General features: G+C 66.2%; 88 protein-coding genes (1 of these 88 cut by a window edge). 53 read left to right on the top strand and 35 right to left on the bottom strand.

Annotated features, from left to right (window positions below; all coding sequences use genetic code 11):
- From VK98_RS18010 to VK98_RS17980, 7 genes are all read right to left on the bottom strand, one after another.
- Positions 1-1,701: ImcF-related family protein (locus tag VK98_RS18010; RefSeq protein WP_048415330.1), on the bottom strand; the 1,701-nt coding region annotated here is incomplete at its 3' end.
- On the bottom strand, positions 1,685-2,908 hold the full coding sequence (locus VK98_RS18005) for a hypothetical protein (protein ID WP_048415329.1): 1,224 nt from the start codon (positions 2,906-2,908) through the stop codon (positions 1,685-1,687). The genes VK98_RS18005 and VK98_RS18010, both read right to left, overlap by 17 nt.
- Before the next feature lie 77 nt (positions 2,909-2,985).
- Entirely contained in the window at positions 2,986-4,047 is a 1,062-nt protein-coding gene (locus tag VK98_RS18000; RefSeq protein ID WP_048415328.1) for a hypothetical protein, read from the bottom strand.
- Positions 4,048-4,111: 64 nt separating this feature from the next.
- Positions 4,112-5,176, bottom strand: a complete 1,065-nt coding sequence (locus VK98_RS17995) for a hypothetical protein (protein WP_048415327.1) — start codon at positions 5,174-5,176, stop codon at positions 4,112-4,114.
- Entirely contained in the window at positions 5,173-6,021 is an 849-nt protein-coding gene (locus VK98_RS17990; RefSeq protein ID WP_048415326.1) for a hypothetical protein, read from the bottom strand. The genes VK98_RS17995 and VK98_RS17990 overlap by 4 nt, the downstream gene beginning before the upstream one ends.
- Positions 6,022-6,023: 2 nt before the next feature.
- Positions 6,024-8,555 carry a type VI secretion system Vgr family protein gene (locus tag VK98_RS17985; RefSeq protein ID WP_082159118.1) on the bottom strand — a complete coding sequence of 844 codons (2,532 nt, stop codon included), beginning with the start codon at positions 8,553-8,555 and terminating at the stop codon, positions 6,024-6,026.
- Between the two features lie 310 nt (positions 8,556-8,865).
- The gene (locus VK98_RS17980; protein WP_048415325.1) at positions 8,866-10,461 is read right to left on the bottom strand and encodes an ABC transporter substrate-binding protein; all 1,596 of its coding nucleotides are present in this window, start codon (positions 10,459-10,461) and stop codon (positions 8,866-8,868) included.
- A 596-nt stretch (positions 10,462-11,057) separates the two neighbouring features.
- Between VK98_RS17980 and VK98_RS17975 the strand changes: the two genes are divergently transcribed.
- From VK98_RS17975 to VK98_RS17950, 6 genes are read left to right on the top strand one after another with little or no spacing between them, the layout of a single operon-like run.
- Entirely contained in the window at positions 11,058-12,047 is a 990-nt protein-coding gene (locus tag VK98_RS17975) for an iron-containing redox enzyme family protein (RefSeq protein ID WP_048415324.1), read from the top strand.
- Positions 12,048-12,056: 9 nt separating this feature from the next.
- The gene (locus VK98_RS17970; RefSeq protein WP_048415323.1) at positions 12,057-13,058 is read left to right on the top strand and encodes a hypothetical protein; all 1,002 of its coding nucleotides are present in this window, start codon (positions 12,057-12,059) and stop codon (positions 13,056-13,058) included.
- Between the two features lie 33 nt (positions 13,059-13,091).
- Positions 13,092-14,582 (top strand): hypothetical protein, encoded by a 1,491-nt coding sequence (locus VK98_RS17965; protein ID WP_048415322.1) that lies wholly within the window; start codon positions 13,092-13,094, stop codon positions 14,580-14,582.
- A complete protein-coding gene (locus tag VK98_RS17960; RefSeq protein WP_053077468.1) occupies positions 14,566-15,843 on the top strand; it encodes an aspartate aminotransferase family protein in 1,278 nt (425 codons plus the stop codon). Before VK98_RS17965 ends, VK98_RS17960 begins: the two co-directional genes overlap by 17 nt.
- On the top strand, positions 15,840-16,763 hold the full coding sequence (locus VK98_RS17955; protein ID WP_048415321.1) for an EamA family transporter: 924 nt from the start codon (positions 15,840-15,842) through the stop codon (positions 16,761-16,763). The genes VK98_RS17960 and VK98_RS17955 overlap by 4 nt, the downstream gene beginning before the upstream one ends.
- Complete coding sequence (locus VK98_RS17950) at positions 16,760-17,191, top strand: GNAT family N-acetyltransferase (protein WP_048415320.1); 432 nt, start codon at positions 16,760-16,762, stop codon at positions 17,189-17,191. The genes VK98_RS17955 and VK98_RS17950 overlap by 4 nt, the downstream gene beginning before the upstream one ends.
- Positions 17,192-17,395: 204 nt before the next feature.
- Here the strand turns inward: VK98_RS17950 and fabG are convergent, their stop codons facing one another.
- Both fabG and VK98_RS17940 read right to left on the bottom strand, forming a co-directional pair.
- Entirely contained in the window at positions 17,396-18,166 is a 771-nt protein-coding gene (fabG, locus tag VK98_RS17945; protein ID WP_048415319.1) for a 3-oxoacyl-ACP reductase FabG, read from the bottom strand.
- 43 nt (positions 18,167-18,209) lie between these two features.
- A complete protein-coding gene (locus tag VK98_RS17940; RefSeq protein WP_231589316.1) occupies positions 18,210-19,091 on the bottom strand; it encodes a LysR family transcriptional regulator in 882 nt (293 codons plus the stop codon).
- Between the two features lie 485 nt (positions 19,092-19,576).
- Here VK98_RS17940 and VK98_RS17935 point away from each other — a divergent pair, with 485 nt between their 5' ends.
- The 4 genes from VK98_RS17935 to VK98_RS17920 are packed head-to-tail and all read left to right on the top strand — an operon-like array spanning position 19,577 to position 23,082.
- Positions 19,577-20,293 carry an ABC transporter permease gene (locus VK98_RS17935; RefSeq protein WP_048415317.1) on the top strand — a complete coding sequence of 239 codons (717 nt, stop codon included), beginning with the start codon at positions 19,577-19,579 and terminating at the stop codon, positions 20,291-20,293.
- 53 nt (positions 20,294-20,346) lie between these two features.
- The gene (locus VK98_RS17930) at positions 20,347-21,267 is read left to right on the top strand and encodes a glycine betaine ABC transporter substrate-binding protein (protein ID WP_048415316.1); all 921 of its coding nucleotides are present in this window, start codon (positions 20,347-20,349) and stop codon (positions 21,265-21,267) included.
- Positions 21,268-21,277: 10 nt separating this feature from the next.
- On the top strand, positions 21,278-21,937 hold the full coding sequence (locus tag VK98_RS17925; RefSeq protein WP_048415315.1) for an ABC transporter permease: 660 nt from the start codon (positions 21,278-21,280) through the stop codon (positions 21,935-21,937).
- On the top strand, positions 21,937-23,082 hold the full coding sequence (locus tag VK98_RS17920; protein WP_048415314.1) for a betaine/proline/choline family ABC transporter ATP-binding protein: 1,146 nt from the start codon (positions 21,937-21,939) through the stop codon (positions 23,080-23,082). Before VK98_RS17925 ends, VK98_RS17920 begins: the two co-directional genes overlap by 1 nt.
- 18 nt (positions 23,083-23,100) lie before the next feature.
- Here the strand turns inward: VK98_RS17920 and VK98_RS17915 are convergent, their stop codons facing one another.
- On the bottom strand, positions 23,101-23,337 hold the full coding sequence (locus tag VK98_RS17915; RefSeq protein WP_048415313.1) for a helix-turn-helix transcriptional regulator: 237 nt from the start codon (positions 23,335-23,337) through the stop codon (positions 23,101-23,103).
- Positions 23,338-23,765: 428 nt separating this feature from the next.
- On the opposite strand from VK98_RS17915, the gene VK98_RS17910 reads away from it, so the two are divergent.
- Entirely contained in the window at positions 23,766-24,314 is a 549-nt protein-coding gene (locus tag VK98_RS17910; protein WP_048415312.1) for an NADAR family protein, read from the top strand.
- A 69-nt stretch (positions 24,315-24,383) separates the two neighbouring features.
- On the opposite strand, the gene VK98_RS17905 is transcribed toward VK98_RS17910, so the two are convergent.
- From VK98_RS17905 to VK98_RS17895, 3 genes are all read right to left on the bottom strand, one after another.
- Positions 24,384-25,391: a class 1 fructose-bisphosphatase gene (locus VK98_RS17905; RefSeq protein ID WP_048415311.1), complete on the bottom strand. Its 1,008-nt coding sequence runs from the start codon at positions 25,389-25,391 to the stop codon at positions 24,384-24,386.
- 114 nt (positions 25,392-25,505) lie between these two features.
- Positions 25,506-25,940, bottom strand: coding sequence for a MarR family winged helix-turn-helix transcriptional regulator (locus VK98_RS17900; protein WP_048415310.1), 435 nt, complete (start codon positions 25,938-25,940; stop codon positions 25,506-25,508).
- Positions 25,933-26,445 carry an ATP-binding protein gene (locus VK98_RS17895; protein ID WP_048415309.1) on the bottom strand — a complete coding sequence of 171 codons (513 nt, stop codon included), beginning with the start codon at positions 26,443-26,445 and terminating at the stop codon, positions 25,933-25,935. The genes VK98_RS17900 and VK98_RS17895 overlap by 8 nt, the downstream gene beginning before the upstream one ends.
- 148 nt (positions 26,446-26,593) lie before the next feature.
- On the opposite strand from VK98_RS17895, the gene VK98_RS17890 reads away from it, so the two are divergent.
- Entirely contained in the window at positions 26,594-27,367 is a 774-nt protein-coding gene (locus VK98_RS17890; protein ID WP_048415308.1) for an ABC transporter substrate-binding protein, read from the top strand.
- Positions 27,368-27,557: 190 nt separating this feature from the next.
- Here the strand turns inward: VK98_RS17890 and gcvA are convergent, their stop codons facing one another.
- Positions 27,558-28,451, bottom strand: coding sequence for a transcriptional regulator GcvA (gcvA, locus tag VK98_RS17885; RefSeq protein ID WP_048415307.1), 894 nt, complete (start codon positions 28,449-28,451; stop codon positions 27,558-27,560).
- Between the two features lie 219 nt (positions 28,452-28,670).
- On the opposite strand from gcvA, the gene acnB reads away from it, so the two are divergent.
- Positions 28,671-31,256, top strand: a complete 2,586-nt coding sequence (gene acnB / locus VK98_RS17880) for a bifunctional aconitate hydratase 2/2-methylisocitrate dehydratase (RefSeq protein WP_048415306.1) — start codon at positions 28,671-28,673, stop codon at positions 31,254-31,256.
- Between the two features lie 122 nt (positions 31,257-31,378).
- Positions 31,379-31,831 (top strand): hypothetical protein, encoded by a 453-nt coding sequence (locus VK98_RS23880; protein ID WP_156187939.1) that lies wholly within the window; start codon positions 31,379-31,381, stop codon positions 31,829-31,831.
- Positions 31,832-31,853: 22 nt separating this feature from the next.
- Here the strand turns inward: VK98_RS23880 and VK98_RS17865 are convergent, their stop codons facing one another.
- The 7 genes from VK98_RS17865 to ggt all read right to left on the bottom strand — a co-directional run bounded on the left by VK98_RS17865 (position 31,854) and on the right by ggt (position 37,993).
- Positions 31,854-33,239 (bottom strand): MATE family efflux transporter, encoded by a 1,386-nt coding sequence (locus VK98_RS17865; protein WP_082159117.1) that lies wholly within the window; start codon positions 33,237-33,239, stop codon positions 31,854-31,856.
- 144 nt (positions 33,240-33,383) lie between these two features.
- Entirely contained in the window at positions 33,384-33,827 is a 444-nt protein-coding gene (aac(6'), locus tag VK98_RS17860) for an aminoglycoside 6'-N-acetyltransferase (protein ID WP_048415302.1), read from the bottom strand.
- A 235-nt stretch (positions 33,828-34,062) separates the two neighbouring features.
- Positions 34,063-34,221: a hypothetical protein gene (locus VK98_RS23875; RefSeq protein ID WP_156187938.1), complete on the bottom strand. Its 159-nt coding sequence runs from the start codon at positions 34,219-34,221 to the stop codon at positions 34,063-34,065.
- A gap of 130 nt (positions 34,222-34,351) precedes the next feature.
- Positions 34,352-34,672 (bottom strand): SMR family transporter, encoded by a 321-nt coding sequence (locus VK98_RS17855; protein ID WP_048415301.1) that lies wholly within the window; start codon positions 34,670-34,672, stop codon positions 34,352-34,354.
- On the bottom strand, positions 34,669-35,043 hold the full coding sequence (locus VK98_RS17850; RefSeq protein ID WP_048415300.1) for a multidrug efflux SMR transporter: 375 nt from the start codon (positions 35,041-35,043) through the stop codon (positions 34,669-34,671). Before VK98_RS17850 ends, VK98_RS17855 begins: the two co-directional genes overlap by 4 nt.
- Positions 35,044-35,313: 270 nt before the next feature.
- Positions 35,314-36,075: an ABC transporter substrate-binding protein gene (locus VK98_RS17845; protein ID WP_048415299.1), complete on the bottom strand. Its 762-nt coding sequence runs from the start codon at positions 36,073-36,075 to the stop codon at positions 35,314-35,316.
- Positions 36,076-36,235: 160 nt separating this feature from the next.
- The gene (gene ggt / locus VK98_RS17840; RefSeq protein ID WP_048415298.1) at positions 36,236-37,993 is read right to left on the bottom strand and encodes a gamma-glutamyltransferase; all 1,758 of its coding nucleotides are present in this window, start codon (positions 37,991-37,993) and stop codon (positions 36,236-36,238) included.
- 173 nt (positions 37,994-38,166) lie between these two features.
- Here ggt and VK98_RS17835 point away from each other — a divergent pair, with 173 nt between their 5' ends.
- Together VK98_RS17835 and VK98_RS17830 are read left to right on the top strand one after the other, a co-directional pair.
- Complete coding sequence (locus tag VK98_RS17835) at positions 38,167-39,786, top strand: methyl-accepting chemotaxis protein (protein ID WP_048415297.1); 1,620 nt, start codon at positions 38,167-38,169, stop codon at positions 39,784-39,786.
- 329 nt (positions 39,787-40,115) lie between these two features.
- Positions 40,116-41,735: a methyl-accepting chemotaxis protein gene (locus VK98_RS17830; protein ID WP_048415296.1), complete on the top strand. Its 1,620-nt coding sequence runs from the start codon at positions 40,116-40,118 to the stop codon at positions 41,733-41,735.
- 98 nt (positions 41,736-41,833) lie between these two features.
- Here VK98_RS17830 and VK98_RS17825 read toward each other — a convergent pair whose 3' ends face one another.
- The 3 genes from VK98_RS17825 to VK98_RS17815 all read right to left on the bottom strand — a co-directional run bounded on the left by VK98_RS17825 (position 41,834) and on the right by VK98_RS17815 (position 44,830).
- On the bottom strand, positions 41,834-42,028 hold the full coding sequence (locus tag VK98_RS17825) for a hypothetical protein (RefSeq protein ID WP_048415295.1): 195 nt from the start codon (positions 42,026-42,028) through the stop codon (positions 41,834-41,836).
- 352 nt (positions 42,029-42,380) lie between these two features.
- The gene (locus VK98_RS17820; RefSeq protein ID WP_048415294.1) at positions 42,381-42,755 is read right to left on the bottom strand and encodes a hypothetical protein; all 375 of its coding nucleotides are present in this window, start codon (positions 42,753-42,755) and stop codon (positions 42,381-42,383) included.
- 428 nt (positions 42,756-43,183) lie between these two features.
- Complete coding sequence (locus VK98_RS17815; RefSeq protein ID WP_053077465.1) at positions 43,184-44,830, bottom strand: methyl-accepting chemotaxis protein; 1,647 nt, start codon at positions 44,828-44,830, stop codon at positions 43,184-43,186.
- Positions 44,831-45,194: 364 nt separating this feature from the next.
- Here VK98_RS17815 and VK98_RS17810 point away from each other — a divergent pair, with 364 nt between their 5' ends.
- Entirely contained in the window at positions 45,195-45,944 is a 750-nt protein-coding gene (locus tag VK98_RS17810; protein WP_048415293.1) for an endonuclease/exonuclease/phosphatase family protein, read from the top strand.
- Positions 45,945-46,093: 149 nt separating this feature from the next.
- Here the strand turns inward: VK98_RS17810 and VK98_RS17805 are convergent, their stop codons facing one another.
- Both VK98_RS17805 and VK98_RS17800 read right to left on the bottom strand, forming a co-directional pair.
- A complete protein-coding gene (locus VK98_RS17805; RefSeq protein ID WP_053077464.1) occupies positions 46,094-47,839 on the bottom strand; it encodes a methyl-accepting chemotaxis protein in 1,746 nt (581 codons plus the stop codon).
- 45 nt (positions 47,840-47,884) lie between these two features.
- Positions 47,885-49,579 carry a methyl-accepting chemotaxis protein gene (locus VK98_RS17800; RefSeq protein ID WP_053077463.1) on the bottom strand — a complete coding sequence of 565 codons (1,695 nt, stop codon included), beginning with the start codon at positions 49,577-49,579 and terminating at the stop codon, positions 47,885-47,887.
- Positions 49,580-49,738: 159 nt separating this feature from the next.
- On the opposite strand from VK98_RS17800, the gene VK98_RS17795 reads away from it, so the two are divergent.
- From VK98_RS17795 to VK98_RS17760, 8 genes are all read left to right on the top strand, one after another.
- Positions 49,739-50,044, top strand: a complete 306-nt coding sequence (locus VK98_RS17795) for an STAS domain-containing protein (RefSeq protein ID WP_048415292.1) — start codon at positions 49,739-49,741, stop codon at positions 50,042-50,044.
- On the top strand, positions 50,031-52,130 hold the full coding sequence (locus VK98_RS17790) for a chemotaxis protein CheA (RefSeq protein WP_048415291.1): 2,100 nt from the start codon (positions 50,031-50,033) through the stop codon (positions 52,128-52,130). The genes VK98_RS17795 and VK98_RS17790 overlap by 14 nt, the downstream gene beginning before the upstream one ends.
- 27 nt (positions 52,131-52,157) lie before the next feature.
- Positions 52,158-53,819 carry a methyl-accepting chemotaxis protein gene (locus VK98_RS17785; RefSeq protein WP_048415290.1) on the top strand — a complete coding sequence of 554 codons (1,662 nt, stop codon included), beginning with the start codon at positions 52,158-52,160 and terminating at the stop codon, positions 53,817-53,819.
- Positions 53,820-53,832: 13 nt separating this feature from the next.
- Complete coding sequence (locus tag VK98_RS17780) at positions 53,833-54,375, top strand: chemotaxis protein CheW (protein WP_048415289.1); 543 nt, start codon at positions 53,833-53,835, stop codon at positions 54,373-54,375.
- Positions 54,376-55,257: a protein-glutamate O-methyltransferase CheR gene (locus tag VK98_RS17775; protein ID WP_048415288.1), complete on the top strand. Its 882-nt coding sequence runs from the start codon at positions 54,376-54,378 to the stop codon at positions 55,255-55,257.
- Complete coding sequence (locus VK98_RS17770; protein WP_048415287.1) at positions 55,232-56,302, top strand: chemotaxis response regulator protein-glutamate methylesterase; 1,071 nt, start codon at positions 55,232-55,234, stop codon at positions 56,300-56,302. The genes VK98_RS17775 and VK98_RS17770 overlap by 26 nt, the downstream gene beginning before the upstream one ends.
- Before the next feature lie 574 nt (positions 56,303-56,876).
- The gene (locus tag VK98_RS17765; protein WP_048415286.1) at positions 56,877-58,514 is read left to right on the top strand and encodes a methyl-accepting chemotaxis protein; all 1,638 of its coding nucleotides are present in this window, start codon (positions 56,877-56,879) and stop codon (positions 58,512-58,514) included.
- Between the two features lie 122 nt (positions 58,515-58,636).
- Positions 58,637-59,989, top strand: a complete 1,353-nt coding sequence (locus VK98_RS17760) for a glycosyltransferase (RefSeq protein WP_048415285.1) — start codon at positions 58,637-58,639, stop codon at positions 59,987-59,989.
- 272 nt (positions 59,990-60,261) lie between these two features.
- Here the strand turns inward: VK98_RS17760 and VK98_RS17755 are convergent, their stop codons facing one another.
- Both VK98_RS17755 and VK98_RS17750 read right to left on the bottom strand, forming a co-directional pair.
- Positions 60,262-60,819 (bottom strand): C40 family peptidase, encoded by a 558-nt coding sequence (locus VK98_RS17755; RefSeq protein ID WP_082159115.1) that lies wholly within the window; start codon positions 60,817-60,819, stop codon positions 60,262-60,264.
- Complete coding sequence (locus VK98_RS17750; RefSeq protein WP_048415284.1) at positions 60,816-62,726, bottom strand: ATP-binding cassette domain-containing protein; 1,911 nt, start codon at positions 62,724-62,726, stop codon at positions 60,816-60,818. The genes VK98_RS17755 and VK98_RS17750 overlap by 4 nt, the downstream gene beginning before the upstream one ends.
- Positions 62,727-62,849: 123 nt before the next feature.
- Here VK98_RS17750 and VK98_RS17745 point away from each other — a divergent pair, with 123 nt between their 5' ends.
- The 7 genes from VK98_RS17745 (at position 62,850) to VK98_RS17715 (ending at position 68,563) form a co-directional block, all read left to right on the top strand.
- Entirely contained in the window at positions 62,850-63,203 is a 354-nt protein-coding gene (locus tag VK98_RS17745; protein ID WP_048415283.1) for a hypothetical protein, read from the top strand.
- 3 nt (positions 63,204-63,206) lie between these two features.
- Positions 63,207-63,650, top strand: coding sequence for a hypothetical protein (locus VK98_RS17740; RefSeq protein ID WP_048415282.1), 444 nt, complete (start codon positions 63,207-63,209; stop codon positions 63,648-63,650).
- On the top strand, positions 63,647-64,915 hold the full coding sequence (gene folC, locus VK98_RS17735; protein WP_048415281.1) for a bifunctional tetrahydrofolate synthase/dihydrofolate synthase: 1,269 nt from the start codon (positions 63,647-63,649) through the stop codon (positions 64,913-64,915). Before VK98_RS17740 ends, folC begins: the two co-directional genes overlap by 4 nt.
- Positions 64,916-64,922: 7 nt before the next feature.
- On the top strand, positions 64,923-65,750 hold the full coding sequence (locus VK98_RS17730) for an SPOR domain-containing protein (RefSeq protein WP_048415280.1): 828 nt from the start codon (positions 64,923-64,925) through the stop codon (positions 65,748-65,750).
- A 5-nt stretch (positions 65,751-65,755) separates the two neighbouring features.
- Positions 65,756-66,250: a CvpA family protein gene (locus VK98_RS17725; protein ID WP_048415279.1), complete on the top strand. Its 495-nt coding sequence runs from the start codon at positions 65,756-65,758 to the stop codon at positions 66,248-66,250.
- A gap of 106 nt (positions 66,251-66,356) precedes the next feature.
- A complete protein-coding gene (purF, locus tag VK98_RS17720) occupies positions 66,357-67,892 on the top strand; it encodes an amidophosphoribosyltransferase (protein ID WP_048415278.1) in 1,536 nt (511 codons plus the stop codon).
- Positions 67,893-68,164: 272 nt separating this feature from the next.
- Entirely contained in the window at positions 68,165-68,563 is a 399-nt protein-coding gene (locus VK98_RS17715; RefSeq protein ID WP_048415277.1) for a hypothetical protein, read from the top strand.
- 275 nt (positions 68,564-68,838) lie between these two features.
- Here VK98_RS17715 and VK98_RS17710 read toward each other — a convergent pair whose 3' ends face one another.
- Positions 68,839-69,255: a hypothetical protein gene (locus VK98_RS17710; protein WP_197083093.1), complete on the bottom strand. Its 417-nt coding sequence runs from the start codon at positions 69,253-69,255 to the stop codon at positions 68,839-68,841.
- Between the two features lie 484 nt (positions 69,256-69,739).
- On the opposite strand from VK98_RS17710, the gene VK98_RS17705 reads away from it, so the two are divergent.
- From VK98_RS17705 to VK98_RS17610, 20 genes are all read left to right on the top strand, one after another.
- The gene (locus VK98_RS17705; protein WP_082159114.1) at positions 69,740-70,876 is read left to right on the top strand and encodes a DUF4158 domain-containing protein; all 1,137 of its coding nucleotides are present in this window, start codon (positions 69,740-69,742) and stop codon (positions 70,874-70,876) included.
- Positions 70,877-71,921: 1,045 nt separating this feature from the next.
- Positions 71,922-72,854, top strand: a complete 933-nt coding sequence (locus VK98_RS17700; protein WP_053077461.1) for an ImpA family type VI secretion system protein — start codon at positions 71,922-71,924, stop codon at positions 72,852-72,854.
- A gap of 30 nt (positions 72,855-72,884) precedes the next feature.
- Complete coding sequence (gene tssB, locus VK98_RS17695) at positions 72,885-73,409, top strand: type VI secretion system contractile sheath small subunit (protein WP_048415275.1); 525 nt, start codon at positions 72,885-72,887, stop codon at positions 73,407-73,409.
- Complete coding sequence (tssC, locus tag VK98_RS17690) at positions 73,406-74,917, top strand: type VI secretion system contractile sheath large subunit (RefSeq protein WP_156187936.1); 1,512 nt, start codon at positions 73,406-73,408, stop codon at positions 74,915-74,917. Before tssB ends, tssC begins: the two co-directional genes overlap by 4 nt.
- Before the next feature lie 158 nt (positions 74,918-75,075).
- Positions 75,076-75,603, top strand: a complete 528-nt coding sequence (locus tag VK98_RS17685) for a type VI secretion system tube protein Hcp (RefSeq protein ID WP_043590675.1) — start codon at positions 75,076-75,078, stop codon at positions 75,601-75,603.
- Positions 75,604-75,720: 117 nt separating this feature from the next.
- Entirely contained in the window at positions 75,721-76,167 is a 447-nt protein-coding gene (locus tag VK98_RS17680; protein ID WP_048415274.1) for a GPW/gp25 family protein, read from the top strand.
- On the top strand, positions 76,164-78,026 hold the full coding sequence (gene tssF / locus VK98_RS17675) for a type VI secretion system baseplate subunit TssF (RefSeq protein WP_048415273.1): 1,863 nt from the start codon (positions 76,164-76,166) through the stop codon (positions 78,024-78,026). The genes VK98_RS17680 and tssF overlap by 4 nt, the downstream gene beginning before the upstream one ends.
- Positions 78,023-79,000 carry a type VI secretion system baseplate subunit TssG gene (locus VK98_RS17670; RefSeq protein ID WP_048415272.1) on the top strand — a complete coding sequence of 326 codons (978 nt, stop codon included), beginning with the start codon at positions 78,023-78,025 and terminating at the stop codon, positions 78,998-79,000. The genes tssF and VK98_RS17670 overlap by 4 nt, the downstream gene beginning before the upstream one ends.
- Entirely contained in the window at positions 78,997-81,618 is a 2,622-nt protein-coding gene (tssH, locus tag VK98_RS17665; RefSeq protein ID WP_082159113.1) for a type VI secretion system ATPase TssH, read from the top strand. Before VK98_RS17670 ends, tssH begins: the two co-directional genes overlap by 4 nt.
- Positions 81,609-84,020 (top strand): type VI secretion system Vgr family protein, encoded by a 2,412-nt coding sequence (locus tag VK98_RS17660; RefSeq protein WP_048415271.1) that lies wholly within the window; start codon positions 81,609-81,611, stop codon positions 84,018-84,020. The genes tssH and VK98_RS17660 overlap by 10 nt, the downstream gene beginning before the upstream one ends.
- 40 nt (positions 84,021-84,060) lie before the next feature.
- Entirely contained in the window at positions 84,061-86,472 is a 2,412-nt protein-coding gene (locus VK98_RS17655; protein WP_048415270.1) for a type VI secretion system Vgr family protein, read from the top strand.
- The gene (locus VK98_RS17650) at positions 86,472-88,688 is read left to right on the top strand and encodes a DUF2169 domain-containing protein (protein ID WP_197083092.1); all 2,217 of its coding nucleotides are present in this window, start codon (positions 86,472-86,474) and stop codon (positions 88,686-88,688) included. The genes VK98_RS17655 and VK98_RS17650 overlap by 1 nt, the downstream gene beginning before the upstream one ends.
- Complete coding sequence (locus tag VK98_RS17645) at positions 88,685-89,764, top strand: pentapeptide repeat-containing protein (protein ID WP_048415269.1); 1,080 nt, start codon at positions 88,685-88,687, stop codon at positions 89,762-89,764. Before VK98_RS17650 ends, VK98_RS17645 begins: the two co-directional genes overlap by 4 nt.
- Positions 89,765-89,772: 8 nt before the next feature.
- The gene (locus VK98_RS17640) at positions 89,773-90,360 is read left to right on the top strand and encodes a DUF3540 domain-containing protein (protein WP_205467867.1); all 588 of its coding nucleotides are present in this window, start codon (positions 89,773-89,775) and stop codon (positions 90,358-90,360) included.
- An 11-nt stretch (positions 90,361-90,371) separates the two neighbouring features.
- Positions 90,372-90,758: a DUF4150 domain-containing protein gene (locus VK98_RS17635; RefSeq protein WP_048415268.1), complete on the top strand. Its 387-nt coding sequence runs from the start codon at positions 90,372-90,374 to the stop codon at positions 90,756-90,758.
- Positions 90,758-91,363: a type VI secretion lipoprotein TssJ gene (locus VK98_RS17630; protein WP_048415267.1), complete on the top strand. Its 606-nt coding sequence runs from the start codon at positions 90,758-90,760 to the stop codon at positions 91,361-91,363. The genes VK98_RS17635 and VK98_RS17630 overlap by 1 nt, the downstream gene beginning before the upstream one ends.
- Positions 91,360-92,721 carry a type VI secretion system baseplate subunit TssK gene (gene tssK, locus VK98_RS17625; protein WP_048415266.1) on the top strand — a complete coding sequence of 454 codons (1,362 nt, stop codon included), beginning with the start codon at positions 91,360-91,362 and terminating at the stop codon, positions 92,719-92,721. Before VK98_RS17630 ends, tssK begins: the two co-directional genes overlap by 4 nt.
- Positions 92,722-92,750: 29 nt before the next feature.
- Positions 92,751-94,379: a type IVB secretion system protein IcmH/DotU gene (icmH, locus tag VK98_RS17620; RefSeq protein WP_082159111.1), complete on the top strand. Its 1,629-nt coding sequence runs from the start codon at positions 92,751-92,753 to the stop codon at positions 94,377-94,379.
- Positions 94,376-97,831 (top strand): type VI secretion system membrane subunit TssM, encoded by a 3,456-nt coding sequence (gene tssM, locus VK98_RS17615; protein ID WP_048415265.1) that lies wholly within the window; start codon positions 94,376-94,378, stop codon positions 97,829-97,831. Before icmH ends, tssM begins: the two co-directional genes overlap by 4 nt.
- A 129-nt stretch (positions 97,832-97,960) precedes the next feature.
- Positions 97,961-98,338: a DUF6277 family protein gene (locus VK98_RS17610; RefSeq protein WP_197083091.1), complete on the top strand. Its 378-nt coding sequence runs from the start codon at positions 97,961-97,963 to the stop codon at positions 98,336-98,338.
- Positions 98,339-98,395: 57 nt separating this feature from the next.
- On the opposite strand, the gene antC is transcribed toward VK98_RS17610, so the two are convergent.
- The 6 genes from antC to VK98_RS17580 all read right to left on the bottom strand — a co-directional run bounded on the left by antC (position 98,396) and on the right by VK98_RS17580 (position 104,010).
- On the bottom strand, positions 98,396-99,418 hold the full coding sequence (antC, locus tag VK98_RS17605; RefSeq protein WP_048415264.1) for an anthranilate 1,2-dioxygenase electron transfer component AntC: 1,023 nt from the start codon (positions 99,416-99,418) through the stop codon (positions 98,396-98,398).
- Between the two features lie 170 nt (positions 99,419-99,588).
- On the bottom strand, positions 99,589-100,080 hold the full coding sequence (antB, locus tag VK98_RS17600; protein ID WP_048415263.1) for an anthranilate 1,2-dioxygenase small subunit: 492 nt from the start codon (positions 100,078-100,080) through the stop codon (positions 99,589-99,591).
- The gene (gene antA / locus VK98_RS17595; RefSeq protein ID WP_048415262.1) at positions 100,077-101,471 is read right to left on the bottom strand and encodes an anthranilate 1,2-dioxygenase large subunit; all 1,395 of its coding nucleotides are present in this window, start codon (positions 101,469-101,471) and stop codon (positions 100,077-100,079) included. Before antA ends, antB begins: the two co-directional genes overlap by 4 nt.
- Positions 101,472-101,552: 81 nt before the next feature.
- Entirely contained in the window at positions 101,553-102,464 is a 912-nt protein-coding gene (gene catA, locus VK98_RS17590; protein ID WP_048415261.1) for a catechol 1,2-dioxygenase, read from the bottom strand.
- A 78-nt stretch (positions 102,465-102,542) separates the two neighbouring features.
- Positions 102,543-102,833: a muconolactone Delta-isomerase gene (gene catC, locus VK98_RS17585; protein WP_019100978.1), complete on the bottom strand. Its 291-nt coding sequence runs from the start codon at positions 102,831-102,833 to the stop codon at positions 102,543-102,545.
- A 25-nt stretch (positions 102,834-102,858) separates the two neighbouring features.
- The gene (locus tag VK98_RS17580) at positions 102,859-104,010 is read right to left on the bottom strand and encodes a muconate/chloromuconate family cycloisomerase (RefSeq protein ID WP_304413556.1); all 1,152 of its coding nucleotides are present in this window, start codon (positions 104,008-104,010) and stop codon (positions 102,859-102,861) included.
- A 93-nt stretch (positions 104,011-104,103) separates the two neighbouring features.
- Here VK98_RS17580 and VK98_RS17575 point away from each other — a divergent pair, with 93 nt between their 5' ends.
- A protein-coding gene (locus tag VK98_RS17575) for a LysR family transcriptional regulator (protein ID WP_048415260.1) crosses the window boundary here: on the top strand, positions 104,104-104,563 show its 5' portion. It continues 440 nt past the right edge of the window; the window shows 460 of its 900 coding nt (coding positions 1-460); it begins with the start codon at positions 104,104-104,106; its stop codon lies off the right edge, out of view.

Genomic DNA, 104,563 nt, shown 5'->3' with positions numbered 1-104,563 from the left:
CAGCGTCTGCGGCGGATACTTGGCCTGGGCTTCCGCCAGGATCTGCTGGTAGCGGGCGTCGTCGGCCTGCTGGCGGCCCAGCTGGCCGATCAAGGTCTGGCGGCTGGCCTGCGCCAAAGCCGGATCGGCGGGGATGCGCCAGCCGGGCTGGCCGGCCAGCCGTTCGGCGTAGAACTGGGCCATCGCGCGCAGCAGCGCCGGGGAGAAGGCGCCGTCGTCGCGGGCCGCCAGCTGGGCGGCGAGGAAGGCCGGTTCGGCGCGCGCCGGCTGGTCCAGGGTCAGATAGGCTTTCAGCGCCTGATAGCCCTGTTCGGTGCGGGCCGGATCGGTGGCCAGCTCGGCGCTGGGGGTCTGGTTCAGCGCCTGCAATTGCCGCGCCCAGTGGCTGTGGGCCGGCGCAATCATCGCCTGGCCGATGGCGCGGGCGTAGTGCGGGCGCAGCCGTTCCAGCAAGGCGGCGTCGCGGTTCAGGCCGAAGCGGGCGGACCACGGCGCGCCGTGCCGCTGGCGGGCCTCCAGCTTCTCCAGCAGCCGTTGCAGCTGGAGCGCGCTGTTCAGGGTGGCGGTTTTAGGCTGGGCGTCGATGGCGGCCTGGGCCTCGGCGATCAGGCCGTGGTTCTGATAGGCGGACGCCAGCATGCCGGCCAGCCAGAACAGGCACAGCGCGCCGATGAGTCCGGCCAGCCGGCGTTGCCAGAGGCTGCTGCGGCGGCGCGGGGCGAAGGCGAAACCCTGGCTGACCGCGCCGCTCCACAGCCGGACGTCGGCCGGCCAGGTGGCCAGCGCCAGCGCGGTGAAGGCGGGAGCTGTGCCCAGGCCGCCGCGCCAGCGCTGCCAGGCCTCGGCCAGCGCCGCGGCTTCGCGTTCCAGCCACTGGGCGCAACGCAGCAGAAAGGGCTGGGCCACGTTGTTCTGGTGAGTGGGAATGCCGCGCAGGGCCAGCCGGTCGGCCCAGGCCTTGGCCTGGGTGGCCCAGTCGTCGGCGTTGGCGGGCAGCGCCGGCAAGGGCCAGCCGGCGATGCCGGGGCCGGCGTTGTCGGGCGCGCGCTGGCATAGGGTGATGGGCAGGGTCCAGCCGCTGGCGATGGCCAATTGCTCGGTGCGCTCGGCCAGCGCGGCGGCGTCGCCGGCTTGGGGCAGCAGGGCGATGACGGCGTCGGCGGGCGCTTGCCAGCGTCCGCGCAGCCGGCGCCAGCCGCCGGGAGGCGGGGCGGCGGAGGCGTCGATCAACACCATGCCGTCGGTTTCCAGCCAGGGCTGTTTGGCCAGCGCCGGTGCCGCCTGGCGGACGGCCTCGAGCGCGCCGCAGAGCAGCAGCCAGTGCGGTCGCTGTTTGGCCGGGCGCTCGCGCCAGCGTTGGGCCACGAGCTGAAACGCCGCGCCCCAGTCCGAGGCGGGGACGTCGGAGGGGCTGGCGCTTTGGCGCGCCTGGCGATGCGGCAGCCAGCGGCGTTGCGTCAACCAGTTGGCCAGGGAGGCAAAGGCGTCGCTGAGCGCCAGCAGCAGCACGCAGCACAGCGCAATGCCGCAGATCACCCAGGGTAGCTGACCGTTGGCGGACAGGCCCAGGCGTTCATCCAGCAGCAGGACCATGATGATGAGCAATAACGCAATGAGCAGCACCATGGCCCAGTTCCAGCGCAGGCGCAGCTTGCCGAATACTAGGTTGGGCAAGGGCGGGCGTTTAAGCTTGGGCGGCATGTCCGCTCTCCTTGTAGACGAGGCCCAGCATGGCGTGCTCGCCGTGCCGGGTCAGAAAGCCTTGCGGGGTGTCGGGGCCGGCGGCTTGCCAGGCCAGTAGCAGCGCTAGCCATTCCGCCGCCACGCCCGCGTGGCCAAGCTGGCGGTCTATCGATACGACGGCGGCTTGGGGCTGTTGCCGGATCAGTGCGGAAGCCCAGGGCGCATCGTCATGCTGGCCGGTGGCCGACCAGAGCGCGGCCAGCTGTTCCGGCTCGCAGTCGCCAAATAGCTGGGCCTCGGCCAGCACCGCGTCGGCGGCGCGGTTCTGGCTGCCCACTGGCCGGTGGAGCCGGTCCTCGCCCTCGCCCTGAGGCCAGGCCAGCAATAAGGCGCATACCGCCTCGGCGCTGTTCGCTGGCGGGCGTTCGTAAAACTGGGCGGCGATGATCAGCCGCGCGTCTTGGTAGTGTTTGGGGTCGGTTTGATCCAGCCATTGGTCCAGCCGCGCCATGCCGTCGGCGGCGACCAGGGTTTCCGACGCCGGGGCTGGCTGGACTTCGCGCCACGCCGATTGCTGTCGCCAGAGCGCCATGACATCAACGGCCACGCCGTCGGTGTCGATCTGCAATTCAACGTGCAAGGGCCATTTGGCCGGCAGTGCGCGCAGCGCCGGATGCAGTGATGACAAGGCTTTGCTTAGCGCTGCCTTGACCCGCCTCGCCATGCGCGCCTCAGGCGTGGCCTGCCAGTCCTGGGTGTCTTTGTCGGGGAGGTGGGTGTGGCGCGTCACCTCGTCGCGGCGGCCGTGTACCGGTAAGGACGCCAGTAAGGGCTGGGGCGCCTGGATGCTGCTCAGGGTCTGCGCCAGATCGCCGGCCGCGCTCCAGGCGATGCCGTGCAACAGCGACAGCGGTTGTTGGCCAAACTGGGTATTGTTCTGCTCCACCTCCTGGCGCGCCTGCTCCTCCATGTAAATCTGATTGCGCCAGTTTTCGAGATCACGCATGCGTAGCGTGAACAGCAACAGGTAGATGACGAAGGGCAGGCCCAGCAAACAGGTCCAGAAGCGCCAGCCGCTGGCTGGGGCGTCCGCTGGCCACAGGTAAAGCGTCAGTCCCGCGCCGCAGCCCATCACCAGCAGCAGGATCAACAGCCAGACCCAGAAGCGCGGCGCTTCGCCCAGCTCGTAATCGGGAGCGCGCAGGCTTTCAAGATCAACCGGCATGACGCCTCCTTAGCGGCGTCGCCGCGACGATGCAGACCATGATCAGGTGGCGAGCCAGGCGTTCGAGGCGGCAGTGGTCAATCATCGTCTTGGTCCTGTGGCCGGGGCGGCACCCACTCGCCGCCGCGTTGGCCCACGCTACGGTCGAACTTTTGTGCCCACTCCACCTTGCGGCCGTTCTCGATGTCGTAGCCCCAGCGCTTGAGGTAGTTACCGTCCTTGTCGTAGCTGGTCCAGTTTTCGCCGGTCGTGACGAAGGTGATTAGCGTGGCGCGATAGACCTGGCCATCGGCCACCCACAGTTCGATGTGGCGCTTGTCTTCCAGCGCATCCAGTTCCGGGCGTGGAAAACCGGCGCTGTTGTCGGGGAGGACGCTGAGCAGATAGCGGCCATCGGTCTTGATGCCGAGGACTTTAAGGGGGATGTCGGCGGTGAAGGGTTCGGTTTTGGCTTGGTAGATGGCTTCATGATCGGGCTTTTCTCTAACCCCTTGTTCGGTGTAGCTATCCAGCCAAGTACGCTTACTGCCATCCGTTTTGACGTAGAAGCCTCGCAGTTCTTTGAGTTGGCCATTGTTAGGCCAGTAGCTGTAGTAGGTTGCTCCAGTTCGTATCCGATTTACTTTCTCTGCGGAACGAATTCTGGCGACATAGATGTCGGCCTTGAGATAGGCCGGTTCACGTAAAGCCTGTTCTACCGTCAGTAGTCGATTGATCTGATCGTCCGCATCAAGGCCGAAGAAATAGGTGCCGTTGACTTTAATGCCGAAACGGGCGTAATCGATGGGACCGGTATATGGCTCACGCTTCCTGACATCCGCGCTACGGAGAGTGATTTTATGGTCACGATTGATCTTCATTATCGCTGCTGTACTGTCACCTTCTTCAGTTTTGTTACCCACTTCAGCAGCTTCTGGAGTCAGGACTTCCCCATCGAAATAATCTGAGGAAAACACCCTAGGGGCGTGCCTGACGTAGTACTCCGTGTCGGGGATGAGGGTCTTACCGTTGCTGTCGATGTTTTGCGGGATTGCCATGATGAACGCCTTTGTCAGAATGCCTTGCGAAATGGGAAAGCCGGCCAGGGCTGATACCACCAACAGCGCGAGGCCAATGAGGAATGCCAGGAACAAGTTCAAGCCGGAAGGCCGCCATCGCTTCCTGTCGGATTCTTTGTTTGGCATGGGCCGAGTGGGCATGGCTTCAGTTATCTTCTGCATCTTGCGGCCGGGGCGGCACCCATTCGCCGCCCCGTTGACCCACGCTACGGTCGAACTTTTGTGCCCACTCCACCTTGCGGCCGTTCTCGATGTCGTAGCCGTTACGCCGTTCTAAATTGCCTTTGTCGTTGTAGAAGGTCCATTTCTCGCCAGTGACGACATAGGTGGTCAGCGTTGCGCGATAGACCTGGCCATCTTTTACCCAGAGTTCGATGTGATGCTGGTCTGCCAGCGCATCGAGTTCTGGGCGGGGGAAGCCGGCGCTGCCATCGGGTAGGACGCTGAGCAGGTAACGGCCATCAGTCTTGATGCCGAGGATTTCAAGGGGGGTGTGGATGGAGAAGGGCATCGCTCGGATTTGGTAGTCAACGGTGTGAATAGTGTTTTCCACTCCTTGCTCAGTAAAGGCAGCAAGCCAAGCGCGTTTGCGGCCCGTTGGCCAAATTCGAAATCCTTTGTTCTCTTTGAGTGAGTCGCTGGACTCCCAGTAATTCATCTGGGATCGCCCCATGATAGTCCGGGTGACTTTTTCTGCTGAACGGACCTCGGCAACAAAGATGTCAGCCTTGATGTAGACCGGCTCCAATAGCGCCTGCTCTACGCTCAGCCGCCGGTTGATCTGACCATCCGCATCCAGGCCGAAGAAATAGATGCCGTTGACCTTGATGCCGAAGCGCTCATAGTCGATGGGGCCGGTATAGGGTTCCCGTTCTGAATTGCGGCTTTGTCGATAAGCGATTTTTTGGTTTTGATTAATGGCAATCTGGGCAACGCCATCTCTGAGTTCCGCTGCTTCAAAACCCAGAACTTCTCCTACGAAGTAATCCGTGGAAAAGGTCCGGGGACTTTCACGCACGTAGTAGGGGGTATTGACGTGCAGGCGCTCGCCATTGAGGTCGGTGGTGTAGTTGAGGCTCATGGGGAGTATCCAGTTAAATAGTTGTTGGGCGAGCGGGGTGTGATGGACTTGGTAGATGAACAGCGCCATAGGCAGCAGCAACATGAGCAGCAGCACGCCGATCAGCGAGGCTTTTTGCCAAGTCTTCATAGCCAGTTCCGTCGCTTCAATTCGTCGCGCGTCATCGTAGTGCGCTCTACCAGCGTGTCGGCATAGTCGGGCTTGTTAAGCCGGCGTGCGGCGCTGGTAGTGGTGGCGACGATGACGCCGGGGCCACCGAAGACCGTGCCCTTAGCGGCCTCCTTCAGCACCAGGCCGCGCAGCTTGTCGAAGTGGGGGTCGATGTCGGCGTTGAGCAATTCCAGATCAATCAGCTGGCAGTCGTGCAGCAAGCGCCAGATGAAGGTGTGGCAGTTGTTTTCGCCAAAGCCGTCCAGCCGATAACTCCAGCGGCCGCCATATTGTTTTGTGTAAGCGGCGGCAAAGGCGCGGATTTCGTCTATCACCGCCGCCTCCGAGCGTTGGTCGGTCAAGCCCAGGTAGAGCGGCTGGACACTGCGGGCGTCCGGGTTGCCGTGGTTCGGGTCGTAAGGGTAGGGTTTATTGCCGATACCACGGCCGGCTAGGAGGTCATACTTCTGGGGGTCGTTAGCCAGTTCATCAGCTTGACGCCGTTCCTTGGAGTCGCCATTGATGCAGCCCTCGACATCCCACATCGCGCTGAGTTGGTCCTTTGTGCTTTTCATGCCTTTGATGTTCGCCGCCGGATACCAGCCGTAACTTTCCGTGGTGTTGGGATCGTTGTGGTCAATTTCCACCCAGTAGTGGCCTGGGGATTTTTCCTGCACAGCCCCGCCCTTATGGGTGATGCCCTTGCCCCAGAACGGAATGCGCTTGAGGCGGACGCGGCTAAGTTGGCGCGGGAAATGGATGGCTGTGTAGCTGGCCAGGCTGGCGGCCTGGGTCACGCCTTCGCCGGTAATCCAAAAGTCCATGTTTATTCTCCTTGTGGCTCAAACACGATCTTGAGTTGGGATTTGGCGTAGCTGCTTTTGATGGTTTGGGTTTTGCCGCTGCCGTCCGTCTGGCCGCGATGGGTGACGCCGTCTGGTTCGGTGATGGTGTAGGGCATGCCGGCGTGCGGCTTGCCGGAGGAGGGGTTGCTGAGGGTGAAATAGTGATCGCGCGGCTCCACCACCTTGGCGCTGGGGAAGTCGTAAGCCGGGGTGGGCATGGAGGCCGGGCCAGGGGCGCTTAGCGACGCGCCGTGCAGCTTGATGTCGCCACGGGTGCCGGCTTCCACCTTGCAGCTGTCCAGCGTCAGATAGGAGCCGCCGCATTGCAGGGTCAGTTTCTTGTTGGCGGCGATGATGATTTCGTCGCCGCTGCTGATGATGCGGATCTGCTTCAGCGCGGCCAGTTCGATGTCGTCCTGCTGCGCCTGGATTTCGACCTTGCCTTGCGCGGCGATCAGCTTGGCTCCTAGCCGGTGCGCAAACAGGCTGAGGGCTTCGCCGGCCGCCACGGTGAAGCGCTTGATTGCGCCGATATCGGCATGACCGCCTGCGGTGGCGATCAGGTTGCCGCCGGCCGCCAGTTGCAGGTGCTGGCCGCTGCTGAGGCCGATGCCGTCCGGCGCGTGGGCGAGCAGCGCGGACTTTTGCAGGTCGCTGAGCCGATCCGCCATCAGTTGCCGCTGTTGTTCGATGTCGGCGGCCAGCGCCCGCGCCTGGGCGGCCATGTCGGCCAGGGTTTGCATATTGCTCAGCGCGTTGTCCAGGTCCGCTTGTGCCGCCTGCATGTCGAGCTGCTTGCCGCCGGCCTTGGGTTGGTCGTCGGTGGTGATGAACAGCCCTTTGGTGGCGCGCAATGCGCCCCAGCCGTCGGTCCTGAGTTCGAAGCCTTGGCCGCGCGGCGCGCGCTGGCCGTTGACCAGATGGCCGAGGTTGAGTTGGCTCTTGTCGAACTCGGTGGCCAGCTTGATGTGTTCCTCGCCCTTGCGGTCTTCCAGCCGCAGCTTGTTGTTGGCCCAGGTGCGGATCAGGTTGCGGCTGTCCCAGTACGCGCCGGGGTTGCTGTCGGTGAGTTCGGAGTTGTGCAGGCAGCCGCTGATATAGGGCCGGTCCACGTCGCCCAGCACAAAGCTGACCAGCACTTCGGTGCCTTGGTGCAGCGGGAAGTGCTGGCCGTATTCCGGGCCGGCGTAGGGCCGGGCCAGGCGTAAGGGGCGGCTGTCGCCGCCGGGCGACCATTCGTCCAGGTCGAAGGGCATGCGCACGCAGTAGCGGCCTTGCAGGTCTATCGCGCCGTAATGGGTTTTTTCCGGGGCGACCACTCGGGCCGGCAGCGCGCCGGCGATGTTCGGCGCCGGGGTGAATAATTCCTGGCGATAGGGCCGGTCGGCGGGCGTGGCGCTGAAGGCGTTGCGGTAGGCGTCGCGGCGGCCGCCCTGGTGCTGGACCGAGATCAGCAGCCAGCCGTCCGGGGCCGGAGCCAGCGTCGGGCCGTCGTGCTTGAAGATCTGGCCGGGGGCGAAGGCTTGCAGGCAGTTGCCGTCGCCGGCGGCGACCCACTGGCGGCAGTGTTCGCGCTGCTGGGCGATCCGCACCGCGCGCAGCCCTTGCGCCGGGTCTTTGTAGTGTTCGCCCCACAGGTAATCGACGCCGCGCGCGCCGGGGGTGTTGTCGGCCGGGCCGCCCTGGCTGAGCAGGCGGGTGTCGGCGCTGCGGTAGTTGTAGTCGTTGCGCTGGATTTGCGCGCGGATGGGCTGGGCGGCCAGTTCGAAGCGGCTCAGGGTTTCCTCGTTGTCGGCCATGCCGGCCTGGGGCCGGAGCTTGAGCTTGACGCCGCCCTGGGGCGGCTGGGCGGGATCGCGGCCGGTGCGGACGTAGGCGTCGACATCGTCGCCGAAGACGATGGTTTCCCAGGCGGCGCTGTCCGCTTCGGTGACCAGGTAGTAGTAGAGGCCGGCTTTTTCGGCGAGGCGGTGGATGAAGTCGAGGTCGGACTCCTGGTACTGGGTCACGTATTCCAGCTTGGGATAGGCCTCGCCGCCCTGGCTGAAGGCCGGGCGCAGCTTCCAGGTGATTTCGTGGCCGCGATAGTCGTGGCGGCGCAGCACGGCTTCAATGATCTCCGGCACGGATTGGTGCTGGAAGATGCGGGAGTAGCGGCCTTCGCCCAGGCGGGCGAGCCGGGATTCGATGCGCAGCTCGTACAGCGCTTCGTCGCGGCTGGCGCTGAGGCGGCGAGCGTGACTGACCACGCCGCGCCAGCGGCGCAATAGCTGTGGTGGAGTCTCTGGAAACAGGGCGGCGTCCGGGTGGGGGCCGTGGATGGAGAACAGCGCGTAGCGGTCCAGCAGGGAGACGAGGTTGATGTCTTGCCGGGCGGAAGTGACGCGGATGTCGGCGGCGAAGGGCCGGCCCAGGGTTTCGTGCAATGTGAAATCAATGACGTCGATCTCAAAACCTGCCACAGCTAATATTTTTAAACTGTAATGGTTTGATGGTTGACTATTCAAAGGCATGTCAATTCCTTTTTAAGCAGTCATTTAATATTCAAAGTATGTCAATGGCGATTCAGCCATGTTTAAGCGAGGGTGTGAATCAGGAAAAGTCTGAAAATGACGGGAAATGTTTGAACTAAATCAAATGCGGCTCATTGAATGAACCCTGACGGGTTTGTTGGCTTGCTCTATAAAATAAATTAATTGATTATTTGTTTTATGAGGAAAAGTGAAGTGGGCTGCTTGGGGTTGAAACGGCTTGAGCCTGGACCTGCGAGGGGAGTAGAAACAAAGCGGGCGCCGCAAAGCGACGCCCGCTTGGGAGAAAGGTTTATTTGACGCTGACGCCGCTGAACTCGTAATCGCCGAAGGGGCTGATCTTGAAGCCGCTCACCTCCTTGCGCATCGGCTGGTTGACGATGGAGTGGGCGATGGTGGTCCACGGCAGGTCGCGTTTGAAGATGGTTTGCGCCTGCGAATACAGTTTGGCGCGTTCGGCCTGGTCGTTCAGGGTGCGGGCCTTGACCACCAGCGCGTCGAACTCCTTGCTGCAGTAACGCGAGTAGTTGGAGCCGTTCACCGCCTCGCAGCTGAGCAGCACGCCGAGGAAGTTGTCCGGGCTGGCGTAGTCGCCGGTCCAGCCCATCAGGCCGGCGTCGTGCTCGCCGCGCTTCATCCGTTTCAGGTATTCGCCCCATTCATAGGACACGATCTTGGCCTTGACGCCGATCTTGGCCCAGTCCGACTGGATCATTTCTGCCATCAGCTTGGCGTTGGGGTTGTACGGCCGTTGCACCGGCATCGCCCACAAGCTCAGTTCGAAGCCGTTGGGGTAGCCGGCCTTGGCCAGCAGCGCCTTGGCGGCGGCCACATTGTAGGGCGCGTTCTTCAGGCTCTTGTTGTAGGACCACAGCGAGGACGGGAAGGGGTTGCTGGCGGCCTGGCCCTGGCCCTGGTAGACCGCGTCTATGATGGCCTGGCGGTTGATGGCCATGTCCAGCGCCTGGCGCACCTCGCGTTTTTGCAGTTGCGGCTTGTCCATATTGTAGCTGAGGTAGCCGATGTTGAAGCCGGGCGCGGTCAGCATCTTCAGCTTGGGGTCCGCCTTCATCACCGCCAGATCGCTGGGGCGCGGGTAGGACATGATCTGGCATTCGCCGGCCTTCATTTTCTGGTAGCGCACCGAAGGGTCGGTGGCGATGGCGAACACCAGATTGTCCACCTTCACCGCGCCCTTGTCCCAGTACGCCTTGTTGCCGGCGTAGCGGATCTGCGCGTCCTTCTGGTAGCGCTTGAAGATGAAGGGGCCGGTGCCCACCGGCTTCTGGTTGATGTCGGCGGCGCGGCCGGCCTTGAGCAACTGATCGGCGTACTCGGCGGACAGGATGGAGGCGAAGGGCATGGCGATCTTGATCGCCAGGTCTGCGTCCGGCGCCTTCAGCACGAAGCGCACCGTCTGCGCGTCCACTTTCTCCACCGCGCTGACGTTGCTGGCCAGGCCGGTGTCCACCGCGTAGGGGAATTCCGCGTTGTAGGCTTTGCGGAAGGGGTGGTTCTTGTCGAACATGCGCATGAAGGTGAACACCACGTCGTCGGCGTTGAAGTCGCGCGTCGGCTTGAAGTAGTCGGTGGTGTGGAACTTCACGCCCTGGCGCAGCTTGAAGGTGTAGACCTTGCCGTCGGGCGAGGCGCTCCAGGAAGTGGCCAGGCCGGGAATGGCCTTGGTCGAACCCTTCTCAAAGCCCACCAGGCGGTCGAACAGCGCGTGGCCGGCGGCGTCGAAGGTGGTGCCGGAGGTGAACTGGGCGGAGTCGAAGCCGTCCGGGCTGGCTTCGGAACAGTAGACCAGGGTGCCGGCGGCCTGGGCGGACGCGGCGAAAGCGGCGCAGCAGGCTGCGGCCAACAATTGCGCTTGGATCGTTTTCATTTCTATTTCCCTATTTGCAGAGCGATGAAGGGCGGCGTGCGCCGGCTTCAACAGTGCTTGGCGGGCCCTTGTGGGCTTTATTTGTCCATCTGTCCAATCCCCGCCTTGCGGCGGGCCGGCATGCGCACGGAATGAGCGTTTGACGCCGGGCCAAGCGCCGGGGGCGGGAAATGGAAGACCCTGCCAGCATATAGATTGTTCGCCCGGCGTCAATCGTGCGCTGCGGCGCAGCCGCGTCCGCATTCGCAATCCGCGCTGACGCCGCCGCCGGTTCATTTTAAAAATGACATTTAAAAACAGTTATTTGTGTCAGTTTTCAGGCGTTTCTGCGGCGCGGCGCCAGGCATAAGATAGGGAGGCCTGCAAAAGGGCGTTTTTGTTTTCTCTGTAAAGCCAAGGAGAGCCAAATGCAAGCCAGCACGCAAGAAGCGGTGGTTGTGGTCAAACCCCGCAATCCGCGTCCGGTCCTGGTGCCGGTCCACTTGTAATCGGGTATGGACGGGGTAGCCGTTTCAGGCGCGAAGCCCTGACCGATCCGGATTCCGCGCCGCCGGCTTGCCGGCGGCCGCTCTCATCTTTTAAGAGGAGACGTCCTCGTGTCCCATCCTTCCGATCTTCGTTTTTGCCTGAACGGCGATGTGATTTCGCAGTCGCCGCTGGTGGTCAAGACCGCCGGCGACGAGGAACTGGAGATTTCCGCGGGCCTCGCCAACGCGGAGGAGGTCGGCGAGCTGATGGCGCGGTTGGCCCGCGGCTGCAGCCAGCGGGACGCGGAGCGCATTCTGCCGCGGCAATCCGCCGACGAAGTGCGGCGCCTGCTGGTCAGCCTGGAGAACTACGGCGTGATCCGCCCGCTGGCGCCGGCGCGGGGCAAGACCGGGCTGGAGGTGCTGCTGGAGGTGGAAGACCTGTCCAACCGCCTGCTGTACCAGACGCTGTACCGCAATCCGTTCTGGACCCACTGTCAGAACGCCAGCCAGCCGGGAGACATTCCGGAGCGGGTGTTCCACGGCATGGTGATCGAGAACTATCACTTTTTGTTCCGCGAAAGCTATTTCGACGCGCCGGTGCTGTCCTATGTGCCCAACACCCAGGCGCGGCTGGCGATGAACGCCTTCTTCGCCGAGGAGTACGGCCACGACGAACTGCTGCTGCAGGCGCTGAACCGCATCGGCATCAGCCGGGAGGACCTGGCCCACACCGTGCCCCTGCCGCAGACCATGGCGCTGTGCAACGCGCTGGCCTATTGGTCGCACAACGATCCGCTGTTCTTCTTCACCACGCTGGGCATTCTGGAGGGCAAGGACATCCGGCAGGATTCCTTCCTGGACGCCGCCTACCGGCTGGGCGTGGACGCGGACTTCCTGCGCCCGGTGAAGGCGCACTCGGACATCAATCTGAAGGGCGAGCACGGCAGCCTGACCCGCAAGATCTTCGCGCAGATTCCGGTGGTGGACCAGGAGACGGCGCGGCGCCTGCTGGCGCAAACCCATTTGTTCGTCGAACTCTACGACGCTTTCTACAGCGCGGTCTGGCGGCACTACCTGCACGCCGACACCCTGCTGCGCCGCATCGAGCATTACTGAGGAGGCAATATGCACGGACCCGGCACTCACGATCTGTTTCATTGCCCGGCGCTGCGGCCCGGGGTGGAAATCCAGCCGCAGGACGGCGGCGTGGCCCTGCTGTACCGCGAGCAGTCCTGCGACTTGCAAGTGGCCGACGAGGGCCGCCTGCAATTGCTGGCGCTGCTGGACGATCTGCAGCGCGCGCCGGCCAGCATGTCGGCGCTGCGCGCCGCCCACCCCGAACTGGCGGGGACCATTCCCGGCCTGCTGGAGGAGCTGGACCGGCTGGGGCTGGTGACCGAGGCTAGCTTCGCCTTGCCGGACGACGCGCTGTCCGGCTGCGAATTCAACACCCGGCTGCGCAATCTGGCGCAGCGGGCGATGCGCAAGCGCGGCCATTCCCGGCTGTACGGCATGCTGTCCGACGGCAGCGCGCCGCGCAATGTGCTGATCGGCTACGCGCTGGAGTATTACTACCTGGTGCGCGCGGCGCCCGGCCTGATCGCCTCGGCGCTGTCGCACGCGGACAGCCGGCAGAATCAGCGCAGCATCCAGCGCTTCCTGGTGTCGGAACTGGACCACGACCAGATGCTGGCCGAGAGCCTGGCCAGCGTGGACATGGAGGTGGAAGGGCTGGACCACCTGCAGCCCTTGCCGTCCACCTTCGCCTTGTGCGCGGCCTTGGGCGTGTTCGCGCGCCAGCACCTGCTGTCGTTCAAGAGCGTGCTGTTCCTGTTCGAGATGCCCGGCGACGAGTTCAACCGCGCGCTGGTGCGTTGCTGCGAGCGCGCCGGCCTGGACAAGGGCTTCTGGGAGCCCCTGCTGCGCCACGCCTACCTCAACGACACGCTGGGGCACGACGACATCACCGCCGAACTGTTGCAGGACATCAGCGCCATCAGCCGCGAGGAGCAGCTGGTGGTGGAGAAGAACCTGGTGCTGACCATAGAAACCATGGCGCTGCAGGACGAGGAAATCGTCGAATACTACAGCCGGCCGGACGCCTTGATGCCGCGGCTTTATCTGTAGCCCGCCCGGCGACGGCAGCCGAAGGAGACCGCGATGGAAGCCTGGCAAGTCACGCATTACCGCGCGCCGCATCTGGTGCCGTTCAGCGCCCACCTGGCCGACGACGGCCAGACCGTGGTGCTGGCGGCGGACGCCAAGGAGTACGAAATCCAGTTTTCCGGCGTGGACGGCGGCCGGGTGCTGGACAGCGTGCTGGCGATGGCCAATCCGGACGCGGAGATCTGGTTCGACATCCACGCCGGCTCGGCGCCGTCGTGGCAGCTGTCGCTGGCGCAGCAGCTGGACGCCTTGTCGCTGATCCGCGACGCGCCGGCGGACCCGGCGGCGCTGGAGCGGCAGCGCCGGCAGTGGAGAGCGCTGACCCGGCGTTGCGTGGACAAGCTGTTGGCGGCCACCTCCGCCGACGCGCGCGGCGCTTACGCGCCGGTGGTGCTGAGCATGCTGCGCTTGCTGGACGAGCCGGCGCCGCAGGCCGACGCCTTTTGCATCGACGACGCGGGCGCGCCGGAGTGGCGCGACAATTTCGCGCTGCAAACCTTCTATCTGCAAAAGCTGTACCTGGCCGACAATCTGCCGCAGGCGCTGACGCTGTGGCGGCGGGTGCTCAACGGTTTCGCCGACGGCGCCGGCTTCGTCGGGCTTAGCCGCCGCGAGGCCGGCGCGGAGGAAGACCCGGCCAGCGAGGGCTTCTACTGCCCGGCGCATCTGGAGGCCTATCTGCTGTGCCTGACGGACCTGTTGCTGCTGGCGCCCAAGCCGCAGGCGCGGCGGCGGCTGGTCCATCGCGAACCGGCGTCGGCGGTGGACAGCGGCGTCAACTTCATGCGCCGCGCCGAGCAATTCGCGCTGGACGGCCTGGCCGAGCTGGGCGAGTCGCGTTACGTGAGCCGGGTGAACGCCGCCGACGCCGGCTTCGGCCCCTTGGTGCAGGGGCTGTTCATCGAGCAATACCACGTCACCCAGCGCTTCGTCGAAATCATCGCGCCGCTGATGACCAAACGGCTGCGCAGCCCGCTGAAGCAACGCGTCTACCGTTACTTCCAGGAAGAGCTGGGCCACGAAGTCTACGAGCGCGCCACCTGCGAAGCGCTGGGGGTGCCGCCGGCCTGGCTGGATCAGGCGCTGCCGCTGCCGCTGTTCCAGGCCTATGTCGACGCCTTCACCGTGCTGGGCCGCTATGACCCTATCGGCTATCTGAGCTCCATCATGGTCACCGAGGGCATGCTGGGCGTCGACAATCCGGTGCACGAGCGGCTGGAGTCGCTGGTGGAGTTCCGCGCCGACTACCAGCGGGTGGCCAAGCGTCACGACGACCTCAACCTCGAGCTCAACCACGCCGCGCTGTCCCGGCTGTTCTTCCGCGAAATCAGCGCCTTGTCGCCGCTGACGCAGCAGCGCGCGCTGGCCAATCTGGCTTATCTGCTGGAGCTCAATCTGCGGGCGATGGACCAGGTGGCGGACTTCTACGGTCCGCAGGCGCAGCTGGCCGTCTGCTCGCTGGACCGCTATGCCGCGGCCGGCTGAGCGCGCGGCGGCTCAGGCCGCCTACGCCGCCAGCGTCAATCCGGCCTGGCTGGAGGTGTTGCGGCAATGCGGGCTGGACGCCAGGGCGCTGGAGGCGGAGGGCGGCTGGCTGCGGCTGGAGGACGGCCGGCGCTGGCTGGACTTCGTCGCCGGCTACGGCGCGGCGGCGCTGGGCCACCGGCCGCGTGAGCTGTTGGCCGGCCTGGCCGAAGACCTGTTCGATCCCGCGCCCAATCTGCATCCGCTGGGGTTTTCCGGCTTGGCTAGCGATCTGGCGGCGGAACTGCTGACATTGGCCGGCTTCGCCGACGGCAAGGCGCTGTTCGCCAGCACCGGCGCCGAGGCGGTGGAGGGCGCGCTGAAGCTGGCGCGGATGGCCAGCGGCCGCCGGCGCGCCTTGAGCTTCGACGGCGGCTTCCACGGCTTGACGTTGGAGGCTACCGCCTTGGCCGGCGGCGACTTCTGGCGCCAGGGCCTGCCGCGCGGCGAGGACTGCGCGGTCCTGCCCTGGGGCGACCCGGCCGCGGCGGCGGCGGAACTGGCGCGCGGCGACGTGGCCGCGGTGCTGTTGGAACCGGTGCAGGGCAGCGCCGGCGCGCGCGCCTGGCGCGGCGAGGACTTGCGGGAGCTGGCCGAGCAGTGCCGCCGCCACGGCGCCTTGCTGATCTACGACGAGGTCCAGTCCGGGCTGGGCCGCTGCGGCGCCTGGTTCGCCTACCAGGCGCTGGGCGCGCCGGCGCCGGACCTGCTGATTGTCGCCAAGGGCTTGAGCGGCGGCGTGCTGCCGGTGTCGGCGCTGTTGTTTCGCGAAGACGTCTACCAGGCGGTGTTCGCCCGGCCCGGCTGCGCCAAGATCCACGGCTCCACCTTTGGCGGCAACCGGCTGGCGCTGAGCTGCGGCTTGCGCATGCTGAGCCTGCTGCGCCAGCTGGACGCGCCGGCGCGGGCGCGCGAGCGCGGCGAGGCGCTGCGGCGGCGTTGGCGCGGCGCCGGGCTGGAGGGTTTCGAGCTGGAGGGCACGGGCTTGATGCTGGCGCTGCGCGCCGGCCCGGCGGCGCAAGAGCGGCTGGGCGAGGCCGCCGCCGGCCTCTTGTGGCTGCAATTGCTGCAAGAAGGCACGCTGACGGCCCCGGCGGCGCACGACGTCGCCGCGCTGCGCCTGCTGCCGCCCTTGAACGTGACGGACGCGGAGCTGGATTTTTTCCTGGAAGCCTGCCGGCGCGCGATCGCCGCGCTGGAACAAGAGGCGACGACATCATGAAGTTTGGACACGTATTGCTGGCGGTGCTGGTGGCGGCCATCTGGGGCCTCAGCTTCATCGTGGTGAAGATAGGGCTGACCGAATGCCCGCCGCTCTTGCTGGCGGCGTTGCGCTTCGTGGTGGTGTTCGCCGCCGGGGCCTGGTGGTTTTCGCGGCCGCCCTTGCCCTGGCGCTGGTATCTGCGCGCCGGGCTGTGTCTGGGCGTGATCCAGTTCGCCGGCCTGTTCTCCGCCATCAAGCTGGGCATGCCGGCCGGCATCGTGTCGGTGCTGGCCCAGTTGCAGGTGTTCATCACCTTGCTGCTGGCCAGCCTGCTGCTGGGCGAAACGCGCTCCCGGCTGCAAAAGGCGGTGATGGCGCTGGCGCTGCTGGGCGTGCTGCTGCTGGGCTACGCCCGTTATCAGGACGCCTTGCCCTTGCTGCCGCTGGCGCTGGCCTTGATCGGCTCGGCCGGCTTCGCCTGGGGCAATGTGGAGCTCAAGCGCGCCGGCAAGGTGGACATGTTCGCCTTCACCGTGTGGATGAGCCTGGTGCCGCCGCTGCCCTTGCTGCTGCTGTCCTTCGCGCTGGAGGGCGGCCCGGCGGCGGCCTGGAGCGCGCTGGCCGGCTTCGGCTGGAGCGCCACGCTGGCGCTGCTGTTCCTGGCCCTGATCGGCACGCTGTTCGCGCTGGGCAGCTGGGGCAAGCTGCTCAGCCTGTATCCGGCCACGCTGGTGGCGCCGTTCTCGCTGCTCAGCCCGGTGTTCGGCCTGCTGGGCGGCTATTGGATCCTGCACGAGCGCTACGACGCGCTCAGCATCGTCGCGTCGGCCTTGATCGTGGCGGCGCTGGCGCTGAACACTTACGCCGGCAAGCTGGACGCCGCGCGCGCCTGGCTGGCGGCGCGGGTTCAGCCTGGCAAGGGAGCCGCGCCGCGATGAGCGACAGCGAACTGGAGATCTCCACCGACAAGCACCGGCTGGACGTGGCGCTGATCCACGCTTTCCTGCACGATCACGCGCCCTGGGCCAAGGGCATTCCGCGCGCCACGGTGGAGCAGGCGATCGCCGGCTCGCTGTGCTTCGGCGCCTACCTGGACGGCCGGCAGGTGGGCTTTGCCCGCGTGGTGACCGATATGGCCACCTTCGGCTATCTGTGCGATGTGTTCGTGACGCCGGAACATCGCGGCCGCGGCTACGCCCGGCAGCTGATGCAGCGCGTCGCCGCCGAGCCGGCCTTGGCCCGGCTGCGGCGCATCGTGCTGGTGACCTCCAACGCCCACGAGGTTTACCGGCCGTTCGGCTTCGCCGCGCTGGAGCATCCCGAGCGCTATATGGAGTTGCACCGGCCGGAGGTCTACCAGGCTTAGGCCCGGATCCTCCATCGGCGCACCTTGGCTGAGGCGCGCCGCGCGGTTTTGTTAGCGGTTCTTAGAACGTGTTTACGATCTCGCGAGCTAAGGCGAGACAAGGCGAAAACCGTTGAGAAAGCGGAATGTACAAGTGGTACATGAGCATTTCGAAGCGGTTTTTAACGCCGTATCGCCGACGCGCAGCAGATCGTAAACAGGTTCTTAGCCGGCCAGCGCGTCCAGCGACTCCGGCAACACCTGGCCGCCGTCCACGATCAGCGTCTGGCCGGTGATGAAGCCGGCTTCCTTGCTGGCGAAGAACAGCGCGGCGTTGGCGATGTCGTCGACGCTGCCCAGCTGCCGCAGCGGCACCGCCGCCGCCATCTTGTCCAGATAGTCCTCGCCCAGTTCGCGCAGCCCCTCGGTCAGCACATTGCCCGGCAGCACCGCGTTGATGGTGATCTCGTCGCGCGCCAGCTCCAGCGCCGCGCTGCGCATGAAGCCCAGCTGGGCCGCCTTGCTGGCGCCGTAATGGCTCCAGCCGGCGTAGCCGGTGACCGGGCCGGTGATGGAGGAGGTCAGGATGACGCGGCCGTATTCGGCCTGGCGCAGATAGGGCAGCGCCGCCTGCACGCAGAGGAAGTTGCCGCGCACATTGGTGTGCTGCACCTGGTCCCATTCCTCCGCGCTCATGCTCTCCAGCGGCGCGGACGGGAACACGCCGGCATTGCAGCACAGCACGTCCAGGCCGTTCCGCGCGGTCTCCGACAGCAGGCGGGCGACGTCCTCGGGCCGGCCCACGTCGGCGACATGGCCGGCCGCGCTCAGGCCTTCGGCCCGCAGGCGGGCCAGCGCGGCGTCCAGCTTGTCCCGGCTGCGGCCGCTGATCGCCACGCGCGCGCCGGCGCGGGCGAAGGCTCGGGCCAGGCCCAGGCCGATGCCGGCGGTGCCGCCGGTGATGAGTACGCTTTTGTCTTTGAGCGGGGTCAACATGGTTAGGTCTCCTTGAGCGAGGGGGTACGGGGGGAGGGCGGCGTCAGCGCAGCTCGGGATGGCCGCGCAGCCGCTCCGCCATCAATTCGATGAAGGCCCGGGTCTTGGCCGAGGCCAGCCGGCCTTCCTGGTGCAGAAGGTGGATGGGCTGGCCGGCGTCGTCGTAGTCGGCCAGCAGCGGGAGCAATTGGCCGGCGGCCAATTGCGGCGCCACCTGATAGGACAGCAGGCGGGTGACGCCGAGGCCGGCCACCGCGGCGGCGATCGCCGCCTCGTTGTTGCTGACGGTCAGCCTGGGCTTGAGGCGCACGCTCAGCGGCTTGCCGCCGTCGTTGAAACGCCATTCGTGGCAGGAGCCCACGCCGCGCGAGGCGATCAGCGCGTGCCGCTGCAAATCCGCCGGCGACAGTGGGACGCCGCGTTCGGCCAGATAGGCCGGCGCCGCGCACAGCACTCGCCGCACCTGGCCGACGCGCAGGGCGCGCAGGCTGGAGTCCGGCAGCTCGCCGATGCGGACGGCCACGTCCACGCCTTCCTCCAGCAGATTGACCACCCGGTCTAGCAGCAAGGCGTCCACCGTCACCTCGGGGTGGCGGCGCAGGTAATCGTTGATTCCCGGCATCACGTAGCGCAGGCCGAACAGCGCCGGCGCGGTAACGGTCAGCAAGCCGCGCGGCGGCGCGTTGCCGCCGGAGGCGGCTTCGTCCGCCTCGTCCGCCGCGGCGATCACGCGGCGCGCGTCCTCCAGATAGCGCTGGCCGGCCTCGGTGACGCGCACATGGCGGGTGCTGCGGTTGAGCAGCCGGGCCTGCAGCCGCGTTTCCAGCGCCGCCACCGCGCGCGTCACCGCCGGCGGCGACATGCCCAGCTTGCGCGCCGCGCCGGCGAAGCTTTCCGCCTCCGCCACCGCGATGAATACGGTCATCAAATGCAATCGGTCCATATTTTTTGCAGTGATTATTGCAACTGGCGAAACAGCGCATTGTGGCCCCGGAAAGGGAGGGCGGCAAGTGGCCGTTGGGACGGCGTCCGCGGCCGGCGAGCCGGGCCAACGCGCGCGTACCTTATAGGGCGGTTGGCGCAGGGCGGCCGGATTATCCATTTGGTTTGACGTCATGAAAAAGAAAGATTGCGTTTTCAATGCCTTGTCCTTGTCTGTCAAGTGTGGATTCGAACATTAGAAAATTTGCATGTTCGATACAAACAGTGTTATAACTTATTAGGTTTTTCATCAGGCGCAGACCGCGCCACTCAAAATCGACGGTTTCGCGCCGTCGAGCCCCGCGTAGAACGCACCTCATGTCCGGCCCGCGCCGGATGTCTTTTTACTGGCAGCTCTCTAGTTGTCGCGATCATTACAGCGGATCGCCGTGGTCTTGCCGGCCATTGCCTTCGCCAAGGAGGACGCAGATGCACAAAAGAGCGTTTAGCAAGCGCAGCATGATCGGGCTGATCCTGGTCGCCGTAGCGGCGGCGGGATTGATTTACGGTGTAAGCCCAGCCGTATGGACCGAGTACCGGGAAGATCTGATCTACCTGGGCCGGCAACATCTCTATCTGGTGGGCGTCTCCATGGCGCTGGCCCTGGCCGTGGGCTTGCCCAGCGGCGTGTTGCTCAGCCGTCAGCGGCTGCGGGGCAGCGCCGAGCACTGGATGCAGATTTTCAATATCGGCAACACCCTGCCGCCGATGGCGGTGCTGGCGCTGGCTATGGCCCTGATCGGCATCGGCGACGCGCCGGCCATCGTGGCGCTGTTCCTGGCGTCCTTGTTGCCCATCGTGCGCAACACCTACGCCGGCCTGGCCGGCCTGCCGCCGGCGCTGCTGGAAGCCGCCGACGCGCTGGGCATGACCCCGCGCCAGCGGTTATGGCGGGTGGAGCTGCCCAACGCCTTGCCGGTGATGCTCAGCGGCGTGCGGGTGGCGCTGGCGCTGAACGTGGGCACCGCGCCGCTGGCCTTCTTGATCGGCGCCAGCAGTTACGGCGAGCTGATCTTCCCCGGCATCTACCTGAACAACCACACCGCGCTGCTGCTGGGCGCCGGCGGCACCGCCTTGATCGCGCTGACGCTGGACCTGACGCTGGCCGGTCTGGGCCGCCTTGCCGCCGCCCGCGGCCTGGCCTGATCCGAACACCCCCCTGTCGCCCGTTCCGGCGGGCGCTCGCACGGAGGATATTTATGACAAAAGCACTTTTTTCCTCGCCCTGGCGCCGGCTGGCGCGCCGCGCGCTGGCGCTGGCGGCCTTGCTGACCGCCGCGCCGGCCTTCGCCGCCGGCCTGGTGCTGGGCAGCAAGAACTTCACCGAACAGCATCTGCTGTCCGACATCACCACGCAGTACCTGGGCAGCAAGGGCTACCAGGTCACGCAAAAGCCCGACCTGGCGACGGTGATCCTGCGCAACGCGCTGGAGAATCGCCAGCTGGACCTGGTGTGGGACTACACCGGCACCGGCCTGATCATCCATCACGGCATCCAGAAGAAAATGAGCAACGAGGAGGCCTACGCCACGGTGAAGAAGCTGGACGAGCCGTTGGGGCTGATCTGGCTGAACCCGGCGCCGCTCAACAACACCTACGCGCTGGCGATGAAGCGCGAACGCGCCGAGGCCGAAGGCGTGCGCACCCTGTCCGACCTGGCGCGGCGGGTCAATGAAAACAACGGCGGCTCCAAGCGCTGGCAGCTGGGCTTCGATATGGAGTTCGCCGGCCGGCCGGACGGCCTCAAGCCGATGCAGCAGCTGTACGGCATGGAATTGAGCCGGCCGCAGATCCGCCAGATGGACCCGGGCCTGGTGTACAACGCCATCCGCGACGGCTTCGTCGACGCCGGCCTGGTCTACACCACCGACGGCCGGGTCAAAGGCTTCGACCTGGTGGTGCTGCAAGACGACATGGCTTATTTCCCGGCCTACGCCGCCACCCCGGTGGTGCGCCGCGACACGCTGGAGCGCAATCCCGGCCTGGCCGACGAGCTGAACAAGCTGGCGGCGCTGCTGGACAACGACACCATGTCCGCGCTCAACGCCAAAGTGGACATCGAACACCGTCCGGTCAAGGAAGTCGCCAGCGAATTCCTGCGCCAGCGCGGCCTGATCTAAAGGAGGCCGGATGGAAACCCTATTGCAAACCTGCCAGTTCATCTGGCAAGACCTGCCGCAAATCGCCGCCCTGGCGGAGCAGCATCTGAGATTGGTGGGCATCGCCGTCGGGCTGGCGGTGCTGCTGGGCGTGCCCCTGGGCGTGCTGATCGTTCGTTTCCAGGCGCTGGCCGGCCTGGTGCTGGGCCTGGCCACCGTGGTGCTGACCATTCCGGCCATCGCCTTGTTCGGCCTGATGGTGCCGCTGTTCTCCATGATCGGCCAGGGCATAGGCGCGGTGCCTGCCATCACCGCCGCCTTCCTGTACTCCCTGCTGCCCATCGTGCGCAACACCCACACCGCGCTGACCCATCTTGAGCCCGGCGTGCGCGAAGCCGGCCGCGGCCTGGGGCTGACCTTCTGGCAGCGCCTGCGCTGGGTGGAGCTGCCGCTGGCCACGCCGCTGATCTTCGGCGGCATCCGCACCGCGGTGGTGCTGAACATCGGCGTGATGGCGATCGCCGCCATCGTCGGCGCCGGCGGCCTGGGCACCCTGATATTGCACGGCATCAGCCAGAGCGACATTCGCAAGCTGATCGCCGGCGCGGTGGCGGTGAGCGTGCTCGCCGTCGCGATGGATTGGTTGTTGCTGCGCGCTCAGCGCGCGCTGACCCCGAAAGGAATTCGTTGATGATTGAACTGCAAAACCTCTGCAAGCAATTTACCCAGAAAAACGGCCAGGTCTTCCAGGCGGTGGACAATGTCAATCTGCACGTGCCGGAAGGCGAAATCTGCGTGCTGCTGGGCCCGTCCGGCTGCGGCAAGACCACCACCATGAAAATGATCAACCGCCTGATCGAGCCCACCTCGGGCAAGGTGCTGATCAACGGCGAGGACACCGCCGGCATCGACAGCGTGACGCTGCGCCGCCAGATCGGCTACGTGATCCAGCAGATCGGCCTGTTCCCCAATATGACCATCGAGGACAACATCACCGTGGTGCCGCGGATGCTGGGCTGGGACAAGAAGCGCTGCCGCGAGCGCGCGCGCGAACTGATGAGCATGGTGGCTCTGGACCCGAACCGCTTCTTGCAACGTTATCCGCGCGAGATGTCCGGCGGCCAGCAGCAGCGCATCGGCGTGATCCGCGCGCTGGCGGCCGACGCGCCGGTCTTGCTGATGGACGAGCCCTTCGGCGCGGTGGACCCGATCAACCGCGAACAGATCCAGAACGAATTCCTGCAAATGCAGCGCCAGCTGGGCAAGACCGTGATGCTGGTCAGCCACGACATCGACGAGGCGATCAAGCTGGGCGACCGCATCGCGGTGTTCCGCCAGGGCCGCATGGTGCAGTGCGCCGGCTCCGACGAGATCCTGGCGCGGCCGGCGGACGACTTCGTCGCCAGCTTCGTCGGCCAGGACCGCACCCTCAAGCGCCTGCTGCTGGTGCAGGCCGGCGAGGTGGCCGACCAACAGGAAACGCTGACCGCGCGGCTGGACACGCCGCTGGCGGCCGCCTACGGCCTGATGGACGACAACGATCTGATGCACCTGACCGTGGTGGACGCCGACGGTCAGCCGCTGGGCTTTGTCCGCCGTCGCGACGCGCGCGGCGCGGACGGCGTGTGCGCGGACAAGATCAAGCCGGTGAGCGTGACCGCGGCGGCGGGCGAGAACCTGCGCGTGGTGCTGTCCCGCTTGTACGAGCACAACCTGACCTGGATGCCGGTGTTGGACGCCGACGGCCGCTACAACGGCGAAGTGTCGCAAGACTACATCGCCGGTTATCTGAATTCCGGCCGCACCTCGGCGCGCGCGCGCCAGACGGCGGTCTGACGCCGGGCGGGCGGAGAGTCAGACCGAAGGCTCTCCGTCCGCCGGGTCCGCCTCCCGCAAATGGGCGAGCAAATCGCCGGGCTGGCAGCCCAGCTGCCGGCACAGCGCGTCCAGCGTGTCCAGGCGCAGGCTCTTGACCTTGCCCAGCTTCAACAGCGACAGATTGTGCGGCGTGATGCCGATGGCCAGCGCCAGATCCTTGGATTTGATCTTGCGTTGCGCCAGCATGACGTCCAGCGTGATCACGATAGCCATGCCGGTCTCCCCAGTTTTTAATGTCTTTCCCAACAGCGGCTTACAGGCTTATGGGGGAAAACATACTCCGCTACGCCGCCGCATGGCAATGCGGACGGTTGCGGTCGCGCTGAGTAGTTTTACCTATGGGCAAGCGGGGTGGCCGGTCCTATGTTGGTAGGGCGGTGTTGCGTATCCACTGCGCCCGGGGCGCGGGCGGAGACGGTGAAATCATCGCCGCGCGGTAATTAATCATTGTTTTTGTCAGCTTGCGTGGAAATCGGCGGATTCATGCGCGGCCGGGCTTTGCGCCGCGCTTGTCTAACCCGGTTCCGGCTCCTTATAGTGATGGCCATGCAGAAGTTCAGCGCCGCGGCGACAGCGGACGAAGAGGGGCTCTTGGTATTTTTTGCGGCATATGGCCGCGCAGGAAGTGGAGGACGCGGACCATGGCGATCCGGACAGTAAGTGAGTTGCGCAAGCGGGCGGCGGCCGGCGAAACCCTGGATTTTCTGTTTTTCTGGGGACACCGGCCCAAACACGAGGACGGCGTCTGCAAGAGCTGTCTGAGCCAGTGGTTCCCGGCCAGCTTCGAGATCGACGGCCTTGGCTACGCCAGCGCCGAGCATTACATGATGGCGGAAAAAGCCCGCTTGTTCGAAGACGCGGAGGTTCGCGGCAGGATACTGGCCGCGGCCACGCCGGCCGAGGCCAAGGCCTTGGGCCGCCAGGTGCGCGGCTTCGACAGCGCCTTGTGGCAGCAGTGCTGCTGCGAGGTGGTGATGCGGGGCAATCTGGCCAAGTTCGAGCAAAACCCGGCGTTGGGCGATTTCCTGCGCGGCACCGGCGACGCCATCCTGGTGGAGGCCAGCCCGGTGGACTGCATCTGGGGCATAGGCTGGGCCGAGGACGACCCGCAGGCCAGCCTGCCGGAGATGTGGGACGGCAGCAATCTGTTGGGCTTCGCCTTGATGGAAGTGCGCGAGCGCCTGCGCTAGCCGCGGACGATGCCCGGCAAGAAAAAACCCTGTCGAATTCGACAGGGTTTTTTCGTTCGGCGCAGCCGTTTATTGTTGTTCGGCGTGATAGCCGGTGACGCGTTCCACTTCTTCCTTGGAGCCCAGGAACACCGCCACCCGCTCGTGCAGCTTCTGCGGCTGGATGTCCATGATGCGCTGGCGGCCGTTGGTGGCCGCGCCGCCGGCCTGCTCCACGACGAAGGCCATCGGGTTGCCTTCGTACATCAGGCGCAGCTTGCCGGCCTGGTCCGGGGTGCGCGCGTCGCGCGGGTACATGAAGATGCCGCCGCGGGTCAGGATGCGATGCACCTCGGCCACCATGGACGCCACCCAGCGCATATTGAAGTCGCGGCCGCGCGGGCCGGTGCTGCCGGCCAGCAGTTCGTCCACATAGCGTTTCACCGGCGCTTCCCAGTGGCGCATATTGGACATGTTGATCGCGAACTCGCCGGTGCTTTCCGGCACCTTCATGTCCGGGTGGGTCAGCACGAAGGAGCCTTGTTCGCGGTCCAGCGTGAAGCCGTTGACGCCGCTGCCGAAGGTCAGCACCAGCAGGGTTTGCGGGCCGTACACGGTGTAGCCGGCGGCCACTTGCTCGGTGCCGGGCTGCAGGAAGGCGTCTTCGGTGGCGTGGTCTATGCCCTCGGGACAGCGCAGGATGGAGAAAATGGTGCCCACCGAGATGTTGACGTCGATATTGGATGAGCCGTCCAGCGGATCGAACATCAGCAGATACTCGCCCTTGGGGTATTCGCCGGGGATGTGGTAGGGCAGCTCCATTTCCTCGGAGGCCATCGCCGCCAGGCTGCCGCCCCATTCATTGGCGTCCAGCAGGTAATCGTTGGCGATCACGTCCAGCTTCTTCTGCGCCTCGCCCTGGATGTTGCCGGTGCCGGCTTCGCCCAGCACGCCGGCCAGCGCTCCCTTGTTCACCGAATAGCTGATGGCCTTGCAGGCGCGGCCTACGGTTTCGATCAGCAGGCGCAATTCCGGCGGCAGCGAGCCGGCCTTGCGTTGCTGTTCGATCAAAAAGCGGGAGAGGGTGATGCGGCTCATGGCAATCCTTAGCTTTGGGTGGTGCGCGAATGATAAGGCCGGCGCGGCGCCGGCACAACGCGGCATTATAGCGGATAAGCCGTTTGCAGTCGTCATGTGGCGGCTTGGCCAGGCTCAGCCGTCGCCGTTCAGCGGCGCCAGCGCCGCCAGCAGCAGCTCGATGTCGGCAGGGGCCACGCCGCGCATCGCGTCGCGGCAGGCCTGGTCGGCGGAGAGCCGGGCGTGCTGGTAAAGCTCGGCGCCGGCTGGGCTCAGGCAGGCGTAGCCGACGCGCGCGTCGCGCGCATCGGCCTGGCGTTCGACCAGGCCGATTTTCTCCAGCGGCAGCAGCGCGCGGGTGGCGCCGGACACCGTCAATCCCAGGCAGGCGGCCAGTTCGGTGCGCCGCAGCCGCCCGGCCTCGGCATGGCGTAGATGGTGCAGGATCATGAAGTCGCCAAAGCTGAGACCGTGCAGATTGGACAGCCGCTGATCCAGCTTGCGGGTCAGCGCGGACTGGGCGCGCATCAGGCGCAAGCAGAAGGTCAGCTCCGCGGCGGCGTCAGTCATGGATGCGCTCCGGTTCCGCGTCCGCCTGCAGCCGCAGCCTTTCCTCCGCGCTTGGCGCTTCGAACAAGGCGTCCATCGCATCGAACATCGCCGGGCTGACAGTGAAGGAAAAGGTGTCGCCGCCCTCGGTATTGCGCCGCATCACGCGTTGCTTGCGCTCGGCGCGTTCGGCGTCGACGAAGACATCGCGCAGCGGGTAGCCGGCTTCAGCCGCCAGCCGGCGCCAACGCTCGCGGTCCGCCACTCGCATCAGGCCCAGGTCCAGCGCCACCTCGCCGCCGGCGGCCAGGATTTGCCGGCAGAGGGGCCAGATCAGCGCTTCGCAGCGCGCCACGCGCGCCAGCGCCCATTCCATCGTGATCGGCTGCGGGCAGTCCGCGCCGAATAGCGTCTGCATCCAGTCGTCGATGGAAAAGACGATGGCCTGGTGGCTGGCCGCCAGCTTGCGCGCCAGCGTGGATTTGCCGGCGCCTTGCGGGCCGTAGATCAGATGTAGGGTCGGCATTTTAGTTTCCAGATTGTTGAGTAATCAACTATATGGCTATGGCATTTTTCCGTCAAGGCCAGGCGGCGATAGTGTCGGCGATTCCTCGGCAACCACGGCGAAGCGCGGCTATGAATAAAGACAGGATCAAGCCGAGCGGGGAATCATCATGGCGAGAGCGATATTGGCGCTGCTATTGCTGTTGACGGCATGGCAGGCGCGGGCGATCACCATCTACACCGAGGACTGGCCGCCCATCACCTTTCAACACAACGGCGTGCCGGACGGCATGGCGGTGGAAGTGGTGCGCGAGATCCAGGCGCGCATGCACGACAACAGCGCCATCGACGTAGTGCCCTGGGCGCGCGGCTACAAGGAGTTGCTGACCACGCCGGGCGTGATGCTGTTCACCGTGGGGCGCAACGACACCCGGGAGAAGCAGATGACGCTGCTCGGGCCCATCGCCATTTCGCAAACCGTGCTGCTGGCGCGCAAGGGCGAGGCGGCCGGCCTGCTGGCTCTGGGCAACGGCATTTATCACCGGCCAGTGGGCGCTTACCGCGGCAGCATCTTCGCCGACGCGGCGATCGCGGCCGGCTTCATCGAGGTGGATCTGGCGCCCACCCCGCAAATCACCGCGCAGAAGCTGCTGGTCGGCCGCTACGATATGTGGTCGGAGGGCGGCTTCGTCGTCGCCTCGGTGCTGAAGGACATCCACCAGCCGGCGGACGCGGTGGAAGTGGTGCGGGTGCTGGAAACGCTGGAGCTCTATCTGGCGTTTTCGCGCGGCACCTCGCCGGCGGAGGTCAAGCGTTGGCAAACCGCGTTCACCGCCGTCAAGAAAGACGGCAGCTTCAAACGCATCTACAACAAATGGCTGCCGCGCGACACCGCGCCGATGGACGTCAAGCTGATTGGCTTGCCGCCCACCGCCGCGCATTGACGCCGTAGCGGTTCAACGCCGCAGCGCGGCAGACGTTGAAGCGGTCCTCAGAACCTGTTCAAAGTCTCGCGAGCAAGAGCGAGACAAGGCGAAAACAAGCGAAAAAGCGGAATGTACGAGGGGTACATGAGCATTTTGAGCTGGTTTTTAACGCCGTATCGCTGAAGCGCAGCAGACTTTGAACAGGTTCTCAGGGCGCGTCCGGGCGGGCGGCCTCGCTCTCCAGCCAGCGGCAGAAGGCGGCGACGGCGGCGTCCTCCGCCGCCGCGCGCGGCGCCACCCAGCAATAATCGCGCACCGTGGCCACCGGCGCCGGCAACGGCGACAGCAGCACGCCGGCGTCTATCTGCGCCTGCGCCATCGGCATCGGCCCCAGCACCACGCCCAGGCCGTTGATCGCCGCCTGCAAGGCCAGCGAGAAACTGTCGAAGTGCAGGGCGCTGGCCGGCTTCAGCTCCGGCACCCCGGCCAGGGTCAGCCAGCGCTGCCAGGCGGTGGGGCGGGTGTCGGCGTAGAGCAGGGTATGGCGCGCCAGGTCCGCCGGGCTGGCGATGGGCGCGGCGGCCAGCAGCGCCGGGCCGCACAGCGGCAGCTCCCACTCCTTGAGGAAGGGCTTGGCGATGTGGCCGGGCCAGTCGCCGGGGCCGCGGCGGATGGCGATGTCGAACGGGCTGTCCAGCCGGCTGATGTCGCGGTCCGAAGTGGCCAGGTGCAGCTCCAGCTCCGGAAACTGCTCGCGAAAACGGCTGAGCCGCGGCAGCAGCCAGTGCAGGGCGAAGGTGGGCGTGGAGTTGACGCTGACCCGGCGCCGGCGGTCCGCCTGCAGCAGCTGCGAAGTGGCGTTGGCGATCAGATCCAGACCGTCCTGCACCTGCACCAGATAGCGCCAGCCGGGGTCGGTCAGCTTGACCCTGCCGCCGCTGCGCTCGAACAGCGGCACGCCCAGCCAATCCTCCAGCTGCTTGATCTGCTTGCTCACAGCCCCGTGGGTGACGAAGAGTTCGCCGGCGGCGGCGGAAAAGCTCTCCAGCCGAGCCGCCGCCTCAAAAATACGCAGGGTGTTGAGAGGGGGGTAAGTGCTCATGCTGTGATTTTAACTCACAATCTATGTTGCGATAACTCGTTTGAAAGCGGACGGCTAACAGCGTAATCTTCAGGCATGAAATCAAGGCCGCGTCGCTCGGCGTCGCAAGCGCGCGGCCTTGACGGCGCAGCCGAAGCCTTACCTCATTGTCCCGCAGCGTCGGAGTCCCGGCCTTGCCGGGGACGCTGCCAACAACCCAAGCCATAAAGGTCCAAAGTCATGCTGGAAGCTTACCGTCAACACGTGGCCGAGCGCGCCGCGCTGGGCATCCCGCCGCTGCCGCTGTCCGCCAAGCAAGTGGAAGCGCTGGTGGAACTGCTGAAAAACCCGCCCAAGGGCGAAGAAAGCACCCTGGTCGAACTGATCACCCACCGCGTGCCGCCGGGCGTGGACGACGCCGCCAAGGTCAAGGCTTCCTTCCTGGCCGCCGTGGCCGAGGGCGACGTCCAATCCCCGCTGATCTCCCGCGAGCTGGCCACCCAGCTGCTGGGCACCATGCTGGGCGGCTACAACATCAAGCCGCTGATCGACCTGCTGGACGACGCCGCCGTGGCGCAGATCGCCGCCGACGGCCTGAAGAAAACCCTGCTGATGTTCGACGCCTTCCACGACGTGAAGGAAAAGATGGACAAGGGCAACGCCTTCGCCAAGGAGGTGGTGGAATCCTGGGCCAAGGCCGAATGGTTCACCAGCCGCCCGGCCGTGGCCGAGAAGATCACCGTCACCGTGTTCAAGGTCACCGGCGAAACCAATACCGATGACCTGTCCCCGGCGCCGGACGCCTGGAGCCGCCCGGACATCCCGCTGCACTACCTGGCCATGCTGAAGAACGCCCGTCCCGGCATCACCCCGGAAGAAGACGGCAAGCGCGGCCCGATGCAGTTCATCGAAGACCTGAAGCAAAAAGGCCACCTGGTCGCCTACGTCGGCGACGTGGTCGGCACCGGCTCCAGCCGCAAATCCGCCACCAACAGCGTGATCTGGGGCACCGGCGAAGACATTCCCTACGTGCCGAACAAGCGCTTCGGCGGCGTGTGCCTGGGCGGCAAGATCGCCCCCATCTTCTTCAACACCCAGGAAGACTCCGGCGCGCTGCCTATCGAAGTGGACGTGTCCAAGATGGACATGGGCGACGTGATCGACATCTACCCGTATGAAGGCAAGATCGAGAAGGCCGGCCAGAAGATCGCCGACTTCGCGCTCAAGTCCGACGTGATCCTGGACGAAGTGCGCGCCGGCGGCCGCATCAACCTGATCATCGGCCGCGGCCTGACCGGCAAGGCGCGCGAAGCGCTGGGTCTGCCGGCGTCCGCCGAATTCCGCCTGCCCAAGTCCCCGGCCGATTCCGGCAAGGGCTTCAGCCTGGCTCAGAAAATGGTTGGCCGCGCCTGTGGCCTGCCGGAAGGCCAGGGCGTGCGCCCGGGCACCTACTGCGAACCGAAGATGACCACCGTCGGCTCCCAGGACACCACCGGTCCGATGACCCGCGACGAACTGAAAGACCTGGCTTGCCTGGGCTTCTCCGCCGATCTGGTGATGCAGTCCTTCTGCCACACCGCCGCCTATCCCAAGCCGGTGGACGTGAAGATGCACAAGGAACTGCCGGCCTTCATCTCCACCCGCGGCGGCGTATCGCTGCGCCCGGGCGACGGCGTGATCCACAGCTGGCTGAACCGCCTGCTGCTGCCGGACACCGTGGGCACCGGCGGCGACAGCCACACCCGCTTCCCGATCGGCATCTCCTTCCCGGCCGGCTCCGGCCTGGTGGCCTTCGCCGCCGCCACCGGCGTAATGCCGCTGGACATGCCGGAATCGGTGCTGGTGCGCTTCAAGGGCAAGATGCAGCCGGGCGTGACCCTGCGCGATCTGGTCAACGCCATCCCGCTGTACGCGATCAAGCAAGGCCTGCTGACCGTGGCCAAGGCCGGCAAGAAAAACGCCTTCTCCGGCCGCATCCTGGAAATCGAAGGCTTGCCGGATCTGAAGGTGGAGCAAGCGTTTGAGCTGTCCGACGCCTCCGCCGAGCGTTCCGCCGCCGGTTGCACCGTGCATCTGGACAAAGCGCCGATCATCGAATACATGACCTCCAACATCACCCTGATGAAGACCATGATCGCCAACGGCTATCAGGACGCGCGCACGCTGGAACGCCGCATCAAGGCGATGGAGGCCTGGATCGCCAATCCGCAGCTGCTGAAGGGCGACGCCGACGCGGACTACGCGGCGGTGATCGACATCGATCTGGCCGACATCCACGAGCCCATCGTGGCCTGCCCGAACGACCCGGACGACGTGAAAACCCTGTCCGACGTGGCCGGCGCCAAGATCGACGAAGTGTTCATTGGTTCTTGCATGACCAATATCGGCCACTTCCGCGCCGCGTCCAAGCTGCTGGAAGGCAAGCGCGACATCCCGGTGAAACTGTGGGTGGCGCCGCCGACCAAGATGGACGCCGAACAGCTGACCGCGGAAGGCCATTACGGCACCTTCGGCACCGCCGGCGCGCGTATGGAAATGCCGGGCTGCTCGCTGTGCATGGGCAACCAGGCGCAGGTGAAGGAGGGCGCCACCGTGATGTCCACCTCCACCCGCAACTTCCCCAACCGTCTGGGCAAGAACTCCAACGTCTACCTGGGTTCCGCCGAACTGGCCGCGATCTGCTCCCGTCTGGGCCGCATTCCGACCAAGGAGGAATACATGGCCGACATCGGCGTGCTCAACCAGAAGGCCGGCGAAGTGTACCGCTACATGAACTTCAACGAGATCGCCGACTACCAGGAACTGGCCGACACCGTGAAGGTGTAATCAAGTCAATGATTTGATGCTCCGCCCGAGGGCGAGGCTTCGGGGCGTCCCAATGGATGCCCCCGGCCATACCCCAAAAAACACCCCGCTGGCGCGGGGTGTTTTCATTAAATGCAGCCTGGATGAGCCTGTTAAAATACCGGCCTTTATCCGGCGACGGTGTTTTTGAGCGGGGAGGTTTTGGTGGGGTTGTTGACGAACTTTGTAATTGCCGGCCTGGCGACGGCTTATCCCTTGTGGCGAATCTTCAGGCGGGTGGGCTTGCCGCCTTGTTATGCGCTGCTGGCCTTGGTGCCGGTTTTCGGCATGCTGGCGGCGCTGTGGGTTCTGGCAAGGTCGAAATGGCCGACGTTGGAAGGAGCCAAGTGATGGCGATCATCGGGATTATTTTGCTCTTAATCGCGGCGATTACGATTCTGACGGTGGTGCTGTCCGGAATCGTGATGTCGAGAATGGGGTATTCAAAGTGGGCCGGCCTGTTGTTCGCCTTCCCCTTTTTCGGCATCCTCGCTCTTTGGTTTCTGGCTTTCTCCCAATGGCCGCTTGAAATGAGTAAGCCGAAGAGCGATAAATAGGGCCGGATACTTGAGTGCCCATTTATTGGTGTGGGGATAAAGCCTTGGGCGGAGTCCATACGCTTAGCCGACATGCCAGCGCAAGCGCCGCCAGGCTAAGCCCTGCAGCCAACCCATACCATAAACCAATGCCGCCCAATCCTCCCTGAGTGGCCAGCATCCATCCGCCGCCAATACCTATCAGCCAATAGCCGATGCCGGCGATCCACATTGGGGTCAGCGTGTCGCGCAGGCCTTTCAGGCTGCGCGACAAGACGATTTGAGAGGCATCCGCTAGCAGGAACCAGGCAAGAACGCCCAGCAGCGTTTGGGCATCGCGCAACACCCCGGCCGTTTCGGCCTTGGCGGTATCGATGAAGACGCCGGCAATCCTGTCCGGCATCCACCAGCAAAGCGCGGCCAAGGGCGCGGTCAGCGCGGTGATCAGCAGCAGGGCACTCCAGGCCAACTGGCGGCCGCCTCGCACATCGCCTCGCGCCGCCTTGGCGGCCAGTTGCACGGTCAGTAAGTCGCCGATTCCCAGCGCCAGGATGATGAAAAGATCGCCAACATAGATGGCTATGGTGGTGGCAGCCATGAAGGCCACGCCGAAGTAGCCCGCCAGCAGCGTCACCACGCCGAACAAGCTGCTTTCGAACAAGCCAACAGCGAAGGAGGGCAGACCGATGCGGACCAGGTCGCGGCAGGATTGTCTGTCCAGCCTTGACAGCGAGCGCCAGCCAAAGCGGTAGCCGAGGCGGTGCCGACAATGGCGAGCAATGGCGAACAACATCGCCCAGTTGGACAAGGCGGTTCCTATCGCCGCGCCGGGCAGGCCAAGGGCGGGCAGGCCGAGCGCTCCGAAAACCAGCACATAATTGAGTGCGGCATTCAGCAGCACACCGCCGAGGCTGACGAAAAATATCACCCGATTCGCGCCCAGCGCCGAAACGTAGGCGCGGTAGACACCGAAACCCAGCATGGCGGGAATGCTCCAGCCGACGATGGCAAGGTATTGCGCGCACAAGGCGACCACGACCGGGTCCTGGCCGGCCAGCTGGAACGCCGCTGGCAGCAACAAGGCGGCGGCAATCAGTGCCGGGGACAGGGCGATGCAGGTCCATAGGCTGAGATCAAGCGCCGCCTGGGTACGGGCATGATCACCGCGCGCATGGGCCTCGGAAACGAAGATGCATCCGCTCGAAACCAAGGCCATGCCGCCAAATATCAATGGAAACAACGCGCTGATGGAAAGGCCGATTGCCGCCAGCTCCGTAGTGCCAAGATGGCCGACGAAGGCCGCATCGGTAAGCGTCATCGCCACTTCGGCCAGGTAGAAGCTGATAAGTGGCAGCGAGTGTTTGAGTAAGCGTCGTTCCTGCTGTAAATATCGCCGTTGTTGGGATGGCGGCGGGAGGGTTACGGGCATTGGCGATCCCTGCTTCCGACGATTAATGAACTTGTGCAGTTTTGGTTATTGCATCATAACAATCTTGCTTGCGGCAAGTTAGCGATCACTGGGGGCGGTATGGGTTTGCGGCGTTGTGAGACTGAAGCCCACGTCGCGTGAAGGTTAGGTCAGCGCCATCCTGAAAAACACCACTCTTTCCGTCTCCTCGAAGCCCAGCGCGGCGTGCATGCGCTGCGAGGCGAGATTGTCCAGCGGCGCGTCGGAAGCCAGTTCGGCGCAGCCGCGCTCCAGGCCCCAGGCCTGCACCGCCGCCACCAGCTGGCGGGCAATGCCGCGTTGCCGGTGGGCGGGCAGGACGAAGATGCCTTCCAGGAAAACCACCGGGCTGCCGTCGCAGCCGTTGACGTAGTCCTGCCGGATGGCGGCGTCGGCGAAGCCTAGCGCCTGGCCGGCGTCGTCCAGCGCCAGGAAGGACGCCAGCTGGCGGGAGCTTAGAATGCGTTCGCCGTCGGCGCGGTGCGCGGCGGGGGAGTGGTGCGGCCATAGTTGCTGGCGCAGGCCTTGCCAGGCCGGCAGCGTCGCCAATTTCAGCGCCCGGATGTGCATATCGTCCTTAATAAGCTGTTCAAAGTCCGTTGCGCGTTCGTGACGCGCATCACGGCGAGTGTACCCTCAAAATGCTCGCGCATCCCTTGTGCGTTCCGCTTTTTCGGTTGTTTTCGCTCCGTCTCGCCCTTGCTTGCGAGGCTTTGAACAGGTTTTTATGAGGCGCGACAAGCGCGGCGGCTGAAAAAACAAGGGGCCGGCATGGCCGGCCCGGTGTGGGGTTGGCGGCGGCGCGTCAATCGACTTCGCCGCACAGCTCGCAAGGTTGGTCCGTTTCGCCGTGGATGGCCAGGATGCCTACATCGCTGGCGCAGTGCTCGCAGAGGGTGAGCAAGGCTTGGGTGTTGTCCAAGGACTCTTGGCTCATGCCGCTCAAGACTTGATACTGTTGCATGTCTCAGCCTTTCATTGCTTGGATGGAGCCCGTACCCTAAACCGATACGGCCAGTGTGGCCATACTCAGATAGGACAGGTAGAGCGCGGCGGCGCGTCATAAAAGCGTCACGAAGCGCCGCCCTCGTTGATCAGGCGGTGGTCAGCACCACCACCGAGGAAATGACGATGGCCATGCCCGCCCAGCCCAGCGGCTTGAGCCGCTGGCCAAAGAAGATGCGCGCGCCGATGGCGGTGCCGATGATGCCCAGCGCGCCCCACAGCGCGTAGGCCACGGCGAGATCGATGCCGCGCACCGCCTGGCCCAGCAGGGCGAAAGCCACCCAGACCATGGCGATGGCGCCGAAGCCCCAGGCCTTGTTGCGGAAGCCGTTGGACTTTTCCAGCATCAGGTTGGCGGCCACTTCGATCAGGGCCGAGGACACTACGAATAAATAGAATACGGTTTTCATGCGGTTTGCTCCTGGGTTTGTTCATCGGCCTCTCCGGACACTACGCAGGCGATGCCCACCACGGACAAGGTCAGTCCGATGATTTCCTGGGTCAGCAGCGTTTCGCCGAACAGATAGACGCCGATCAGCGCCAGGCCGGCCAGGCCCAGGGCTTCCCAGGCGGCGTAGGCCACGCCCACGGAGATGGTGCGGATGGCGAGCGACAGGAAGTAATAGGACAGCGCCAGCGCCGCCGCCATCACCCCGTAGCCCCAATAGCTTTCGGTGCGGGCGGCGTAGGCCATGAAGGACGTGCCCAGGATTTCGGTGAGGATGGCCACCAGTAGAAAAGCCCAGCCCAGCCAGGGTTGGGAAGACGGTTGTGTTTGCATGCTACGCTCCTGTGATTGGAAATCCGGAAGCCACATGCGCTAGGGCGCAACAACGCTCCGCGAAATGCGCGGATGACGCCGTCAGCAAAGACAGTCGATCGCTTAGACCGCCCCGTGAACCTGATGGGGCAGAAGGGTTGTTTATCGCATTGAAGCGCAAGATAAGCGCCTAAATGGCGAGGCGCTTATGGTGGCTGTTTGATATTTTGAACAAATATAACACATCGCTAATGAATGTTCAATTTAATTGATAGTGAAAACTTTCAAATGCTATTTGCAGGCCGCCATGCGAACGTTGTAGCGGCGCGCCAGGCGCGGCAGCGTACCGTCGTGGCACAGCGCGTTCAAGGCCTGGTTGAAGTCCGCCACCATGCCGGGTTTCACTGATTTCAAAGGGAAACCGTACAGATAGGTCAGCGGTTGTATCGTGGCCAGCGGGCGGAGGCCGCTCAGCGCTTCGCGCCGGATGATGTAGCGAGTGACGTCTTCGTTGGCGAAAACCACCGCCTCGGCGCCATAGCGCATGGCGGCCAATTTCTTTAACACCGTTTCCTGATTATTTTCCACGGTGATGTTCATATTGGGCAGGCCGGCAATCAGCTTGTCCAGGGCGTTCTGAGAGACGGACGGGCCGTAGACCGCGATGCGGTGGTTGAGCAGATCCTGCGCCTGCTGGTAGCGGAAGGTGGAGCTGGCGGTGGCGAACAGGCCGTAACTGCTGTGGTACACCGGGGCGCTCAAGGCCAGCGATATCCTGCGCTCCGGCGTGTCCTGCACCGGGAAGATGCCGTCCACCTTGCCTTCCTCGGCCAGCAGCAAGGCGCGGCGCCACACCATGGCCTGGATTTCGCAGCTCCAGTTCAAGCGCTGGCAGACGGCCACCAGGGTATCCACCATCAGGCCCTGCGGCTGGGGTTTGTCGGTCACTTCGATGAAGGGGGGGAAATCCTGGGTGACGAAGTGCAGGGTGGCCGCGTCGGCATGGAGCGACAGCGACAAGGCCAGCGCGGCGCTGCTCAGCGATTTCAGCATGTGCGGGCTTCTCCCCAGTGAACGGCGCGGGGCCGGCGGCCCAACGGGAACCGGCGGCCTGGTTCGGATGCGTTGTTACATTATGGTTGAGTTTCGATGCCGGTTTATCGCTTTATCGGCCGGCCGGGCGCGTCCTTGAACAGCGCCCGGCCGGCGCGTCTTAATAGCCCATGGTGGCGCCGTCCGGATTGCGTGGGTCGGAATAGCCGTACAAGCCGCCGTCGCGCAGCTGTATGGTCTGGGTCCGGCCCATGCTGGGCTTGACCGCGATCTTGTAACCCTGTTCGCGCAGCAGGCGCAGCGTGTCCGGGCTCAAGCCCTTTTCCACCCGCAATTCATCCGGCAGCCATTGATGGTGGACCCGCGGCGTGGACGCGGCTTCGGCCGGGTTCATGCCGAAATCGATGGCGTTGACGATGGTTTGCAAAGTGGTGGTGATGATGCGCGCGCCGCCCGGGCTGCCGGTGACCAGCCAGGGCTTGCCGTTCTTCAGCACCAGGGTCGGCGACATCGAGGACAGCGGCCGCTTGCCGGCCGCCACCGCGTTGGCGTCGCCGCCGATCAGGCCGAAGGCGTTGGGCACGCCGGGCTTGACGGAGAAGTCGTCCATCTCGTTGTTGAGCAGAATGCCGGTGCCGCCGGCGATGATGCCGCTGCCGAAGTTCAGGTTCAGCGTGTAAGTCACCGCCACCGCGTTGCCCTGCTTGTCCACGATGGAGTAGTGGGTGGTCTGGTCGCTTTCGTAGGGCTGCGGCTTGCCGGGCTTGATCTCGGCGGCGGGGCGGGCCTTGGCCGGGTCTATCGTCGTCGCCAGCTGGTCGGCGTAGCGCTTGGAGGTCAGCCCGGCCTGCGGCACTTTGACGAAGGCCGGGTCGCCCAGGTATTCGGAGCGGTCGGCGTAGGCCAGCTTCATCGCCTCGGCCAGGTAGTGGATGGTTTGCGCGCTGTTGGGGCCGTAGTCGGCCAGCGGGTAGCGTTCCAGCAGGTTCAGGATCTGGACGATGTGGATGCCGCCGGAGCTGGGCGGTGGCATCGACACCACCTGGTAGCCGCGGTAGCTGCCGCTGACCGGCGCGCGCTCCTCCACCTTGTAGCCGGCCAGGTCTTTCTTGTCGATCAGGCCGCCGTGGCGCGCCATCTCCGCCACGATCTTGTCGGCGATGCTGCCCTGGTAGAACGCCTTGGGCCCTTGTTGCGCGATCAGGCGCAGCGATTTGCCCAGGTCGCGCTGCACCAGCTTCTCGCCGGCGCGCAGCGGGCGGCCGTCGCGGAAGAACACCGCCCGGCTGCTGTCCCAGCGGCCCAGATTGTCTTTTTCCACTTCCAGCATTTCGGCCAGCGTTTGCGATACCGCGAAGCCTTGCTCCGCCAGCTTCACCGCCGGCGCGATCACCTTGGCCAGCGGCAGGCTGCCCCAGCGCTGCTGGGCGTGGGCCAGGCCGGCCACGGTGCCGGGCACGCCCACCGCCAGGTGGGTGTACAGCGAACGGCCGTCAACCACCTTGCCCTGGGCGTCCAGATACATGTCGCGGCCGGCCTTGGCCGGTGCGATTTCGCGGAAATCCAGCGCAATGTTGCGGCCGCTCTTGGCGTCGTGCAGCACCATGAAGCCGCCGCCGCCCAGATTGCCGGCGTTGGGCAGGGTCACCGCCAGCGCAAAGCCCACCGCCACCGCGGCGTCCACCGCGTTGCCGCCCTGGCGCAGGATGTCCAGCCCCACCTGGGTGGCCAGGCCCTGTTCGGTGGCCACCATGCCGTTGCGGGCGTAGACCGGGTGGAACACATCGTAGTCGTAATCGTATTTGACCTGGGGCGCCGCCAGCGGGCTCAGCGCCAGCGCCGGGGCGTTGAAGCCCAGGCTCAGGCTCAGGGCCAGCGCGCTCAGCAGCAGGCTTGGGCGGGAACGGAATGAGGACATGGTGATTCTCCTTTGTACTTGGCGTTTTATGAATGTTGTGATTGCGAGGACATTCTACGGTGTCAGCTCCGCTTCGCAAAAGCCTGATTTTAAATGCCAAATGATTTGAAAATACCGTGCGGCCACGCCTATAAAGAATCGAGTTTCATAAGTCATGAACCTAGGGGGCTACCATGAGCATATCCCAACGCTTGCTGCTGACCTTGGCGGTTGCCTTGCTCGGCTTGTTCATTGTGGGCAGCTACGGGCTGTTCCAGCTGCATCGGGCCAATGAGCGCTTCGATTATCTGCAGGCCAACACTTTCCCCAGCATCCACACCCTGGACCAGGCCTTGCAGGCGCAAACCGATATGCGGGTGCTGACTTACCGTCACGGCATCAGCGAAGACCCCAAGGTCAAGGCCGACATCGAGGCCAGCATCGCGCAGCTGGACAAGCAGATGGACACGGCGCTGGACCATTACCAGAAAGACCTGGTTTCCGACGACGAAGACCGGCGGATGATAGAAAAGGACCGCGCGGACATCCGCGTCTACCGCCAGCAGCGCGACGCGGTGTTCAAGATCTCGCGCGAGCAGCCGGCGGAAGCCACGCGGCGGGAGCTGGTGGGTGGCCCGTTGCTGGCCACCGCCAAGACCGTGGTCAAGGACATCAAGGAACACATTGAATTCAATTACGGCCTGGCCAAGAAATTGTCCGCCGACAACGCCGTGGTCTACGAGCAGGCGCTGATCTCCTCGCTGGTGGTGATCGTGGGCGCCCTGATCCTCAGCGGCGCGCTGGGCTTCGCCTTGTTCCGCAGCATCCGCAGCAGCCTGAGCCAGATAGGCGAAACCCTGGACCAGGTCAGCGCCAGCAAGGACTTCCGCCTGCGCGCCAAGATCTTGCGCAAGGACGAGATCGGCCGTACCGCCGCCGCCTTCAACCACTTGCTGGACGATTTGCAGCACAGCTTCCGCGGCATACGCGACAACATCTCCGAAATCGACAAAGCCACCTCCGGCCTGGCGGCCAACACCAATCAGATCGCGCGCAGCTCCGAGGTGCAGAGCGAATCCGCCGGGGCGATGGCGGCGGCGGTGGAGCAGATGACGGTGAGCATCAACCACGTGGCCGACAACGCGGTGGAGGCGCGCACCCAGGCGCAGCAGGCCGGCAGCATGGCCAACGAGGGCGGGCAGGTGATCTCCGCCACCGTGCTGGGCATTTCCGAGGTGGCGGGCGCGATTACCGACGCTTCCCAGCGCATCGGGCAGTTGAAGGACGACAGCGCCACCATCGCCTCGGTGATGGGGGTGATCAAGGACATCGCCGATCAGACCAATCTCTTGGCCTTGAACGCGGCGATCGAGGCGGCGCGCGCCGGCGAAACTGGCCGCGGCTTCGCGGTGGTGGCGGACGAGGTGCGCAAGCTGGCCGAGCGCACCGCCAGCTCCACCACGGAGATCGGCGCCATCATCAACAAGATGCAAAGCAGCACGATGGAAGCGGTGCAGAGCATGGAAAAAGTGGTGGAGCAGGTGCACCAGGAAACCGACAACGCCCGCGAAGCCAGCAGCGTGATAGAGAAGATCCAGGACAGCAGCGGCCAGGCGATGGAGCTGGTCAAGGACATCTCCGGCAGCATCAACGAGCAAAGCAGCGCCAGCAACACCATTGCCCAGAAAGTGGAGCAGATCGCGCAGATGGCGGAGGAGAACGCGTCCGCCTCCAGCGCCTCGGCGGACGCGGCGGAGCAATTGCAGCAGCAGGCGAAAAACATCCTGAACACCGTGACCCAGTACCAGGTGTAAGCACCTGTTCAAAATCTGATGCGTTTTGTCTCGCTCTTGCTCGCGAGACTTTGAACAGGCTCTAAGAGCCTGTTTACGATCTCGCGAGCTAAGGCGAGACAAGGCGAAAACCCCTGATGCTGCGTTGCACCGACTTGCCGTTCAAGTGCTGCCTGCGTCGGCGCGCCTTGCCTCAGACGTGAAACTGACTTTTGTTAGCCGCTCAAAGGCCGCGCCGCAGCGGGGTTTATACGCTTAATAGATATTCTTACTTAGAACTTTCTACTGTTTTCCGACTGCGCCTATAACAAAGCTAGATGTGGTATCGGGCGAAGACACGGAGAATAAGGATGAATATCTCACAGCGGCTCATGCTGACCTTGATGGTGGCCATGTTGGCCTTGATCGGCGTCGGCAGTTACGGCTTGTGGCAGTTGCACAGCGCCAATGAACGATTCAATTATTTGAAGAACAACACCTTTCCCAGCATTCAGGCGCTGGACAAGGGCTTGCTGGCCTTGACCAAGATGCGGGTGGCGGCGTACCGCCACGGCATCGCCGCCGACGCCAAGAGCAAGACGGACGCCGAAACGCAGATCTCCGAAGGCGACAAGGCGCTGGATCAGGTACTGGACGCTTACGAAAAGGACTTATTGTCCAACGACGCCGACCGCAAACTGTTGCAGCAAGACCGGGCGGATCTGCAAGCCTACCGCGGCCATCGCGACGGCTTTTTGAAAGCCTCGCGCGAGCATCCGGGCGCGGCGACGCAGGCAATGCTGGTGACGGGGCCGATACCGGAGTCCGCCAAGGCCTTGGCCAAGGACCTCAACGACCATATCGACTTCAACTACGGCATGGCGGACAGCCTGTCCAAGGACAACGCCGCCGCTTACAGCATGGCCTTCGGCAGCTCGGTGGCGGTGATCGCCGCCTGTCTGCTGTTGAGCGGCGGCCTGGGCTGGCTGCTGTTCAGCCACATCCGCCTGAGCCTGAACCAGATACGCTCCACCATGTTCCGGGTGAATCAGCACAAAGACTTCACCTTGCGCGCGCCGGTGGGGCGCATGGACGAGGTAGGGGAAACCGCCACCGCCTTCAATCAGTTGCTGGAGAACTTGCAACGCAGCTTCCGCGAAATCCGCGACAGCATCGGCTCCATCGACGGCGCGATGTCCGGCCTGGCCAACAATACCCATGAGATTGCCCGTAGTTCTGAAATGCAAAGCGAGTCCGCCGCGGCGATGGCGGCGGCGGTGGAACAGATGACGGTGAGCATCAACCATGTCGCCTCCAGCGCGGTGGAAGCGCGCGGCCAGTCGCAGCAGGCCGGAGAGATGGCGACCGAGGGCGGCCAGGTGATTTCCGCCACCGTGCGCGGCATCACCGAGGTGGCCGGCGCGATTACCGACGCCGCGCAGCGCATTGGGCAGTTGAAGGAAGACAGCGCCACCATCGCCTCGGTGATGGGGGTGATCAAGGACATCGCGGATCAGACCAATCTCTTGGCGCTGAACGCGGCGATCGAGGCGGCGCGCGCCGGCGAGATGGGCCGCGGCTTCGCCGTGGTGGCGGACGAGGTGCGCAAGCTGGCCGAGCGCACCGCCAGCTCCACCACGGAAATCGCCAACATCATCAACAAAATGCAAAGCAGCACGCTGGAAGCGGTGCAAAGCATGGAGAAAGTGGTGGATCAGGTGCACCAGGAAACCGCCAACACCCGCGCCGCCAACGACGCCATCGACGGCATACGGGACAGCAGCGGCAAGGCGATGGAATTGGTGCGCGACATCTCCAACAGCATCGCCGAGCAGAGCGTGGCCAGCAACACCATTGCCCAGCGCGTGGAACAGATCGCCCAGATGGCGGAGGAAAACTCCTCGGCGTCCAGCGGCTCGGCGGACGCCGCCGGGCAGCTGAGCCAGCAGGCGCGGGTGATCTTGCAGACGGTGTCGGCCTATCAGGTGTGATCGTCAGGCCGGAATGCGGAAAGGCGGCGCGGCGTAAACGCCGACGGCCGCCTTTCTGCGCGCAGGCTCAAGGACTTGAGCCGCCGCGGGGGGAAGGCTTATTCAGCCTGTTGCTTGTCCGCCTTGTCTTTCTTGGCGCGCTTCCGCTCTTTTTGCTTGGCCGGCTTGTCGGTCATCGGGTGCTTCAGCACCTTGGCGGCCAGCTTCCTGGCTGATTTGGTCGCCTTCTTCTGCCCGCGCACCTTGTCGGCCAGCGCCGCCAGTTTCTTGGCGGCGCGCTTGCTTTTAGCCATTTGACTCTCCTTTACGGATTGATGAATCGAAACCCCATGGTAAGGCGCGGGGCGGAATGCGCACCGGGCCTTTCTGGCCGTTGACGGATGGGATTTGAGCGGGAAAGCAGCTGGGGCGCGGGGCGGGGGGATGAAAACGACAAGCATTCCGGCTGGGCGAGTCACCCGCCTGTGGTTTTTATCCGGCACCAAGAGGGAGGGTGAATGGATCAAACAGGTGACTCGCGCAGCCGCCTTGCCAGCGTAAGCGCGGACAAGGATTGCAGGCTTTGTACCATAGATTGCCCACGCCAGCCATTGCCACAATCCCCAAAACCGCCCGGACGCAGGCCGTCCGGGCGCGTTTTGCGGCTCAGGACGGCCCGGCTTGCGCCTCGGCGTCGGACTCGTGCATGCGGATGCTGACGGCGATCAGCACTTCCAGATGGTCGAAGAAACCGGCCCAGGCGCCGCGCTGCGGGCTGAAGTCGAACAAGTTCATATCGTGAACAATGCGGCTGAGCAGGCCGTGGCCGGCGTGGTCCGGGTGCTGGCGGAACAGATCAACCAGCGCGCGGCCATGGCGCTCGCCCAGCGCGTAAGCCTCCGGGAAGTCTCGACAGCGCGGCAGCCGCCAGTAATGCGGATGGCTGCGGTCTTGCGAGGGGCCGACAAAGGGCAGTTTGGCTTCGCGGGCCTCCAGCAGGCGGTAGAAGGCGCGCAGTTCATCTTTTTTGGATTCACTCATCGCGGGCCTCCTGTTGGGAGCAGGCCGGCGTCGGCGCGGGGAAGGACGGGGATGCGCGGCGGGGTAAGCGCCTAAAGGATTTCAACATTGCAACCTCCTCAAGCTAATGCCGGCCAGGCCGCGGGGCGCGGCTAGGCGGGCGCATGACAAGGTTGGACTACCGGGAGATCGTTCAAAGACCGGCGCACCGTGAGGTGCCCTCGCCACGGCCCGCCCGAATAGGCAAAGCAATAGCGAGGCAGAGCGCGGGGAGGCCGCGGTCTGCCAAAACGATCTCAAGGTCGGGAGTCCAAGCCCGAGCGCCGCAATTGCAGCGGCGCGGGGCTATTGTTGGCGAGGCGGGCCGGCGCTGTCAATCAAGGACCGGCAAGGGTGAAAAAAAACCGCCCCGCGGACCAGGCCGAGGGGCGGGGGATGAAGCCTGTGAATTACAGCTTGAAGGCGAGGGTAGTTTGTTGCAACCGCTCCGCCACCACCGCCAGTTCGCGGGTGGCTTGCGAGAACACATCCACCGCAATGCCGTTTTCCTTGGACATCTGGGCGATGGCCTCCACGCGGCCGGCCAGGTCGGTGCTGGCCTGACGTTGCTCCTGCATCGCCATGGCGATGTCGCTGATGGCGCCCACCACGCCTTCCGCGCTTTCCTCCACCGAGCTGATGGTGGTGGACACGTGTTCCGACGATTCCACCACCTGGCTGACGATGTGGCGGCTATTGCGCATGCTGTCCACCGCTTCCCTGGCCCCGGCCTGGATCTTGGCGATCATCTGGGTGATTTCGGTGGCGGAACCGGTGGTGCGCTCGGCCAGCTTGCGCACCTCGTCGGCCACCACGGCGAAGCCGCGGCCCTGTTCGCCGGCGCGCGCGGCCTCGATGGCGGCGTTGAGCGCCAGCAGATTGGTCTGATCGGCCACTTCCTTGATCACGGTGGCGATGCTGCTGATCATCTGCGCCTGCTCGGACAGGGATTCCAGATTGTTGGCGGAGGCGGCCACGCTGTCGTTGACCTTGCGCACCTGCTGGGTGGAGTCCTGCACTTCCTTATTGCCTATCTTGGCCTGGCTGCCGGCTTCGCTGGCCTGGGAGTCCGCCAGCGAGGCGTTGTTGGAGCATTGGTCGATGCTGACGGTCAGTTCCTCGATCGAGGCGGCGGCGCTGGAGGTGGCGTTGACCTGCTGGCCGATGCTGGCGCTGACTTGCTCGGTGGAGGCCGCCAGTTCCTCGGCGGTGGCGGCCACGCTGGAGGCGGAGTTGATGATGTCGCCCACGGTGACGCGCAGTTTTTTCTGGGTGTCTGACAGGGATTGCATCATCTGGGCCACTTCGTCCTTGCCCTGTACTTCGATGGTGCCGGTCAGGTCGCCGTTGCCCAGCAGGAACAGCGCTTCCATGCCTTTTTTCAGGCTGCCGACAATGCCGTTCTGTATCATCACGCCCAGCGCCAGCAGCACGATCACGGCGATCACCAGCACGGTGACGACGGTGTTGCGCGCCTTCTCGTATTTGGCGGCGGCGTCTTTCAGCGCCTGGTCGGCCAGCTTGACGTTGATGTCCACGATCTGGCTCATGATGTCGTCGACCGCCTGGAATTTGGGCCGGCATTCCTTGGCCATCAGTTCCAGCGCCTTCTTGTTGTTGGCGCCGTCGCCGGTGTCGCTGTAGCTGAGGTCGCGCACTTTCTTGCAGGCATCTTCCATCACCGGCCAGGCGGCGTCAAAGCGCTTGAGCGCGTCCACTTCCGGCTGCGAGAGTTCTGTCTTGCGGTAAAGCTCCAACAGCCGGTTCATTTCCGCCACGTATTTGCCGCGATTGATGGTGACCTGATCCATCTGCTTTTTCTCGGTCTCGGCGATGAAGCGGTAGTCGGAGCGGCTGGCGTAGATGGCGTACTGATTGGCCACCGCCACCCAGTTGACCGGCATCAGCTGGTTGGCGTGCATGCTGAGAGTAAGCTGGTTCATTTCCGCGGTGCTGCTGACGCCCACCACCCCAATGGCCACGCTGGCCAGCACGCCCAACACGATCAGGCCGAAAATCTTGACCTTGATGCTGAACTGCGCAAGAAAGTTTCCCATCGCTCGCTCCCTAACTTCCGCCGATAACCACGCATTGTTTTCTAGCTACTGTTATAAGTGTGTAGTGCAGCTGTATTCATCTTGCAATGACTGATATCGGAAATTTTGCAGACGGGCAGTTCTGATTAGGTTGATGATTTTTCAGCTGAAGACAAACGGCGGCGGGGCGGAGATTGAAATTGCGCCGTCAGCGCTTATCTTTGAAACTGAGGCGTTTTCCGGCGACGGACGGCGGAGGCGGGGAACGAGGCTCGCGGCCTATGGTCTGAGCTAGCTTGTTCACGGGGCAGTTGAAGCGGCCGGCGACGCCGGCGGCTCACGAAAGCGGCGGGCGTCCAGCCCGCCCGATAAAGAAGCGCATCGCATGAAAGCCATTACCGTAGCCACTTACAACATCCACAAGGGCATGTCGCCGCTGAACCGCCATGTGCGGCTGGGCGATATGGCCTCCGCGCTGGAGTCCATAGACGCCGACGTGCTGTTCTTGCAGGAGGTGCAGGGCAAGAACATCGAGCGCGCCTTGCAGCACGCCAGCTGGCCCAAGCTGCCGCAGCATCATTTCCTGGCGCGCCGGCTGGACCACAAGGCGGCTTACGGCCTGAACGCGGCCTATGAGCACGGCCACCACGGCAACGCCTTGCTGACGCGTTTTCCCATCAACACCTGGTGCAACCGCGACATCTCGGTCAACCGCTTCGAGAACCGCGGCCTGCTGCATTGCCAGCTGACGCCGGCGGGCTGGAAGCGCCCGGTGGTGACCTTGTGCGGCCATTTCAATCTGCTGGCGCGGGACCGGCGCAAGCAGTACCTGGACCTGGCGCGCTATGTGCGCGAGAACGTGCCGGCGGACGCGCCGCTGATCCTGGCCGGCGATTTCAACGACTGGCGCGAGGAGGCCACCGATCAGCTGATGGACAGCCTGGGCCTGGTGGAGGTGTTCGATCAGCTGTTCGGCCGCCATGCGCGCAGCTTCCCGGCGCGGATGCCGATGCTGCCGCTGGACCGGATCTATGTGCGCGGGCTGAAGCCGCTGGAGGCGGAGGTGTTGAAGGGCGCGCCGTGGTCGCGGCTGTCCGATCATTTGCCCTTGTCCGCCAGCCTGGCGCCGATTTGAAGGCCAGATCTTAAAGCCGTTTTTCAGCCGTTTACGCCGCTCCCTATGTGTCTCAGTCCACATTCAAAATACTGGAAAAGATCGTAAACAGAGGATAAAAGCAGCAGGGCTCCGCATTGCGGAGCCCTGCTGCTTTGTCACGGACCGGTTTAGAGGTGGAAGCGCTCCACCACGTTCTTCAGCTTGCTGGCGTGGCCGTTCAGCTCGCTGAGGGTGGCGCTGGCGCCTTGCGCCACTTCCGAGGTGCTGCGGGTCATGCCGTTGATGTGCTCGGTGGTGTGGGCGATGTTGCCGACGGCGGTGGATTGCTCGCGGGTGGCGTGGGTGATCTGGGTGAAGGTGTCCACCACCTGCCGCATCAGGCCGCCGATGTTTTCGATCTCGCTGGCCGCGCCCTGGGCCAGGTCCACGCTCTGGTCCACGGTGGAGCGAGCCTGCTGCATGCTGGCGACGGTGCCGGCGGTTTGCTGGCGCATGCCCTGGGTCATGCTGGTGATTTCAGTGGTGGCCTGGGCGGTGCGCTCGGCCAGCTTGCGCACTTCGTCCGCCACCACCGCGAAGCCGCGGCCCATTTCGCCGGCGCGCGCCGCTTCGATCGCCGCGTTGAGCGCCAGCAGATTGGTCTGATCGGCGATGTCCTTGATCACGTTGACGATGGAGCTGATTTCCTCGGAGCGGGTGCCCAGTGAGTTCAGGGTGTCGCTGAGGGTGGTCATGGCCTGGGACAGCTTGCCCACCTCGGCGGACACCTGATGCACCGCCTGGCGGCCGCGTTCGGCGCTGCTGTTGGCCTGGCCGATGATGGCGTTGGCGTCCGCGGTGGTGTCGGCGACGTGGGTGACGCTGACGGTGATCTGTTCAATGGTGGCGGCGCTGGAGCTGATGGCCTGATTGACCTGGTCCGCGTCTTCGCTGATGCGGCTGGTGGTCTGGTGCAGCGAGCCTACGGCGCTGACCAGCTGGCCGGCGTTGTTGTTGACTTCGCCTATCAGCCGGCGCAGCCGCTGGTTCATCACGCCGATCTGGCCCAGCGCGCTGGCTTCCGGCGCCTTGGGCACGTCCACCGCCAGGTTGCCGGAGGCGATTTCCTGCAGCACGCCTTCGATGTCGGTGACCGAGCCGCCCAGCTGGGTGTGGATCTGGCGGCGGCCCAGCAGGATCAGCAGCAGGATTTCGCCCACCAGCAGCACGATGGCGGTGAGGAATTGCAGCTGGGCGCCGGACAGCCTGTCCTTGGCCTGCGCCAGCGCGGCGTTGGTGCGCTGGTCCAGCAGCACGAAGAAGTCGTCGATGGGCTTCATGATCTGGGCTTTGAACTGGTGGTATTCCTTGCTGTGCACCAGCTTGCGCGCCAGTTCCATGTCAGGCTGGCCGCTGACGGTGTACTGACCCTGGGCGTCGGCGAACTTGCCCTTGACCGCGTTCATCGCCCGCACTTCCAGATTGACCAGGCCGTCGGAATTGGCCTGCGCCTCCTTGAGCTTGGCGAATTCGGCGTCGGTGAAGCCGGCTTGTTGCATCAGGGTTTGCAAGGGCACGGTTTCGCTGTCCGGCCTGGGCTTGTCCTGGCCGGCGGCGACGAAGTCCCAGTAGATGCGGTTGTATTCCTGCGGGCGCGGCGCCTTGCCGTTGCGAATGTCCAGCACGCGGTTGTATTGCTGCTCATAGCTGGGGTCGCCGGTGACGACGTAGGTGCGGCCCAGCCGGGTCAAATCGTCCGAGCTTTGCCGCAGTTCCGAGGCCAGCAGGTAGGAGTGGTAGCGGCTCTCGCTGGCGGCGCTCATCACGTCCACCGCCTGGCGCATGGAGACGAAGGTGTAGATCACGCCGATGAAGGTGAGCGCGATGAGAATCAGCAGGCCGGTGATGGCTTGGTTGGCGCGAAAGTTTTTCATGGGGAGAAGTCCTCACAGTGCGGCTTGAGATGGGGTAAAGGCCGGTCAATGACGGGGTCCATGGCCCGCGGGGACGCGGCCGGCGGCGCTGGTTTCTCCTCTGGTCGGGGGAGCGGGAGCGGCATGGAAACGCTGGATCTGGGCATGCACTTGGTCCGCGTGGCCGCGGCTGTCCGCCGAGATGGCGGCGAGTTCTTCCACCAGGCCGGCGTTTTGTCGGGTGGCGGCGCTCAATTGCTGGATGGTGAGATTGATCAGGCCGACGCCTTGCGCTTGTTCGTTGGCGGCGACGGCGATTTCCCGGATCAGGCTGGCGGTTCTGCCGCTGGAGGACACGATGGCGGCCAGTTGCGCGCCGGCCTGGCCGGCGAGCTGGACCCCGCTGGCGGTCATGCCGCTGATCTCGCGGGCGGCCACTTGGCTGCGTTCCGCCAGCTTGCGCACTTCCTGGGCCACGACGGTGAAGCCGCTGCCTTGCTTGCCGGCGCGGGCGGCCTCGATGGCGGCGTTGAGCGCCAGCAGATTGGTCTGATAGGCGATGTCGTCTATCACCGAGATGTGGTCGGCGATGCGCTGCATGCCCTGCACGGTGCGTTCGACGATTTCGCCGCCCCGGCGCGCGTCGTCCGCCGCCTGCATGGCCATGGTTTCGGTCAGCTTGGCGTTGTCGCTGCTCTGGCTGATGGCGGAGGAGATCTGTTCCAGCGAACCGGCGGCCTCGGCCAGGCCGGCGGCTTGTCCGTTGGTGTTGAGGGACAGCTGCTGCGAGCTGTGGTTGATCTGCGCGGACAGCATCGACAGATGGCCGGCGCCGCGCTGAGAGTCCGCGATGGCGCGGCTGAGCGTGGAGACGGTCTGGAGCATGGCTTCCGCCAAGCTGCCGGCCGGGTAGCCGCCGGGCGGCGCGGCGGCGGCGAGGTCGCCGGCGGCCACCGCCCGCATCTGGCGGGTGACGCGCAGCGGCTCGTCGCCCAGCATGGCGAACAGCCGGCGGTAGAGGGTCCAGAACAGCAGCAGGCCCAGCGCGCAGCCGGCCAGCATCAGCGCGATGACGACGGCCAGCCATTGCCCGGCCTGAGCGCGGGCCTGGGCGACGGCCTGATTGGTGCGCTGTTCCATCAACTGGTAGAAGGCGTCCACCGGCTGCATGATGGCGGCCTTGTCCAAGTGGTATTGGCGGTCGTGCAGGATGCGGCGGGACAGCGCCGGATCGGGCGGGCCTAGTCGGCTGAAGCCGCCCTGGCCGTCGGCGAAGCGGCCTTTCATCGCGTTCATGGCCACGGTTTCGGTGTTGACCAGCCGGTCTGAGTTGGCCTGCGCTTCCTTGAGCTTGGCGAATTCGGCGTCGCTGAAGCCGGCCTGCCGCATCAGCTGTTGCAGCGGCACGGCGGGGCCGTCCGGCTGCGGCTTGCTGTCGTTGGCGGCCAGGAAGTCCCAGTAGATGCGGTTGTAGTGCAGGGGGCGCGGCTGCTGGCCGTTGCGTATCGCCAGCACGGTCCAGTATTGCCGTTCATAGCGCGGGTCCGCGGTTTCCGCGTAGGTGCGGACCAGACGGGTGAGGTCGTCCGAGCTTTGCCTCAGCTCATTGGCCAGCAGATAGCTTTGAGTGCGCTGCGCTTCCGCTTGGGCCTGCAGGTCCAGCTCGTGGCGCAGGCGCAGCGTGCAGAGCAGAAGCAGCAGCAAGAGCAGGGCGAAAACGCCGGCGCCGGCCGTCAACAGGGATTTGATGCTCAGTTTCATAGGCCTCCCGCCATGCCGCTGTTGCCGTGCCCGCGCCGCCGTCGGCCGGTCCTGCTTACTGTTTTTTATAAAACAATCCGTTTCTTGACTACTTTTAGTGTTGACACTTAAGTAAAAACAGCGAGTTAACGCCCCGTCGGCGTTTGATCTGGGGACGGAATGGCATTGCATGTTGAAACCGGCGAGGGCTGGACCAGGGCCAGCCTGAGCGGAGAACTGAGCATTTACACGGCGGAGCAGCTGAAGGGCGAGTTGTTGCCGCTGCTGGAACACGAGGCGGTGTCGCTGAGCTTCGCCGAGGTGACGGAGGTGGACGGCTGCGCCTTGCAGTTGCTGCTGGCCTTTGGCCGGCAGCTGCGGCGGCTGGAGCTGCTGGCGGACAATCCCATGGTCAGCGAGGCTTTCCAGTTGCTGGGCGTGACGCTGACCGCGCCGCCGTCGGGAGGCGAGGATGGACTGGAGTAAGGCCAGGGCGATTTTCCTTGAGGAGTCCCGCGAGTTGTGCGATGCGCTGGAAGGCGCGCTGCTGGACCCGACGGCCTTTCCCGCCGACGCGGAGACCTTCAACCTGCTGCTGCGCACCGCGCACACCATCAAGGGCTCGGCCGGCACTTTCGGCTTCGACGCGCTGGTGGCCTTCGCCCATGCGATGGAAAGCGTGCTGGAGCGGCTGCGCGGCGGCAAGATCGCGCTGGGCGACGATCTGGTCAGCCTGCTGTTGAGCTGCAACGATCATTTGCGGCGGATGCTGGAGGCGGTGGAGGCGTCGGCGCTGGACGCGGAGCCGGCCTGGCCGGACGGAGCGCCGCTGTTGCAGCGCCTGCAGCTGTTCTTGCTGGACGAGGCGGCGTGCGCGGTGGCCGGCGAGGACGCGCTGGACGCCGCCGCCACGCCGCTGTGGCAGTTGTCGCTGCGTTTTTATCCGGATTTGTTCCGCGACGGCTTCGATCCCTTGTCCTGCCTGCGTTTCCTCGGCCAACTGGGCGTGCTGCGCGAGGTGGAGCTGGTGTGGCCGCCGCTGCCGCCCTTCGCCGAGCTGGAGCCGACGGATTGCCTGATCGGCCTGGAGTTGAGCCTGGAGTCCGCGGCCAGCCTGGAGCAGGTGCGCGACGTTTTCGAATTCGTCGCGGAGGGCAGCCTGCTGGGCATTCTGCCGCCGCGCGCGCCGCTGGCGGCGTTCCGCTCGCTGGCGGAGCGCCTGGGCGAATCGATAGAGCCGCAGCTGTCGCGTTGGCTGGCGCGCGGCGCCTTGACGGCGGCGGAGGCGGAACGGGTGCGCGAGGCGCCCTGGCTGGCGCGGCCGGGCGGCGGGGCAGCGGGCGAGCCGGGCGCGGCGGCGGGACGGCCGACGCGCGGCGACAGTCACTATATCCGGGTGGAGGCCGGCAAGCTGGACCGGCTGATCAACCGGGTGGGCGAGCTGGTGATCGCCTCCGCCGGCACCAAATTGATTGCGCAGAACCGCTGCGACGCGGAACTGCTGGAGTCGGTGGCCATCATCAACACCCTGGTGGAGAGCATACGCGACGACGCGCTGACCTTGCGCATGGTGCCGGTGGACGAGGTGTTCTGCCGCTTTCCGCGCATGGTGCGCGAGGTGTCGCGGCAGCTGGGCAAATCGATACAGCTGGCGATTCACGGCGCGGACACCGAGATAGACAAATCCATGGTGGAGCGGCTGACCGACCCGCTGATGCACCTGGTGCGCAACGCGGTGGACCACGGGCTGGAGACGGCGGCGGAGCGGCGGGAGGCCGGCAAGTCGGAAACGGGCAAGGTGGTGCTGAACGCCTTCCACGACGCCGGCTCGGTGGTGGTGGAGATCAAGGACGACGGCCGCGGCATAGACCGCGACAAGGTGCTGGCCAAGGCGCTGGAGCGCGGCCTGCTGAGCGAGGGCCGGCAATTGAGCGAGCAGGAAACCTTGCAGCTGATCTTCCTGCCCGGCTTTTCCACCGCCCACGCCTTGAGCGATCTGTCCGGTCGCGGCATGGGCCTGGACGTGGTGAAGCGCAATATCGAGCTGTTGCGCGGCGAGATCGAAATCTTTTCCCAGCCGGGCCAGGGCACGACTTTCCGGCTGCGGCTGCCGCTGACGCTGGCCATCATCGACGGCTTCCGGGTGGAGGTGAACGATTCCTCGCTGGTGATGCCGCTGGACATGATGATCGAGTGCGTGGACATGCCGGAGGAGGCGATGCGGCAGAACGCGCGCCAGATCAATGTGCGCGGCGACTGGCTGCCCTTCGTGTCCTTGCGCGAGCTGTTCAATCTGCCGCCGGCCACGCGGCCGGAGTACGTGGTGATCGTGCATTACGGGGAAAACCGCGCCGGCGTGGTGGTGGACCGCCTGATGGGCGAGGTGCAGGCGGTGATCAAGCCGCTGGGCGAGATTTTCCGCTCGCTGCGCGGCATCAGCGGCTCCACCATTCTGGGCAACGGCAAGCCGGCGTTGGTGCTGGACATCCCGCAGCTGATCCATCACGCCTGCCGCCGCGAGCGGAAGCGGATTCGTCAGTCCAGCGAGGCTCAGGCCAGCGACGTCATTTAGCGCGCGAATGCGCGCCGGGAGGTAGTCATGCAGTGGTTTCACAATGCGCAGGTCAAGACCAAGCTGGGTCTTTCGTTCACTGTGGTGCTGGGCTTTTTGCTGGCCCTGGGCTTTATCAGCTACACCGCCACCGAGCGCATGAGCGCGGTGATGGTGAATCTGTTCGAGAACCAGCTGACGCCGATCAAGGATATCGGCAACGCCGCGCGCAACGCGATGGCCAGCAACCGTTCGCTGTACCGCTACATCGCGGAGACCGACACCAAGACGATGGACGCGGTGGACCTGGAAATGGTCGGCTTCGAGAAGAGCATGAACGCCAGCATAGACGCCTACCGCAAGACGGATCTGACGCCGCCGGAGGTGGATGCCTTGCGCCGCTTCGACGCCGCCTGGGCGATTTACCAGCCCTACGCCACCGAGGTGAAGCGGCTGTCCTACACCGACCGCGGCGACGGCGAGAACAATAAGCTGGCGCTGAAGCTGATGGCGGAAAAGGGCTGGCCGGCCTACCAGGCGGTGGACGGGGTGCTGACCGAGATGGTGAACCTCAACGCCAAGCTGGCCGACAATTCTCTGGCGGAAACCAAGGTCATCAGCACGGACGCCTTGCGGGCGCTGGTGGCGATCGCGGTGTTAGCGGTGCTGCTGAGCATCGCGCTGGGGGTGATGGTGACGCGCAGCCTGCTCAAGCAGCTGGGCGGCGACCCGTCCTACACGGTGCAGGTGGTGAGCCGGGTGGCGGCCGGGGACTTGTCGGTGCCGGTGAAGCTGCATCCGGACGACACTTCCAGCCTGTTGTATTCGATCAAGTCCATGGCCCACCGCTTGTCCGAAACCCTGTCCGAGGTCAGCGCGATGTCGGAGGCGATAGGCTCGGCGTCCGAAGAGGTGTCGTCCACCGCCAATTCGCTGGCGCAGACTTCGTCCGAGCTGTCGTCCAGCATTGAGCAGACCAGCGCTTCGGTGGAGGAGATGGCGGCCACGGTGACGCAGAACGCGGACAATGCGCGGGTGACCGAGAGCATTGCGTCCAAATCCGCGTCCAGCGCGACCCAGGGCGGCAGCGCGGTCAGCGATATGGTGCACGCGATGAAGGAGATCGCGTCGCGGATCACGGTGATCAACGATATCGCCAACAAGACGGACCTGCTGGCGATCAACGCGGCGATCGAGGCGGCGCGCGCCGGCGAGCACGGCAAGGGCTTCGCCACGGTGGCGGTGGAGGTGAGGAAGCTGGCGGAGCGCTCCCAGGTGGCGGCCAAGGAGATAGGCGATCTGGCCAGCCGCTCGGTGGGCGTGGCGGAGAAGGCCGGCACGCTGTTGCAGGAGATGCTGCCCGGCATAGACCAGACCGCCGGCCTGGTGCAGGAGATTTCCGCCGCCTCGCGCGAGCAGCGCTCCGGCATCGATCAGATCAATAGCGCGGTGACCCAGATCAGCAGCGGCATGCAGTCGTCTGCCACTTCGGCCGAGGAGCTGAGTTCCACCTCGGAGGAGTTGAGTTCGGCGGCGATGCAGCTGCAGGAGCTGATGCAGCAGTTCAAGCTGCGCAATACCCGCGGCCGCAAGTCCCGGATGGTGCACATCGGCCATTTGCACGCCGGCAGGGCCGCGCCGCCGCCGCCGGTGGATGATGACGACGACCTCGATATGAATGTGGACGAGGACAAGTTCTCCAAGTATTGACAGGAGCGCGGCGATGAGAAACAGCGAACAGCTGGCCGGCCAGGACGGCGGCGACCAGAAATTCCATTGCGTCACTTTCATCCTGGGCGAGGATTTGTTCGGCATCCAGATCAACTTCATCCGGGAGATCATCGAGTTCGACGGCATCACCGAGGTGCCGATGATGCCCAGCTTCGTGCGTGGCATCATCAATTTGCGCGGCGCGGTGGTGCCGGTGATCGATTTGTCGGTGCGCTTCGGCCGCGGCCAGACCGCGCTGAAGTCGTCCACCTGCGTGGCCATCCTGTCGCTGCCGGGCCTGGAGGGCGGCTACGCCGACATCGGCATCCTGCTGGATTCGGTGTGCGAGGTGCTGGAGATCCCGCAAAGCGAGATCGATCCCTCGCCCAGCTTCGGCTCCAATATCCGCAGCGACTTCATCCAGGGCATCGCCACCATCAATCAGCGCTTCGCCATCTTGCTGAACGTGCGCCAGGCGCTGTCGGTGTCCGAGCTCAGCCAGATGGCGGAGGCGGTGACGCAACAGTTTCTGAGCGACGATATCGAGGCCTTGTAGATGTTCGCCCTGGAGGAGTCGCTGACCGCCGGGCCGTTGCTGACGGATGGAGAGTTCTTCCAGCTGCGCCGTTTCATCTACCAGACCGCCGGCATCGCCATGCCGCTGAGCAAGCGCTCGCTGATCCAGTCCCGGCTGGCCAAGCGCATCCGCCATTTGCGCCTGAACAGCTACGCGGCTTACTGGCGTCTGATCTCGGACCCGGCCAATGTGACGGAGCGGCAGTACGCGATCAATCTGCTGTCCACCAATGAAACCTATTTTTTCCGCGAGCCGGAACACTTCGCCTGGCTGCGGCAAGAGGCGGCGCGGCTGCAGGGCAAGGGCGAGTTCCGGGTGTGGTCGGCGGCCTGCTCCACTGGCGAGGAGCCGTACACGGTGGCGATGATCCTGGCGGAGGCGCTGGGCCTGCTGGGTCAATGGCGGGTGTACGCCACCGACATCAATACCCGGGTCACGCATCTGGCCCGGCGCGGGGTTTACTCGGTGGAGCGCGCGCGCAGGACGCCGCCGGAGCTGTGGCGGCGTTATTTCCTGCGCGGCCGCGACGAATACGCCGGCATGGTCAAGGTGACGCCGGAGCTGGCGAAGAAGGTGAGCTTTTCCAATCTGAACCTGCTGCACGCCTCGCATTTCACTCACAGCCACTTCGATGTGATTTTCCTGCGCAATGTGCTGATTTACTTCGACGAGGCCACCAAGCTGCGGGTCTTGCTGTCGCTGTGCGACAAATTGCGGCAGGGCGGGCATTTGATCATCGGGCATTCGGAATCCATCCGGCACCTGGCGCTGCCGCTGGCGCAGGAGGCGCCGTCGCGCTACCGGCTGGATTCCCATCTCGCGGGCGGAAGAATCGATGAGCATCAGTGTTCTGATAGTTGACGACTCCGCGGTGGCGCGCGAGATGCTGAGCCAGATGCTGGCCACCGCGCCGGACATCAAGCTGCTGGGCGCGTCGCCGGACCCGATTTACGCGATGACGCGGATGAAGATGCGCTGGCCGGACGTGATCATTCTGGACCTGGCGATGCCGCGGATGGACGGACTGACCTTTTTGCGCCAGGTGATGGCGGAGCGACCGACGCCGGTGATCATCTGCTCGGCCTTGACCACCGAGGGCGCGCTGGTGTCGCTGGAGGCGATGAGCGCCGGCGCGGTGTCGGTGCTGCTCAAGCCGCTGGCCAACGCCAAGACCAATTTCGTCGCGAACGCCAAGCGGCTGGTGGAGGAGGTGTACGCGGCGGCGAAAGTCCGGGTGGAGGCGCTGAAGCAGACGACGCCGGCCGCTTATCCGGCGCCCAAGCTGACCGCCGACGCCATCCTGGACGCGCCGCCGGAACGCCGCCGGCCGGCGCAGGGCACGGAGCGCGTCATCGCGCTGGGCGCGTCCACCGGCGGCACTCAGGCGCTGGAGTTTCTGTTGCAGCGCCTGCCGCCGCACTGCCCTGGCATGGTGGTGGTGCAGCACATGCCGGAGGGCTTCACCTCCATTTTCGCCGGCCGGCTCAACCAGCTGGCCCAGGTGGAGGTGAGGGAGGCGAAGAACGGCGACGTGGTCAGCGCCGGCACGGTGCTGATTGCGCCGGGCGGCCAGCATTTGCTGCTGCATCGCCGGCAGAAGCAGTTCGTCGCCGAGGTCAAGGGCGGGCCGCCGGTGTCGCGGCACCGGCCGTCGGTGGACGTGTTGTTCCGTTCGGTGGCGGTGAGCGCCGGCGCCAACGCGGTGGGGGTGATCCTCACCGGCATGGGGGACGACGGCGCGCGCGGCATGCGCGAGATGCACGACGCCGGCGCGCGCACGCTGGCGCAGGACGAGGCGTCCTGCGTGGTGTTCGGCATGCCGCAGGCGGCCATCGCCCGCGGCGGGGTGGACGAGGTGATGTCGCTGGAGCGCCTGGCGAGATTGTTGCAGGGCTTGCGCGCCTGAGCGCCTGTTCTATGCCGCGCGTCGCGGGTTTTTAGACCAGGGCGTTGAAACCCGCTTCGAAATACTCATGCACCCGCTGTGCATTCCGCTTTCTCAGCCGCAAGGCCTCGTCTCGCTCTCGCTCGCGAGACTTTGAACCGACTCTAAGCTGCGTCCAAGATAGATACAGATGCGATAGGTGTTTTTACGTAAACACCAGTGCTTGTCGCGGTCTATCTATAAAAAATCCTTTAAAAACAAAGCGGGGCAGGGTCGCTTTAGCTGGAGAGAAAGCGATTATGCACTTGCTATGTGCAAACTACCAAAGCCAGTCGCATTGATTCGCGTTTAATTGGCGTTATCATCACTTTCCATATTCAGAGCACGCCGCCGCGCCGGGCCGCTGGTCCCGCCGCGCCGCCGCCTGTCTATTCTTCCCCGCCCGCTCCGCATCGTTTCGCGGCGCCGTCATCGCCTCTTGTCGATTACCGACCGATCCACTGCCTGGACCTGCGGCGCCGGTCCGGCGCGCCCCGGATGCGCCGCCGGCGGCGGGGAGTTGTTTTTGGAATGAATGTCGAGGGAATGCATCCGTATGAGTGTCTTGAACAAGGACTGGGGCTTGCGGGCCAAACTATCCGCCGCTTTTACTCTGGTGAGCTTGCTGATCGTGGCGGTTTATTCGATCTACGCCTATCGCAGCACCGTGGACTCCGAAATGAAGGGCGTGGACCAGACTCTGCTGACCGCCGCCTACGCGGCGCGCCAGATGGTGGGCGAGAATTTCCACGATCAATTGCCGGACAGCAATCCCAATAGCCAGGCCACCACCAAGCAGCTGACCGATTTCGCGCGCGACAGCGGCCTGGCTTACGCTTATTCCACCATTCAGCGCGGCGGCCGCGTGTTGTACACCAGTTCTTCCGCCAGCCCGGACGAGGTGAAGTCCGGCCAGTACCAGCAGTGGTTCCTGGCCGAATACAAGGATGTGCCGGCCGGCCTGGCCGCGGCCTTGCGTAACGGCTCCACCCAGTTTGAGGAATACCAGGGCGAGTTCGGCCTGTTCCGCTCGGTGTTCGTGCCCTTCACCTCGGCCAGCGGCATGCGCTACGTGGTGGGGGTGGACACCTCCTTGCAAAAAGTGGAGGCCTTGCGCACCCAGGTGTTGTGGCAAAGCGGCGCGGTGGGCCTGGGCCTGCTGCTGCTGTCCCAGCTGGTGGCCTTGCTGCTGGCCAACCGCATGGTGAAGCCGGTGAACGAGCTGAACGTGGCCTTGCAACAGCTGGCCGGCGGCGACTGGAACCTGGCGCGCAGCATGCCGGTGCGCAGCAGCGACGAAGTGGGCCGCATCGCGTCCTCGTTCAACACCTTCATGGCGGCGCTGCGCCAGCGTCTGCTGGAGATCCGCGGCGAATCCGACGCGGTGCAGAGCGAGTCGCAACACATCGATCAATTGGTGGGCGGCGTGGCCGCGCGTTCCGGCCAGCAGGCCGAGGACGTGCGCGGCAGCGCGGCGGCGGTGGAGGAGCTGGCGGTGAGCATCGCCCATGTCTCGGAAATCGCCGAGGACGCGGCCAAGCTGATGTCTTCCTTCGAAGGCCAGACCCAGACCACGGTGCAATACATCCAGAACGCGGTGGAGGGCATGCGCACGGTGCAGCAGGAAGTGACCCAGCTGGCCGGCAAGCTGGATCAGCTGGATTCGCGCACCAATGAGATCAATATGATCGTGGCGGTGATCAAGGACATCGCCGACCAGACCAATCTTTTGGCCTTGAACGCGGCGATCGAGGCGGCGCGCGCCGGCGAGCAGGGCCGCGGCTTCGCGGTGGTGGCGGACGAGGTGCGCAAGCTGTCCGAGCGCACCGCCAACGCCACGGTGGAAATCGGCTCGATGATAGATTCGGTGCAGCAGGATTCCGCCTCCGCCATCTCCGGCATGCGCGCGGCGGTGGACCGCGTGGACGCCAGCGTCAATCACGCCGGCGAGGCGCAGGACACTTTGCAGGGCTTCTCGGTGCAGATTCAGGGCGTGTCGCGCGGCATGGGCGATATTTCGGCGGCGGTGCGCGAGCAGGCCAACGCTTCCCAGCACCTGGCCGGCAGCGTGGAGTCGGTCAGCAGCTCGGCCGAGGAAAACCGGCTGGCGGCGGAAGAGGCGCAGCAGGGCGTGGTCAATCTGCTGGAGCGCGGGGTGTCTTTGCGCGGCGTGGTGCAGCAGTTCACGCTTTGATCGGCGGCGCGGCGCGCAGCCGCCGTCCGCTGGCCAACCGCCTCTCGGGGCGGTTTTCTTTTTGCCCAAATAATGACATTGGCGTAGCATGACCTGTCGCCATATCGGAAGGAAGGCCCGCCATGAGTCAGGAACTGCCGCCGCAGGCCGGCGCGGATCAGCCGCGCGAAGCTTTGATCATCGTCGCCTCCAGCGGCACCGGCGGGGACATGCAGCCCTTCATCGCGCTGGCGCGCGGGCTGGCCGCGCGCGGCCGCCGGGTATTGCTGCTGGCGCCGGAGCTGCAGGAGGAAATGGCGCGCGCCGCCGGCTTGCCGTACCGGCTGTTCGGCGAGCGCGAGCAGGAGCAGGCGGTGCTGGACAATCCCGATCTCTGGCATGAGCGCAAGGGCTGGGGCGTGCTCTGGGACGGCTTGATCCCGCAGCTGGACGCCATCCGCCAGGCGGTGCAAGCGCTGCCGGAAGACGAGGACTGCATGGTGTTGTGCCATCCCATCCTGGTGCCGATGGCGGCGCTGGCGCGGGCGGCGCGGCCGGATTTGCGCATCGTGACCGCCTATCTCGCGCCGTCCAATCTATGCAGCCGTTACGATCTGCTGACCATGGGCTCGCTGCGGATTCCCGGCTGGCTGCCGCCGGCCGGGGCCGGTCTGCTGTGGCGGCTGTTGCACCGCTGGTTCAACGGCCTGACCTTGCCCGGCCTGAACGCGGCGCGCGCGCAATGCGGCCTGCCGCCGGCGCCGCATTTTTTCGAGCATATGCTGAAGACGCCCAACGCCTCGGTCAGCCTGTTTCCCCGCTGGTTCGCCGCCATGCAGCCGGACTGGCCGCGGCCGTTTTTCGAAGGGGGGTTTCTGCCGCCCGCCGCGCCGGCCGGGCCTGGCCTGTGCGCCGAACTGGAAGCCTTCCTGGCCGCCGGCGACGCGCCCATCGTGTTCACGCCGGGCACCGGACATCGGCACGCGGCGGCTTTCTTCGACGCCGCGCTGCGGGCTTTGCGGCGGCTGGGGCGGCGCGGGGTCTTCGTCACGCCGCACGCGGCGCAGCTGCCGCCGGCCTTGCCGGACGGCGTGCTGTGGCAGGCGCACGCGCCTTTCACCGCCTTGTTGCCGCGGGCGGCGGCGCTGGTCCACCACGGCGGCGTCAGCACCATGGCGGACGCGATGCGCGCCGGGATTCCGCAATTGATCGTGCCTTACGGCTACGACCAGTTCGACAACGGCCAGCGCGCCAAGCGCCTGGGCGTGGCCGAGGTCTTGCCGGCGGAGCGCGTGTCCGCGCGGCGGATGGAACGCGTGCTGGGCCGCTTGCTGAGCGGGCCGGGCGCGGGCCGGGCCTGCCGCGAACTGGCCGCGCGAATGGAGGCCGAAGCGGAGCCGACGCGGGCGCTGGACTGCGTGGAGGAGGCCTTGCTGGGGAAGCCCGGACGCGCGGCGGAAAAATCCGGCGCCAGGCCGGCCTTGGCGGAGGGGTGACGAGGCTCTCGGTGCTCTAGCCAGCTAGAGCGAGACAAGGCGAAAACAAGCGAAAAAGCGGAATGTACTCGTGGTACATGAGCATTTCGAAGCGGGTTTCAACGCCATATCGCCGAAGCGCGGCAGGCTTTATGCGGCTTTCAAAGTCTAGCGAGCTAGAGCGAGACAAGGCGAAAACTAGCGAAAAAGCGGAATGTACTCGTGGTACATGAGCATTTTGAGCTGGTTTTCAACGCCGTATCGCCGAAGCGCAGCAGACTTTGAACAGCTTCTTAGCTGAACAGCGTACGCGCGCCCTCATACCGGGCGGCGAAATAGCTGTTGTCCAGCCGCGCCACGCGGATGGAGCTGTTGGTGCGCGGCGCGTGCACGAACTTGCCGTCGCCGATGAAGATGCCCATATGGGAGAACGGGCGGTTCATGGTGTTGAAGAACACCAGGTCGCCCACCCGCATCCGGCTGTCCGGAATCGGCCGCGCCACGCTGGCGATTTCGGCGGCGGTGCGCGGCAGGGTGACGCCGACGGCGTTCTGGTAGATGTAGCCGACCATGCCGCTGCAATCCAGGCCGGCCTCGGGATTGGTGCCGCCGAACTTGTAGTCCAGGCCGAGCAGGCCCAGCGTGTAGATCAGGATTTCCCGGCTGGCGCCGTCGGCCTTCAGCCCGGATAGGCTGAGGTCGCCGGAGGGGCGGGGCTTGCGGCCTCCTGCCACTTTGGAGGTGGTGCCGCAGGCGGCCAGCAGGCCGGCCAGCGACAGCGCCGCGGCGCCGCGCAGCAGCGCGCGACGGTCCAGCGGCGAAGAGGGCGAAGGCGGCAAGGTTTTGCTCATTGTTGCTTTGACTCCAGTTCTTCCCAGCGCGCCAGCTTGTCCATCAGCAATTCGTCGATTTCCTCCACCCGGCGCTGCCAGGCGATGGCCTCCTTGGGCGTGTCGCGGTAGCAGTTGGGGTCCAGCAATTGCTGATTCAGGCTGGCTTGCTCGGTTTCCAGCGCGGCGATCTCGTCCGGCAGCGCGGCGAGTTCTCGCGTCTCATTGTAGGACAGTTTGTTGCGCGCGGATTTGGGCTTGTCCTTGGCCTTGTCCTGCGGGGCGACGGTTTCCTTGGGTTTTTCCGCCGGTTTCATCGCCGCCATGCGCGCCTTGGTGTCGATCCAGTCCTGGTAGCCGCCCGGATATTCTTCCAGCCGGCCCTCGCCTTCGAAGGCGATCACCTGGGTGACCACATTGTCGAGGAAGGCCCGGTCGTGGCTGACCAGGAACACGGTTCCCGAGTATTGAGCGATCACGTCTTCCAGAAGTTCCAGCGTGTCGATGTCCAGATCGTTGGTGGGCTCGTCCAGCACCAGCACATTGGCCGGGCGGGTGAACAGCCGGGCCAGCAGCAGGCGGTTGCGTTCGCCGCCGGACAGCGAGCGCACCGGGCTGCGCGCGCGCTGCGGCGAGAACAGGAAGTCTTCCAGATAGCTCATCACGTGTTTCTTGACGCCGCCGACCTCCACGAAGTCGTTGCCCTGGCTGATGATGTCGGCGACGCTGCTTTCCTCGTCCAGCTGCTCGCGGAACTGGTCGAAGTAAGCGATCTCCAGTTTGCTGCCTTGCTTGACGCTGCCGCTGTCGGCCTCCAATTGGCCCAGGATCAGCTTGAGCAGGGTGGTCTTGCCGGCGCCGTTGGGGCCGATCAGGCCGATCTTGTCGCCGCGCAGGATGCGGGTGGTGAAGTCGCGGATCAGGGTCTTGCCCTCGAAGCCCTTGCTGACATGCTCCAGCTCCGCCACCAGCTTGCCGGAGCGCTCGCCGGCGTCCAGCTGGAAGTTGACCTGGCCGACGCGCTCGCGCCGCGCCGAGCGCTCGCGGCGGATGGCTTCCAGCCGGCGCACGCGGCCTTCGTTGCGGGTGCGGCGCGCCTCGATGCCCTTGCGTATCCACACTTCTTCCTGGGCGTGGAATTTGTCGAAGATGCGGTTCTGTTCTTCCTCGATGGCCAGTTCTTCCGCCTTGCGCACATGGTAGCTGGAGAAGCTGCCTGGATAGCTGCGCAGAATGCCGCGGTCCAGCTCCACGATGCGGGTGGCGACGTTGTCCAGGAAGCGGCGGTCGTGGGTGATCAAGAGCACGCTGCCGCCATAGCTCTTGAGCAGGTTTTCCAGCCACTCGATGGCGGACACGTCCAGATGGTTGGTGGGTTCGTCCAGCAGCAGCACGTCCGGCTTGGACGCCAGCGCGCGCGCCAGCGCCACGCGTTTTTTCCAGCCGCCGGACAGCTCATTGATCCGCGCGTCCGGGTTCAGGTCCAGGTGGGACAGAGTGGAGGAGATCAGCGCGTCGAACTGCCAGCCGTCGCGGCTTTCCAGCTCGTGTTGGATGTGCTCCATCCGCGCCAGCGCCTGTTCGTGGTCGGCGTCGGCCTGGGTCAGCTGATGGGTGACTTGATGGTATTCGGTGAGCAGGCTTTTCAAATCGCCCAGGCCTTCGGCCACGGCTTCGAACACCGTGTGCTCCGGCGCCAGCTCCGGCTCTTGCGGCACATAGGCGACGCTGACGTCGCCCTTGATGTTGATGCGGCCGTCGTCCAGCGCCACCGCGCCGGCCACGCTCTTGAGCAGCGAGGACTTGCCGGCGCCGTTGCGGCCGATCAGGCCGACCACTTCGCCCGGCTCCAGCGCGAAGTCGACGTTATCCAGCAATGCGTGGTGACCAAAAGCCAGGCAGGCTTTTTCGACGGTAATCAGAGCCATGGTGCGTGTTGTTTTCTGTATGGAAAAATGCACGGATTGTAACATGCCGGTCACGCTTCCACGCTTAGCGCGGCGCGGTTTGTGCTGTTACAATGCCGGCCAAACTTGAATGAAAGGCATGCTATGTACTTCGTTGACCGCTCGGTGGCCGTGATCAAACCGAAACAACCGTTCCTGGATTGGCTGAACCAGGCCCCGGACAACGACATGGATCTGGCGCTGGACAGCCTGCGCGCCGATTGCACCGTGATCCTGCTGCCGGAGTTCGACGAGCCGGAAGAGGGCGTCGCCTACATCGACGAAATTTACGAACAATTGTTCAAGATGGAACTGGCGTCCTGGTACGAGGACGAAGAAACATGGCCCAAGGACATGTCCTTGAAGGCCTTCTGGGAGTGGTTCGACGTGGAGATCCATTCCACGGTGATTGACAGCGTGGACGCCGACATCAGCAACACCCCGGCGCTGGATCTCTAAACCATGAGCGGGCGGCAGCGGCTGGAGCCTTTCGGCTTCGAGCTGAGGCCCTCCCGCCTCTGGCTGGCGCTGACGGCCACCGCCGCCGCGCTGCTGAGCTGGGCGGTGATCCGCCACCTGCCGCCGGCCTGGCTGGCCGTGTTGCCCGTCGCGGCTTTCCTGCTCTGGCGGGCGCTGCGCGCCGACGGTTGGGGCGACGCCGGCCGTTTCCGGCGGCTGGAGGTGGACGGCCTGGGGCGTTTGCGCTTGTGGCGCGATTCCGCGCTGCCGGCGCAGCCGCTGGACGATTGCTTCGTCACCCCCTGGCTGACGGTTTTGAACGTGAGCGTCGGCGGCCGCCGGCGCGCGCTGATGTTGTGGCCGGATTCGGCGCCGGCGGACGGCCGCCGCCGCTTGCGGACTTATTTGCTGTGGTTCCACGCCGCGGACGATACTGAGACGAAATGACTGGACACAAGACTCTGGCCGAGTGGCTGAGCTGGCAGGAAAGCCTGCACGCCACCGCCATCGATATGGGCCTGGCCCGCGTGGAGCGGGTGCGCGACGCGATGAAACTGCAACCGTCCTGCCCGGTGGTGATGGTGGCCGGCACCAACGGCAAGGGCTCGGTCTGCGCGATGCTGTCCGCGATGCTGCACCGCGCCGGCTTCAAGGTGGGCACCTACACTTCTCCCCACATCCTGCGCTACAACGAGCGCATCGCCATCGATCAGGCCCCGGCCAGCGACGAGCGCATCGTCGCCAGCTTCGAGGCGATAGACGCCGCGCGCGGCGACACCTCGCTGACTTATTTCGAATTCGGCACGCTGGCGGCGGTGCACAGCTTCGTCGCGGAAAAAGTGGACGTGATCGTGCTGGAGGTGGGCCTGGGCGGCCGCCTGGACGCAGTCAACATCTTCGAGCCGGACGTGTCGGTGGTGGTCAGCGTGGACATCGACCACCAGGCCATCCTGGGCGACAACCGCGAGGACATCGGCTTCGAGAAGGCCGGCATTTTCCGCGCCGGCAAGCCGGCCCTGTGCGCCGACCCGAATCCGCCGCGGCGGCTGATCGAGCACGCCCGCGCCATCGGCGCGGACCTGAAGCTGTACGGGCCGGATTTCGGCTATCAGCGCATGGACAATCAGTGGTCCTTCCACATGGGCGACGCCCACCGCCACGCCTTGCCCTTGCCGGCGCTGCGCGGCGGCTACCAGATGATCAACGCCTCCGCCGCGCTGGCGGCGCTGGAATGTTTGAAGCCGCGCCTGCCGGTGAGCCTGGGCGCGGTCAAGCGCGGCCTGCTGGAGGTGGAGTGGCCTGGCCGTTTCCAGGTGCTGCCGGGCCGCCCGGCGGTGGTGCTGGACGTGGGCCACAATCCGCACGCGGTCAAGGCGATGACGGCCAGCCTGAAGCAGCTGCCTTTCGCCCGCAACCGGCTGGCGGTGTTCTCCATGCTGGAGGACAAGGACCTGGAGCAGGTGGCGGCGCTGGCGCGCGAGGAGTTCGACGCCTGGTTCGTCGGCGGCCTGGACATGCCGCGCGGCCAGAGCGGCGAGCGCATCGCCGCCAGGCTGGCGGAAATGGGCGTCGCGCGGGTGCAATCCTTCGCCACCGTGGCGCAAGCCTGGTCGGCGGCCTTATCGCAGGCGGAGGAGAGTGATAGAATTGTCGTTTTTGGTTCCTTCCACACCGTTGCCGAGGTGATGGAAGCCCGGCAACACCCGGCTTGAGGAAAGCATGGCTTTATCCACCCACGAGGAGTTGATCCTGTTGCGCAAGCGCGCCAGACGCCGTCTGGTGGGCGCTGTCGTGTTGGTTACCGTCGCCACCGTCGTTTTGTGGAATGTAGTGGGCCGCTTGCCCGAGCAGCAGATGAAGCCGGAATCGATAGAAGTGCTGGGCGCGGGCGCTTCCGCGCCGGCGGCCAATCACGCCGAAGCGCCGGCGGGCACCGTGCCGCCGCCGGCCCAGCCCGCCTCAGCGCCGTCCGCGGCGTCTTCCGCGCTGGCCGAGGCGGCGCCCGCGACCAAGCCAGGCGCCACCGAGCTGGCGGCCAATCTGTCCACGATGACGCCGGCGATGCCGGCCGCGCAGCCGGCCCCGGCGCTCAAGCCCGAGCCCAAGCCGGAAGCCAGACCCGAGCCGAAAGCGGAGGCCAAGCCCAAGCCCGAACACAAGCCGGAGCCGAAGCCGGCCAAGCCCGAGCACAAAAAGCCCGAGATCAAGCTGGACGAAAAGCCGGCGCGCAAGCCGGACCCGGCGGCTATCCTGGAAGGACGCTTCGATTCGCTGGACAAGCCCGCGGCGAAGAAAGAGGAGCCGGCGGCCAAGGCCGAGGGCAAATCGGTGATCCAGCTGGCGGCGCTGTCCGACCCGGAAAAGGCCGACGCCTTGAAGTCCAAGCTGTCGTCGATAGGCGTTGCCGCCCATTTCAGCAAGGTGCAGACCAGCAAGGGCGAGGTGACCCGGGTGCGGGTCGGCCCGTTCAACAGCCGCGCCGAGGCGCAGGCCACCTTGCAGAAGCTGGCCAAGGCCGGCGTTAACGGCATTATCGTGACCAAGTAGCCGTCATGACCATCTTCGACTATATTGCCATCGCCATCATCGCCGGCTCCATCCTGGTGGCGATGATGCGCGGCCTGGTGGCGGAGGTGCTGTCGCTGGGCTCCTGGCTGATCGCCTTCTGGTGCGCCAAGCAGTTTTCGCCGGTGGTGTCGGCGTTTCTGCCCGGCGAGCTCAGCTCGGAAGGCTTGCGCCTGGTGGCGGGCTTCGTGGCGGTGTTTTTCCTGGCCTGGCTGGCGACGGCCTTGCTGCGGGTCACCTTGACCGGCATGCTGGACAGCGTGGGCCTGGGCGGAGTCAATCGATTGTTCGGGGCGGTGTTCGGCCTGGCTCGCGGGCTGGTGCTGGTGACGGCCCTGGTTTTGGTGGGCGGCTTGAGCGATCTGCCGCGACAACCCATGTGGAGGAATGCCGTGCTCTCGGCGCCATTTGAATCGGTGGCCTTATCATTAAGGCCCTGGTTACCGGCGATGCTGGCCGATAACCTCCACTACACCGGGTAGCTGGTGAACAAGGCGGAATATCTTGATATCTTCACTTCAAGATTCCGCCTTTTTCTTTGTCTTGTTTTTTTGTCCGTTTCTTTAGTAGTAGGGAAGAGAGCAAAAGATGTGTGGAATTCTAGGCGTGGTCGGTCAGGCTCCGGTCAACCAGTTGCTGTATGACGGTTTGCAGGTGCTGCAACATCGAGGTCAGGACGCCGCAGGCATCGTGACCGCCAATGGCAAGACCTTTCACATGCACAAGGGCAGCGGCATGGTGCGCGACGTGTTCCGCACTCGCAATATGCGCTCCCTGCTGGGCACCGCCGGCATCGCCCACGTGCGCTATCCCACCGCCGGCTCCGCCGCCTGCCTGGCCGAGGCGCAGCCGTTCTACGTCAATTCGCCGTTCGGCATCGTGCTGGCGCACAACGGCAACCTGACCAATACCGAAGAGCTCAAGGCGGACATGTTCCGCCACGATCTGCGCCACATCAACACCAACTCCGACTCCGAAGTGCTGTTGAACGTGTTCGCCCACGAGCTGACCCAGCGTCTCGACGGCAACGAGCTGAGCGTGGACGCGGTGTTCGGCGCGGTAGAGGCGGTGCATCGCCGCGTGCGCGGCGCCTACGCGGTGGTGGCGATGATAGCCGGCTACGGCCTGGTGGCCTTCCGCGACCCCAACGGCATCCGCCCGCTGGTGATAGGCACTTGCGTCAACAACGGCAAGACCGAATACATGTTCGCGTCCGAGTCCGTGGCGCTGGACTGTTCCGGCTTCAGCCTGCTGCGCGACGTGCAGCCGGGCGAGGGCGTGTTCGTCGGCTTCGACGGCGAATTCCACGCCCGCAGCTGCGCCAGCGAGACCCGCCACGCGCCCTGCCTGTTCGAATACGTGTACTTCGCGCGGCCGGATTCGGTGATAGACGGCGCCTCGGTCTACCAGGCGCGCATCGTGATGGGCGAGAAGCTGGCCGAGAAAATCCGCCGCGCCTTGCCGGAGCTGGACATCGACGTGGTGATGCCGATCCCGGACACCAGTCGCCCCAGCGCGCTGCAGCTGGCCAATCACCTGGGCCTGCCGTACCGCGAGGGCTTCATCAAGAACCGCTACATCGGCCGCACCTTCATCATGCCGGGCCAGGCGGTGCGCAAGAAATCGGTGCGCCAGAAGCTCAACCCGGTGGCCTGCGAATTCAAGGGCCGCAACGTGCTGCTGGTGGACGATTCCATCGTGCGCGGCACCACCTCCAAGGAAATCGTGCAGATGGCGCGCGACGCCGGCGCCAAGAAGGTGTATTTCGCCTCGGCCGCCCCGGCGGTGCGTTTCCCCAACGTCTACGGCATCGACATGCCGACTCGGGCGGAACTGCTGGCCACCGGCCGCGATGAGGCCGAGATCGCGCGCGAGATCGGCGCCGACGCGGTGATCTACCAGGACCTGTCCGCGCTGGAAGAGGCGGTCAGCAGCGTCAATCCCAAGCTGAGCAGCTACGAAACCTCCTGCTTCAACGGCGAGTACATCACCGGCGACATCACGCCGGCCTATCTGGACGCGATCGAAGCCGAACGGCTGGGCGGCAAGCCCGGAGCGGAGCAGGGCGGCAGCGAGCAGATGATAGATCTGAACCTGAACGTGGCGGAACAGAATCTCATGTAATAATGATTTAGCTTCCAAACGGCGGCGGGCATTGCCCGCCGTCTTTTTTTATTCGCCGCCGCGACGCAATTTGGCGACAGACGCGCCGACAATGGCCGGATGGAACGGTATTTCGCTTGCCAAACCCATTTCCCATATTGAATATTTGATGCCATAAGCCGATAAAAACCCGGCGTGATAAGTCAGACGCGTAAACTGGTCTAAATTAATATGTATTTAAAACTGTTTACTTGTTAGTCTGCCTTTGACGCGCCTGATATTGAGGAGTGGATATGGATGACATTCTGGAGATGCTGGTTGCGCGGCAGGCCGCGCTGGAGAGAATCATCGAAGGCCTGGTGCTGACCATGAGCCAAAGCGGCACGATCAAACTGCAGGATTATCTGAAGATAGGGCAGCTGATGCGCTTGAACAGCGCGGTCACCGACTCCATCGACGTGTCCGACAGCCTGCGCCGCATCAACGCGCGCCTGCAGACGCATGCGCAGGGCGGGCTGGATTCGATGAACGCCTTGTTGCGGGAAACCCTGTTGTTCGCCCAGGCGGCGCCGCCGCAGCGCGACGCGCTGCAGCAGGGGCTGGGCGTGAAGGCCTCGCTGGAAATCAGCGCCCAACTGGAGGAGTTGCTGCAGCGGCGCGCCAAGCGTCCGCGCAAACCCACCCGGGCTTAGCGCCTGTCGATCTCCGCCGCGCTGCGGCGGGATTTTGGCCCCGGGCGTTAAGACCCGCTGACAAACCCCCTGATCCTGCGTTGCGCCTCCTTGTCGTGCTACGGGTACTGCCTGCGTCGGCGCGCCTTGGCTCAGCTACGCTGCGCGGTTTTGTTGGCGGCTCTAAAAACCAGCTCAGAATGCTCATGCGCCATGCGCGCATTCCGCTTTTTCGCTAGTTTTCGCCTGGTCTCGCCCTTGCTCGATGGCCTTTGAGCCGCGGGCGCAATCGGTTTTCAAGGGAAGCGCGTCGCCGGCGGATCTCCCGCCGGCGCCAGCCGCAGATAGGACGCTCGCGACGGATCATTGCGGTCCACCATGATTTCCACCCGTTCGCCGGCGCGCGGCATATTGCCCAGATCTATCAGTTGTTCAATCGTCAGCTCCCGGCTGAAGCCGTCCTGCCACACCCGCAACTCCAGCCGCATCATCGGCACCTGGTTCACCAGCAAGCCGGTTTGCCGGATAGACAGCACGTCGGCCTTGAGCGGGATGCCGTCTTTCACGCTTTCGCGCTGCCACGGACCGGACAGGCCGCGCAGCTGCGAGGTCCAGTCGAAGGAGCGGAACAGCAGAAAGCCGGTGACGGCCAGCGACAACACGGTCACTCCTATCGACAGGAGCACGGAAAAGCGGATCCAGGACTCGAACATCGGCGTCTCCCTTGCAAGGCGCGGACGGCGTGGGACGGAGGGTCCGTCGCCGCGGGCGAAACTGACAATATTAAGCACTTTATGGAAGCATGGGATTCGTTTGGAATGACGGAAGTTCCCCGGTTTTCTCAAGGCGCGGGTTCTCGGCCTCTCCTTGAGCCTCATTTATTACATTCAAATCAAATACAATGGCATTTTTTGAGGGTGAAAACCTTTGTCGTGTGACTAATTCATCGCTGAAATTAAGAAATCGGCATATCTGCGGGAACTACCGCAAAGACGCTCCATCACAAAGTAATGCTTACCAGAGAAGCAAGCTTGTCTTCACAATGTTTTAATTAGCCCTTTAGCCGGCGGGCATTGCGCCGGCCTGGGGCGTCACCGGTTCCAGCGCCGCGGTCTGAGCGATGGAGCCGAAGCGAGGCAGCCGGCCCTCAGAAACGCCGGCGTTTCGCGCATTGGCCAAGGCCAGGGGAAGAGAATCATGCCAAGACGTCCGTTGCTCTCGTCGCTAGAGCGCGCCAGCTTGCTGGAGCCTCCCAACGACGATTACGAACTAGATCAGTTAACCGCTTTCAGCGAACAGGATTTCGCCTTGATCCAGCAACACCGCGGCAGCGCCAATCGGCTTGGGGTCGCCGTGCTGCTGTGCTATCTGCGCCACCCGGGCATCGCTCTGGACGAGGGCTGCCAGCCGGCGCCGCGGCTGCTGCGACGGGTGGCTGCCGCGCTGGGCGCGCGGGAGGAGGACTGGGAGCGCTACGCCACCCGCGACCAGACCCGGCGCGAGCATCTGGTCAAGCTTTACGCCTATCTGGGGCTGAGGCCGTACCGGGCCGAGGACGGCCAGGCGGCCTTGCGCCACCTGACCCGGCTGGCGGCGCAAACCGACCAGCCGCTGACCCTGGCGCAGGCGATGGTGTCCTGGCTGCGCCAGCGCCGCATCGTGCTGCCGGCCATAGGCGTGATAGACCGCAGTTGCGCGGCGGCGCTGACCCTGGGTTCGCGCCAAGTCTACGCGCGCCTCAACGAGGCCTTGAGCGCCTGCCAGCGCGAGCGGCTGGACGCCTTGCTGGAGTTGAGGGAGGGCGGAAAGCTGACGACGCTGGCCTGGCTGCGGCTGAATCCGGAGCGCGCCCGCGGCGCGGCGCCGCAGCTGGAGCGCTTGCGCGTGGTGGACGCGCTGGCCTTGCCGGCCCACCTGACGCAGCTGGTGGGACCCGGACGGATGCTGGAGTTGGCGCGCGCCGGCGACGGCATGGACTGCCACGATCTGGCGGAACTGGAACCGCCGCGGCGCATGGCCACTCTGGTGGCCATCGTCTTGCAGGCGCGCGCGGCGCTGCTGCGCATGTTGCAGAACCTGGAGAAATTGAAGGCGATAGACGCTTTGGCCTTGCCCGCCGGCTTGCGAAACCTGGTGTCGCAACAGAGGATGGGCAGGCTGGCGGAGGAGGGCCGGCAAATGAAGCCCAAGGATCTGGCCAAGCTGGAGCCGCGCCGGCGCATGGCCACCTTGCTGGCCTTGGTGCTGGAACTGCGCGCCGCCCTGGTCAAGGAAATCCTCGATCTGCGCGAGCGTCTGGTGGGCAAACGGCTGGAGGCCGGCGAACTGGTTTAGCCGGCTTGACCGCGCCGGCGGATTCGCCGCGAAGCCCTCCGCGCGATAAACGCAGGCGATGAATAAACCCCGTCAATGACGGGGTTTATTTTTTTTAGCGCTTCCATGATATTTAATAAAAATTATTGAACGCTTACCAAATTAAACAATCGTTTATTTTATTGCCGAGTATTAGGGATAACCCTAGTCTTGTTTTTGATTTATGCAAATAAGGCGTCAAGACGTGCGCAATCATCTAAACATGCTAGCGTGCAAAAACGGCGCAATTCCCAAAGGCAGGGTTTTGTGTATCAAATGCAACAATGTTTGACCGAAACGCGGCTGTGTTCTTTGCGCATTTGGGCGAATCCAGCCTTGGGGAGATTGGTTTTTTTAAGGATTGCCTTAAGAAAACTGAAACCCAGGGCAAGTTTCCGCGCAATACCCATATATGCCAATTTACACTAAGCAAATCGCAATATAAAAAACTTTTCTCAAAATTATCCTAATAAGTATGTATTTTACACATTGCCCCATGCCATGCCTAGGTTTTCTGTCCGCTTCCCGGCGCAAGCGACAACAGGACGCGACGCGCGCCGGACCGGCGCGCCCATTCTCCCGCGCAAGGTCGGCGCGGCCCTGACAGCCGCGGCTGAAAATGCGAATGAAATCTGTCACTTGCAAACCAAGGCTTTATTTTTCAGAGCCGCATTGAAAATCGATTCCGATTAAGCCCTCGGCGGCTTCCATTCCTGTTTTTTTCGCCTGCGTCATCCTCTTCGGCAAGCCTTTTTTGCTGCGAAATTTTCAAGCGGCGCGACGATTCTTTGCATGCGTCCCCGTCATGAAACGCCGATTTATGCATTTGTATTGCCGTGCAATTTTCCCCCGTTTCCCCTGCGTTTACCGGTAAACCTGCCCTCGGCCGTTTATTTGGACAGGCCCAAGCGTTTGCTTATAACTTTGTTCTCGAGTTTTTGTGAAAGCGCGCCAGGCGTTTATCGGCGCCTTATTCAAAACATTGAGGCTGGCTGGAACCGGTCGGCCGCCGGAATCAATATTTTTCATGAACGCTGAAGCCATGAGCCACGCCATCGCCGATATCGCTTTGCCGGACAGCCCGGCCGCGGAAGAGCTGGATTTCGACGCGGACTTCGCCCGCGTCGACGCCGCGATCTGCGAATACGACGCGGTGGGCCAGGTCCCGCTGCGCAAGGGCGCGGAGCCTTTTCACTGGACCAGCGTGGAAAGCGCCAGCCGCGCTTTGCTGCGCAAGGCGGCGGACGTGCGGGTGGGCGTCTGGCTGCTGCGGGCGACCATGGCCCAGCGCGGCCTGGCCGGTGCGGCGGAGGGCTTGACGGCGCTGGCGGCGATCGCGGCGCAGCCGCTGGAGAACATCCGTCCGGCCGGACAGCCGGACGCGCCGGCGGGCGAAATCCACGCCTTGCACCTGGCCTGGCTGTGCGGGCCGGCCTTCCTGCATCAGCTGACGCACAGCCGGCTGAGCGCGGACAGCGAGCTCAGCGTAGGCCAGTTGGCCAAGGACCCGGCCGCGGCGCCGCCGGAAGCGCGGGAACGGGCGCGGCGTGACTTGCCGCGGCTGCGCGACGGCCTGGCCGGCCTGATGGAACTGAGCGAGCGCGAGGACTTTGCCGAGCAGTTCGACTGCGCCGGCCTGAAGGCCTTGCTGGACGAGCTGGAAGCGGCGCTGGCGCCCGCCCTTGCCGCGCCGGCGGAGGCGCCGGCCTTGGCCGAAGCCGCTCCGGCGCCGCGCGCGCCGCCGACCGGCGCGCTGAAGAGCCGCGAGGAGGTGGCGGCGGCGCTGGACTTGATCGTCGCCTACTTCCGCGAGCACGAGCCCGGGCACCCGGCGCCGATCTTTCTGTTGCGCGCCAAGCGGATGCTGGGCGCGGGCTTTGAGGAGTTGATGGCGGAGCTGTTCGCCGAATCGGATGCGCTGGTGGCGAAATTGGATCGCCCCCGGCCTTCACAAGGGTAGTCAACCAATATCAGGGAAAGGACATATGCCATGGCGCGACAGAAGGATGCGCAGAAATTCATCGGGGAAAGCCGTGCGCCCCGCGTGCAGATCGAATACGACGTGGAAGTCTACGGTTCGCAGAAAAAGGTGGAGCTGCCTTTTGTGGCCGGGGTGCTGGCGGATTTGTCCGGCGACAACACCGAGCCGCTGGGCGCGGTGGAAGACCGCCGTTTCACCGAGATCGACGTGGAGAACTTCGACTTGCGGATGGCGCAGATCGCGCCTGAGCTCAGCTACCACGTGAAGAACGTGATCACCGACGACGGCACCTTGATCCCGATCGACTTGAGCTTCGACTCCATGGAGTCCTTCGAGCCGGCCGAGGTGGTGAAAAAGATTCCCGAGCTGGCGGTGCTGCTGGACGCGCGCAGCCAGTTGAAGGAGTTGTTGACCTATATGGACGGCAAAGTGGCGGCCGAGGAGTTGATCGAGCAGCTGCTGAAGGACCTGCATCTGCCCGCGGACGACGCCGCGGCGGGCGAGGCGGCCCAGGCCGACGGGGAGGCGAGATGAGCACCCATGCCGAGATGCTGGCGCCGGCCGCGGCCGGCCAGACCGAAACCACGGTTGACGACGGCCTGAAGGACATCCTGCGCCGCTCGTTCCGGCCGCGCACCAATGAAGCCGCCGAGGCGGTGCAAAGCGCGGTGCAGACCTTGCTGGCCTATGCGCGCCGCAGTCGGGTGGTGGTGCGCGAGGACGTGGCGCAGACGGTGGAGCAATTGGTGGCCGAGCTGGACCGCAAGATATCGGAACAGCTGACCCTGGTCTTGCACAACGAGCATTTCCAGAAGCTGGAAGGCGCCTGGCGCGGCCTGCACTACCTAGTGTCCAACACCGACACCACCGAGAACCTGAAGATCCGCTACCTGAACGTGTCCAAGAAGGAACTGGGCAAGACCCTGCGCCGCTACAAGGGCGTGGTGTGGGACCAGAGCCCGATCTTCAAGATGATCTACGAGCAGGAATACGGCCAGTTCGGCGGCGAGCCCTTCGGTTGCCTGGTGGGCGACTACCACTTCGACCACAGCGCCCAGGACGTGGCCTTGCTGACCGAGATGTCCAAGATCGCCGCCGCCGCGCACACCCCCTTCATCTCCGCCGCCGCGCCCAGCCTGTTGCAGATGGACGACTGGAGCGAGCTGGGCAATCCGCGCGACGTGTCCAAGATCTTCACCGCCACCGAGTACGCGTTCTGGCGCCGGCTGCGGGAAAGCAACGATTCGCGCTACCTGGCGCTGACGCTGCCGCGCTTCCTGGCGCGGGTGCCTTATGGGCCCAAGACCCAGCCGATAGAGGAGTTCGGCTTCGAGGAGAAGGTGGACCCCAACCGCGCCAGCGATTTTTGCTGGGCCAATTCCGCCTACGCGATGGCCGCCAACATCACCCGCGCCTTCAGCACCTACGGCTGGTGCACCAAGATCCGCGGCGTGGAGTCCGGCGGCGCGGTGGAGGTGCTGCCCAAATTCGTGCTGCCGTCCCAGGACAAGGAAGTGGAGTTGCATTGCCCCACCGAGATCGCCATCTCGGACCGGCGCGAGCACGAGCTGTCCGAATCCGGCCTGATGCCGCTGGTTTACCGCAAGAACTCGGACATGGCGGCCTTCATCGGCGCCAAGACCGTGCACCGGCCGGCGGTCTACGAGGACGACGACGCCACCGCCAACGCCAATCTGTCGTCGCGGCTGCCCTATATCTTCGCCACCTGCCGCTTCGCCCATTACCTCAAGTGCATCGTCCGCGACAAGATCGGTTCCTTCAAATCGCGGGAAGACACCCAGCGCTGGCTCAACGACTGGCTGATGAACTACGTGGACGGCGATCCGAGCATTTCCAGCGAGATCACCAAATCCAAGCGTCCGCTGTCCGCGGCCGAGGTGCTGGTGGACGAGCTGCCGGACAACCCCGGCTACTACCGCGCCCAGTTTTTCCTGCGGCCGCACTTCCAGCTGGAAGGCTTGACCGTGTCGCTGCGCCTGGTTTCCAAGCTGCCGTCGGCCAAGCAGGAGGGCGCCCGCTGAGAACCGGTTTCCTGTCCGCAGCGCCTCGGCGATGCGGCCTGGAATCGGGTCTGACGGCGACTGGTTTGGCGCGGGGCGGGAACGACCTGAGTCGCCCCGGCGCTTGCATTCCGTTTCAGGTCTGGCATGTCCATCACTTTTTTTCGGAGTATCGCAACATGGCAAATGCATTGGTTGACTACTTTCTGCAGATCGAAGGTGTCGAAGGGGAATCAACTGACAAGCAGTACACGGGCCTGATCCAGATTCAGAGCTGGCAATGGGCCGAGGAAAACTCGGGCAAATGGGGCTTCGGCAGCGGCGGCGGCGCCGGCAAGGTGGAAATGAAGGACTTCGAGTTCCGCATGGTCTCGAACAAGGCCTCGCCCAAGCTGTTCCTGATGTGCGCCACCGGCGAGCACATCCCGCGCGCCAAGCTGATCTGCCGCAAGTCCGGCAACGGCCAGCAGGATTTCATGATCATCACCTTCGCCAGCGGCCTGGTGTCCTCGTTCCGCACCCTGGGCAATATGCCCTACGCCATCATGGGCCACGGCAGCGGCGACGTGGAAAGCGTGCTGCCCACCGACGAGATCAAGATCAACTTCGCCAAGATCGAGTTCGAATACCGCGAACAGCGCAACGACGGAACCATGGGCGCGGTGATCAAGGCGGGTTACGACCTGAAGCTGAACGCCGCGGTTTAAGCGCCGGCTCAAGGTCCGCAAGATCTTGAACAGACGCTGAAGCAGGCATGCGCCGGGGGTTTCCGGCCTTCTTATCTCTCTATCGGGACGGCGCCGCCAAGGCGGTGCCGGGCAGCCATGACGCCACGACTATTCGACCAACTGTCCGCTCGCGCCGGGCGCGAGACGCTCGCCGCCAGCATTGCGCGCGATCTGGCGCACTTGATGAACGCCGCGCTGCGCGGCGCGCGTCTGCCGCTGGCGGCGGGCAGCCAGCTGGAGACTTCAGTGTGGAACTACGGACGGCCGCCGCTGGCGGAGAGAAAGTCGAGCCGGATCGACCCGGCGCGCGTCAGCGCCCACATCCGCGACGCCATCCGCCGCTTTGAGCCGCGGCTGGACCCGGAGCGGCTGGAAGTGAGCGCGCGCGCCGGCAGCGGGCCGCAGACGCGGCAGCTGCTGTATTTCGACGTGGCCGCGGTGACCCGCGACGGCGGCGAAGCGCTGCGGCTCAGCCTGACGCTGGACTATCTGGACGGCTATTTCGGCCTGCCGCGCGCGGCGGAGGCGGGAGCGGCCGGATGAATTTCCTCGATCACTACAATAATGAATTGCGCCATCTGCGCGAAGCCGGCGCGCGTTTCGCCCGCGAGCATCCGCAGATCGCCCCGGCGCTCGGCCTGCGGCCGAATTCGGTCGCCGATCCCTTCGTCGAGCGCCTGCTGGAAGGCGTGGCCTTTTTGTCGGCCCGGGTGCAGACCCGGCTGGATCTGGAATGCGCGGAATTCGCGCGCCAGGCGCTGGCCCAGGTCTGCCCGCTGTATCTGAGCGCCACGCCGGCGATCAGCAGCTTCGCCTTCCATCCCGACTTCGCCTCGCCGGAAGCCTTCCGCGGCCGCAGCATGCCGCGCGGCACGCTGATCCAGGCGACCTTGCCGGGTTCCGCCCGGCCGGTCACCTTCGCCACCGGGCGCGAAGTGACCCTGCTGCCGCTGCGGCTGGAACGGGCGGAATGCGGCCGCGGCCTGGCCCGGCTGTCCGCCGAGCTGGCGCGGCGGCTGGCCTCGTCCCAGGCCGCCTTGCGGCTGAGCTTCAAACTGGAAGGCACGGTGGCGCTGGGCGAGCTGGCCGCCGTCGAAGGCGGCGCCAAGCCCCTGCAACTGAGCCTGGCCGGCGATCTGCCGCGCGCTTACGCCTTGCACCGAGCGATGCTGGCCGACGTCGGCGCCTGGTACGCGACGGCCGACGACGGCCGCGGCGGCGAAGTTTTGCTGGAATTGCCGCTCAGCGGCCTGCGCCTGTCCGCCGCCGACGAGGACGAGGCCTTGCTGCCGGCCGACCCCGGCGGCCTGCCGGGTCTGCGGCTGCTGCGCGAGTACTTCGCGCAGCCGGCGCGGCTGCTCAGCGTGGAATTGGACGCGCTGGCGGCCTTGGCGGCGCGGGCGCCGGCGGCGCGCGGCTTCGAACTGATCCTGGCCTTGCGCCAGGCGCCGCTGGACCTGATAGGCGAGGTCGACGCCGGCCAGTTCCGCCTGTTCGCCACCCCGGCGATCAATCTCTACCCCAAGCGGCTGGACCCGGTGCCTTACGACCCCAACCAGACCGAGCAATGGATTCCGGTGGACCGGATGCGGCCGGCCGAGCACCACCTGTGGCGCTTGCTGGAAATCAATGTCTGCGACAGCAACGGCCGTTCGCGCGAAGCGCGGCCGGCGCTGGACGCCGGCGGCTACCAGAGCGCTCCGGCGGCGGCGCGCTACTCGCTGCGCCGCGAGCCGGCGCTGCAAAGCGAGGGGCCGCGCCAGGCGCGCCCGGACGCGCTGGGCAGCCACGATCTGATCACCATTTCCGCCAGCGCCGGCGACATCGGCCTGGACGACATCGCCACCCTGACCGGGCGCGCGCTGGTGGCGGACCGCGGCTGGCGGCCGGAAGACCTGCCGGCGGCGGAACTGCGGGCCGAGGGCGGCGCGGTGGCGCGGCTGGAATGCCTGTGGCCGGCCAGCGCGCCGCGGCCGATCCCGGACCTGGAGCGCTGCTGGCAGGCGGTGGCCCATATCGGCCTGAACCCGCTCAGCCTGCGCGGCGCGGGCCGCCAGGACATCGTCGCGCGGCTGGCGGAGCAATTGCGGCTGGCCGCCCAGCCGGAACTGGCGCTGGACCGGCAGCGCATAGACAGCCTGAAGGCCGCGCATCTGCAAGCCGGCTTTCTGCCCGCCGGCCGCGGCTCGCCGCAGGCCCTGGTGCGCGCCGCCCTGGTGGACATTGACATCTCCGCCGTGATGCACGCGGACCGCGGCGGCTGGCTGTTCGGCCGGCTGCTGGCGCAGGCGTTGGCCCAGGCGGTCACCCTCAACGACGGCATCGAGGTCAGCCTGCGGCTGGACGGCGAGTTGGTCAGCCGTCACGGCAACACGCTGCGCGCCGACGGAGAACTGCAATGAAACGGCAGCAGATGATCCGGGAGTTGAATCCGCAACGCACCTTCTTCGAACTGATGCGCCGCGTCGAAACCTGGCAATGGCGGCTGCCGGAGGCGGCCGCGGCGAGCCGGCTGCGGCGCCGGCCGGACTGGCTGGGCCTGGAGCAGGCCGCCGACATGCATTTCGCCAGCAGCGAGATCAGCGGGGTGAAGGTGGAAGAGGCGGAGGAAGACGCCGCGCCGCGCGTCAGCGTGGTGTGCCGCCACTTCGGCCTGTTCGCGCCCTACGGCCCCTTGCCGCTGCACATCACCGAGCACGCGCTGCACGAGCGCCGGCTGGAGCGCAACGCGGCCTTCGAACGCTTCGTCAACCTGGCCTGCGGCGACCTGGCCTGGCTGCATTACGCCGCCCGCGCGGCGATGCATCCGGCGCTGGGCTACGAGCGCGGCCGCCATCCCTTCGCCGAGCGCGTCGCCGCGCTGGCCGGCGCCGCGCCGGAGGCCGAGCCGCTGCTGGACCGCCACGCCGCCGCCTGCCGGCGCAGCCACCCCGGCGCTTATCACGCGCCGCGCCGCTCGCTGGCGGACCTGCAAAAAATCCTGGCCGGCTATTTCGGCGCGCCGGTGCGGCTGTCGCCGCGCCAGGGACGCTGGATTCCGCTGCGCGGCGCCGCCGGGCCGCGCCGGCTGGGCAGCTGGCGCGTCGGCAGCCGGATCTGGGACGCCCAGTACGCGCTGGACATCACCATAGGGCCGATCGACGCCTCCGAGTTTTCCCGCTGGCGGCGCGGCGCGCCCGCGGTGCTGGCGATGTTCGCCGTCGCCGCCGATTTCGCCGATGGCCGGGCCGCCCCGGTCATCAAGGTCCAGATCCGCACCCGGCCGGAACTGGCAGGCAAGGTGGGGCGCATGCGCCTGGGGGTGGACGCATGGTCCCGCCCCGGCGATTCGCTCCGGACTCTCACCGTGTATGAATCTTTCCAGGATCCGCTGTGAACCGAGAACGCATTTTCGGCCGCTTAGGCCCAACCGCATACGACACCTTGGTGGAAGCCACCGCGCTGGGGCGCTCGCGCCGGCACGCGCTGGTGGACCTAGATCATTGGCTGCTTTGCCTGCTGCGCCGCGGCGGCGGCGACGTCGCGCTCTTGCTGGAAGCGCTGGATTGCGAGCCGGCCGCCGCGCTGCAACGCGTGGGCAAGGCGCTGGACGCCGCCGAGGCCGGCGGCGAATCGCTGCGCGACATTTCGCCGGCGCTGGAACGCAGCGTGGCGCCGGCCATCAGCTGGAGCCAGGTGGCCGCGCCGGCCGCCAAGGTGCGCAGCGGGCACCTGCTGCTGGCTTGGCTGGACGAGGAGCCGACGCGGCGCTGGCTGCAGCACCGGGTGGGCCAGGCGCTGGCGAAGTTGTCGTTGGACGACATCGTCGCGCGTTACGAGGCGCTGGCCGGTTCTTGGCCGGAAGCGGCCGACGCTCCCGCCGCCCAGGCTGCCGCCGGCGAGGCCGCCGATCCGGCCGCGGTGCTGCGGCAATGGGCGGTGAGCCTGAGCGAGCAGGCGGCCGCCGGCGAGCTGGACCCGGTGATAGGCCGCGACGCCGAATTGCGCGCGGTGATCGACGTGCTGTCGCGGCGGCGGCAGAACAACCCCATCCTGGTGGGCGAGGCCGGCGTCGGCAAGACCGCGGTGGCTGAGGCGCTGGCCCAGCGCATCCATCGCGGCGAAGTGCCGCCGGGCCTGCGCGGCGCGCAGATCTGGGCCTTGGACGTGGCCAGGCTGCAGGCCGGCGCCGGCGCGCGCGGCGAGTTCGAGCAGCGGCTGCGCTCGGTGATAGACGCGGTGATCGCCGCGCCGGCGCCCGTTATCTTGTTTTGCGACGAAACCCACACCCTGATCGGCGCCGGCGGCAACGCCGGCACCGGCGACGCCGCCAACCTGATCAAGCCGATGCTGGCGCGCGGCCAGCTGCGCATGGTGGCCGCCACCACCTGGTCGGAATACAAGCAGTTCATCGAACCGGACGCCGCGCTGGTGCGCCGCTTCCAGACCGTGGCGGTGGACGAGCCGGACGACGACACCGCGGTGGACATGCTGCGCATGATCGCGCCGCGCTTCGCCGGCCATCACGGCGTGCGCATCGTCGACGCCGCCTTGCGCGCCGCGGTGACGCTGTCGCGCCGCTACCTGCCGTCGCGGCAATTGCCGGACAAGGCGATAGGCCTGCTGGACACCGCTTGCGCGCGGGTGGCGATGAGCCAGAGCTGCCAGCCGGCGGCGCTGGACCGGCTGCGCCACCGCACCATGACGCTGGAGCAGGCGCTGAACTGGCGCGCCAGCGACGCGCGGCTGGGCCTGGCCGAGACGGAGGACGCGGCGGAACTGGAGCGGGAGCGGGCCGAGGCCGCCGCTAGCGCCGACGAGCTGGACGCGGCCCTGCGCGAGCAGCGCGCCGAAGTGGGCGCCTGGCTGGACGCGCTGGAAACCGACGGCGCCGATCCGCGGCGGGCCGAGGCGCTGAGCGGCGCCGAGCGTCTGGTGCGGCCCTGGGTGGACGCCCACGCCATCGCCGAAGTGCTGTCGGAATGGACCCAAGTGCCGGTCACCCAGATGGCCCAGGACGAGGCGCGCCGGCTGATGGCGCTGCGCGAGGGGCTGAACCAGCGCATCCAGGGCCAGGAAAGCGGGCTGGACGCCATCGTCGAGGCGCTGCAAGTGGCGCACTCCGGCCTGGGCGATCCGCGTCGGCCGCTGGCGGTGATGCTGCTGGCCGGCCCCACCGGCACCGGCAAGAGCCAGACCGCGGCCGAACTGGCGCAGGCGCTGTTCGGCGGCGAACGCAATCTGTTGCGCTTCAATATGAACGAATTCCAGGAAGCCCACACCGTGTCCACGCTGAAGGGCGCGCCGCCGGGTTATGTCGGCTACGGCCGCGGAGGCCGGCTGACCGAGGCGGTGCGCAAGAAGCCCTACAGCGTGCTGTTGCTGGACGAATTCGACCGCGCCCACCCGGACGTGCACGAAATGTTCTACCAAGTGTTCGACCAGGGCTGGATGGAGGACGGCGAGGGGCGGCACATCAACTTCCGCAACTGCCTGATTTTGCTGACCAGCAATCTGGGCGACGCCGAAATCGAAGCCGCCTGCGCCGCCGAAGCCGAAGTCTCGCAGTCCCGGCTGGACGCCTTGGCGCGGGAGCGCTTGCAGCGCCGCTTCGCGCCGGCCTTGCTGGCGCGGATGCGGGTGGTGGCTTTCCGGCCGCTGGGCGAGCCGGCCTTGGCCGGCATCGCGCGCCAGGCCTTGGACGACATCGGCCTGCGCCTGAGCGCCAACGGTCTGGACTGGCGCGCCGACGCCGAGGCCGCGGACTGGATCGCCCGCGCGGTGGCCCGGCACCCGGCCAGCGGCCGCGCGGTGGGCGACCTGCTGCGCCAGCGGGTGATGCCGGCCATCGCCCGCGGCGTGCTGGAAGCGCGCGCCACCGACCGCGCCCTGCGCAGCGTGCGCCTGAGCGCCGCCGACAAGCTGGAACTGATTTTCGACGACGGGGAGGGCGTGCCGCTGCCGTCTGCCGCGCCGGCCGAAGCCGCCACCCCGGGAGAAACCGCATGCGTTTGATCGAACTGAACAGCCCCTTGCTGGACGCCGACAGCGTCGCCTTGAGCTTCAAGGCGGACGAGCGCCTGTCGCAAGAGCCCAGCTACCAGCTCGACATCGCCTGCGCCGATCCGGCGCTGGACCTGGACGGCCTGCTGGGCTCGCAGCTGACGGTGGACATCGACCTGGGCGACGAGGGCGTCCGGCCCTTCCATTGCCAGGTGCTGGGCGGCTACGACAGCGGCCAGACCCAGGACAGCTACACCTATACGCTGGAACTGGGCAGCTGGCTGTCCTTCCTGGCCGAGAACCAGAACTGCCGCGTGTTCCAGCAGCTGACGGTGCCGCAGATCGTCGAGCAGGTGTTCGGCGAGCATCAGCGGCCGGACTTCCGCTTCGAACTGGAACACGCCTACGAGCCGCGCGAATACTGCGTGCAGTTCCTGGAGTCCGACCTCGACTTCGTCAAGCGCCTGCTGGAAGACGAGGGCATTTACTTCTGGATCGAGCACCAGCCGGAGCGCCACGTGGTGGTGCTGTCCGACACCCAGCGCTTCGACGATCTGTCCGCCGGCTACGGCCAGCTGCGCTTCCTGCCGGACGGCGACGAATTCCGCCCGGTGCCGGGCCGCGAAGGCGTGCAGCGGCTGCAACGCACGCGGCGGGTGCGGCCGACCAATGTCGCGCTGCGCGATTTCGACTACCACGCGCCGTCCAACCGGCTGGACAGCGACGCCCAGGAAATCCAGGCCAGCCTGGACGGCATCCGGCTGGAGCATTACGACTACGGCGCCGGCTACAGCGACCAGGCCGGCGGCGACCGGCTGGCGCGGCTACGGCTGGAGGCCTTACAGGCGGATTCCCACCAGCTGACCGGCACCGCCAACGCCCGCGGCCTGGCCACCGGCGGCGCCTTCACGCTGGACGGCCATCCGGACGCGGCGCGCAACCGCCGCTACTACGTGGCCGCCAGCCAGCTGACCTTCTTGCAGGACGGGCCGGACAGCAGCGGCCAGGGCCGCAATGTGATGGTCGTGTTCCGCGCGATGCGGGACGACCGGCCGTTCCGGCCGCTGCGGCTGACGCCCAAGCCGGTTCTGCCGGGCATTCAGAGCGCGACGGTGGTGGGGCCGGTGAACGCGGAGGTGCACACCGACAAGCTGGGCCGCATCCGCGTCCACTTCCACTGGGACCGTTACAAGACCCAGGAGGAGGACGCCTCGTGCTGGATTCGGGTATCGCAGGCCTGGGCCGGCAAGGGCTGGGGCGTGCTGGCGATGCCGCGGGTGGGCCAGGAAGTGCTGGTCACCTATGTCGACGGCGATCTGGACCGGCCCATGGTCACCGGCATCGTCTACAACGGCGACAACCCGACGCCTTACGACTTGCCGAAAGACATCCGCTACACCGGCCTGGTCACGCGTTCGCTAAAGCAGGGCCGTTACAGCAACGCCAGCCAGATCACTTTCGACGACCAACGCGGCGCCGAGCGGGTGATGGTGCACGCCGAGCGCGACATGCAGCAGACCACCGAGCGCAATAGCTCGGAGGCGGTGGGGCAGGACAAGAACACCTCGGTCAAGGGCACCTCCACTTCGGTCACCGGCGCCTCGATCAGCTTCACCGGGGTGTCGGTGTCCTTTACCGGCCTGTCGGCCAGCTTCACCGGGGTGTCGACCAGCTTCACCGGCCTGTCCACCAGCTTCACCGGGGTATCGACCAGCTTTACCGGCGTCTCCACCGGCTTCACCGGGGTGTCCACCGGCTTTACCGGCGTGTCCACCAGCTTTACCGGGATCTCGACCGGGTTCACCGGGGTGTCCACCAGCTTCACCGGGGTGTCCACCAGCCTGACCGGCACCAGCACCTCGGTGACCGGCACTTCGCAGAGCATGACCGGCGTGTCCACCTCGATGACCGGCACCAGCGTGTCGGCCACCGGCATGTCGCAAAGCATGACCGGGGTGTCGTCCTCTTATACCGGCACCTCCAGCAGCGTCACCGGCAATAGTTGCTCGGTCACCGGCACCTCCAAGAGCGTGACCGGCACCTCGATGTCGGATACAGGATCGTCCACCAGCATCACCGGCACCTCGATGTCCACCACCGGTTCGTCCACCAGCGTCACCGGTTGCTCGATGTCCACCACCGGTTCGTCCGCCAGCGTCACCGGTTGCTCGGTGTCCACCACCGGCGCCTCCGCCAGCGTCACCGGCTCGTCGATCTCGGTCACAGGTTCGTCCACCGGCGTCACCGGCTCCAGCATGTCCACCACCGGCTCCTCGGTCAGCAGCACCGGCTCCAGCGTGTCCAGCACCGGCTCCAGTTGCTCCACCACCGGGGTCAGCTATTCCTACACCGGCGCGTCCTATTCGGACACCGGCGTGGATCTGAAGAAGCTGGGCATGCAGGTGAAAAGCTGATGACGCGGCCAAGGTTCGGACACGGGAAAGGAGGACAGGCATGCGCTTGATCGAATTGCACAGCCCCTTGCTGGACGCCGACAGCGTCGCCTTGAGCTTCAAGGCGGACGAGCGCCTGTCGCAAGAGCCCAGCTACCAGCTCGACATCGCCTGCGCCGATCCGGCGCTGGACCTGGACGGCCTGCTGGGCTCGCAGCTGACGGTGGACATTGACCTGGGCGACGAGGGCGTCCGGCCCTTCCACTGCCAGGTGCTGGGCGGCTACGACAGCGGCCAGACCCAGGACAGCTACACCTATACGCTGGAACTGGGCAGCTGGCTGTCCTTCCTGGCCGAGAACCAGAACTGCCGCGTGTTCCAGCAGCTGACGGTGCCGCAGATCGTCGAGCAGGTCTTCGGCGAGCATCAGCGGCCGGACTTCCGCTTCGAACTGGAACACGCCTACGAGCCGCGAGAATACTGCGTGCAGTTCCTGGAGTCCGACCTCGACTTCGTCAAGCGCCTGCTGGAAGACGAGGGCATTTACTTCTGGATCGAGCATCAGCCGGAGCGCCACGTGGTGGTGCTGTCCGACACCCAGCGCTTCGACGATCTGTCCGCCGGCTACGGCCAGCTGCGCTTCCTGCCGGACGGCGACGAATTCCGCCCGGTGCCGGGCCGCGAAGGCGTGCAGCGGCTGCAACGCACGCGGCGGGTGCGGCCGACCAATGTCGCGCTGCGCGACTTCGACTACCACGCGCCGTCCAACCGGCTGGACAGCGACGCCCAGGAAACCCAGGCCAGCCTGGACGGCATCCGGCTGGAGCATTACGACTACGGCGCCGGCTACAGCGACCAGGCCGGCGGCGACCGGCTGGCGCGGCTGCGGCTGGAGGCCTTGCAGGCGGATTCCCACCAACTGACCGGCACCGCCAACGCCCGCGGCCTGGCCACCGGCGGCGCCTTCACGCTGGACGGCCATCCGGACGCGGCGCGCAACCGCCGCTACTACGTGGCCGCCAGCCAGCTGACCTTCTTGCAGGACGGGCCGGACAGCAGCGGGCAGGGCCGCAATGTGATGGTCGTGTTCCGCGCGATGCGGGACGACCGGCCGTTCCGGCCGCTGCGGCTGACGCCCAAGCCGGTTCTGCCCGGCATCCAGAGCGCGACGGTGGTGGGGCCGGTGAACGCGGAGGTGCACACCGACAAGCTGGGCCGCATCCGCGTGCACTTCCACTGGGACCGTTACAAGACCCAGGAGGAGGACGCCTCGTGCTGGATCCGGGTGTCTCAGGCCTGGGCCGGCAAGGGTTGGGGCGTGCTGGCGATGCCGCGGGTGGGCCAGGAAGTGCTGGTCACCTATGTCGATGGCGATCTGGACCGGCCCATGGTCACCGGCATCGTCTACAACGGCGACAACCCGACGCCTTACGACTTGCCGAAAGACATCCGCTACACCGGCCTGGTCACGCGTTCCTTGAAGCAGGGCCGTTACAGCAACGCCAGCCAGATCACTTTCGACGACCAGCGCGGCGCCGAGCGGGTGATGGTGCACGCCGAGCGCGACATGCAGCAGACCACCGAGCGCAACAGCTCGGAGGCGGTAGGGCAGGATAAAAACATATCGGTGGAAGGTACTTCGACTTCGGTCACCGGCGCGTCGATCAGTTACACCGGCGTATCGGTGTCCTTTACCGGCCTGTCGGCCAGCTTCACAGGGGTGGATACCAGCTTTACCGGTCTGTCCACCAGCTTCACCGGGGTATCGACCAGCTTTACCGGTGTCTCCACTGGCTTCACCGGGGTATCCACCGGCTTTACCGGCGTGTCCACCAGCTTCACTGGCGTGGATACCAGTTTCACCGGGGTGTCCACCAGCTTTACCGGCGTGTCCACCAGCCTGACCGGCACCAGCACTTCGGTGACCGGCACCTCGCAGGGCATGACCGGCATTTCTTGCTCGATGACCGGCACCAGCGTGTCGGCCACCGGCATGTCGCAAAGCATGACCGGAGTGTCCTCGTCCTACACCGGCACGGACAGCAGCGTCACCGGCAATAGTTGCTCGGTCACCGGCAGCTCCAAGAGTGTGACCGGCACCTCGATGTCGGACACCGGCACCTCGATCAGCGTGACTGGCACCGATATGTCGACCACCGGCAGCGCCACCAGCGTGACCGGCAGCAAGATGTCCACCACCGGGGCCGATGTCAGCGTCACCGGCTGCTCGGCGTCCACTACCGGCGTATCGGTGTCCTTGACAGGCAGCGACACCTCGCTGACCGGTTCCGAAACCAAGGCGGTGGGTAGCAGCATGTCATCCACCGGTTCCAGCCTCAGTTCGGTGGGCTCGGAAGTCAGCAGCAAGGGCTTCAGCAGCTCCACCACCGGATTCGATTATTCCTGCACCGGCGCGTCCTACTCGGACACCGGCGTGGATCTGAAAAAAGTCGGCATGGAGGTCAAAAGCTGATGCCCTTGCGTCATATCAAACCCCAGGCGGCGCTCGTGTCCTCGTCGCGCACCCAGATCGGCGCTCAAGCCATGTTGCGCGTCGGCGTCGGCATCGGCTTCCGCCTGAGCGATCCCTTCATCCTGGCGCACGAGGCCGCGTGCTGGGAGGCGATCAAGGCCGCGGACCCGGCGCTGCCGCTGTTCGAACCGGCGATGCCCAAGCTGCGCGCGGAATGGCTGCTGCTGGGCAGCGCGCATTATCGCGGGCCGGCGGCCGGCGCCGGCGCGCTGGACTGGCTGGCCGAAGCCGAGCTGGGCGGCGTGCGCAAGATCGCCAGCTGCCGGGCGCGGCCGCGGCTGGACGGCGGCCGCGCCGAGGCCAGCCTGGCGCTGGACCCGCGCCAGGCCGCCGCCGGCCTGCAAGGCGAAAACCCTTTCGGCCAGCGCCACGCGGCGCCGCCCTTGCAGCGGGTCCGCGGTTTGAGCGTGAGCCCGGCGCCGCTGGCGGCGATGGGGCCGCTGGGCAGCGATTGGCCGGAGCGCCGCCAATGGCAGCCGCGCTTCGCCGGCTCGCCGCAGGCGATGGCGGACGACGGCAGCCATATGGGCTGGCCGGCGGCCACCGACCTGCGTTTTTTCCAGCAGGCGGCGCCGGATCAATGGTCGGATCAGGCGTGCTGGCCGGAGCAAGCGCCGTATCTGCTCAATGGTTTTCACGGCGGCGAGATCCAGGGCCGGCTGCCGGCCTTGCGGCCGCTGTTGCTGGCCGGTCGCGGCGACGGCCCGCTGGACGAGCGGCCGGAACTGGCGCTGCAGACGGTGTGGCTGCTGCCGGACGCGGACCTGGGCGTGATGTGGTGGAACGGCTTCCTGCCCTTGGACTATGTGCTGGACGACGGCGTAGGCCGGCTGGCGCTGGGTTTCAAGGACGCCGCCGAAGCGGAGCGGCCGGAGGCGCTGGTCGCCTTCGCCGAACGCCGCGCGCGGCTGGACGACCAGGACCCGCTGCTGCTGGCCGATCACGCGCTGATGCCGGACCCGGCGCGCGGCTGGGTCTGGGAACAGATACTCGATTCCGCCGACCACCCGCGCTTCGCGCCGCCGCCGCGCGATCGCGCCGAAATCCGCGCGCGGCTGGAGCGGAGCCACGAGGACTTGCGCGAGGCGCAGGCGGCGCAGACTCGGCTGCAGTCCTTCGTCCGCGCCAATGAAAACGCCTTGGCCGGCCTGCCGCAAGCGGCGTCCGACGGCGAGGACTGGCGCGCGCGGCTGCAAAGCGAGCGCGGCCCCTGGAGCGAGCTGACCATACGCGACGCCGATCTGAGCGGCCTGGTCTTCGACGGCCGCGAGCTGAGCCAGATCCGTTTCGAGCGCTGCAAGCTGGACCACGGCCGCTGGCGGCAATGCCGGCTGGAGCAGGTGCAGTTCGTCGATTGCTCGCTGGCCGGCACCGTGCTGGACGCGGTGCGCTGGAGCGGCGGCGGCCTGAACCGCTGCAATCTGGGCGCCAGCGTCTGGAACGGCGTGGAACTGGCGCAGCTGGGCATAGAGGATTGCCGGCTGGACGACATCGCGGTCAACGGCGGCGCCTGGCGCGCGGTCACGGTGCAGGGCGAGGGCGGCGCCGGCGGCTGGGTAGGCCAGCTGCGCTGGGACCAGGTCAACTGGTGCCGGGTGCGCGCCGAGGACTGGCGCTTCACCGGGGTGCAGGCCGACGGCCTGGGCCTGGTGGAATGCCAGCTGCCGCGCAGCGGCTGGCGGCAGTGCCGGCTGCTGAAGTTCAGCGCGCTGGACACCGATTTGTCCGCCAGCGTCTGGCAGCGCTGCCAGCAGCGCTTCGGCGTGATGTCGCACGGCAGCTCGCTGCGCCAGGCGCGGCTGGAGGATTGCGAGCTGCTGTCTTGCAGCTGGCAGGAACTGGACGCGGCTCAGCTGCGGATCGAGCACTGCGCCTGCCCGCAGCTGCACGCGCAAAGGCTGAGCGCGCCGGACTCGCTGTGGCGGGGCTGCGCGCTGGACGGCCTCAACGCCACCCACGCCGAGCTGTCGCGCGCGCGCTTCGAAGCCTGCGCCTTGAAGGACGCGCTGTTCTACGGCGCGACCTTGAGCGACAGCCGGATGGAGGGCTGCAATCTGATCGACGCCAAAACCGCCTGGATGCGGCCGCCGGCCGGCGGCGGCTGGCGCGGCAATCTGGAAACCGGCCGCCAGGACTGGCCGAGGAGGGCGCAATGAGCGCGGCGCGGGAGGACTCGCTGCGCGAGCTGGCCGGGCAACTGCCCGCCGTGGTGGAGGGCCGCCACTTCGACGCGCCGCCGGCGGCGACGCTGAGCCGCACCGTCTACATCGACTGCCGTTTCGAGCGCGTGCACTGGCGACAGTGCCGTTTCGAAGAGACGCGCTTCGTCAATTGCCGCTTCGAGGCCAACCGTTTCGAACGCTGCGTCTGGCGCGAAATGGGTTGCGCCGACAGTCAGTTCGTCGACTGCGTCTGGGAGGAGTGCGAACTGGAGCGGGTGGGCTGGCAGCGGGTGAGCGCGTCCGGGGCTGAGTGGCGCGGCGGCCGGCAGCGGGACTTTTCCTGCGTGGAGCTGGACGCCGCCGGCTGGCGCTTGAGCGAGGTTCACAGCGCTCACGGTTCCTTCGTCGACTGCCGCTTGCGGGAGTGGCAGCTGCAGGGCGGGCGCTGGTCCGACTGCGCCTGGATCCGCAACCAGCTGGACGGCTTCAGCGTGGAAGGCGCCCAGCTGCACAACTTCATCCACGGCCAGAGCCAGGCCCGGCGCGTGGCGCTGAGCGCCTGCCGCGGCCTGAACGCGCGCTGGATAGATTGCGAACTGGAGCATATGGCGCTGGACCACTGCGAGCTGCGGCAGGCGGCCTGGTCGCACAGCGTCTGGAACGGCGGCGCCATCCGCGCCAGCCGGCTCGCCGGCGCCAGTTTCGACCAGGCGCGGCTGCGGCGGGTGCAGGCGCGCGAGACCGATCTGGAACAGGCCATGTTCGACGGCGCGCGGCTGGAGGATTGCGCCTTCGAGCAATTGAACGCGCCGCGGCTGTCGCTGCGGCAGGCGCGGCTGGAACAGGTCAATCTGTCCGGCGCCAATCTGCGCGGGCTGGACGCCAGCGGCGCCGCGCTGCAGTCGGTGAAGCTGTCCGGCTGCGATTGCCGCGGCGGCAGGCTGATAGGCCAGCCGCGCGGCGCATGGAGCGCGGCGGACACCGCCGGCGCGCTGTTCGACGATAGCAAACTTGAGCAAGACCGGGCCTGGCGGCAACAGGCGCAGCCCGGACCTAGAGGAGCCGCATGATGACATGGATGCAAGAGAGCGCCCTGGCCTGGGCGGAAACCCCGGCCGAATCCGATCCGGTGCTGCGCGCGCTGCGCGTGGGCGCGAAAACCCCGCGCCCCAGCCAGGAATGGCTGCCGGCGAGGGTGTGCGCGCAAGGCGAGGGGGAAGGCGAATGGCTGGTCCGCCTGCCGTCCGGCGCGCTGCGCCGGGCGCGCGCCGCCTTCAGCTGCCTGGTGCGGCCGCAGCGCGGCGACCTGGTGCAGCTGGCGGCGGCGGACGAAGCGTGCTGGGTGCTGGCCATTCTGGAGCGGCCGCAGCCGGCCGGCGTCTGCCGGCTGGAGTTGGGCGCGGCCAGCGTGCAGCTGCACGCCGCGGAATTGCATCTGTGCGCCGACGGCGAACTGAGCCTGAGCGGCCGGCAGCTCAACAGCCGCGCCCAGGCCATCTCCACCGCGGCGGAGGAGCGGCAGACCCATATCGGCGGCACCGACGCCGCGCACAGCGGCAGCCTGCTGTTGCACGCGGACCGCCACATGGGGCTGCACGCCAAGAGCACGGCGCTGAGTTCAGCTTCGCTGTTGAAGCTGGACGCCGGCCAGATCCACGTAGCTTGAGGAGAAACGCGATGTTCGCCAATTGTTCCGCCGGCGGCATGGCCCTGGCGGCCTCCGATGTCTGCAAGACCCCGCCGCTGGGGATTCCGTCCACCTACGCCAATACCGCCAACAAGCCGGAGGCGGTGCCGAACGTGCCGACCATCATTTACGCCGGCGGCCCGGTGCACAACCTCAACACCATCATTCCGATGACCCACGGCGACGAGGGCGGTTCGATGGGCGGGGTGGCCTCCGGCACGGTGGCGGCGTTGTCCCGCCATGTGACCGGCTCCGGCAAGGTGCTGATCCAGGGCGCGCCGCAGACGCGGCTGACCGACACCAATCTGCCCAATAACCAGAACACCGCCGGGCAGACGGTGGCGCCTTCCCAGACCATCACCATGACCTTGAGCTAATGACGTCCTTTCCCTTTGTCCGGCGCGCGCTGCTGCTGTGCGCGCTGGCCGGCCTGGCAGGCTGCTCCTCGCTGTTCTCCTCGCGCGGCGACGAGGGACCGCGCCAGCTGCACGTGACCCTGGTGGGCGGCGGCCAGCTCAACAACAGCGGCGGCGGCCCGCGGCCGGTGCAGGTCTGCCTGTACGTGGTGCGCGAGGCCAACTGGCTGCCGCCTGCCGGGCTGGAAGATTCCAGCTGCGCCCAGCGCGGCCGCGAGGTGGCGGCCGAATCCCGCCACGTGGTGGCGCCCAACCAGGTGCAGCAAGTGCTGCTGCCGGCCTCCGGCTCGGACCCGGTCTGGCTGTTGGCGGACGCGGACTTCGCCAGCAAGCCGCCCGGTTACGCGCCGCTGCGTCTTCGGGTTGACGGCCGCCAACTGATCCATCTGGCGGTGCTGCTGGAACGCAACCGCATCACCGACGCGCTGCGGCCCGCCGCCGCGCCGCTGGCGGAAGCCGCAGCGGCGGCGGCCCAGGCCGCGCCGCCTTCGCCGGCCAAACCCGGCCGCAAGCCTTGGCGCAAAACGCGCAAGGCGCCCATCGCCCATCTGGAGGAAAGCCCATGAGCGCTTTGCCGGTAGGACCCGTCGCCTGGAGCGACGGCATGTTGATAGAAACCCAGCATTTTCAGCAGCAGGAACGCCATCTGGCCCATCAGTTCGGCCTGCGGCTGCGCCAGACCTCCAATCACGGCTGGGGCTTTTTCCGGCTGGACGTGGACAGCGACGGCCTGGGCCTGGGCCGGCTGGGCCTGCGCGCCGCCGAAGGCGTGCTGCCGGACGGCACCCCGTTCGCGCTGCCGGCGCACGACCCCTTGCCGGCGCCGCTGGACACCTCGGACGCCCAGGCCGGCGACATCGCCTGCCTGGCGCTGCCGGCCTCCGGTTGCGGCGGCCCGGAAATGGCCTTCGGCGACGCGCCGGCCGCCGCGCGCTACCACGCCGCCGCCACCGAGGTGCCCGACCTCAGCGTGGGCCTGGACGCGCCGGGCTCGCCGCGGCGGCTGACGCTGGAAACCGGCCGCATGATGACGCGGCTGTGCTGGCAATCGCAGCTGCGCGCCGACGAAACCGCCTTGCCCTTCGCTCGGGTGGCCGGGCGCAGCAGCGCGCTGACCCTGCTGCTGGACCCGCGCTTCATCCCGCCGCTGCTGGACAGCCGCGCCCACCAGACGCTGCGCGCGCTGATCGAGGAGCTGCAAAGCACGCTGCAAGTGCGGCTGGCCGGCAGCGCCGGCTTGCGGCTGCTGTCCGCCGGCGGCGGCCTGGCGGACCTGGTGGAGCTGATGCTGCGCCAGGGCATCGCCGAATACCGGATGCGATTGGCCCACCTGGACGCCTTCGACCCGCTGCCGCCGGCCTTGCTGTTCCAGGAGCTGATCGGCCTGCTGGGCCGGCTCAGCGTGCTGCCCGGCGTCGACGAGGCCTTGGCCGAGCGGCAGTTCGCCTATCGGCACGAGGAATTGCAGGCCAGCTTCGAGCCGCTGGCGGCCACCTTGCGCTACGCGCTGGCCAGGGTGATCGAAACCCCGGTGCTGCCGCTGAAGTTCGAAGACCGCGGCGACCAGGTCCACGTCTGCGTGGTGGACCGCCAGTGGAAGCTGCAGAAGATGGTGTTTGCCTTCTCCGCGGCGATGCCGGCGGACAAGCTGCGCCAGTTGCTGCCGCAGCAGGCCAAGCTGGGCGCGGTGGAGCAGATCCAGAAACTGGTGGACCTGCAATTGCCGGGCGCGCGACTGATCCCGGCGCCCAATCCGCCGCGCCAGGTGCCGTACTACGCGCAGAGCGTGTATTTCGAAGTGGAGTCCAGCGACCCGTTCTGGGCGCAGGCCTTCGCCGGCTCGGCGCTGGCGCTGCGCATCGTCGGGGACTTCCAGGACTTGAGGTTCGAGGCCTGGGGGCTGCGCGAAGGCAAGGTCGCCTGATCGAAAGAAAGCAAAGAGAGTGAACCGCGATGAATCTGCTGCATAATTTTTCCTCCATCTTCCGCCGGGCCTCCGCCGCGCACCTGAACAGCGGCATGCTGGAAGGGGCGATGCGCAGCCGGCTGGAAAACCTGCCGCTGCTGATGCCGGGCCAGCAAGTGTCCACGCTGGACGTCGAACCGGAGGCGGACGCGCTGGACGCCTTGCCGCCGGCCCTCCCGCCCGCCGCGCCGCCGACGATGGGCGCGGGCGGGCCGCAGGCCGAGACCGACGACGCGCCGGTGATCTATCAGCGCTCCGGCGCGCGCGGCGGCCTGCTCAAGGCCGGGCTGCAACAGGCGCAATGGGACAATCCCTTCATCTCCCACGCTCTGCCGGCGGTGCTGCAATTGCAGCGGCTGCAGGGCGGGGCAGCGGAAAGCCAGGCGCAGATCCGCGCCCAGCTGGGCCTGGAACTCAAGCTTTACCGCGAACGCCTGGCGGCGTCCGGCTGCGAGTGGCAACAGGCCCAGGACGCCTCCTATCTGCTGTGCACCTACCTGGACGAAGTCTGCAACGACGCGGCGCGCGGCGCCGGCCAGCAACCCTACGACGGCGAGCGCAGCCTGCTGGTGGAGTTCCACGACGACGCCTGGGGCGGGGAGGACGCCTTCGCCGATCTGCAGCGCTGGCTGCGCCACGAACCGTCCCCCGTTCCCTTGCTGGAACTGTACGAGCTGGTGCTGGCCTTGGGCTGGCAAGGCCGCTACCGGGTATTGGAGCGCGGCGAGGCGCTGCTGCAGGATTTGCGCTCGCAGCTGCACGCCGCGATCTGGCGTCAGCGGGAGCCGGAGCCGCTGGGCGCGGAATTGATCGCGCCGCCGCCGCCCCCGCCGCCGCCGGAACCCGAGGCGCCGCCGCGCCAGCGCTGGCTGACGCCGCTGCGCGGCGGCGCCATCGCGCTGGGCGTGGTGGCGCTGGCCTACGGCGCGGCCAATATCAGCCTGGACCTGCTGGGCCGGCCGATACGCGAGGCGCTGGCGGCCTGGACCCCGCCGCTGCGGACCATCAACCTGGCCACCACCTTGCCGCCGCCGTTGCCGCAGCTGCTGTCCGAAGGCTGGCTGGTGGCCTACAAGCACCCGCAGGGCTGGCTGCTGGTTTTCCGCAGCGACGGCGCCTTCGACGTCGGCAAGGCCGAGGTGAGAGCGTCCTTCCAGAAAAACATCGAACGGCTGGGTCAGGCCTTCGCGCCGTGGCCGGGCGATCTGGAGGTGATAGGCCACACCGACCGCCAACCGATACAGACCAGCGTCTTCCCCAGCAATCAGCGCTTGTCCGAGGCGCGCGCGCGCTCGGTGGCGGACACGCTGCGCCAGACCGCGATTCCCGGCGGCGCGCAAGCGCCCGACAATGCGGTGGCGCGCCGCATCGATTCCTCCGGCCGCGGCGACAGCGCGCCGCTGGACGCGGCGCAGACCCCGGCCGCCTATGAGCGCAACCGCCGCGTCGACGTGTTGTGGAAAGTGGCGGACGCCGCCAAGGGCGGCCCGGGCCAGCTGTCCGCTCCCCAGCCGTCCGTCCCCCAGACTCAGGCCCCGCTGGCGCTGGCGCCCGGCGTCGGCATCGGCAACGGGCCCAGCCCGCTGGAGTCCGGCTATAAGGAGCAACAACCATGATTCGGCAAAGCATGCGCATCTTGATCGCGCTGTTGATCGCGCTGGCGATCTGGTGGATAGGCCCGCTGATCTCCATCGGCGTCTACCGGCCGCTGGGCTGGGCGCTGCTGCGGCACGTCCTGGTGGCCGCGGCGCTGATCTGGGGCTTCTGGCCGCAGCTGTGCTGGCTGTGGGGCCGGCTGACCGCCGCGCCGCGCTCCTTCCGCCGCGCGCCCAAGCCGGCGCCCGAGCCTGAACCGGACCCCGGCCCGCCGGACTACGTCAGCGACACCTTGCAGCAACTGGAACGGCAGCTGAGCCGCCGCGGCGGCGCGCCGCTGCCTTGCTATCTGCTCTTGGGCGCCGCCGGCAGCGGCAAAAGCAGCCTGCTGAGCTGGACCCTGCGCGACGGCGCGGAGCCGGCGGCGGCGATAGGGCAGGGTCTGGGCCTGGATTTCCGCCTGTCCTCGGACGCGGTGTGGCTGGACACCCAGGGCCGCTGGAACGTAGGCGAAGGCTACGACCAGGAGGCCGCGGCGGCCTGGGACAAGCTGCTGGCCGGCTTGGCTGCCTTGCGCGACAAAGTCAGCGTCAGCGGCGTGGTGTTGTGCGTGGGCGGCGACGATTTGATCGCGATGGCGTCCAAACGCCGCCAGCAAATGGCCGCCACCTTGCGCCAGCGCCTGCTCAAGCTGCGCGACGGCCTGGGCCGCACCCCCAACGTCTATCTGGCCTTGACCGGGACGGACCGGCTGGACGGCGCGCTGGCGACGCTGAACCAGATGCGGCCGGAGCGCTGGGCGCGCGGCATCGGCTTCCCGCTGCCGCTGGAAGCCGGCGCGGACGCCGCCGGGGCCTGGGCGCCGGCCATGCGCGGCCTGGAACAGCGGGTGCAGCGTCAGGTGCTGTTCGCCGCGCCCTTGGCCGGCGAGGTGGAGGCCAATCACGCCCAGCTGCGCTTCGTCGAGGCGCTGGGCCGGCTGCGGCAGGCCTTGCAGGGCTTGCTGCCGCCCTTGTTCGCCCGCGACGGCGACGAGGACGCCGCCCATTTGCGCGGCCTGTGGCTGGGCTCGGTGGCGGAGGTGGCGGACATCGAGGTCGACGGCCCCGAGCCGGCGACGCGGCCGCTGGGCGAGTTGTGGACGCCCTTGCTGCGCCAGGTGGCGGTGGAACGGCAGCTGATGGAGCAGAACCTGAGCGCGGCCGAGCGCCAGGCGCGGGAGAGGCCGGCGCCGCCCGCGCCGCCGTCGCGCAAGCGCCGGCTGCTGAACGCGCTGCGCTGGGCGGCTTTGCCGGTCTTGGCGCTGGGCTTGCTGGTCTGGGTGGCCTGGGGCTATTTCGCCGAGCGCAACTATCTGGAATACGTCTGGGCCCAGTTCAGCGAGGGCAAGACGCTGGCGCGGGAACAGGCCGGCAGCGCGCCCAGCGCCGGATCGCCGCTGCTGGCGGTGGCGGCGCAGATGCGCTACGCCCAGGCCCAGGCGGAAAGCGCCGAGCGCGGGATGAGGACCCCGTATTTCGAGCACCGCCGCGTGGCCGAGACCGCCACCGCCACCTATCACCGCCATCTGCAGAAAACGCTGATGCCGGAGCTGTACAACGAGGTGAAGCGCACCTTGCTGGCGCAGACCGAGGGCAGCCCCGGCGACATTTTCCTGACGCTCAAGGTCTATCTGATGCTGTGCCGGCCGCAATACCGCTCCGCCGACGCGGTGGAGCGCTGGATCTCCGGCCGCTGGGAGGCGCTGTCCGAAGGGCAGTACAACGACGAAGACCGGCGCATGCTGATCGCCGACGCGCGCACCCTGATCGCGCTGCCCGGCCTGCCGGCGGCGCCGGAAGACGCCAACCTGGTGCAAACCGCGCGCGCGCGCGCCTCGCAGATTCCGGTGGTGACCCGGGTGCTCAACCATGTGCGGGAGCAGGGCCTGCCGTCGCAGATCCAGGACATCTCGCTGGCGCGCGCGGCCGGCTTCGGCTCGGCGATGAGCTTGCGCATGCGCAACAACGTGCCGGACACCGACAGCGCCGTTTCCGGCTGGTACACCCGCGCCGGCTATGTCGACGCCTTCCTGCCGCGGCTGGAGACCAGCGCCCGCGCCATGCTGGAAGAGCAGAGCTGGGTGCTGCGCAACGAGCCGCTGCGCGGCAACGGCTTTGAAATCGACAGCCTGGTGCAGAAGCTGGCCGACAGCGCCCGCAACCAGTATCTGCAGGATTACATCACCGCCTGGCAAAGCTTCCTGGCCAATGTCAGCGTGCGCTCCGTCACCGGCCTGGACGACGCCGCGCAGCTGGCGGCGTCGATGATGAACTCGCAGTCGCCGCTGGCCAATCTGCTGCGTTTCGCCGGGCGCGAAACCATGCTGACCGGCAACTACGACGGCGGCATGGACAGCTGGATAGACCGCCAGAAGGCGCGGCTGGAGAAAAGCCGCCGTTCGCTGGTGGGCGAAATCAACGGCGAGCGCTACCGCACCACCTTGCTGCCGGAACACGCGGTGGAGGAGCACTTCCAGTCCTTGCGCCAGATCGCCAAGCAATTGGAGAAAAACGACAACAGCGGCGGCAATCCGCTGGCGCGGCTGTTCGATTCGCTGTACCGCCAGCTGGGCCTGGTCAACGGCGCGCTGCAAACCGGCCAGGTGCTGCCGACGCAATACGATGTGTTCACCAAGCTGCGCGGCGACGCCGGCCTGCAGCCGGAGCCGGTGCGCGGCATCATGCTGGACCTGATCAACAACGGCAGCGCCGCCACCTCCAGCCAGACCCAGGCGGTGCTCAACAAGGGCGCGGCCGGCGCCACCCGCAGCGCTTGCGACCAGGGCCTGACCGGCCGCTACCCGTTCCGCCGCGGCGCCGGCGCGGACGCCAGCGTGGAGGGCTTCGAACGGCTGTTCGCGCCGCAGGGGGCGATGGCGGTGTATTTCCGCGAGCATCTGGCCGCCTATGTCGACACCTCGGTCACGCCGTGGAAGGCGCGCAGCGTGGACGGCGGCAAGCAGGCGCTGCTGAGCCCGGAAGTGATAGGCGCTTACGAGAGCGCCAGCCGTATTCGCGACGCGATGCTGGACGACGGCGGCCGCTTGCGGGTGCCCACGGTGTTGCGCTTCCTGGACATGGACCCGCAGCTGGCCGAGGTGCAGCTGGACCTGGCCGGCCAGACCCTGCGCTTCGCCCACGGCGCCACCACGCCGCAGCGCGTCGACTGGAACGGCCAGAGCCAGAAGCTGGCGATACGGCTGCAGATGAAGTCGGTGGACGGCCGCGTCAACACCCTGCAATACGACGGGCCGTGGGCGCTGTTCCGCTTCTTCGACGCCGGCCGCGGCGTGGGCGGCGCCGCGGACCGCCGCGAACGCTTGTACCAGGGCAGCCTGGGTTCGGTACGCATCGAGTGGCAGTCGCTGTCCTCGCCGTCGCCGCTGTGGTCCGGGCTGATCCAGTCTTTCCGTTGCCCGCAAGGCGGCTGACGAAGGTTCAGGGGCCGGCGGCGCCGGCCCCGACAAGATGGATCCCGTTCAGCACAGCAAATTTTGAACGGGCTCCAGGCGGGTTTTCCGCTGTTTGTTTCGTTCCATTACCCACTGAAAGGAAACACCATGACCAAGGCCGCAGAAAACATGATCAACCCGGCGGAAATCCTCAAGGCGTGCAGCGCCGCCCACCAGTACGGCCAGAGCGCCGGCGGTTCCATGGCCGAGCCCTTCATGAACTCGGTGCCGGGCATGAACATCGCCTCCGGCAGCAACGCCAGCAATCTGATAGGCAATGTGCAGGACGTGGGCCGCCAGATGCTGGACCACATGACCGCGATCAAGTCCGCGGTGGACAAGCAGGTGGCGGTGCACCAGGACCAGCAGCGCCGGCAGAAGACCTACGACTTCCAGCCGGACATGTCCGATCTGCGCCCTAGCGACGCCAAAGGCTTCCCCACCGAAATGCCGGAAGCCTTCTTCGCGCCTTTCATGAAGAAATAGGCGCGGCGGACAGGCAAACGTCCGGCGCGCGCGCGTCCTGGCGTTTGCATCGGCCGTTCAAGCGCCGCTGTCGGCGAACTTCTCCAGATACAGCTTCAGATGCTCGCAGCCGTGGCGGCGCAGCCAGTCGCGCATCGCGTCCACCATGGGCGGCGGGCCGCAGAGATAGATGTCGGCAGCCAGCGCGCGCAGCGCGTCCGCGTCCAGATGCTCGGGAATCAGCCCGCGCTTGCCGCTCCAGCTCTCGCCCGGCGTCATTACCACCGGATGCCAGGCAAAACCGGGCAGCCGTTCGGCCAGGCCGCGCAGGCGCGGCAGCTCGCACAGATCGCCTTCGCGGTTGACGCCGTAGTACAGCGTCACCGGCTGGCCGCAGCCGCCTTGCTCGGCCAATTGTTCCAGCATGCCGAGAAAGGCGGACAGGCCGGTGCCGCCGGCCAGCATCAGCACCGGTTTGTCGATGTGGCGCAGATAGAAGCTGCCCAGCGGCGCTTCCAGTTCGATGCGGTCGCCGGCCCGCCAGCCGTTGCGCAGATAATTGCTCATCGCGCCGTCCGGCAGCAGCCGCACCAGGAAGCGCAACTGCTTGTCTCCCGAAGGCGCGTGGGCGAAGGAGTAGGCGCGCCACTGCTCGCCGCCGGGCACCCGCAGCCGCGCATACTGGCCGGGCAGGAAGGACAAGGCGCTCTCGGCGGCGGAGGCGTCCAGGCACAGCACGGCGCAGCTGTCCGACACCGGCTCCACCCGGCTGACCACGGCGGCGAGGCGGGCGGCCGGCGCGCCGCGGCACAGGCTGGAGTCGAAGTCGAAGGAAAAGGCGGCGTCGGACAGCACTCGGGTCTGGCAGGACAGGACGGCGCGCTCCGCCAGCTCCGCCGCGGACAGCGCCTCGGAGTCGACATAGTCCTGGCTGTAGTCGCCGCGGTCGCAACGGCCGCGGCAGGTGGCGCACACGCCTTCTCGGCAATCCATCGGGATCTTGATGCCCTGGCGCAGCGCGGCGTCCAGCAGCCGCTCCCCCGGCTGCGCCTCCAGGAACAGGGTGCGGCCGTCGAGAAAATTCAAAGCCACTTGATGCATGTCGGCGCTTTCAGGTTTGGAGCCTGTTTACGATCTGCTGCGCGTCGGCGGGACGAGTAGAAAGGGGCGTTAAAAACAAACTCAAAATGCTCATGTACCGTATGTACACGCTGCTTTTTCACTTGTTTTCGCCTTGTCTCGCCTTAGCTCGCGAGATCGTAAATAGACTCTTAGAGGTGATAGAAGTCCAACACCGCGTTGACGGTATCGTTCAGCAACAACACATGCTGACGCCGGATCAGCCAGCCGTCGCCGTTGCGCGCCAGCGTGTAAGCGGCGCGGCCGTAGAAATAACTGGTCTCGCCGAAGCGGGTGTAGAAGGTGGTCCAGTTGACGCGGGCTTCCACCAGGCCGTCCGCGCCGCGTTCCACGCGGATATTGGCCAACTGATGCAAGGTGCGCGGCATCGGGTTGCAGGCGGCGGATTTGCCGGTGCGGATGCGGAACACCCTGTCCTCCAACCCGGCGCGGCTGGCGTAGTAGATCAGCGACATCTCGCGCTTGGGGTCGGTGGTGTAGACGTGCTCGGCGTCCCATTGCGGCACGTGGTATTCGCAGTCCGGCGCGTAATCGGCCAGGTAAGCGTCCCAGTCCTGGCCGTCGCACAGCTCGGCGTGGCGGTAGAGGAACTGTTCCACCTGGTAATGCAGTTCGATGTTCATCGCTCGGCTCCCTCGGCGGCGGCGCGCCGTTCCAGTCCTTGCAGCAGGAATTGCCGCCAGGCGCTGTGCTGGTTGACGTACAGGCCCTCATGGGTGATTTCGGTCCCGGTCAGGCAGGGAGAAATGCCCAGGGTCTCGCTATTGGGCGTGGCCCCGGTCCGCCAGCGCGGGTGGCCGCGCGAGATGTCGCTCCAGCGCTCCAGCCGCGCCTGGAAACCGCGCTGGGCTTCGCGGAATTCGGTCAGATCGTCCGGCGTGCCCATGCCGGACACATTGAAGAAGTCCTCGAACTGGCGGATGCGGTTTTCGCGGTCGGCGGCGGATTCGCCCTTGACGCCCAGGCACTGGCTCTGCACCAGGGTCTTGTTCCAGGCCAGCGGGCGGATGATGCGCAGCTGGGAGCTGATCTGGTCGATGAAGAACAGGCTGGGATAGATGTTGAGGTTGCGCAGCCGGTGCATCATCCATTCCGCCTTGGCCTGGCCGTGCTCGGCCACCAGCCGCGGCATGATGCCGGCGTAGCCGGGCCGCACCGCCGGGTTGGGCATGTCGCTGAACAGCACGCTGTGGCCGTTGGGGAAGGAGAACCAGCCGTCGTCGGTGGCGGCGTCGCCGGCGCCCAGCTTGCTGTAGTCCAGCGTCGAGGCCTGCGCCTCGCCTTGCTGGCGGCTGACTTCCTGGCGGTGCTGCACCGTGGCCACGTAGTTGTAGTGCACGGTGCTGACGTGGTAGCCGTCCAGGCCGTTCTCGTTTTGCAGCTTCCAGTTGCCGTCGTAGGTGTAGCTGGATTTGCCGGGCAGCACTTCCAGTTCGCCGCTGGGGGATTGCGCCACCATCATGTCGAAGAAGACCTTGGCGTCGCCCAGATAGTCTTCCAGCGAGTCCGCGCCGTCCGGGTCCAGGCTGACGAAGACGAAGCCCTTGTAGCTGGCCACGCGCGCCGGTTTCAGCGAACGGGCGGCCTTGTCGAAGTCCGCCGGGTATTCGCCCGGCGCCTTGACCTTGAGCAGGCGGCCGTCGTTCTTGTAGCACCAGGCGTGAAACGGGCAGGTGAAGGTGGATTGATTGCCCTTGCACTGGCGCACCAGGGTGGCGCCGCGGTGCTGGCAGGCGTTGACCAGCGCGTGCAGGGCGCCGTTGCCGTCGCGGCTGATGATCAGCGGCTGGCGGCCGCCCTGCATGGTGATGAAGTCGTTGGGCGCGGCGATTTCGCTTTCGTGACAGGCGTAGATCCAGACTTTCTCGAAGATCAGCTCCATCTCCAGGTCGAACAGCTGCGCGTCGGTGAACATGTCGCGGGCGATGCGGTAGACGCCGTCGTCCGGGCGGAAGTCCAGGCAGCCGCCGACATAGCTGCGCCATTGCTCGGTGGTGCGGAAGGTTGTGCTCATCGTAATGTCCTTGAACAGGTTCTGCGTTCCGGCGGGCCCGCCGCGCCGGGCGGCGGGCCGCGCTTGCCGTCCGTTTCAGACCTAGCCCTGGGCGCGGGCGCGGCTCACCTCGGTGGAGGGGGCCGGCGCCGCTTCGCGGTGCAGGGTGAAGTTGAACTCGATGCGGGCGAAGGGTTTGCCGACGCCGCTCTGGCGCAGTTCCTCCGGCGCGCTGACGTGCTGGATCTCCGGCACCAGCCCTTCGCGCGAGCCGAAGGCGAAGTCGTCCCACAGATACGGATCGTCCTGGATGTTGATCTGGGTGGTCAGCTTGCGGAATCCGGGCGCGGACACGAAGAAATGCACGTGGGCCGGGCGGTTGCCGTGGCGGCCCAGCTGTCGCAGCAGCCGGTCGGTGGGGCCGTCCGGCGGCACGCTGTAGCCACAGGGCATGATGCTGCGGAAGCGGTAGCGGCCCTGGTCGTCGGTGCGGATGCTGCGGCGCAGGTTGAAGTCGCTCTGGCTCTGATCGAAGTAGGAGTAATTGCCCAGACTGTCGGCGTGCCATACCTCCACCAGCGCGTGCGGCACCGGCTGGCCGGCGCTGTCCCGCACCTGGCCGCGCATGAACAGGGGCTCGCCCTCGTCCTTGCCGTCGTCCAGCCGCGCCTCGCATTCGCACAGCGGCGCGCCGGCCACGTAGAGCGGCCCTTCTATGGTGCGCGGCGTGCCGCCGAGCAGGCCGGCCTTGCGCTCGGCCTCGTCGGCGCGCAGGTCCAGGAAGTGTTCCAGCCCGAGCCCGGGCACGATCAGGCCCATTTCGCCGTTGCGGCCGGCGTCGGCCAGCAGGCCCACCGCGCTCCAGAATTCCGACGGCTGGATGTCGAAATCCTCGATCGCGTAGCACAGCTCGCGCATCAGGCGGTTGACGATGGCGCGGGTGCGCGGGTTGGCCTTGTCGGTGGCCGGTTGGTCAAAGCGTTGCAGCAGGGCGTCGATTTCGGCGCGTTCCATGGTGTTTCTCCTTTGTTGACGGGCGGGGCGGGGGTCTTGTGTTTTGATTCCGCCGCGGTGGACCGAACAGGCGCGAGCCTAGCGGTCGTCGGCGTGGATGCTGGACGGATGCCGGTTCAAGGGCCGCACCTCGATGCGCATGAAGGGAAATAAGGGCAGGCTGGACAACAGCTGATGCAGTTCTTCGGCGTCGGCGACGTCGAACACGCTGATGTTGGCGTACTGGCCGCTGAGCCGCCACAGGTGCCGCCACTGGCCGCTGCGCTGCAGCGCCTGGGCGCGTTCGCGCTCGTCCAGCTTCAAGGCCGCCGCCCGCTCCGGGTCCAGGTCGTGCGGCAGGCTGACTTGCATTTCCACATGAAACAGCATGGTGGTCTCCTTGGGATGTCGGGTTTCAGACCGCGTGCAAGCGCGGCGCGGTCCGGTCGCGGCGCAGGGCCGCCAGCTTGTCCGGGTCCGGCCGCACGCCCAGGCCGGGGCCGGACGGCAGCCGCAGTTCGAAATCGCGGTAGCAGAGCGGCTCGGTCAGCAATTCCTCGGTCAGCAGCAGCGGGCCGAACAGCTCGCTGCCCCAGTCCAGCCGCTCGAAGGTGGCGAACAATTGGGCCGAGGCGATGGTGCCGACGCCGCCTTCCAGCATGGTGCCGCCGTAGACGCCCAGGCCGTTGACGGCGGCGATCTCGGCCACCTGGCGCGCGGCGAACAGGCCGCCGGACTGCGCGATCTTCACCGCGAACACGTCGGCGGCGTCCTGGCGCGCCAGCTGGTTGGCGTCGGCCGGGCCGTGCAGCGCTTCGTCGGCCATGATGGGCACTTCGAAGCGGCGCGCCAGCCGCGCCAGCGCGGCGGCGTGTTCGCGCGGCACCGGCTGTTCGATCAGCTCGACGCCGCCGTCCTGCAGCCGGGCGATCGCGCGTTCGGCCTGCATCTCGCTCCAGGCCTGGTTGACGTCGACGCGCACGCCGGCGCGGCCGTCCAGCGCGCGGCGGATGGCCAGCGCGTGGGCGACGTCGTCCTCCGGCGCGCGCAGGCCTATCTTCAGCTTGAACACGCGGTGGCGGCGCCGCTCCAGCATGACCTCGGCCTCGGCGATGTCGCGGCCGGTGTCGCCGCTGGCCAGGGTCCAGGCCACCGGCAGGCTGTCGCGCACCCGGCCGCCCAGCAAGTCGCTCAGCGGCACGCCCAGCCGCCGCGCCTGAATGTCCAGCAGCGCGGTTTCCAGCGCGCATTTGGCGAAGCGGTTGCCGCGGGCGCCGCGGCGCAGCTTGAGCAGCAGGCGGCCGACGTCGCGGGCGTCCTCGCCCAGCAGCAGCGGGGCCAGGTGGCGGTCGATATTGGTCTTGACGCTTTCCGGGCTTTCCTCGCCGTACTGCAGCCCGCCTATGGTGGTGGCCTCGCCCCAGCCTTCTTGTCCGTCGCGGCAGCGTATGCGGACCAGGGCCAGCGTCTGGCTGCGCATGGTGGCCACCGACAGCTGGTGCGGACGGATGGTGGGCAGATCGACCAGAATGGTCTCCACCGTGTCTATCGCGGTATCAGGTATCAAGATTGCGCTCCCGTGGTTTCGGATATCATGCAAGCCTGTGGAACCGCGGGTCCAACACCGTTTTCGTCTGCTTCCATACCTGTGAGGTATTGAATGGAATTGCGCCATCTGCGCTACTTCGTCGCCGTCGCCGAGGAGCTCAACTTCACCCGCGCGGCGGAAAGGCTGCACATCGCCCAGCCGCCGCTGAGCCGGCAGATCCAGCAACTGGAGGAAGAGCTGGGCCTGTTGCTGCTGGACCGCGGCGCGCGGCCGCTGCAGCTGACCGAGGCCGGCCGCTTCTTCTACGCCCAGGCGCGCAATCTGCTGGCCCAGGCCCAGGGCATGCGCGCGATGACGCGCAAGATCGCGCTGGCGCGCCGTCAACTGGTGATCGGCTATGTCGGCTCCACGCTGTACCGGCCGCTGCCGGAGGTGATACGCCGCTTTCGCGCCATCCACGCCGACACCGAGCTGTCCTTGCTGGAAATGACTTCGCTGGAGCAGGTGGAGGCCTTGAAGGCCGGCCGCATCGACGTCGGTTTCGGCCGGCTGCTGTTCGACGACCCGGCGG

The organism is Chromobacterium sp. LK11, from assembly GCF_001043705.1.
Lineage (GTDB): Bacteria > Pseudomonadota > Gammaproteobacteria > Burkholderiales > Chromobacteriaceae > Chromobacterium > Chromobacterium alkanivorans.
Note: the sequence above shows the minus strand (reverse complement) of the source record. Positions and strands in the feature narration are given on the sequence as shown.

Bases quoted from the DNA above. Each gene is read 5' to 3' on its own strand.
- VK98_RS18005 (WP_048415329.1), bottom strand. From the start codon at position 2,908: ATGCCGGTTGATCTTGAAAGCCTGCGCGCTCCCGATTACGAGCTGGGC.
- VK98_RS17995 (WP_048415327.1), bottom strand. From the start codon at position 5,176: ATGAAGACTTGGCAAAAAGCCTCGCTGATCGGCGTGCTGCTGCTCATG.
- VK98_RS17990 (WP_048415326.1), bottom strand. From the start codon at position 6,021: ATGGACTTTTGGATTACCGGCGAAGGCGTGACCCAGGCCGCCAGCCTG.
- VK98_RS17985 (WP_082159118.1), bottom strand. From the start codon at position 8,555: ATGCCTTTGAATAGTCAACCATCAAACCATTACAGTTTAAAAATATTA.
- VK98_RS17980 (WP_048415325.1), bottom strand. From the start codon at position 10,461: ATGAAAACGATCCAAGCGCAATTGTTGGCCGCAGCCTGCTGCGCCGCT.
- VK98_RS17970 (WP_048415323.1), top strand. From the start codon at position 12,057: ATGCACGGACCCGGCACTCACGATCTGTTTCATTGCCCGGCGCTGCGG.
- VK98_RS17965 (WP_048415322.1), top strand. From the start codon at position 13,092: ATGGAAGCCTGGCAAGTCACGCATTACCGCGCGCCGCATCTGGTGCCG.
- VK98_RS17960 (WP_053077468.1), top strand. From the start codon at position 14,566: ATGCCGCGGCCGGCTGAGCGCGCGGCGGCTCAGGCCGCCTACGCCGCC.
- VK98_RS17955 (WP_048415321.1), top strand. From the start codon at position 15,840: ATGAAGTTTGGACACGTATTGCTGGCGGTGCTGGTGGCGGCCATCTGG.
- VK98_RS17950 (WP_048415320.1), top strand. From the start codon at position 16,760: ATGAGCGACAGCGAACTGGAGATCTCCACCGACAAGCACCGGCTGGAC.
- fabG (WP_048415319.1), bottom strand. From the start codon at position 18,166: ATGTTGACCCCGCTCAAAGACAAAAGCGTACTCATCACCGGCGGCACC.
- VK98_RS17940 (WP_231589316.1), bottom strand. From the start codon at position 19,091: ATGACCGTATTCATCGCGGTGGCGGAGGCGGAAAGCTTCGCCGGCGCG.
- VK98_RS17935 (WP_048415317.1), top strand. From the start codon at position 19,577: ATGCACAAAAGAGCGTTTAGCAAGCGCAGCATGATCGGGCTGATCCTG.
- VK98_RS17930 (WP_048415316.1), top strand. From the start codon at position 20,347: ATGACAAAAGCACTTTTTTCCTCGCCCTGGCGCCGGCTGGCGCGCCGC.
- VK98_RS17925 (WP_048415315.1), top strand. From the start codon at position 21,278: ATGGAAACCCTATTGCAAACCTGCCAGTTCATCTGGCAAGACCTGCCG.
- VK98_RS17920 (WP_048415314.1), top strand. From the start codon at position 21,937: ATGATTGAACTGCAAAACCTCTGCAAGCAATTTACCCAGAAAAACGGC.
- VK98_RS17915 (WP_048415313.1), bottom strand. From the start codon at position 23,337: ATGGCTATCGTGATCACGCTGGACGTCATGCTGGCGCAACGCAAGATC.
- VK98_RS17910 (WP_048415312.1), top strand. From the start codon at position 23,766: ATGGCGATCCGGACAGTAAGTGAGTTGCGCAAGCGGGCGGCGGCCGGC.
- VK98_RS17905 (WP_048415311.1), bottom strand. From the start codon at position 25,391: ATGAGCCGCATCACCCTCTCCCGCTTTTTGATCGAACAGCAACGCAAG.
- VK98_RS17900 (WP_048415310.1), bottom strand. From the start codon at position 25,940: ATGACTGACGCCGCCGCGGAGCTGACCTTCTGCTTGCGCCTGATGCGC.
- VK98_RS17895 (WP_048415309.1), bottom strand. From the start codon at position 26,445: ATGCCGACCCTACATCTGATCTACGGCCCGCAAGGCGCCGGCAAATCC.
- VK98_RS17890 (WP_048415308.1), top strand. From the start codon at position 26,594: ATGGCGAGAGCGATATTGGCGCTGCTATTGCTGTTGACGGCATGGCAG.
- gcvA (WP_048415307.1), bottom strand. From the start codon at position 28,451: ATGAGCACTTACCCCCCTCTCAACACCCTGCGTATTTTTGAGGCGGCG.
- acnB (WP_048415306.1), top strand. From the start codon at position 28,671: ATGCTGGAAGCTTACCGTCAACACGTGGCCGAGCGCGCCGCGCTGGGC.
- VK98_RS23880 (WP_156187939.1), top strand. From the start codon at position 31,379: ATGAGCCTGTTAAAATACCGGCCTTTATCCGGCGACGGTGTTTTTGAG.
- VK98_RS17865 (WP_082159117.1), bottom strand. From the start codon at position 33,239: ATGCCCGTAACCCTCCCGCCGCCATCCCAACAACGGCGATATTTACAG.
- VK98_RS23875 (WP_156187938.1), bottom strand. From the start codon at position 34,221: ATGCAACAGTATCAAGTCTTGAGCGGCATGAGCCAAGAGTCCTTGGAC.
- VK98_RS17855 (WP_048415301.1), bottom strand. From the start codon at position 34,672: ATGAAAACCGTATTCTATTTATTCGTAGTGTCCTCGGCCCTGATCGAA.
- VK98_RS17850 (WP_048415300.1), bottom strand. From the start codon at position 35,043: ATGCAAACACAACCGTCTTCCCAACCCTGGCTGGGCTGGGCTTTTCTA.
- VK98_RS17845 (WP_048415299.1), bottom strand. From the start codon at position 36,075: ATGCTGAAATCGCTGAGCAGCGCCGCGCTGGCCTTGTCGCTGTCGCTC.
- ggt (WP_048415298.1), bottom strand. From the start codon at position 37,993: ATGTCCTCATTCCGTTCCCGCCCAAGCCTGCTGCTGAGCGCGCTGGCC.
- VK98_RS17835 (WP_048415297.1), top strand. From the start codon at position 38,167: ATGAGCATATCCCAACGCTTGCTGCTGACCTTGGCGGTTGCCTTGCTC.
- VK98_RS17830 (WP_048415296.1), top strand. From the start codon at position 40,116: ATGAATATCTCACAGCGGCTCATGCTGACCTTGATGGTGGCCATGTTG.
- VK98_RS17825 (WP_048415295.1), bottom strand. From the start codon at position 42,028: ATGGCTAAAAGCAAGCGCGCCGCCAAGAAACTGGCGGCGCTGGCCGAC.
- VK98_RS17820 (WP_048415294.1), bottom strand. From the start codon at position 42,755: ATGAGTGAATCCAAAAAAGATGAACTGCGCGCCTTCTACCGCCTGCTG.
- VK98_RS17815 (WP_053077465.1), bottom strand. From the start codon at position 44,830: ATGGGAAACTTTCTTGCGCAGTTCAGCATCAAGGTCAAGATTTTCGGC.
- VK98_RS17810 (WP_048415293.1), top strand. From the start codon at position 45,195: ATGAAAGCCATTACCGTAGCCACTTACAACATCCACAAGGGCATGTCG.
- VK98_RS17805 (WP_053077464.1), bottom strand. From the start codon at position 47,839: ATGAAAAACTTTCGCGCCAACCAAGCCATCACCGGCCTGCTGATTCTC.
- VK98_RS17800 (WP_053077463.1), bottom strand. From the start codon at position 49,579: ATGAAACTGAGCATCAAATCCCTGTTGACGGCCGGCGCCGGCGTTTTC.
- VK98_RS17795 (WP_048415292.1), top strand. From the start codon at position 49,739: ATGGCATTGCATGTTGAAACCGGCGAGGGCTGGACCAGGGCCAGCCTG.
- VK98_RS17790 (WP_048415291.1), top strand. From the start codon at position 50,031: ATGGACTGGAGTAAGGCCAGGGCGATTTTCCTTGAGGAGTCCCGCGAG.
- VK98_RS17785 (WP_048415290.1), top strand. From the start codon at position 52,158: ATGCAGTGGTTTCACAATGCGCAGGTCAAGACCAAGCTGGGTCTTTCG.
- VK98_RS17780 (WP_048415289.1), top strand. From the start codon at position 53,833: ATGAGAAACAGCGAACAGCTGGCCGGCCAGGACGGCGGCGACCAGAAA.
- VK98_RS17775 (WP_048415288.1), top strand. From the start codon at position 54,376: ATGTTCGCCCTGGAGGAGTCGCTGACCGCCGGGCCGTTGCTGACGGAT.
- VK98_RS17770 (WP_048415287.1), top strand. From the start codon at position 55,232: ATGAGCATCAGTGTTCTGATAGTTGACGACTCCGCGGTGGCGCGCGAG.
- VK98_RS17765 (WP_048415286.1), top strand. From the start codon at position 56,877: ATGAGTGTCTTGAACAAGGACTGGGGCTTGCGGGCCAAACTATCCGCC.
- VK98_RS17760 (WP_048415285.1), top strand. From the start codon at position 58,637: ATGAGTCAGGAACTGCCGCCGCAGGCCGGCGCGGATCAGCCGCGCGAA.
- VK98_RS17755 (WP_082159115.1), bottom strand. From the start codon at position 60,819: ATGAGCAAAACCTTGCCGCCTTCGCCCTCTTCGCCGCTGGACCGTCGC.
- VK98_RS17750 (WP_048415284.1), bottom strand. From the start codon at position 62,726: ATGGCTCTGATTACCGTCGAAAAAGCCTGCCTGGCTTTTGGTCACCAC.
- VK98_RS17745 (WP_048415283.1), top strand. From the start codon at position 62,850: ATGTACTTCGTTGACCGCTCGGTGGCCGTGATCAAACCGAAACAACCG.
- VK98_RS17740 (WP_048415282.1), top strand. From the start codon at position 63,207: ATGAGCGGGCGGCAGCGGCTGGAGCCTTTCGGCTTCGAGCTGAGGCCC.
- folC (WP_048415281.1), top strand. From the start codon at position 63,647: ATGACTGGACACAAGACTCTGGCCGAGTGGCTGAGCTGGCAGGAAAGC.
- VK98_RS17730 (WP_048415280.1), top strand. From the start codon at position 64,923: ATGGCTTTATCCACCCACGAGGAGTTGATCCTGTTGCGCAAGCGCGCC.
- VK98_RS17725 (WP_048415279.1), top strand. From the start codon at position 65,756: ATGACCATCTTCGACTATATTGCCATCGCCATCATCGCCGGCTCCATC.
- purF (WP_048415278.1), top strand. From the start codon at position 66,357: ATGTGTGGAATTCTAGGCGTGGTCGGTCAGGCTCCGGTCAACCAGTTG.
- VK98_RS17715 (WP_048415277.1), top strand. From the start codon at position 68,165: ATGGATGACATTCTGGAGATGCTGGTTGCGCGGCAGGCCGCGCTGGAG.
- VK98_RS17710 (WP_197083093.1), bottom strand. From the start codon at position 69,255: ATGTTCGAGTCCTGGATCCGCTTTTCCGTGCTCCTGTCGATAGGAGTG.
- VK98_RS17705 (WP_082159114.1), top strand. From the start codon at position 69,740: ATGCCAAGACGTCCGTTGCTCTCGTCGCTAGAGCGCGCCAGCTTGCTG.
- VK98_RS17700 (WP_053077461.1), top strand. From the start codon at position 71,922: ATGAACGCTGAAGCCATGAGCCACGCCATCGCCGATATCGCTTTGCCG.
- tssB (WP_048415275.1), top strand. From the start codon at position 72,885: ATGGCGCGACAGAAGGATGCGCAGAAATTCATCGGGGAAAGCCGTGCG.
- tssC (WP_156187936.1), top strand. From the start codon at position 73,406: ATGAGCACCCATGCCGAGATGCTGGCGCCGGCCGCGGCCGGCCAGACC.
- VK98_RS17685 (WP_043590675.1), top strand. From the start codon at position 75,076: ATGGCAAATGCATTGGTTGACTACTTTCTGCAGATCGAAGGTGTCGAA.
- VK98_RS17680 (WP_048415274.1), top strand. From the start codon at position 75,721: ATGACGCCACGACTATTCGACCAACTGTCCGCTCGCGCCGGGCGCGAG.
- tssF (WP_048415273.1), top strand. From the start codon at position 76,164: ATGAATTTCCTCGATCACTACAATAATGAATTGCGCCATCTGCGCGAA.
- VK98_RS17670 (WP_048415272.1), top strand. From the start codon at position 78,023: ATGAAACGGCAGCAGATGATCCGGGAGTTGAATCCGCAACGCACCTTC.
- VK98_RS17660 (WP_048415271.1), top strand. From the start codon at position 81,609: ATGCGTTTGATCGAACTGAACAGCCCCTTGCTGGACGCCGACAGCGTC.
- VK98_RS17655 (WP_048415270.1), top strand. From the start codon at position 84,061: ATGCGCTTGATCGAATTGCACAGCCCCTTGCTGGACGCCGACAGCGTC.
- VK98_RS17650 (WP_197083092.1), top strand. From the start codon at position 86,472: ATGCCCTTGCGTCATATCAAACCCCAGGCGGCGCTCGTGTCCTCGTCG.
- VK98_RS17645 (WP_048415269.1), top strand. From the start codon at position 88,685: ATGAGCGCGGCGCGGGAGGACTCGCTGCGCGAGCTGGCCGGGCAACTG.
- VK98_RS17640 (WP_205467867.1), top strand. From the start codon at position 89,773: ATGCAAGAGAGCGCCCTGGCCTGGGCGGAAACCCCGGCCGAATCCGAT.
- VK98_RS17635 (WP_048415268.1), top strand. From the start codon at position 90,372: ATGTTCGCCAATTGTTCCGCCGGCGGCATGGCCCTGGCGGCCTCCGAT.
- VK98_RS17630 (WP_048415267.1), top strand. From the start codon at position 90,758: ATGACGTCCTTTCCCTTTGTCCGGCGCGCGCTGCTGCTGTGCGCGCTG.
- tssK (WP_048415266.1), top strand. From the start codon at position 91,360: ATGAGCGCTTTGCCGGTAGGACCCGTCGCCTGGAGCGACGGCATGTTG.
- icmH (WP_082159111.1), top strand. From the start codon at position 92,751: ATGAATCTGCTGCATAATTTTTCCTCCATCTTCCGCCGGGCCTCCGCC.
- tssM (WP_048415265.1), top strand. From the start codon at position 94,376: ATGATTCGGCAAAGCATGCGCATCTTGATCGCGCTGTTGATCGCGCTG.
- VK98_RS17610 (WP_197083091.1), top strand. From the start codon at position 97,961: ATGACCAAGGCCGCAGAAAACATGATCAACCCGGCGGAAATCCTCAAG.
- antC (WP_048415264.1), bottom strand. From the start codon at position 99,418: ATGCATCAAGTGGCTTTGAATTTTCTCGACGGCCGCACCCTGTTCCTG.
- antB (WP_048415263.1), bottom strand. From the start codon at position 100,080: ATGAACATCGAACTGCATTACCAGGTGGAACAGTTCCTCTACCGCCAC.
- antA (WP_048415262.1), bottom strand. From the start codon at position 101,471: ATGAGCACAACCTTCCGCACCACCGAGCAATGGCGCAGCTATGTCGGC.
- catA (WP_048415261.1), bottom strand. From the start codon at position 102,464: ATGGAACGCGCCGAAATCGACGCCCTGCTGCAACGCTTTGACCAACCG.
- catC (WP_019100978.1), bottom strand. From the start codon at position 102,833: ATGCTGTTTCATGTGGAAATGCAAGTCAGCCTGCCGCACGACCTGGAC.